Annotated in this window: 93 protein-coding genes and 1 riboswitch (1 of these 94 running past the window's edge); of the genes, 41 read left to right on the forward strand and 52 right to left on the reverse strand. The window is 72.0% G+C overall.

Going from position 1 to position 115,343, the window contains the following annotated elements:
* Positions 1-456: 456 nt before the first annotated feature.
* Positions 457-906: a PTS sugar transporter subunit IIA gene (locus BKI49_RS04720; protein ID WP_095932927.1), complete on the forward strand. Its 450-nt coding sequence runs from the start codon at positions 457-459 to the stop codon at positions 904-906.
* Positions 907-983: 77 nt separating this feature from the next.
* Entirely contained in the window at positions 984-2,654 is a 1,671-nt protein-coding gene (gene ptsP / locus BKI49_RS04725; protein WP_095932928.1) for a phosphoenolpyruvate--protein phosphotransferase, read from the forward strand.
* Positions 2,655-2,722: 68 nt separating this feature from the next.
* Here the strand turns inward: ptsP and BKI49_RS04730 are convergent, their stop codons facing one another.
* Positions 2,723-3,616, reverse strand: coding sequence for a hypothetical protein (locus BKI49_RS04730; RefSeq protein ID WP_095932929.1), 894 nt, complete (start codon positions 3,614-3,616; stop codon positions 2,723-2,725).
* A gap of 22 nt (positions 3,617-3,638) precedes the next feature.
* The gene (locus tag BKI49_RS04735; RefSeq protein WP_095932930.1) at positions 3,639-4,847 is read right to left on the reverse strand and encodes an MFS transporter; all 1,209 of its coding nucleotides are present in this window, start codon (positions 4,845-4,847) and stop codon (positions 3,639-3,641) included.
* 111 nt (positions 4,848-4,958) lie between these two features.
* On the opposite strand from BKI49_RS04735, the gene BKI49_RS04740 reads away from it, so the two are divergent.
* Positions 4,959-6,278 carry an aminotransferase class I/II-fold pyridoxal phosphate-dependent enzyme gene (locus BKI49_RS04740; protein WP_095932931.1) on the forward strand — a complete coding sequence of 440 codons (1,320 nt, stop codon included), beginning with the start codon at positions 4,959-4,961 and terminating at the stop codon, positions 6,276-6,278.
* Here BKI49_RS04740 and BKI49_RS04745 read toward each other — a convergent pair whose 3' ends face one another.
* Positions 6,279-8,255: an acetoacetate--CoA ligase gene (locus BKI49_RS04745; protein ID WP_095932932.1), complete on the reverse strand. Its 1,977-nt coding sequence runs from the start codon at positions 8,253-8,255 to the stop codon at positions 6,279-6,281.
* Between the two features lie 213 nt (positions 8,256-8,468).
* Between BKI49_RS04745 and BKI49_RS04750 the strand changes: the two genes are divergently transcribed.
* Positions 8,469-10,832 (forward strand): glycoside hydrolase family 31 protein, encoded by a 2,364-nt coding sequence (locus BKI49_RS04750; RefSeq protein WP_095932933.1) that lies wholly within the window; start codon positions 8,469-8,471, stop codon positions 10,830-10,832.
* Positions 10,833-11,016: 184 nt separating this feature from the next.
* Here the strand turns inward: BKI49_RS04750 and BKI49_RS04755 are convergent, their stop codons facing one another.
* The gene (locus tag BKI49_RS04755) at positions 11,017-11,553 is read right to left on the reverse strand and encodes an NUDIX domain-containing protein (RefSeq protein WP_095932934.1); all 537 of its coding nucleotides are present in this window, start codon (positions 11,551-11,553) and stop codon (positions 11,017-11,019) included.
* Between the two features lie 262 nt (positions 11,554-11,815).
* Between BKI49_RS04755 and BKI49_RS04760 the strand changes: the two genes are divergently transcribed.
* The 5 genes from BKI49_RS04760 (at position 11,816) to glpK (ending at position 18,084) form a co-directional block, all read left to right on the forward strand.
* On the forward strand, positions 11,816-12,241 hold the full coding sequence (locus BKI49_RS04760) for a Zn-ribbon domain-containing OB-fold protein (RefSeq protein ID WP_095932935.1): 426 nt from the start codon (positions 11,816-11,818) through the stop codon (positions 12,239-12,241).
* A 28-nt stretch (positions 12,242-12,269) separates the two neighbouring features.
* A complete protein-coding gene (locus BKI49_RS04765; protein ID WP_095932936.1) occupies positions 12,270-13,460 on the forward strand; it encodes a lipid-transfer protein in 1,191 nt (396 codons plus the stop codon).
* A gap of 204 nt (positions 13,461-13,664) precedes the next feature.
* The gene (locus tag BKI49_RS04770; RefSeq protein WP_095932937.1) at positions 13,665-15,308 is read left to right on the forward strand and encodes a GGDEF domain-containing protein; all 1,644 of its coding nucleotides are present in this window, start codon (positions 13,665-13,667) and stop codon (positions 15,306-15,308) included.
* A gap of 501 nt (positions 15,309-15,809) precedes the next feature.
* Positions 15,810-16,550, forward strand: coding sequence for an MIP/aquaporin family protein (locus BKI49_RS04775; protein WP_095932938.1), 741 nt, complete (start codon positions 15,810-15,812; stop codon positions 16,548-16,550).
* Positions 16,551-16,563: 13 nt separating this feature from the next.
* Complete coding sequence (gene glpK, locus BKI49_RS04780; RefSeq protein WP_095932939.1) at positions 16,564-18,084, forward strand: glycerol kinase GlpK; 1,521 nt, start codon at positions 16,564-16,566, stop codon at positions 18,082-18,084.
* Between the two features lie 138 nt (positions 18,085-18,222).
* Here the strand turns inward: glpK and BKI49_RS04785 are convergent, their stop codons facing one another.
* From BKI49_RS04785 to BKI49_RS04805, 5 genes are read right to left on the reverse strand one after another with little or no spacing between them, the layout of a single operon-like run.
* Positions 18,223-18,828: a GTP-binding protein gene (locus BKI49_RS04785; protein WP_095932940.1), complete on the reverse strand. Its 606-nt coding sequence runs from the start codon at positions 18,826-18,828 to the stop codon at positions 18,223-18,225.
* A complete protein-coding gene (locus tag BKI49_RS04790; protein ID WP_095932941.1) occupies positions 18,809-22,486 on the reverse strand; it encodes a hydantoinase B/oxoprolinase family protein in 3,678 nt (1,225 codons plus the stop codon). The genes BKI49_RS04785 and BKI49_RS04790 overlap by 20 nt, the downstream gene beginning before the upstream one ends.
* Before the next feature lie 24 nt (positions 22,487-22,510).
* Positions 22,511-22,906: a DUF742 domain-containing protein gene (locus BKI49_RS04795; protein ID WP_095932942.1), complete on the reverse strand. Its 396-nt coding sequence runs from the start codon at positions 22,904-22,906 to the stop codon at positions 22,511-22,513.
* A 9-nt stretch (positions 22,907-22,915) separates the two neighbouring features.
* Positions 22,916-23,356: a roadblock/LC7 domain-containing protein gene (locus BKI49_RS04800; protein ID WP_095932943.1), complete on the reverse strand. Its 441-nt coding sequence runs from the start codon at positions 23,354-23,356 to the stop codon at positions 22,916-22,918.
* Positions 23,353-26,337 carry a nitrate- and nitrite sensing domain-containing protein gene (locus tag BKI49_RS04805; protein WP_095933137.1) on the reverse strand — a complete coding sequence of 995 codons (2,985 nt, stop codon included), beginning with the start codon at positions 26,335-26,337 and terminating at the stop codon, positions 23,353-23,355. The genes BKI49_RS04800 and BKI49_RS04805 overlap by 4 nt, the downstream gene beginning before the upstream one ends.
* A 420-nt stretch (positions 26,338-26,757) precedes the next feature.
* Here BKI49_RS04805 and BKI49_RS04810 point away from each other — a divergent pair, with 420 nt between their 5' ends.
* Positions 26,758-27,285, forward strand: a complete 528-nt coding sequence (locus tag BKI49_RS04810) for a hypothetical protein (RefSeq protein WP_095933138.1) — start codon at positions 26,758-26,760, stop codon at positions 27,283-27,285.
* A gap of 190 nt (positions 27,286-27,475) precedes the next feature.
* On the opposite strand, the gene BKI49_RS04815 is transcribed toward BKI49_RS04810, so the two are convergent.
* Together BKI49_RS04815 and BKI49_RS04820 are read right to left on the reverse strand one after the other, a co-directional pair.
* Complete coding sequence (locus BKI49_RS04815) at positions 27,476-28,684, reverse strand: NAD(P)/FAD-dependent oxidoreductase (protein WP_179332336.1); 1,209 nt, start codon at positions 28,682-28,684, stop codon at positions 27,476-27,478.
* A 34-nt stretch (positions 28,685-28,718) separates the two neighbouring features.
* A complete protein-coding gene (locus BKI49_RS04820) occupies positions 28,719-29,039 on the reverse strand; it encodes a bifunctional 3-phenylpropionate/cinnamic acid dioxygenase ferredoxin subunit (protein ID WP_095932944.1) in 321 nt (106 codons plus the stop codon).
* A 214-nt stretch (positions 29,040-29,253) separates the two neighbouring features.
* Between BKI49_RS04820 and BKI49_RS04825 the strand changes: the two genes are divergently transcribed.
* The 9 genes from BKI49_RS04825 to BKI49_RS04865 all read left to right on the forward strand — a co-directional run bounded on the left by BKI49_RS04825 (position 29,254) and on the right by BKI49_RS04865 (position 41,868).
* Positions 29,254-30,075, forward strand: a complete 822-nt coding sequence (locus tag BKI49_RS04825; RefSeq protein WP_095932945.1) for an IclR family transcriptional regulator — start codon at positions 29,254-29,256, stop codon at positions 30,073-30,075.
* A 456-nt stretch (positions 30,076-30,531) separates the two neighbouring features.
* Positions 30,532-31,617: an S-(hydroxymethyl)mycothiol dehydrogenase gene (locus BKI49_RS04830; protein WP_095932946.1), complete on the forward strand. Its 1,086-nt coding sequence runs from the start codon at positions 30,532-30,534 to the stop codon at positions 31,615-31,617.
* Positions 31,614-32,234, forward strand: coding sequence for an MBL fold metallo-hydrolase (locus BKI49_RS04835; protein WP_095932947.1), 621 nt, complete (start codon positions 31,614-31,616; stop codon positions 32,232-32,234). The genes BKI49_RS04830 and BKI49_RS04835 overlap by 4 nt, the downstream gene beginning before the upstream one ends.
* A gap of 34 nt (positions 32,235-32,268) precedes the next feature.
* Complete coding sequence (locus tag BKI49_RS04840) at positions 32,269-34,731, forward strand: GcvT family protein (protein ID WP_095932948.1); 2,463 nt, start codon at positions 32,269-32,271, stop codon at positions 34,729-34,731.
* Positions 34,732-34,751: 20 nt separating this feature from the next.
* A complete protein-coding gene (solA, locus tag BKI49_RS04845) occupies positions 34,752-35,906 on the forward strand; it encodes an N-methyl-L-tryptophan oxidase (protein WP_095932949.1) in 1,155 nt (384 codons plus the stop codon).
* An 11-nt stretch (positions 35,907-35,917) separates the two neighbouring features.
* A complete protein-coding gene (locus BKI49_RS04850) occupies positions 35,918-37,063 on the forward strand; it encodes an aromatic ring-hydroxylating oxygenase subunit alpha (protein WP_095932950.1) in 1,146 nt (381 codons plus the stop codon).
* Positions 37,056-38,516 (forward strand): aldehyde dehydrogenase family protein, encoded by a 1,461-nt coding sequence (locus BKI49_RS04855; protein WP_095932951.1) that lies wholly within the window; start codon positions 37,056-37,058, stop codon positions 38,514-38,516. The genes BKI49_RS04850 and BKI49_RS04855 overlap by 8 nt, the downstream gene beginning before the upstream one ends.
* Positions 38,517-38,735: 219 nt before the next feature.
* Positions 38,736-40,301: an APC family permease gene (locus BKI49_RS04860; protein ID WP_095932952.1), complete on the forward strand. Its 1,566-nt coding sequence runs from the start codon at positions 38,736-38,738 to the stop codon at positions 40,299-40,301.
* 16 nt (positions 40,302-40,317) lie between these two features.
* Positions 40,318-41,868, forward strand: coding sequence for a GMC family oxidoreductase (locus BKI49_RS04865; protein ID WP_095932953.1), 1,551 nt, complete (start codon positions 40,318-40,320; stop codon positions 41,866-41,868).
* Positions 41,869-41,960: 92 nt separating this feature from the next.
* Here the strand turns inward: BKI49_RS04865 and BKI49_RS04870 are convergent, their stop codons facing one another.
* From BKI49_RS04870 to BKI49_RS04890, 4 genes are all read right to left on the reverse strand, one after another.
* Positions 41,961-46,673 carry a hypothetical protein gene (locus BKI49_RS04870; RefSeq protein WP_095932954.1) on the reverse strand — a complete coding sequence of 1,571 codons (4,713 nt, stop codon included), beginning with the start codon at positions 46,671-46,673 and terminating at the stop codon, positions 41,961-41,963.
* 37 nt (positions 46,674-46,710) lie between these two features.
* The gene (locus tag BKI49_RS04875) at positions 46,711-47,589 is read right to left on the reverse strand and encodes a hypothetical protein (RefSeq protein ID WP_095932955.1); all 879 of its coding nucleotides are present in this window, start codon (positions 47,587-47,589) and stop codon (positions 46,711-46,713) included.
* A 228-nt stretch (positions 47,590-47,817) separates the two neighbouring features.
* Positions 47,818-49,344 (reverse strand): hypothetical protein, encoded by a 1,527-nt coding sequence (locus BKI49_RS04885; protein WP_095932957.1) that lies wholly within the window; start codon positions 49,342-49,344, stop codon positions 47,818-47,820.
* A 94-nt stretch (positions 49,345-49,438) separates the two neighbouring features.
* Entirely contained in the window at positions 49,439-50,143 is a 705-nt protein-coding gene (locus BKI49_RS04890; protein ID WP_095932958.1) for a GntR family transcriptional regulator, read from the reverse strand.
* A 400-nt stretch (positions 50,144-50,543) separates the two neighbouring features.
* Between BKI49_RS04890 and BKI49_RS04895 the strand changes: the two genes are divergently transcribed.
* The 5 genes from BKI49_RS04895 (at position 50,544) to BKI49_RS04915 (ending at position 55,075) form a co-directional block, all read left to right on the forward strand.
* Positions 50,544-51,863 carry an MFS transporter gene (locus BKI49_RS04895; protein WP_095932959.1) on the forward strand — a complete coding sequence of 440 codons (1,320 nt, stop codon included), beginning with the start codon at positions 50,544-50,546 and terminating at the stop codon, positions 51,861-51,863.
* 14 nt (positions 51,864-51,877) lie between these two features.
* The gene (locus BKI49_RS04900; RefSeq protein ID WP_095933140.1) at positions 51,878-52,720 is read left to right on the forward strand and encodes a putative hydro-lyase; all 843 of its coding nucleotides are present in this window, start codon (positions 51,878-51,880) and stop codon (positions 52,718-52,720) included.
* 38 nt (positions 52,721-52,758) lie between these two features.
* Entirely contained in the window at positions 52,759-53,517 is a 759-nt protein-coding gene (locus BKI49_RS04905; protein ID WP_095932960.1) for a LamB/YcsF family protein, read from the forward strand.
* 74 nt (positions 53,518-53,591) lie between these two features.
* The gene (locus tag BKI49_RS04910) at positions 53,592-54,209 is read left to right on the forward strand and encodes a 5-oxoprolinase subunit B family protein (RefSeq protein WP_095933141.1); all 618 of its coding nucleotides are present in this window, start codon (positions 53,592-53,594) and stop codon (positions 54,207-54,209) included.
* Entirely contained in the window at positions 54,206-55,075 is an 870-nt protein-coding gene (locus BKI49_RS04915) for a 5-oxoprolinase subunit C family protein (protein WP_095932961.1), read from the forward strand. The genes BKI49_RS04910 and BKI49_RS04915 overlap by 4 nt, the downstream gene beginning before the upstream one ends.
* On the opposite strand, the gene BKI49_RS34975 is transcribed toward BKI49_RS04915, so the two are convergent.
* The 6 genes from BKI49_RS34975 to BKI49_RS04940 all read right to left on the reverse strand — a co-directional run bounded on the left by BKI49_RS34975 (position 55,053) and on the right by BKI49_RS04940 (position 60,912).
* Positions 55,053-55,331 (reverse strand): hypothetical protein, encoded by a 279-nt coding sequence (locus BKI49_RS34975; RefSeq protein ID WP_143658381.1) that lies wholly within the window; start codon positions 55,329-55,331, stop codon positions 55,053-55,055. The genes BKI49_RS04915 and BKI49_RS34975 overlap by 23 nt on opposite strands.
* Before the next feature lie 92 nt (positions 55,332-55,423).
* Entirely contained in the window at positions 55,424-56,269 is an 846-nt protein-coding gene (locus BKI49_RS04920) for an SGNH/GDSL hydrolase family protein (protein WP_095932962.1), read from the reverse strand.
* Positions 56,266-57,420 carry a glycosyltransferase gene (locus BKI49_RS04925; protein ID WP_095932963.1) on the reverse strand — a complete coding sequence of 385 codons (1,155 nt, stop codon included), beginning with the start codon at positions 57,418-57,420 and terminating at the stop codon, positions 56,266-56,268. The genes BKI49_RS04920 and BKI49_RS04925 overlap by 4 nt, the downstream gene beginning before the upstream one ends.
* The gene (locus tag BKI49_RS04930; RefSeq protein ID WP_095932964.1) at positions 57,417-58,661 is read right to left on the reverse strand and encodes a glycosyltransferase family 4 protein; all 1,245 of its coding nucleotides are present in this window, start codon (positions 58,659-58,661) and stop codon (positions 57,417-57,419) included. The genes BKI49_RS04925 and BKI49_RS04930 overlap by 4 nt, the downstream gene beginning before the upstream one ends.
* A gap of 139 nt (positions 58,662-58,800) precedes the next feature.
* Positions 58,801-60,219, reverse strand: coding sequence for a HEAT repeat domain-containing protein (locus tag BKI49_RS04935; RefSeq protein WP_095932965.1), 1,419 nt, complete (start codon positions 60,217-60,219; stop codon positions 58,801-58,803).
* Positions 60,220-60,519: 300 nt separating this feature from the next.
* Entirely contained in the window at positions 60,520-60,912 is a 393-nt protein-coding gene (locus BKI49_RS04940; protein ID WP_095932966.1) for an ankyrin repeat domain-containing protein, read from the reverse strand.
* A 347-nt stretch (positions 60,913-61,259) separates the two neighbouring features.
* Between BKI49_RS04940 and BKI49_RS04945 the strand changes: the two genes are divergently transcribed.
* Positions 61,260-61,454, forward strand: coding sequence for a hypothetical protein (locus BKI49_RS04945; RefSeq protein WP_028803620.1), 195 nt, complete (start codon positions 61,260-61,262; stop codon positions 61,452-61,454).
* Positions 61,455-61,491: 37 nt separating this feature from the next.
* Entirely contained in the window at positions 61,492-63,117 is a 1,626-nt protein-coding gene (locus BKI49_RS04950; protein WP_095932967.1) for a P-loop NTPase family protein, read from the forward strand.
* A gap of 133 nt (positions 63,118-63,250) precedes the next feature.
* Here the strand turns inward: BKI49_RS04950 and BKI49_RS04955 are convergent, their stop codons facing one another.
* Positions 63,251-64,750, reverse strand: coding sequence for an SCO1417 family PLP biosynthesis transcription factor (locus BKI49_RS04955; protein WP_095932968.1), 1,500 nt, complete (start codon positions 64,748-64,750; stop codon positions 63,251-63,253).
* A 99-nt stretch (positions 64,751-64,849) separates the two neighbouring features.
* Here BKI49_RS04955 and yczE point away from each other — a divergent pair, with 99 nt between their 5' ends.
* The 4 genes from yczE (at position 64,850) to BKI49_RS04975 (ending at position 68,334) form a co-directional block, all read left to right on the forward strand.
* Positions 64,850-65,548, forward strand: a complete 699-nt coding sequence (yczE, locus tag BKI49_RS04960) for a membrane protein YczE (RefSeq protein ID WP_257004621.1) — start codon at positions 64,850-64,852, stop codon at positions 65,546-65,548.
* Entirely contained in the window at positions 65,545-66,312 is a 768-nt protein-coding gene (locus tag BKI49_RS04965) for a glycerophosphodiester phosphodiesterase family protein (protein WP_095932969.1), read from the forward strand. The genes yczE and BKI49_RS04965 overlap by 4 nt, the downstream gene beginning before the upstream one ends.
* 42 nt (positions 66,313-66,354) lie before the next feature.
* On the forward strand, positions 66,355-67,704 hold the full coding sequence (locus tag BKI49_RS04970; protein WP_095932970.1) for an MFS transporter: 1,350 nt from the start codon (positions 66,355-66,357) through the stop codon (positions 67,702-67,704).
* A 255-nt stretch (positions 67,705-67,959) separates the two neighbouring features.
* Positions 67,960-68,334, forward strand: a complete 375-nt coding sequence (locus BKI49_RS04975) for an RNA polymerase-binding protein RbpA (RefSeq protein ID WP_003977404.1) — start codon at positions 67,960-67,962, stop codon at positions 68,332-68,334.
* A 408-nt stretch (positions 68,335-68,742) separates the two neighbouring features.
* Here the strand turns inward: BKI49_RS04975 and fxsA are convergent, their stop codons facing one another.
* The 4 genes from fxsA to BKI49_RS04995 form a co-directional block, all read right to left on the reverse strand.
* Positions 68,743-69,315 (reverse strand): FxsA family membrane protein, encoded by a 573-nt coding sequence (gene fxsA, locus BKI49_RS04980; protein ID WP_095932971.1) that lies wholly within the window; start codon positions 69,313-69,315, stop codon positions 68,743-68,745.
* Positions 69,316-69,464: 149 nt separating this feature from the next.
* Complete coding sequence (locus tag BKI49_RS04985; RefSeq protein ID WP_095932972.1) at positions 69,465-70,256, reverse strand: polyprenol monophosphomannose synthase; 792 nt, start codon at positions 70,254-70,256, stop codon at positions 69,465-69,467.
* Between the two features lie 540 nt (positions 70,257-70,796).
* Positions 70,797-72,422: an amidohydrolase gene (locus tag BKI49_RS04990; RefSeq protein WP_095932973.1), complete on the reverse strand. Its 1,626-nt coding sequence runs from the start codon at positions 72,420-72,422 to the stop codon at positions 70,797-70,799.
* A 66-nt stretch (positions 72,423-72,488) separates the two neighbouring features.
* Positions 72,489-72,929 (reverse strand): Lrp/AsnC family transcriptional regulator, encoded by a 441-nt coding sequence (locus BKI49_RS04995; RefSeq protein WP_028803629.1) that lies wholly within the window; start codon positions 72,927-72,929, stop codon positions 72,489-72,491.
* 266 nt (positions 72,930-73,195) lie between these two features.
* On the opposite strand from BKI49_RS04995, the gene BKI49_RS05000 reads away from it, so the two are divergent.
* A complete protein-coding gene (locus tag BKI49_RS05000; RefSeq protein ID WP_095932974.1) occupies positions 73,196-73,633 on the forward strand; it encodes a hypothetical protein in 438 nt (145 codons plus the stop codon).
* A 10-nt stretch (positions 73,634-73,643) separates the two neighbouring features.
* Here BKI49_RS05000 and BKI49_RS05005 read toward each other — a convergent pair whose 3' ends face one another.
* From BKI49_RS05005 to BKI49_RS05020, 3 genes are all read right to left on the reverse strand, one after another.
* Positions 73,644-74,756 carry a phosphotransferase family protein gene (locus BKI49_RS05005; protein ID WP_095932975.1) on the reverse strand — a complete coding sequence of 371 codons (1,113 nt, stop codon included), beginning with the start codon at positions 74,754-74,756 and terminating at the stop codon, positions 73,644-73,646.
* 13 nt (positions 74,757-74,769) lie between these two features.
* Positions 74,770-75,882 (reverse strand): Rv3169 family protein, encoded by a 1,113-nt coding sequence (locus tag BKI49_RS05010; RefSeq protein ID WP_095932976.1) that lies wholly within the window; start codon positions 75,880-75,882, stop codon positions 74,770-74,772.
* Positions 75,883-76,955: 1,073 nt separating this feature from the next.
* Complete coding sequence (locus tag BKI49_RS05020; RefSeq protein WP_095932977.1) at positions 76,956-78,164, reverse strand: acyl-CoA dehydrogenase family protein; 1,209 nt, start codon at positions 78,162-78,164, stop codon at positions 76,956-76,958.
* A 401-nt stretch (positions 78,165-78,565) separates the two neighbouring features.
* Here BKI49_RS05020 and BKI49_RS05025 point away from each other — a divergent pair, with 401 nt between their 5' ends.
* Positions 78,566-79,834 (forward strand): glycoside hydrolase family 18 protein, encoded by a 1,269-nt coding sequence (locus tag BKI49_RS05025; RefSeq protein WP_095932978.1) that lies wholly within the window; start codon positions 78,566-78,568, stop codon positions 79,832-79,834.
* Between the two features lie 93 nt (positions 79,835-79,927).
* Here BKI49_RS05025 and BKI49_RS05030 read toward each other — a convergent pair whose 3' ends face one another.
* Both BKI49_RS05030 and BKI49_RS34640 read right to left on the reverse strand, forming a co-directional pair.
* Entirely contained in the window at positions 79,928-80,629 is a 702-nt protein-coding gene (locus tag BKI49_RS05030; protein ID WP_095932979.1) for a TetR/AcrR family transcriptional regulator, read from the reverse strand.
* Positions 80,630-80,846: 217 nt separating this feature from the next.
* Complete coding sequence (locus BKI49_RS34640) at positions 80,847-80,993, reverse strand: SCO1431 family membrane protein (RefSeq protein ID WP_107469320.1); 147 nt, start codon at positions 80,991-80,993, stop codon at positions 80,847-80,849.
* 214 nt (positions 80,994-81,207) lie between these two features.
* On the opposite strand from BKI49_RS34640, the gene BKI49_RS05035 reads away from it, so the two are divergent.
* A complete protein-coding gene (locus BKI49_RS05035; protein WP_095932980.1) occupies positions 81,208-82,689 on the forward strand; it encodes a M1 family metallopeptidase in 1,482 nt (493 codons plus the stop codon).
* A gap of 51 nt (positions 82,690-82,740) precedes the next feature.
* On the opposite strand, the gene BKI49_RS05040 is transcribed toward BKI49_RS05035, so the two are convergent.
* The 3 genes from BKI49_RS05040 to BKI49_RS05050 form a co-directional block, all read right to left on the reverse strand.
* Positions 82,741-84,093: a peptidase C39 family protein gene (locus BKI49_RS05040; protein WP_095932981.1), complete on the reverse strand. Its 1,353-nt coding sequence runs from the start codon at positions 84,091-84,093 to the stop codon at positions 82,741-82,743.
* A 233-nt stretch (positions 84,094-84,326) separates the two neighbouring features.
* Complete coding sequence (locus BKI49_RS05045) at positions 84,327-85,868, reverse strand: amino acid permease (RefSeq protein ID WP_095932982.1); 1,542 nt, start codon at positions 85,866-85,868, stop codon at positions 84,327-84,329.
* A gap of 63 nt (positions 85,869-85,931) precedes the next feature.
* Positions 85,932-86,888, reverse strand: coding sequence for a hypothetical protein (locus BKI49_RS05050; RefSeq protein WP_179332337.1), 957 nt, complete (start codon positions 86,886-86,888; stop codon positions 85,932-85,934).
* Between the two features lie 299 nt (positions 86,889-87,187).
* On the opposite strand from BKI49_RS05050, the gene BKI49_RS05055 reads away from it, so the two are divergent.
* Complete coding sequence (locus tag BKI49_RS05055; RefSeq protein ID WP_095932984.1) at positions 87,188-87,808, forward strand: uridine kinase family protein; 621 nt, start codon at positions 87,188-87,190, stop codon at positions 87,806-87,808.
* A 461-nt stretch (positions 87,809-88,269) separates the two neighbouring features.
* A complete protein-coding gene (locus BKI49_RS05060) occupies positions 88,270-90,135 on the forward strand; it encodes an AAA family ATPase (RefSeq protein ID WP_095932985.1) in 1,866 nt (621 codons plus the stop codon).
* Between the two features lie 139 nt (positions 90,136-90,274).
* On the opposite strand, the gene BKI49_RS05065 is transcribed toward BKI49_RS05060, so the two are convergent.
* From BKI49_RS05065 to BKI49_RS05105, 9 genes are all read right to left on the reverse strand, one after another.
* Entirely contained in the window at positions 90,275-91,363 is a 1,089-nt protein-coding gene (locus BKI49_RS05065) for a hemolysin family protein (RefSeq protein ID WP_095932986.1), read from the reverse strand.
* Positions 91,360-92,691, reverse strand: a complete 1,332-nt coding sequence (locus tag BKI49_RS05070) for a hemolysin family protein (protein ID WP_095932987.1) — start codon at positions 92,689-92,691, stop codon at positions 91,360-91,362. The genes BKI49_RS05065 and BKI49_RS05070 overlap by 4 nt, the downstream gene beginning before the upstream one ends.
* 200 nt (positions 92,692-92,891) lie before the next feature.
* Positions 92,892-93,368 carry a PH domain-containing protein gene (locus BKI49_RS05075; RefSeq protein ID WP_095932988.1) on the reverse strand — a complete coding sequence of 159 codons (477 nt, stop codon included), beginning with the start codon at positions 93,366-93,368 and terminating at the stop codon, positions 92,892-92,894.
* 13 nt (positions 93,369-93,381) lie between these two features.
* A complete protein-coding gene (gene hisG / locus BKI49_RS05080) occupies positions 93,382-94,239 on the reverse strand; it encodes an ATP phosphoribosyltransferase (RefSeq protein WP_095932989.1) in 858 nt (285 codons plus the stop codon).
* Positions 94,240-94,290: 51 nt separating this feature from the next.
* On the reverse strand, positions 94,291-94,563 hold the full coding sequence (locus BKI49_RS05085) for a phosphoribosyl-ATP diphosphatase (protein ID WP_028803646.1): 273 nt from the start codon (positions 94,561-94,563) through the stop codon (positions 94,291-94,293).
* Between the two features lie 34 nt (positions 94,564-94,597).
* Complete coding sequence (gene ribH, locus BKI49_RS05090; RefSeq protein WP_095932990.1) at positions 94,598-95,083, reverse strand: 6,7-dimethyl-8-ribityllumazine synthase; 486 nt, start codon at positions 95,081-95,083, stop codon at positions 94,598-94,600.
* A 64-nt stretch (positions 95,084-95,147) separates the two neighbouring features.
* Positions 95,148-96,485, reverse strand: a complete 1,338-nt coding sequence (locus tag BKI49_RS05095) for a bifunctional 3,4-dihydroxy-2-butanone-4-phosphate synthase/GTP cyclohydrolase II (RefSeq protein ID WP_095932991.1) — start codon at positions 96,483-96,485, stop codon at positions 95,148-95,150.
* Positions 96,482-97,120 carry a nicotinamide mononucleotide transporter family protein gene (locus BKI49_RS05100; protein WP_028803649.1) on the reverse strand — a complete coding sequence of 213 codons (639 nt, stop codon included), beginning with the start codon at positions 97,118-97,120 and terminating at the stop codon, positions 96,482-96,484. The genes BKI49_RS05095 and BKI49_RS05100 overlap by 4 nt, the downstream gene beginning before the upstream one ends.
* Positions 97,117-97,752, reverse strand: coding sequence for a riboflavin synthase (locus BKI49_RS05105; protein WP_095932992.1), 636 nt, complete (start codon positions 97,750-97,752; stop codon positions 97,117-97,119). The genes BKI49_RS05100 and BKI49_RS05105 overlap by 4 nt, the downstream gene beginning before the upstream one ends.
* 151 nt (positions 97,753-97,903) lie before the next feature.
* Positions 97,904-98,034: riboswitch (FMN riboswitch) on the reverse strand.
* A gap of 358 nt (positions 98,035-98,392) precedes the next feature.
* On the opposite strand from BKI49_RS05105, the gene BKI49_RS05110 reads away from it, so the two are divergent.
* The gene (locus BKI49_RS05110) at positions 98,393-99,280 is read left to right on the forward strand and encodes an RNA polymerase sigma-70 factor (RefSeq protein WP_218835027.1); all 888 of its coding nucleotides are present in this window, start codon (positions 98,393-98,395) and stop codon (positions 99,278-99,280) included.
* A 93-nt stretch (positions 99,281-99,373) separates the two neighbouring features.
* The gene (locus BKI49_RS05115; protein WP_095932994.1) at positions 99,374-100,126 is read left to right on the forward strand and encodes an SDR family oxidoreductase; all 753 of its coding nucleotides are present in this window, start codon (positions 99,374-99,376) and stop codon (positions 100,124-100,126) included.
* 481 nt (positions 100,127-100,607) lie between these two features.
* On the opposite strand, the gene BKI49_RS05120 is transcribed toward BKI49_RS05115, so the two are convergent.
* The gene (locus BKI49_RS05120; RefSeq protein WP_095933144.1) at positions 100,608-101,822 is read right to left on the reverse strand and encodes an ROK family transcriptional regulator; all 1,215 of its coding nucleotides are present in this window, start codon (positions 101,820-101,822) and stop codon (positions 100,608-100,610) included.
* Between the two features lie 200 nt (positions 101,823-102,022).
* On the opposite strand from BKI49_RS05120, the gene BKI49_RS05125 reads away from it, so the two are divergent.
* Complete coding sequence (locus BKI49_RS05125) at positions 102,023-103,234, forward strand: MFS transporter (protein WP_095932995.1); 1,212 nt, start codon at positions 102,023-102,025, stop codon at positions 103,232-103,234.
* Here BKI49_RS05125 and BKI49_RS05130 read toward each other — a convergent pair.
* On the reverse strand, positions 103,194-103,652 hold the full coding sequence (locus BKI49_RS05130) for an acyl-CoA thioesterase (RefSeq protein ID WP_095932996.1): 459 nt from the start codon (positions 103,650-103,652) through the stop codon (positions 103,194-103,196). The two genes, BKI49_RS05125 and BKI49_RS05130, sit on opposite strands and share 41 nt — an antisense overlap.
* A 97-nt stretch (positions 103,653-103,749) precedes the next feature.
* Positions 103,750-105,015, reverse strand: coding sequence for an alginate lyase family protein (locus tag BKI49_RS05135; RefSeq protein WP_095932997.1), 1,266 nt, complete (start codon positions 105,013-105,015; stop codon positions 103,750-103,752).
* A 121-nt stretch (positions 105,016-105,136) separates the two neighbouring features.
* Between BKI49_RS05135 and BKI49_RS05140 the strand changes: the two genes are divergently transcribed.
* Entirely contained in the window at positions 105,137-106,558 is a 1,422-nt protein-coding gene (locus BKI49_RS05140; RefSeq protein ID WP_095932998.1) for a uracil-xanthine permease family protein, read from the forward strand.
* Here BKI49_RS05140 and BKI49_RS05145 read toward each other — a convergent pair.
* On the reverse strand, positions 106,540-107,649 hold the full coding sequence (locus tag BKI49_RS05145; protein ID WP_095932999.1) for a glycoside hydrolase family 6 protein: 1,110 nt from the start codon (positions 107,647-107,649) through the stop codon (positions 106,540-106,542). The genes BKI49_RS05140 and BKI49_RS05145 overlap by 19 nt on opposite strands.
* A 172-nt stretch (positions 107,650-107,821) precedes the next feature.
* On the opposite strand from BKI49_RS05145, the gene BKI49_RS05150 reads away from it, so the two are divergent.
* Together BKI49_RS05150 and BKI49_RS05155 are read left to right on the forward strand one after the other, a co-directional pair.
* Complete coding sequence (locus BKI49_RS05150; protein ID WP_095933000.1) at positions 107,822-108,505, forward strand: DUF5995 family protein; 684 nt, start codon at positions 107,822-107,824, stop codon at positions 108,503-108,505.
* 90 nt (positions 108,506-108,595) lie between these two features.
* On the forward strand, positions 108,596-109,525 hold the full coding sequence (locus tag BKI49_RS05155) for an LLM class F420-dependent oxidoreductase (RefSeq protein WP_095933001.1): 930 nt from the start codon (positions 108,596-108,598) through the stop codon (positions 109,523-109,525).
* A gap of 154 nt (positions 109,526-109,679) precedes the next feature.
* Here BKI49_RS05155 and BKI49_RS05160 read toward each other — a convergent pair whose 3' ends face one another.
* The 5 genes from BKI49_RS05160 to BKI49_RS05180 all read right to left on the reverse strand — a co-directional run.
* Entirely contained in the window at positions 109,680-111,377 is a 1,698-nt protein-coding gene (locus tag BKI49_RS05160; protein WP_095933002.1) for a flavin monoamine oxidase family protein, read from the reverse strand.
* Between the two features lie 69 nt (positions 111,378-111,446).
* A complete protein-coding gene (locus BKI49_RS05165; protein ID WP_095933003.1) occupies positions 111,447-112,235 on the reverse strand; it encodes a carbon-nitrogen hydrolase family protein in 789 nt (262 codons plus the stop codon).
* A gap of 626 nt (positions 112,236-112,861) precedes the next feature.
* A complete protein-coding gene (locus tag BKI49_RS05170) occupies positions 112,862-113,242 on the reverse strand; it encodes a DUF742 domain-containing protein (protein WP_257004623.1) in 381 nt (126 codons plus the stop codon).
* 7 nt (positions 113,243-113,249) lie between these two features.
* Entirely contained in the window at positions 113,250-113,720 is a 471-nt protein-coding gene (locus BKI49_RS05175) for a roadblock/LC7 domain-containing protein (protein WP_095933004.1), read from the reverse strand.
* Positions 113,710-115,343, reverse strand: the 3' portion of a protein-coding gene (locus BKI49_RS05180) for a nitrate- and nitrite sensing domain-containing protein (RefSeq protein WP_095933005.1). It continues 1,012 nt past the right edge of the window; 1,634 of the gene's 2,646 nt are visible here — the last part of the coding sequence; its start codon lies beyond the right edge, outside the window; the stop codon is at positions 113,710-113,712. The genes BKI49_RS05175 and BKI49_RS05180 overlap by 11 nt, the downstream gene beginning before the upstream one ends.

The following is a 115,343-nucleotide window of genomic DNA, read 5'->3' on the forward strand; positions in this document are numbered from 1 at the left end:
TATGGCCGGAGACGGGGTATCAACATATCTGGCGTTGATTTTTGGCACGCTGTTGAGTTCTCAAGGAACGGACGCTTCCTTTGTACTCACCCGAGAGACTCTCTCAGGCTTTCCTCCGGGCGCTTCCCTTCGGTCTTGCGTTTCAAACTCTATCAGTGTTTTTCCGTCTCCCTGACCACCGTCCCGCGGACATGCGGAAGGGACCCCGAGATAGGATCTGACAAGTTGGATGCTGCCAGGCAAGGACGCTTGGTGGCGTCGCTCGGCCCCGGGCAGGTCTACGACTCTACATGCGGGCCTGGAGCGGGCGCAAATCGTTTCCGCTGTGTCCTTCGGTCTCCAAGCGGGATCACTCGCGCGGAACCGCCACTTCATATGACATACCCTGCTCAACAGTGCGCCGTCCGGGACAGGCAGTGACGGCCCATATGAATCTCCACCCCTGGGAGGCTTCCCATGACCACCGTGACGTCCCCTATCGCAGGACGCGCCATCGGGCTCTCCGCGGTACCGGACCCCGTCTTCTCCGGGGCCATGGTCGGCCCCGGCATGGCGATCGAACCCGTCCGTGAGCCCGCCGAGGCTGTCGCGCCCGTCGACGGAGTCATTGTCTCGCTTCACCCCCATGCTTTTGTCGTCGTCGACAGCGAGGGCCACGGCGTCCTCACTCACCTGGGCATCGACACGGTCCAGCTCAACGGCGAGGGGTTCGAGCTCCTCGTGAACAAGGGGGACACCGTGACGCGCGGCCAGGGCGTCGTGCGCTGGAACCCGGCCGCCGTCGAAGCGGCCGGCAAGTCCTCGGTGTGCCCGGTCGTGGCTCTCGAGGCCACGGCGGACTCCCTCTCCGACGTCCGCGAGGACGGCGACGTGAAGCCCGGCGACGCGCTCTTCAGCTGGCAGTGACTTCAGCGCCGTCCAGCACGGCGGCTTGGACAACCACCGCGGCGGCCGAGCCCGCCGCACTATCGGAGACGGGTGAGATGGAGACAACGCTGCGAGGCGTCGGCGTGAGCCACGGTGTGGCGATCGGCGAGGTTCGGCACATGGGGACGGCGGTTCTCGAACCGCCTGCCAAGCAGATCCCGGCGGAGGACGCGGAGCGCGAACAGGGGCGTGCCCGCAAGGCCGTGGAGGCGGTGGCAGCCGATCTGATTGCGCGCGGCAATCTGGCGGGGGGCGAAGCCCAGGCGGTGCTCGAGGCGCAGGCCATGATGGCCCTGGACCCCGAGCTGATGGCGGATGTGGAGCGGCGGATCGCCGTCGGCAGCACGGCCGAGCGCGCGGTGTACGACGCGTTCGCCGCGTACCGGGCGCTGCTCGCCGGTGCCGGCGAGTACCTCGCCGGGCGCGTGGCCGACCTCGACGATGTGCGGAACCGTATCGTCGCCCGGCTCCTCGGTGTGCCGATGCCCGGTGTGCCGGACAGCGACGAGCCCTACGTTCTTATTGCGCGTGACCTCGCGCCCGCGGACACCGCGCTGCTCGACCCCACTCTGGTGCTCGGTTTCGTCACCGAGGAGGGTGGGCCCACAAGCCACAGCGCGATCCTGGCCCGTGCGCTCGGCGTCCCCGCCGTGGTCGCGCTGCCGGGTGCGGGTGAGCTCGCGGAGGGCACCATGATCGCCGTGGACGGCAGCACCGGTGAGATCTTCGTGGAGCCGAGTGCCGAGAAGAAGGCGCAGATGGAGGCCGCGGCGGCGGAGCGCAAGGCGGCGCTCTCCGCTGCGACGGGTCCGGGAGCCACGTCCGACGGTCACAAGGTGCCGCTGCTGGCGAACGTCGGTGGTCCGGCGGACGTGCCGGCCGCGGTCGAGGCCGGTGCCGAGGGTGTGGGTCTGTTCCGTACCGAGTTCCTCTTCCTCGACGACAGCAAGAAGGCGCCGTCCGAGGAGAAGCAGGTCGAGGCGTACCGCCAGGTGCTGGAGGCGTTTCCCGAGGGCCGTGTCGTGGTGCGGGTGCTGGACGCCGGCGCCGACAAGCCGCTCGACTTCCTCACCCCGGCCGACGAGCCGAACCCGGCACTGGGTGTGCGGGGTCTGCGGACGCTGCTCGACCACCCGGAGGTGCTGCGCACGCAGCTCAGTGCTCTCGCGAAGGCTGCCGAGGGGCTGCCGGTCTACCTCGAAGTGATGGCTCCGATGGTGGCGGACCGCATCGACGCCAAGGCGTTCGCGGACGCGTGCCGTGCGGCCGGGCTGCAGGCGAAGTTCGGTGCCATGGTGGAGATTCCGTCGGCCGCTCTGCGGGCGCGGTCGATTCTGCAGGAGGTCGAGTTCCTGTCGCTGGGGACCAATGACCTCGCGCAGTACACCTTTGCCGCCGACCGGCAGGTGGGTGCGGTGTCCCGTCTGCAGGACCCGTGGCAGCCGGCGCTGCTCGACCTGGTGGCGCTGTCGGCCGAGTCGGCGAAGGCCGAGGGCAAGAGCTGTGGTGTCTGTGGCGAGGCCGCCTCCGACCCGCTGCTCGCGTGTGTGCTGACCGGTCTCGGGGTCACCTCCCTGTCGATGGGTGCGGCGTCGCTTCCTTATGTACGGGCGACGCTGGCCAAGTACACGCTGGCCCAATGCGAGCGTGCCGCCGCTGCCGCTCGTGCCGCGGACACGGCGGAAGAGGCGCGGGCTGCGGCGCAGGCGGTGCTGTCCGGCGAGTAGCCGGTCCGCGTCGTCGACGATCGTCGTCCTCGGGGCGCTCCACCTTCGGGTGGGGCGCCCCTTGGCGTTCAGTGCGTGTGGCCGGTGTCTTCTCCCGCGTCTCCGAGGTCGGGGGGTACGCAGTAGTCGACGCCGGACTCCGGGGAGACGAGGTCTCCGGTATCGGCGTCGGTGCAGTAGGCGTCGAAGACTTCGGCGGCGGTGAGGGGCTCCAGCCGTTCACCGCGCAGGCGCCATCCGTAGACCCGGTCGGTGGTGCCCGCCGCGGTGGTGCGCATGACGAGTCCGCCGGAGCTGCGGGTGGCGATGCCGAGGGCGAGGACGGTGGTGAATTCGAGGGCTTCCGACTCGTCGACGCGGTTCGCGGTGTCGGGTTCGTCGTCGGCCCGGAGCGCGGCCACGAGTGTTTCGGGGGCGGCGGAGACGCTGCAGACGAGGTGGAGGTGGCCGGGGCTCGCTGTTTCGATGATGCGGGTGAGGAGCCGCGCGGCTCGGGCGAAGGCAGCGCGGCCGATGTCGACGCCGCAGGAGGCGCAGGCGCCGATGCGGGCCAGCAGTGTGGTCGCGTACTCCCAGGTGGCCTTGCGGACGGCCTCGTCGACGAGGGTCGGGACGAGTTCGTCGAGGGGCTGGCCTTCGTAGGGGACTGTGGCTCCGGTGGCGGCGAGTTCCGCGGTGAAGCGGGTGCGGCTGGCCGGGGTGTCGGGTTCGAGGCCGCTGGTCGCGCAGTACTCGGCGAACTCCTCGGGGTCGAAGAGGGCCACTGTGGTGTGGCTGCCCTGCGCGGAGAGGGTCCGGAGCAGGGACTCGATCTGCTGGAGATAGGTCGCGTGGTCGTCGAAGGCGAATGTGCGGTACCGCCGCATCGCGGTGAAGTCCTCGTCGTCGGTCAGCAGGCCGATGGTGCCGGCGATTTCGCGGCGCAGGACGCGTCGCATGCGCTGGGCCTGGGTGTTGGTCATGTTTCCCCCTGTGCACAGTCGATCAATGCTCACTCACAGTAACCGGAGGCACTGACAATGCCGGTCGGGGAAGGCGTTCGCGCACGATGCGGTGCTGGAACAGGCAGGTCATGGCGATGGTCGCGCCGAAAGCCGTCCAGCCGAGGGGACCGACGGCGATGGCCGCGGTGACGGCGAGTGGTCCGACGCTGCGCTGCGCGGACTGCGCCAGCCCGTGCACGCCGAGGTAGGCGCCCTGGGCGGTGTCGGGGGCGAGGGCGACGGAGAGTTCCCAGGAGACGGTCGCGTGGAGCATCTCGGCCACGGTGAAGGCGATCGCGGCGCCGGTGAGGAACGAGGTCGTGGTGACGGCTCCGCCGGTGGCCGAGAGGGCCATGGCCGTGCCGCCGAGGGCGAAGACGGCGGACAGGGGGATCAGCAGGGCGCGTGCCGCGGCCGTCGTGGCGCCGAAGTGGGCCAGGGGGACCTGGAAGACCACCACCATCACGTTGTTGAGGACCATGAGCAGGGGTGCGAGGCCGTGGGGTGCGTGGTCGGAGTGGGCGATCCACAGCGGCAGTCCGACCTTGAAGACCGCGTCGTCGAGGAAGAGCACGGTGTCGCTGGCGACGTAGGTGAGGTAGGCGCGGTCCCGCCAGGGGCTTCGAGGTCGTTCGGTGGGGGCCGGGTTCTTCGACGTGGTGACGGTGCGGGTGGCCGAAGGAGGTTCGCCGCAGCGTGTGGTGAGGAGGGCGACGGCTGCGAACGAGAGGGCGTCGCCGAGGAGGAGCGATCGGTAAGCGGCGGTGGTGCCGACGGCGAGGGCTCCGGCGGCGGCGAGGCCGCCGAGGGCCCATCCGGCGTTGGCGACGGTGCGGTTGACGGCCTGGTAGCGGACCCGGTCCGGTCCGGCGACGCGGGTGGCGTACAGCTTGGTGAGGACGTTGGCGGCGCGGTCGCCGAGGCTGCCGACGGCTGAGAAGGCCATCAGCAGGAAGTAGTCGTCGGTGGTGAGCAGGGCGACGGAGGCGAGGGCCCGCAGGATCTGGAGGGCGGCCAGTACGCGGGTGAGGGGCAGTCGGTCTGCGATGCGCCCGCCGAGGGGGGCGCCGGCGATGCCGACCGCTCCGGAGACGGCGACGAGGGCGCCGACCTGGGCTACGGACAGGTCGCTGACGTAGGTGAAGTAGAGGACGGAGACGGAGGCCCACAGACCGCTGCCGATCCGGTCGACCAGTGCGATCCAGAGCATTCTGCGGCCGTCGCGGCCTCCTGGGACGCGTGTCCACCATGCTGCGGTGCGGGGCATCGCACTCACTGCTCCCCCTTGCGCGAGATTATGTATTGATACATACTTAGCAACGTGGCAACACAATATGGGATCAGTGGCACGACGGCCAAGGGAATTGCGTCGTCCGTCGAACGAGGCGTGGCCGAGGGCGCGTTGGAGCCGGGGAGCGCGCTGCCTCCGGTGCGTCGCCTCGCCGACGACCTCGGCGTGAGTCCGGGCACGGTGGCGACGGCCTACAAGGAGCTGCGGAGCCGCGGCATCGTGACGACCCGCGGGCGGGGTGGCACCGTGGTCGCCGCCGCTCCCGCGGTCGCCTCGCGGAGGCCGCCCAAGGTGCCGGACGGTCTTCGTGACTTGGCCGGCGGGCATCCGGACCCCGAGCTGCTCCCCCATCTCGTGCCACCCTCGCGGCTCTCCCCCGGTGCTCGTTCGCACCGGTCCACTCCCCGGCTGGCGCGCCTGGAGGACGCGGTGCGGGAGTGGCTGGAGCCCGACGGAGTGCCCACGGACCAGGTGACGTTCGCGCACGGCGCGCTCGACCTCATCGGGCGGCTGCTGTCGGTGGAGCTGCGGCCGGGCGACGGCGTGGCCATGGAGGACCCGGGCTATCACCATCTGCTGGACCTGGTCACCGCGTTGGGGCTGCGCACGGTGCCGGTCGCCGTGGACGACCAGGGCATGCGCCCCGAGGCGTTGCGCACCGCCCTGCGGGCCGGCGTCCGTGCGGTGGTGTACAGCCCGCGGGCGCAGAACCCGTACGGCGGGTGCTTCTCGGCGGAGCGCCGAGACGCGCTGATCGACGTCGTGCGGGAGCAGCCCGACCTGCTGGTCGTGGAGAACGACCACGCCTCCGCCGTCGCGGACGCGCCCTTGCGCTCACTGACGTCGGGCGGCCTGACGCGGTGGGTTCATGTGCGGACCGTCAGCAAGTTCCTGGGGACCGATCTGCGGTGGGCGGCGGCGGCCTGCGATCCGACGACGCTCGCCCGGCACGACGGCCGGATGCTCCTGACCTCGGGCTGGGTCAGTCACCTGTTGCAGGAGACGGTGTACGGGCTGATGACGGACGACGCCACGCGCGCGTTGGTCACGCGCGCGCAGGAGGCGTACGGACTCAGGCGGAGGGCCCTCGCGCGTGAGCTCGCCGAGCGGGGCGCGCAGGCCCACGGCGTGAGCGGAATGAACCTCTGGGTGCCGGTGCGGGACGAGTCGGCCGTCGTGAACGGTCTGCGGTCGCACGGCTGGTGGGTCGCGGCGGGTGCCCGCTTCCGGCTCGCCTCCGCCCCCGGCGTCCGGATCTCTGTCGCGGAGCTCGAGCCCGCCGACGCGGCACGGCTGGCCTCGGACTTCGCCACCGTGCTGGGCGAGTCCGAGGCCACTTACGGGGGCTGATCAGGCGCGCTTGCGGGCCAGGTCCTCGTAGAAGCGCAGCAGTTCGACGTTGTCCACGGAGCCGACGTTGACCGCCTTCTCCAGCGTGGCGCCCTGGAGGAGGCGCTTGACGGGGACCTCGATGCGCTTGCCCGTGAGGGTGTGCGGGACCCCGGGGACCTCGATGACCTCGTCCGGGACGTGACGCGGGGACAGCTGCTCGCGGATCGTCTGCTTGATGCGGCCCAGGAGGGCTTCGTCGAGCACGGCGCCGGGGGCGAGGTGGACGAAGAGGGGCATCCAGTAGCCGCCGTCGGGCTGCTCGATCCCGATGACGAGCGACTCCTTGATCTCGGGGAGGCGCTCGACGGCTTCGTAGATGTCGGCCGACCCCATGCGCACGCCCTGCCGGTTGAGCGTGGAGTCGGAGCGGCCGTGGATGACGACGGAACCGCGCGAGGTGACGGTGATCCAGTCCCCGTGCCGCCACACTCCGGGGTACGTGTCGAAGTAGCTGTCGTGGTAGCGGCTGCCGTCGGGGTCGTTCCAGAAGCGGATGGGCATGGACGGCATCGGGTTGGTGACGACCAGCTCACCGACCTCGTCGACGAGGGGCTTGCCGCTGGGGTCCCAGGCCTGGAGGTCGGTGCCGAGGCCCGGGGCCTGGAGCTCGCCGATGTGCACCGGCAGTGTGGGGACGGCTCCCGCGAAGCAGGAGCACACGTCGGTCCCGCCGCTGACGGACGCGATCCACAGGTCCGCCCCGGCCTCGGCGAACTCGTCGTGGAGCCAGCGGAACCCGTCGGGCGGCAGGGGTGATCCGGTGGTGGCGACGCACTGCACGCGCGTGAGGTCGAAGTCCCGGGCAGGGTGGACGCCCGCCTTGCGGCAGGCCATGACGTAGGCCGCCGAGGTGCCGAAGAGGGTCGCTCCCGTGCGTTCGGCGATGCGCCACTGGGCACCGGTGTCCGGGTATCCCGGGCTGCCGTCGTACAGGACGATGGTGGTACCGGTGAGCAGGCCGGAGACGAGGAAGTTCCACATCATCCAGCCCGTGGACGTGTACCAGAAGAAGCGGTCCTCGGGGCCCAGGTCGCAGTGCAGACCGAGCTGCTTGAGGTGCTCGACCAGGATGCCTCCCTGCGACTGGACGATGGCCTTGGGCAGGCCGGTCGTCCCGGAGGAGTAGAGCACCCACAGGGGGTGGTCGAAGGGCACCTGCTCGAAGACGGGGTCCACGTCGGCGGAGGTCAGCGCGGACCACTCCAGGGCGCCCTCGGGTGCCTGGGTGCCGAGCAGCGGGATGTGCACGACGGCACGCAGCGTGGGCAGCTCGCGACGCAGTTCGGCGACGGTGTCGCGGCGGTCGTGCTCCTTGCCGCCGTACCGGTAGCCGTCGACCGTGAACAGCACCACGGGTTCGACCTGCTGGAATCGGTCGAGGACGCTGCGGGCCCCGAAGTCGGGGGCGCAGGACGTCCAGACGCCGCCCACGGCGGCAGTGGCGAGCAGGGCGACGACAGCCTGCGGGATGTTCGGGAGGTAGCCGCTGACACGGTCTCCGGGGCGTACGCCGAGGGCGCGTAGCTCGGCTGCCAGGGAACCGACCTGCCGGCGCAGCTCCGACCAGCTCACGGGGGTCGGCTCGTGCGTCTCGTCGACTTGCAGGAGGGCCGGTTCGTCCGGGCGGGTCTCCGCCGCGCGCAGGGCGTGCTCGGCGTAGTTGAGAGTCGCCCCCGGGAACCACTCGGCGCCGGGCATCGAGCGGTCGCCCAGCACGCGCGCGTAGGGGGTGGAGAACCGTACGTCGAACCACTCGGTGACGGATTTCCAGAAGGTGTCGAGCTCGTCCACCGACCAGCGGTGCAACGCCGCGTAACCGCCGTCGGCCGGGGCTCCGTGCTGCTCGGCCGCCCAGGCCTGGAACCTCGTGATCTGGGCTCGCGCGATGCCTTCCTCTGTGGGCTGCCAGAGCGGCGTGGCGTTCGCGGTGGACATGGGGCGGCTCCCGGTCTGTGCGCGTCGTGTGCGTCTGTCGCGCACGAGCGGGGGTGTGCGCGTCACGCGGCTGACACGGACGATGCCATGTGATCGACTTCAGCACCAGGGTGCGCCACACATAGTCAGCAACGTGAAGATGTGGCGTCGCCATGGGTGAACGGCAGTTGAACGACTCACCCGTATGGCGCTGTCAATGGCAGGGTGAGCAGCATGGACGGTCGTGACCTGGTGCGTTCGGTGAAAGCGGTCGGTTCGGGGGGTACTGCCCATGGGTGGCGCACGGTCCGGGCCGCATGGCGCAGGAGGCGTGCCGACGCCGCCGGGTTGCCGCAGCGGGGCGCCGAGCGGGCGCGGGTGCCGGGCCCGGTACAGGGCGTGGAGACGGAGCCCGGCGGTGGTGTCGTCCGTTTCGCCAGGTCCGAACTGCGGATCACGGTCACGGCCGGCGGAGCGGTCTTCTGGGGCTGGGACGGGGCCGGTCCGGAGCCGTCCTACGCGCTCGCCGGCAGCTCCCCCGAGCCCGACCCTCGCGCGATCCTGGAGCCGGACAAGGAGGGCGGCTGGCGGGTCGTCTCCGAGCGGGTGACCGTCGCGGTCTCCCTGCACGGCGCGGTCGAGGTGCGGACGCCCGGAGGCGTGGTCCTGCGCCGCGATCTGCCGCCCCGCTGGTGGGAGCCCGTCGACGGTGGCGCGGCCCGCTGGATGCAGCGCTCCGAAGTGGCGGCCGACGCTCGCTTCTTCGGTCTCGGCGGGCGCGCGACGGGGCCCCGGCTCCGCGACGGCACGTACCGGTTGTGGAACACGGACCCGGGCCGTCCCTTCGGGCCCGAGGACGACCCCCTGTACGTCACCATGCCGGTGCAGATGGTGGTCGCCGACGCGGCCACTCACCTCGTGTTCCACGACACGACGTGGGACGGCACGGTGACCTTGCGCGAGGGGGAGGAGGGCGCCGGCTCCGGGCACGACCGGGCCGGGACGTGCGAGCTGCGCATGGACGGCGGCCCACTGCGCTGCTGGGTCATGGTGGGCACCCCCGCGCGCGTGCTGCACGCCTGGGCCTCGCTCACCGGGGCGCCCGCGCTGCCCCCGGCGTGGGCTCTTGGGCACCATCACGCGCGGTGGGGTTTCGGCAGCGAGCAAGAGGTACGCCGGATCGTCGCCGGGTACGAGGAGCGCGGGCTTCCGCTCGACGCGGTCCACCTGGACATCGACCACTACGACGCGCACCAGGTGTTCACGGTCGACACTCAGCACTTCCCGAAACTCCCGCTGCTCGCCGAGGAACTGCGCCGCGACGGCGTCCATCTGGTGTCGATCATCGATCCCGCGGTCAAGGCCGAGCCGGGCAACCCGGTGTACGACAGCGGGCTGGAGACGGACGCCTTCGTCCGGGACGCGTCGGGGCAGCCGGTGCGCGGCGTCGTGTGGCCCGGGGAGTCGGTCCATCCCGACTTCACGCACGCGCGCGTGCGTGAGTGGTGGGGCGGACTCTACGAGGAGCGGCTCGCGCTGGGGTTCGCCGGGTTCTGGCACGACATGAACGAACCGACGTCGTTCACGGCCTTCGGGGAGTCGACTCTGCCCCGTTCGGCGCGGCACTCCCTGGAGGGGCGCGGCGGAGATCATCGCGAGGCGCACAACGTGTACGCGCTCGGCATGGCCCGGGCCGCCTACGAGGGGCTGCGGGAGCTCGTGCCCCAGGAACGGCCGTTCCTCTTCTCCCGGTCCGGCTGGGCCGGGATGCAGCGCTACGGCGGGACCTGGTCGGGGGACGTGGCCACCGGCTGGCCGGGACTGCGGGCGTCGCTCTCCCTCGTGCTGGGGCTCGGGCTGTGCGGGGTGCCCTACTCGGGACCCGACGTGGGCGGCTTCGACGGGAGCCCGTCGCCCGAGCTGTACCTGAGGTGGTTCCAGCTCGGCGCCTACCTGCCGCTCTTCCGCACCCATGCGAGCCTGCGCGCGGGCCGCAGGGAGCCCTGGGAGTTCGGTTCCGAAGTCCTGGAGCACGCGCGCGTGGCACTCGTCGAGCGGCGGCGCCTCGCGCCGTACTTCATGACGCTGGCGCACCTGGCACGGCGCACAGGTGCGCCGTACGTGAGGCCCCTGTGGTGGGGCGCGCCCATGGACCGGGCGCTGCGCGACTGCGAGGACGCCTTCCTGCTGGGTGACTGCCTCCTGGTGGCGCCCGTGCTGGATCACGGAGCGGACCGGCGTGCGGTGCAGTTGCCCCGGGGGCGGTGGTACGACACGGTCACCGAGGAGGCGTACGAGGGTCCGGCCCAGGTGCTGGTCGACGCCCCGTTGTCACGTGTCCCGGTGCTGGCGCGGGCGGGCTCCGTCATCCCCGTGCGCGGTGCCGACGGCGGTCTGGAGCTGGAGGCGTGGGCTCCCGCGCGGGGCCGCACCGGCGGCGGGCTCGTCGTGGCGGACGCGGGCGACGGGTGGGACGAGCCGGAGATCGAGCGCTACGTGACGCGGTGGGAGGGCAGGCGGGTGGTGGTGCTGCGGGACGGCGAGGACGGCCGGACCGAGCCGTCCTGCCCGGTTCGGGTACGGGGGCTCGGTGTGTGACGGGGCTTGAGCGCGGCGCCGGAGGGTGACGGCCGGCGCCCCCGCGTGACGTGTGGCACGCGCGCGTGGGCGACGTGACCGCGCGCGTCAATCGCGCTGTGCCCGCGCGCGTGAGGCGACCTGCCCTCGCCCGTCAGGCGACCTGCCCGCGCGGGCGACGCGCCCTTGGGTGCAATGGGCCGTCTCAGATGTACCGGCCCTCGAACCATGCCCGAGCCGCCAAGGTGTGCAGCGGGAAGGCGAGTTCGACCGGCCTGCGCAGGAGGTGCCACCCGGCCGTCTCGTCCGTGGCTGCCGAAGGGGGCAGCTCGGCCGCCGGGCGCTCCGGAAGGAGCCCGAAGAGCAGCAGGTGGCCGGCCGGAGAGCTCATCGCGTCGGCGAGCCGGACGTCCCGGCTCGCCACGTCGATGCCCGTCTCCTCCTTGAGCTCGCGCGCCACCGCGTGCCGCCAGTCCTCCCGGTGGTCGATGAAGCCCCCGGGCAGGGCGATGCCTCCGCGCGCGGGAGCGATGGTCCGGGTGATGACGACCAGGGCCGTACCCCTGTCGTCGTAGACGGGCTGAAGGGCCACCGCGACGGGGAGCGGATTGCGGTACGCCACGGTCCCGCAGGCGGCACAGGTGCGGGGCCAGCCGGAGATGCCCTCTTCGTAGGGGGCGCCACAGCTCGAACAGTGGGAGTCCGGCGCGAAGTCGGCGGGCGGATGCGGGGTTGCGGACACGCCGCGGACTGTATCCGATCATCGGAGGAACGTCTTCACCTGTGGCCGCCCGGACCTGCGAGCGCCCCCGACGGGGCGCCGGCGGCGGGGACGGCCGGGACCACCCCCGTGGGCCCCGGTCGTCCCCACGGTTACAGCGACGCCGTGGAGGCCCGTGTGGTTCACCGTGACGGCCTGCCCAATTCTCGTTGCCCGTGGCACACTTCTGACGTTCCGTCAGATACTGTGCCGGGGAGGGATCTTGTCGCGTACACGCACGCCTGTGGTGACCGGGTGGTTCGCAGGAGAGGGAGACGACTTCCGCCTCCTCGGCACACGCTGTTCCGCGTGCACCTCGGTCTTCTTCCCCCGCGAGGACGCGTTCTGCCGCAATCCCGGCTGCCCGGGCGGCGAGCTCGTCGAGGTGCCGCTGTCCCCGCGCGGCCGCGTCTGGTCGTACACGGACAGCCGGTACCGGCCGCCGTCACCCTATGTGACGGACCCGGAACTCTCGTGGGAGCCCTACACGTTGATCGCTGTGGAGCTGGAATCCGAGCGCATCGTCGTACTCGGTCAGGCGGCTCCGGGGATCACCGTCGCCGATCTGACGGTGGGCATGGAGGTGGTGGTCGTCCCGGGGGTGCTCAATGAGGACGCGGAGACGACCTGGACGACCTGGCACTGGCAGCCGACGGGGGTGGCCGCATGAGCGGCACACGGTTCAGGGGGGTGGCGGTATGACCGGCGAAGTGGCGGTGCTCGGCGTGGGCATGCACCCGTGGGGCAAGTGGGGCCGCGGATTCGTCGAGTACGGAGTGACGGCCGCGCGGACCGCGCTGGCCGACGCCGGGATCGACTGGCGCGACATCGGGTCGATCGTCGGTGCCGACACCGTCCGCGGCGGCTATCCGGGGTATGTGGCGGGAGCGACGTTCGCCAAGGCACTGGGCTGGCAGGGCGCACGGGTCGCGAGTGTGTACGCGGCGTGCGCGTCGGGGGCGCAGGCCCTGAACACGGCGCGGGCGCAGATCCTCGCGGGCCTCGCGGACGTCGTCCTCGTGGTCGGCGCCGACGCGGCCCCCAAGGGGTTCTTCCGGCCGGCCGGCGGGGATCGGCCGGACGATCCGGACTGGCTGCGGTTCCGGGTACTGGGGGCGACGAATCCGACGTACTTCGGGCTGTACGCGCGACGGCGCATGGCACTGTACGCAGACACACTGGAGGACTTCGCGCAGGTCAAGGTGAAGAACGCCGCGCTGGGGGCGCTCAACCCGCACGCGCGGTACCGCAAGAAGGTCACCGCGGAGGAGGTCGCGGGGTCCGCGGTCGTCGCCGATCCGCTGCGGCTCCTCGACATCTGCGCGACCTCGGACGGCGGCGCGGCCGTGGTGCTCTCCAGCATGGACTTCGCGCGCCGGCACGGAGCGGCCGGTCCCGTACGGATCCGCGCGGTGTCCACGGTGACCCCGAGCTATCCCAACACGGTGCTCGACCTGCCGGACATCGCCACGGACTCCGCGGCCGCCGTACGGCCGGCCGACGGCACCTTCCGTGCGTCGATCGCGCGCGCGGCGTACGAGGAGGCCGGCATCGGGCCCGAGGACCTCTCGCTCGCCGAGGTGTACGACCTTTCCACGGCCCTGGAGCTGCAGTGGTACGAGGATCTCGGACTGTGCGGCGAGGGCGAGGCGGTGAAGCTGCTGCGCGAGGGTGCCACCTCGCTCGGCGGACGCATACCGGTGAACGTCAGCGGCGGTCTCGCCTCCTTCGGAGAGGCCGTTCCGGCGCAGGCGATCGCCCAGGTGTGCGAGCTGACCTGGCAGCTGCGCGGCAGCGCGGGCGACCGTCAGGTGGCCGGGGCGCGCGTGGGGATCACCGCGAACCAGGGGCTGTTCGGACACGGCTCCTCGGTCGTCGCGGTGCGCTGACCCGACAGGCCCTGGGCCGCGGTTCCACGGACCCGGCCCCGCCGTGCGCGAACCGCTGGGGGCGCGCACGGCGGGGCCGGCGGCAGCGGCCGTCCGGCCGGAGCCGGCCCGGCCGCCCGCACCCTGTGTGACGACCTCGGAATCCTGCGTGAACAGCTCATGAATCGCCCCCGGGCGCGGACGGGCTGGCGACATCATGCTGCCGTGCCCTCCTGGACGGATACGGTCCGCTTCGCCTTTCAACCGGTCGTCAATCTGACGACCGGAGGGGTCTCGGCGCTGGAGATACTCGCCCGCCCCGAGGCCGGCGACATCCTGGCACAGGCCCGCCGCGACCCCGAACTGGACGGCCGGCTCGCCGCGTTGGCCATCCGGGCCGCCGCACGCAAGGAGACGCTGCTGCCGCTGCACGTCAATGTGTTCGCCGGAACCCTCGCCGACCTCGGCGGTCTGGCGGCGCTGCGCGAGGCCGTGCGCGAGGCCGGACGGCTTCCCTGGGAGGTGACCGTCGACATCGGCCCGCCGTACACGCACGTGCCGCAGCACGCCCTGCTGGAGGCGGTCACCGCGGTGCGTGCCGAGGGCTTCCGGATCTGCGCGGACGGGGTCGGCGACGGCGACGTACCGCTGCGGCTGCTCACGGACCTCGCTCCCGAGCTGATGAAGCTCGACGTGTCCCTGCTGACTCGGCCCGCGGCGGTACGGGCGATGCGGACGCTGTGCGAGCAGCTGGGCGCGCTGCTGTCCGTCGAGGGGGTGGAGACGGAGTCGCAGTGCGCGGCGGCGGTGTCGGCGGGTGCGCAGCTGGCGCAGGGCGACCTGTTCGCGCCGCCCACTCGGCTGCCCGCGGCGGACGTATACGTTCCGGCCCTCTCCCCCGCGCGCTCCGCTTCGCCGCGGTCGGGGCCCTCCGTACGGCAGTTCGTGCGACCCGCCGCGCTGCTGCCCGCGACGGCCTCGGCGGGACAGGTACGGGCGCTGCTCACGGGATCGCCCGACGTGTCCGGGGTGCTGCTCGTGAACTCCTCCGGAGTCCCCGTACGGTCCGTGCACCGCTCACGGTTCCTGCTGTCGATGTCCGCCCGCTACGGTCACGCGCTGTACGCGGACCGCCCGGCCGCCAAGCTCGGCGACCCGCCGCGCACCGTCGGTGTCGACGCCACGGCCTGGGAGGTCCTGGACGTGGTGGCGGACGGGGACCGGGACCGTACCTCCGACGACGTCGCCGTCGTCGACCGGTACGGGCGGTGCGTGGGCGTGGTGCGCCTCGCCGACCTCGTACGCGCTCTGGCGGAGAACCGGGTCGAGGAGGCCGCGGCGCTCAACCCGCTGACCCGACTGCCCGGTTCGGACGCGATCACCGGTGAGGTGGACCGGCGGATCGCGGACGGCCGGCTGTTCGCGCTCAGCTGGCTGGACGTCGACCACTTCAAACAGGTCAACGACGGGGCGGGGTTCGCCGCGGGGGACGAACTGATCCGCTCGGTGGGGCGCGCCTTGCAGCACGCGGCGTCCGGGGCCACCCGCGTGGGGCACATCGGCGGGGACGACTTCCTGGTCCTCTCCGATCCGGACACCCTGGACCCCCTGGCCACGTCACTCCTCGACGCGCCCTGGTCCGCGGGCGGCCGGGCGATCACCCTGTCGCTGGCCACGGTGCTGTGCGCGCCCGGCAGTGTCACCGACCACCGGCAGGCCGCCGCCTGTCTGGCGCCGCTCAAGAAGGCCGCGAAGGCGCTGAACGGGGCCAGCTGGGTGCTCGGGCGAGCGGGGCTGCCCGGCCACGAGGTGCGGCGCGGCCACGGAACGGCGCCGGTGCGGCCGTCCGGGCAGGCCGTGGCGGGCTGAGTGGCTGTGGTGGGCCGAGCCACCCACCTTCGCGGTGCCGAGCCGCACGGCCGCCCCGCACGAACCGGCCTTCGTCACAGTGCCGAGCCGCACGGCCGCCCCGCACGAACCGGCCTTCGTCACAGTGCCGAGCCGCACGGCCGCCCCGCACGAACCGGCCACCGTCGACGGACCGAACGCGTCCGGTGCCCTCCACGTCACGCCCCCTTTGCGGCCTTCGAACCGTTGCAGTCCGCTACCTTGACGCCCCCTGGGCACCGGTGAACACTTCCGGGTGTCAGTCGGCATCGCCGCATTCGGGCGTCTTCAGGCACCGCACCGCTCGGGTTTCGACCTGCACCCAGGCCGTCCCCCCACGGGCGATTCCGCTGCGACGGCACGCTCGTCACGGACGCCGGGCGGGGCGCGGGACATCCCTGCCTTCGGCTGAAGTGGCCATGGGAAACGCACCCTGCACGGTGGCCCGGGGCCAATCCCCCGGGCGAGGGCCTAGGAGCCGCCATGAGCAACGGAGACATCTTTGTCGGCGAGTTGATCGGCACCGCGATCCTGATCCTTTTCGGCGCCGGAGTGTGCGCCGCCGTCACCCTCAACAAGTCCAAGGCACAAGGCGCCGGCTGGGTGGTCATCGCGTTCGGATGGGGCTTCGGTGTCCTGGCCGGCGCGTACACCGCGGCACCGCTGTCCGGAGGCCAGATCAATCCGGCGGTCACGATCGGCTTCGCCGTCGAAGGCTCCACCAAGTGGGAGGACGTGCCCTTCTACATCCTGGGCCAGTTCGCCGGAGCCATGATCGGGGCCACGCTCTGCTGGCTGCTCTACCTCGGGCAGTTCAACCTCAACGCCGAAGAGGACAAGGCCATCGAGACCCTGGGGATCTTCTCGACACGGCCCGAGATCAACAACCCCGTGCAGAACCTGATCACCGAGGTCATCGCCACCATCGCGCTGATGCTGCCCATTCTCGCGCTGGTCGGCGGGAGCAAGCGCGTCGCGGGCATCGGCGACGCGGGCCTGCCCGTCCTGCTCATCTCCCTCCTCGTCGTGGGCATCGGCCTCTCGCTGGGCGGACCCACCGGGTACGCCATCAACCCGGCCCGCGACCTGGGACCGCGTCTCACCCACGCATTGCTGCCGATCCCCAACAAGGGCACCTCGGAGTGGAGTTACTCCTGGATCCCGGTGGTCGGCCCGATCGCGGGCGCCATCATCGGGGCCGCGATCTACAACGCAGCCTTCTGACGAAGGGGACGTCATGACGGACCATGCCGAGAAGTACGTCGCGGCAATCGACCAAGGCACCACCTCGAGCCGCTGCATCATCTTCAATCAGGCCGGCGCGATCGTCGCCGTCGACCAGCGCGAACACCGCCAGATCTTCCCCAAGCCGGGCTGGGTGGAGCACGACGCCACGGAGATCTGGTCCAAGGTGCAGGCCGTGGTGGCCGGCGCGATCGCCAAGGCCGGACTGCGGGCCGACCAGCTGAGCGCGCTCGGCATCACCAACCAGCGCGAGACGACGGTCCTCTGGGACCGGGCCACGGGCAAGCCCGTCCACAACGCGATCGTCTGGCAGGACACCCGTACGTCCGCGCTCTGCAACGAGCTGGGCGGCACGGACGGACAGGACCGCTTCCGCGAGCAGACCGGACTCCCGCTGGCCAGCTACTTCTCGGGCCCCAAGGCGGCCTGGCTGCTGGACAACGTGCCAGGACTGCGGGCGCGGGCCGAGCGCGGTGAGATCGCCTTCGGCACGATCGACTCCTGGCTGATCTGGAATCTGACCGGCGGCACGGACGGCGGACAGCACGTCACCGACGTGACCAACGCCGGGCGCACCATGCTCATGAACCTGGACACGCTCCAGTGGGACTCGTCCATCCTGTCCGCCATGAACGTCCCCGAGGCGGTCCTCCCGGAGATCAGGTCCTCGTCCGAGGTGTACGGCAGTGCCGTGGGCCAGCTCTCCGGCGTGCCGGTCGCCTCCGCACTGGGCGACCAGCAGGCCGCGATCTTCGGGCAGGCCTGCTACGACGTCGGCACGGCGAAGAACACGTACGGAACCGGCAGCTTCCTGCTGCTCAACACCGGCAACCGGCCCGTCCCGTCGAAGAACGGGCTGCTGACGACGATGGGGTACAAGATCGGCACGGAGGCGCCGGTCTACTGCCTCGAAGGGTCCATCGCGATCACGGGCGCCCTGGTGCAGTGGTTCCGCGACCAGCTCGGCATCATCCGCAACGCCGACGAGATCGAGACGCTGGCGGCGAGTGTCGAGGACAACGGCGGCGCGTACATCGTGCCCGCCTTCTCCGGCCTGTTCGCCCCCTATTGGCGCTCCGACGCACGCGGTGTCGTCACCGGGCTCACGCGGTACGTCACCAAGGCGCACCTCGCCCGCGCGGTGCTGGAGGCGACCAGCTGGCAGACCCGCGAGGTCGTGGACGCCATGTACCAGGACTCCGGGGTGCAGATCACCACTCTCAAGGTCGACGGCGGCATGACCAAGAACCAGCTGCTGATGCAGCATCAGGCGGATGTGCTGGGCGTGCCGGTGATCCGCCCGAAGGTCTCCGAGACGACCTGCCTGGGCGCGGCCTACGCGGCCGGGCTCGCCACAGGGGTGTGGAACGACCTGGACGAGCTGAAGTCGCACTGGCAGAAGGACGTCGAGTGGACTCCCTCCATGGAGGCCTCGGTGCGCGACCGCGAGTACCACAACTGGCGCAAGGCGGTGGAGAAGAGCTTCGGCTGGCACGAGGACGACGTCAGCTGAACAGGGTTCACGCGCGCGTGCCTCTCGGACGCTCCACGCGCGCGTGCTCGACTGCGGCCCGTACCCCGGTCGGCGAGGGTACGGGCCGTACCCGTGCGCGGATCGCGGCGGCGAGAGCCGGGGCCGGTCCGCGTGCCGTCAGGTCGCGACGGTCTCGCGGCGGTCGGCGGCGTAGGCCATCGCGTGCTGGACGACCGAGATGAGGACTTCCTTGACGGATTCGCGGTCGCGCGCGTCGCACAGGACGACCGGCACTCCGGGGTCGAGGTCGAGTGCCTGGCGGACGTCGTCGGTGGGATACCGTGCGGCGTCGTCGAAGCAGTTGACGCCGACGACGAAGGGTATGGAACGCCGTTCGAAGTAGTCGACGGCGGCGAAGCAGTCCTCCAGCCGGCGGGTGTCCGCGAGGACGACGGCGCCGAGCGCGCCGGTGGCGAGCTCGTCCCACAGGAACCAGAAGCGGTCCTGGCCGGGTGTCCCGAAGAGGTACAGCACCAGGTCCTCGCGGAGCGTGATGCGGCCGAAGTCCATCGCGACGGTGGTGGTGTGCTTGCCTTCCACGCCACTGGTGTCGTCGACCGGCCGGCCCGCCTCCGTGAGGAGTTCCTCGGTGCGCAGCGGCTTGATCTCACTGACCGCGCCGACGAGAGTCGTCTTGCCCACGCCGAAGCCGCCCGCCACCAGGATCTTGAGCGTGACGGGCTCGACCGGAGGCTTGCCGCGCTCAGAACGCCCGAAGATCATCGATCTTTTCTCCTGCTTCATCATGGTCGCGCGGTGGAGGACCGTAGCCTCCGCCGCCGGGGGTTTCGATGACGAGTACGTCGCCGGGGCCGACGTCCGCCGAATCACTTCCGCCAAGTTCGGTGACCGTGCCGTCGGCACGTTCGACCCGATTGGCACCGAGGGCTCCCGGTTCGCCGCCCGCCATGCCGTAGGGGGCGACCCTGCGGTGCTGGGAGAGCGTCGAGACCGTCATGGGCTCCAGGAAGCGCAGGCGGCGCACACCGCCGTCCCCGCCCCGCCAGCGCCCCGCGCCACCGCTGCCGCGCCGGACCGCGAACTCGTCGAGCCGGACCGGAAGTCGCCACTCCAGGACCTCGGGGTCCGTCAGCCGCGAGTTGGTCATGTGGGTCTGCACGACGGGGGCGCCGGGGAAGCCGTCGCCCGCGCCCGACCCGGAGGCCACGGTCTCGTAGTACTGGTGGTGCTCGTTGCCGAACGTCACGTTGTTCATGGTTCCGGAGCCCTCGGCCTGGACCCCCAGAGCGGCGTAGAGCGCGCCGGTGATCGCCTGGGACGTCTCCACGTTGCCCGCGACGACGGCGGCCGGGGGCTCGGGGGCGAGCATCGAGCCGGGCGGCACGACGATGTCCAGGGGCCGCAGGCAGCCGTCGTTGAGCGGGATGTCGTCGGCCACCAGGGTGCGGAAGACGTACAGGACGGCGGCGTTGACCACCGAGAAGGGCGCGTTGAAGTTCGTGGTGAGCTGTGCCGAGGTGCCGGTGAAGTCCACCGTGGCGGTGCGTTGTTCCCGCTGCACGGACACGCGGACGCGGATGACGGCACCGGAGTCGGTCTCGTATCCGAACTCGCCGTCCTCCAGGGCGTCGATGACGCGGCGCACCGCCTCCTCGGCGTTGTCCTGGACGTGCTTCATGTAGGCCTGCACGACGTCGAGCCCGAAGTTCGTGATCATGCGGCCGACTTCGTCGACGCCTTTCTGGTTGGCGGCGATCTGGGCGCGCAGGTCGGCGAGGTTGGTCTTCGGGTTGCGTGAGGGGTAGCGCGCGCCGGTGAGCAGGTCCAGGGTCTCGGCCTCGCGGAAGCGGCCGTCCTCGGCGAGCAGCCAGTTGTCGAAGAGGATGCCCTCCTCCTCGATGGTGCGGCTGTCGGCGGGCATGGAGCCGGGCGCGATGCCGCCGATCTCGGCGTGGTGACCGCGGGAGGCGACGTAGAAGAGGATCCGCTCACCCTCCGTGTCGAAGACCGGGGTGATCACGGTGACGTCGGGGAGGTGGGTGCCGCCGTGGTACGGGTCGTTGACGGCGTACGTGTCGCCCGGCCGCATGCTGTCGCCGCGCCGCCGGATGACCTCCTTCACGCTGGTGCCCATGGATCCCAGGTGGACGGGGATGTGCGGGGCGTTGGCGACGAGGCTGCCGTCGGGGTCGAAGAGGGCACAGGAGAAGTCCAGGCGCTCCTTGATGTTGACGGACTGGGCGGTGGACTCCAGGCGGGCGCCCATCTGTTCGGCGATGGACATGAAGAGGTTGTTGAAGACCTCGAGGAGGACGGGGTCCGCTTCCGTGCCGAGATCGGAACTCTGCGTGACCGCCACCCGTTCCATGACCAGATGCCCGTCGTCCGTCGCCGCGGCCCGCCAGCCGTCGTCGACGACGGTCGTCGCGCTGGCCTCGGTGATGATCGCGGGTCCGGTCACGGCCTCGCCGGGCGGCAGTTCCTCACGGCGGTGCAGGGGCACGTCGTGCCAGGCTCCGCCCGTGTGCAGGCTGACCGACTCGGGCGCGGGGGCGGGGCTGTGCGGTGCGGAGCGCCCGGCGAAGGGGGCGAGCGCGGACAGATCGGGGGGTTCGGTGAGACCGGTGGCTTCCACGGAGAGGGCTTCGACGACGACCGGGCGGTCGAGGGTGAAGGAGTAGGTGGCGCGATGACGTTCCTCGAAGGCTTCGATCATGGTGTCGGGCTCGGTGAGCTCGACGGTGAGGACCGTGTCGGTGCCGTCGTAGCGGAGTTGGGCGCGGCGGGTGACCCGGATGCGGTCCTCGGGCACGTCCTCGGCGAGCAGTTCGGAGCGGGCGGCGCTCTCCAGGTCGTCGGCGGTCTTCTGGATGCCCGGCATCGAGGAGGCTTCCACGGGTGCCTCCACGGACTGTTCGCGCATGGCCGTGGTGTCGGCGAGTCCGATGCCGAGGGCGGACAGGACGCCGGCCATGGGCGGGACGAGGACGGTGCGGATGCCCAGCGAGTCGGCGACCATGCACGCGTGCTGGCCGCCCGCGCCGCCGAAGGTGGTGAGCGCGTAGCGGGTGACGTCGTGGCCCTTCTGGACCGAGATCCGCTTGACCGCGTTGGCGATGTTGGCCACGGCGATCTGGAGGTAGCCCTCGGCGACCTGCTCGGGGGTGCGGTCGTCGCCGGTCCTGTCGCGGATCTCGCCGGCGAGCGCGGCGAACCGCTCGCGGACCAGTGCGTCGTCGAGGGGCTGGTCGCCGTCCGGTCCGAACACCGTGGGGAAGTGCGCGGGCTGGATCCGCCCGAGCGCGACGTTGGCGTCCGTGACGGTGAGCGGGCCACCGGCCCGGTAGCAGGCGGGGCCCGGGTCGGCACCCGCCGAGTCGGGGCCCACCCGGTAGCGGGAGCCGTCGAAGTGGAGGACCGAGCCGCCGCCGGCGGCGACGGTGTGGATGTCGAGCATGGGCGCGCGCAGCCGGACCCCGGCGATCTGGGTGGTGAAGACGCGCTCGTACTCCCCCGCGAAGTGCGAGACGTCGGTGGAGGTGCCGCCCATGTCGAAGCCGATCACGCGGTCGAAGCCGGCGAGCTGCGACATCCGGGCCATGCCGACGATGCCACCCGCGGGCCCGGACAGGATGGCGTCCTTGCCGCGGAACTGTCCGGCTTCGGCGAGCCCTCCGTTGGACTGCATGAACATCAGCCGGACGCCCTGGAGCTCGTCGGCGACATGCTGGACGTAGCGCCGCAGGACCGGCGAGAGGTAGGCGTCGACGACCGCCGTGTCCCCGCGCGGGACGACCCTCATCAAGGGGCTGACCTCGCTGGAGAGCGAGATCTGTGGGAAGCCGGTGCGGGCCGCCAGCTCACCGACCGCCTGCTCGTGGGCGGGGTGGAGGTGGCTGTGCATGCAGACGACGGCGACGGCCCGGATGCCGGAGTCGTAGGCCTCCTGGAGGGGGCCGGCGAGCGCGTCCAGGTCGGGGGCGCGCAGGACCGTGCCGTCCGCGGCGATCCGCTCGTCGACCTCGACGACCCTCTCGTAGAGAAGCTCGGGCAGCTCGATGGCGCGGGCGAAGATGCGGGGGCGGTTCTGGTAGGCGATCCGCAGGGCGTCGCGGAAACCGCGTGTGATCACCAGGAGGGTGCGTTCGCCCTTGCGTTCCAGGAGGGCGTTGGTGGCGACGGTGGTTCCCATGCGGACGGCGTCGATGTGCGGGCCCGTGGCGCCGTGGCCGTCGCGGTCACGGTCGCCGTCGTCGCGGTCGCCGTCGAGGAGCTCATGGACGCCGGCGACGGCCGCGTCCGCGTATCTCGCCGCATTCTCGGAGAGCAGTTTGTGCGTGAGCAGGCGGCCGTCCGGGCGTCGCGCGACGATGTCGGTGAAGGTGCCGCCCCGGTCGACCCAGAATTGCCAGCCTGTCACGTCTGTTCCCCGCTTCCGCCCTGCTCAGAGCGCCCGGAGGCCGTTGATCACGTCGCGCAGAATACTCTCGTCCGGCAGCTCTGCGGGCGGTACGGGACGTGTCACGTGGACCATTTCCTCGTCCACGAGGTCCCCGATGAGGACCCGTACCACTCCGATCGGCAGGTCGAGTTCGGCGGCGAGCTCGGCGACCGACTGCGGGGCGTCGCGGCAGAGTTCCACGATGTCCACGTGCTCAGGGGACAGCGTGTGGTCCGCTTCGGGGTCGTCGGCGTGAGGTTCCGTGACGACCACCGCGATCAGATCGAGGCGGTGCTGGGCCGGACTGGTGGTGCGGCCACGCGTCATGGCGTACGGACGGACCACCGGTCCGGCTTCGTCGTCGAACCAGTGGCGTGTTCCCTGACCGTCTCCGCTCATGTCATCCCACTACCCGCCCGAGGGCAGATCGGTGCGCGGAGTGGCGGCCAGATGCACGCCCACCCGCTTCACGAGGAGCGTCATCTCGTACGCGACCTGCCCGACGTCCGAGTCGGCGTCGGCGAGCACGGCGAGGCAGCTGCCGTCACCGGCCGCCGTGACGAACAGGAAGGCCTCGTCGAGCTCGACGACGGTCTGGCGAACGCTGCCCGCCTCGAAGTGGCGGCCGACGCCCTTGGCGAGGCTGTGGAAGCCGGAGGCGACCGCGGCCAGGTGCTCGCTGTCCTCCCGGGTGAGGTCCTTGGAGACCCCGGTGGGCAGGCCGTCGCCGGAGAGCACGATCGCCTTGCGGATGCTGGCGACGCGGTCCACCAGCTCGTCGAGCAGCCAGTTCAGCTCGCCGGATGCCGTGCCGGTCTCGGTGGGCCCTGCGGCCTTCGGTGCGGTCATCGACCGTCCCCCTTTGTCGTTCCTCTTGCTGAGCCGTCCTGGGCGTCGTCGCCCACGGCGTTCTCCTCGCGGCCGCGCTGCCAGCCCCGCTGGAGCGAGGCCATCCGGTTGCGTACCTCGTCGGCGTCGCGCTCGGCGACGTCCGGACCCGTGCCGGTGCCGGTCCGGTCACGCTCGGCGCGCCGGTCGGGTCCTGCTTTCAACTGTGGGGCCAGATTCGCCTGGCGGACGCGGCGGGGCAGGCGCGCCGCGCCCGCTTCCGCCTCGCCGGTGGAGGCCTCGGAGGGCGCGGCGGTCCCGGAGCCTGCCGTGGTCCCGCCGGTGTCCGCCGGCGTGGCGCCGCGGCGGGTGCGTCTCGGGAGGGCCGGGGCCTCCCCGGAGCCGGGGGTACCGGGAAGGCCCGGTGTCCCCCGCAGGCTCGCGGACTCCCGGAGGCCGGACGCGTCACGCAGCCCGGGGGCCTCGCGAAGGCCGGGGCCCTCCGACCGCTCGCCGCCACGCCGCATCGAGGCCTCGGAGCGCTCGCCGCGCCGCGTGGGCAGCGGCATCCCGCCGTCCAGCTCCCTCGCGCGCCGTTGCGACGGCTCCCGGTTCCCGGCCGACTCCCGGCTCGATACGGGCTCCGTGTACGGCACCGGCGCGAAGCTGTCGTCGGGCTCGTCCGTCTCGTCGCGCCGGGACCTCGTCCGGGTCACCGGACGGCCGTGCGAGCTGACGAGCTTGGGAGCTCCGCGCCGCGGCAGCGGGACGGCGGGGGCGCCGGGACGGTCCTCGCTCACGAGCGCGGGCTCGTCCTCACCGTCGCGCTCCTGCTCTTCCTCGCCGACCGGTACGCCCGCGATGGAGCGACGTGGCCGGAACAGACCGCCCCGCTCGCTGTCCTCGTCGTCGAGGGCGCCGGGGAAGCCGGTGAGGGTGTCCAGGTCGACGGGTGCGTCCAGCTCGACCGGGCCGTCCAGGATCGAGGCGGGCAGGCCGGGAAGACGCACCGGCGCCTCGGAGAGCGCCGCCTTGCGGCTCTCCTCCACCTCGGCCTCCTTCGAGGGGAGCGCCCGGTCGAGCCTGAATCCGATGCCGTTGGTGTCCGGGACGTCGTCGGTGAGGAGCATGTCGGGAATGAACACGACAGCGGTGGTTCCGCCGTACGGGGACGGCTGAAGGGAGACGCGCACGTTCTGGCGCTGGGCCAGTCGGCTGACCACGAAGAGACCGAGCCGGTCGGTGTCGGAGAGCTCGAACTCGGGCGTCTCGGCGAGCCGCAGGTTGGCGTCGAGGAGAGCCTCGGCGGCCATGCCGAGACCACGGTCGTGGATCTCCAGGGTGAAGCCGTTGGCGACGCGTTCGCCCACGACGTGGACGGCCGTGTGCGGGGGCGAGAACACCGTCGCGTTCTCGAGGAGTTCGGCCACGAGGTGGGTGACGTCGGCGACCGCGGGACCGGTGACGGCGACGCGCGGCAGGCGGCGCACCTCGATGCGCTCGTAGTCCTCGACCTCGGCGACGGCGGCACGGACGATGTCCATGAGCTGGACGGGTTTGCGCCACTGCCGGGAGGGTGCGGCGCCGGAGAGGATGACCAGGCCCTCCGCGTGACGGCGCATGCGCGTGGTCAGGTGGTCGAGGCGGAACAGGTCGGCCAGTTCGTCGGTGTCCTCGGTCCGGCGCTCCATGGTGTCGAGGAGCGTGAGCTGCTTGTGGAGCAGCACCTGGCTGCGGCGCGCGAGGTTGACGAACACCTCGGAGACGCCGTCACGCAGTTCGGACTGCTTGACGGCGGCCTCGACGGCGGCGCGCTGGAGGGTGTTGAGGGCCTGACCGACTTCGCCCATCTCGTTCTTGTCGTATTCCAGCCGCGGCACTTCGGTCTCGACGTCGACCTCTTCGCCGGCGGAGAGCCTGCGCATGACGCTGGGCAGGCGGACGCCGGAGGCCTCGTGCGCCTCCAGTCGCAGTCGGCGCAGGTCGCGGATGAGGCTCCGGCCGATGCGCACGGACATGACGAGCGACACCAGCACCGCGATGAGCCCGACGACACCCGCGACGACCGCCTTGACGATCACGCCCATCGCCACGGGCCCGACCCGGTCCTGGTAGCGGTCGCCCGCCTGGTCGTCCATGTCACCGAGATCGTCGAGGACGTGTCGGGCCGCCCCGTCCCAGCTCTTCGCCGTGACGCCGCGCGGCGAACCGTCGGTGGCGGTGACGACCGACTGTTCGGCCACTCGCAGGGGCGCCGTGTCGGCGTTCTTCCAGTAGCGCTGGAAGCGTTCACGCTCCGAGGACGGCAGCAGCGGCAGGCTGGTGTCGTACAGCAAAGTGCGCTGGGCCACGAGGTCGGAGATGTCGCGGGCCTCGTCGCGGGTCAGCCGGCCCACGACCAGGGCGGAACCGAGCAGGGCGTCCTCGCGGGAGAGCAGCTCACGGGCGCGGTCCACATTGACGAGGGCGCGGCCCTGCTTGTCCATCTCCACGTTGTCGAGCACGTGCAGGTTGGCCAGCAGGACGTAACAGGGGTCGACGAGACGGTTGTAGAGGTCGAGGGCCTGGGACCGGTTGACGGTGCCCTCCTCGACACTGCGGCGCAGCGAGTCGATACCGCCGACGGCGTCGAGGAGCGAGGTGAGGCGCTCGGTGGTGCCTCCGCCCATCTCGTCGCGCAGGTCCCCGTCCTTGGAGTTCTTGCGGACCTTCGCCACGACCCGGTCGGTGGCGGTCCGGCTGCGCTTGAGGGCGGCGAGCGCGTCCGAGGCGCGGGGATCGGCCAAGTAGACGAGTGTCTGTCTGCGTTCCTGCTGGAGGACGCGGACGGCGTCCTCCGTGGGGAAGCCGATCTTCTCCACGACATCGGCCACGTTGAACAGCTGCTTGGCGGCGCGGCCGGTGAGTACGGTCGCAAAGCCCCAGATCGCTGTCAGGGAAACCAGCGGCACGAGGAGCAGCGCCACGATCTTCCGGCGGATGGACTTCCCGCGAAAGCGCATGGCCTCCCCCAGCTCGACCCCCTCCCGGGGGTACACATGTGCGTCAACAAACGGCGTGAGCCTACTACCGACGCACAGGTAACTCGAAGACCCGTCCGGGTGCAGCCCGCGCGGGTCGGGAACGAGACATGGGCAGTTGTCCGTTCATTGCGGGAGATCGCCTCCCCCAATCCGGCACTTGGGGCCGGATCCCATCGGAGCGGTGAAGTTGGTCAGTTGGCCGGAAATCTTCGCTCCTTGGGAATCTTCGGGACACGTCGTTCGTCTGTCTGTACGGGAAATGGGGGCGGAATCGGTCACAGGGGCCGCATGCCGCGCTCAGGCGGCGTAAAAGAGCGCAAGCCGGGCAGCCAACTGGGGAGCGGGTGTCGCGTGACACCTGTGCGAGGAGCCTGCTGGGCGGTGGGGAGTGACGAGTTGATGGGCACGGCGGAGCGGAGCGGGACGCTCGGGGAGGGCGTTGTGACGCCCGAGGCGGCGCAACTGGCCGTCCAGGCACCGGATCACGACATTCCGACGGATGAGTACGAGGTGCGCGGGCGCGAAGCCCCCTCGCACTACCGGCCGTTGTGGATCGAGGAGCCCGCGCGCAGGCGGCGGTTGCCCGACCCGGTGCGCACTGCGGCGGTGCGGGCCGTCCTGATCATCGCCGTGACCCTGATACAGGCGGTGGTGGCCTTCTTGTGCACCCTCGCGGGGTCCTGGCTGGCGTTCCCCATGGTCCTCAGCAGCATCGCCGGCACCGTCGTGGCCACGTGGGCGGCGCTCGACGTCTGGGTGACCCGCCAGGTGTGGAACCAGCGCAACGGAGTGGTGTCGGTGCCGAGCAGCACCGCGCGGGCCCTGCGCCGGGAGCGACGCAAGGCCAGGCGGCAGGCGCGGGCGACGGAGCGGTCGCAGGAGCGCATACGCCGGCGCGGGAGCGCCGGGCAGCTGTCGCACTCCTAGCGCGACGGTATGTGCGACCGCAGGCAGAGGGTGGGCCTGTGACCGAGCGGTCCCCGTCACCGGTACACCCGGGACGGAGCCGTCCATCGCAGGCCCACCCGTCCGCCACAAGCACACCTGAGACGGAGCGGTCCGCCACAAGCACACCCGGAACGGAGCTTCCCGTCACCGGTGCCTCGACGGCACCGCTTCAGAGGCGGGCCGTCGGCGCGACCAGCAGTTCACTTCGGGCCAGTTCGCGGCGGACCCGTGTGAACGGACGGGGGCGGTCCACGGAGAGCACGGCCGTCGTCCGGCCGTCGCGTTCGTAGAGGGCGAGGAATCCACCCTCGGCGGGCCCGTCCTCCTCGATCCCGCCCTCGACGATCCGGACGGTGTCCGAGTCGTGCCGGCGCCCCGCGAACTGGATCCGCGCCCCGTACTGGTCGGACCAGAAGTAGGGCAGGGACCGACCGGTGGCGACGGTGCGTCCGGCCAGCAGGTTGCGTACGGCGACCCGGGGTTGCTCGGTGGCGGAGGTCCAGTGCTCGGCGCGGGTGCCGCCGACACGGGCGACGTCACCGACGGCGACCACCTGCGGCAGCGCGGTCGCACAGCCGTCGTCGCACAGCACTCCGTCGTGCAGGGCGAGGGTCGAGCCGGCGAGCCAGCCGGTGTTCGGTGTGGCGCCGATGCCCACGATCACGACGTCGGCGTCCAGCACCCGGCCGTCGGACAGCCGGACACCGGTGACAGCGGGCAGCGACGTACCACCTCCTCCGCTCCCGCGGAGGCCGGCGACACCGGTGCCGGTGACCAGGGCGACGCCACCGCGGAGGTGCAGTGCGGCGCACACGGCGGCCATGCGGGGGCCGAGTTGGGGGACGAGGGGCAGTGCCGCCGCCTCGACGACGGTGACGTCGTGGCCGAGAGCGGCGCACGAGGAGGCCGTCTCGGCGCCGATGAAGCCTCCGCCGATGACGACGATCCGGCGGGGGCCCCGGGTGAGTTCCGCGCGCAGGGCGCGGGCGTCGTCGAGGGTACGCAGCGTGTGCACCCCGGCGAGATCGTCGCCTGCCAGGCGGCGGGCGCAGGCACCGGTGGCGATGACCACGCCGTCCGTGGAGATGGTGCGGCCGCCGTCGAGGAGGACGGTGCGACCCCGGGCGTCGAGGCCGCGGGCCCGAACGCCGAGGTGCCACTCGGCGTCGAGTTCCGTGCTCTCCTCGGCATCGGAGAGGGCGAGTTGGGCTTCGTCGGCGCGGCCGGCGAGGAAGTCCTTGGACAGGGGCGGACGGTCGTACGGGCGGTGCCGCTCGTCGCCGATGATCACGAGCCGTCCGTCGAAGCCCTGGGCCCGCAGCTCGCGGGCCGCGTACAGGCCGGCGAGGGAGGCGCCGACGACGGTCACGGTCCTCATGCGACCCGCGCCGCGTCGCGTACGGTCACGGCGTTCATGCGGCAGTGCCCTCCTCGGCGGCAAGGTGGACGTGGATCATTCCGTCGTCGACGGTGACGCGGTGGGTACGGACCGGGCGTCGCGCGGGAAGGCAGGTCGGCAGGCCGGTGCGGAGATCGAATGAGGCCGCGTGCAGCGGGCACTCGACGAGGCAGCCCTCGAGCCAGCCCTCGGAGAGCGACGCGTCCTGATGCGTGCAGGTGTCGTCGATGGCGTACAGCTCGCCCTCGGCGTGGAACACGGCGACGGGCGGTGTGGTGTCGACTCGTACGGATTCGCCCTCGGGGAGGTCTTCAAGGCGACAGACGGGAATCATGGGCCCCCCTCTCGGTCCGGACGGATTCGTCCAGGACCTCTCAGGTCCAGGTCGTCGGGAACCTTCCGGGTTCCGGACGCTTCGGTAACATGATGTTTCGTATGGCGCACGAGGGAGCGCTATGCGCAACAGAATCCGCGCGGGGGTCCCGTCACGTCAAGGGCTTCCCGCAGATGCGGCCCAAACAGGGCCGTCAGGTGGTGAGAGTTGAGCTATGACCCGCACTCAGAAGCAGGCTGAGCACGCCGAGGAGACGTCCGACAAGCCCGGCGGCAGGGGCGCGGGCAGCGCCGTTCAGTCGGTGGACCGTGCCGTGAGCGTCCTCGAGATCCTCGCCCGGCTCGGCGAGGCAGGAGTCACCGAGATCGCCGAGGAACTGGACGTGCACAAGTCCACCGCGTTCCGACTGCTGGGGGTGCTGGAGAACCGCGGCCTCGTGGCCCAGGCCAAGGACCGGGGGAAGTACTACCTGGGGGCCGCCGTGCTGCGCCTCGCCGGGGCGGCGGCCGTGCGTCTCGACATCTCCCAGGAGGGCGTCCCGGTCTGCCGCGAACTCGCCGACGAGCTGGGCGAGACGGTCAACATAGCGGTGCTGGACGACGACGCCGCCGTCAACATCATGCAGGCCCGCGGCACCGCCTCGGTCACGGCGCAGAACTGGCTGGGCAGGCGCACCCCCTTGCACGCCACCTCCAGCGGCAAGGTGCTGGCCGCGCACATGCCGCCCACCCTGCGCGAGGGTCTGCTGGCGCGGCCGCTGCCCCGTTTCACCGAGCGCACGATCACGGGCCCCTCGTCGCTGCGCGCCGAGCTGGAGGCCGTGGTGGAACAGGGCTACGGGATCACCATCGAGGAGCTCGAGCTGGGACTCGCCGCGGTGGCGGCGCCCGTTCGGTCGCACGACGGCAAGGTGATCGCCGCGATCAGCGTGTCGGGTCCGGTGTACCGGCTGAACGCCGACCGGCTGCCGGAGCTGGCCAAGCGGACAGTGGCCGCCGGCGCGGACCTGTCGCGCCGCATGGGCTACGGCTTCTGAGCCCGACGACGGGCCGGCCGGGTTCCCGACGCGACGGCCGGGCCGACACCCGGCACCCGGTCCCGCCCCCTGAGCCGACCGACCCGGACCGGCCGACTCCGACCAGCCCACCGGACCGGCCGACTCCGACCGGCCGACCCGTCTTCCGGCGCGACGACGGGACCGGCCCCCTGCCCCTGAGCCAATCCCCCCTCGGCCAAGCCCATCCGCCCCCCGTCCCCACCCCTCTCCCGCGGCACCTACCGCGCCGTCCGTCACCCCTGAGTCGCCCCACCACCCCTGACGCGGGGCCGGGACTCCCCCGGTCCCGCGTCCCGTGTATCCGCCAGGTTTCGGGCGCCGCGTTCCTTTTGCCAAGGGTTAACTCCCACCCCTTGACGGCCCCGTGACGGCGTTCTCAGTATGTTCCTCATCGCGCAACCCATCGTGCATTGCGCAACAGCAGAGGAGCTTGTCGTGCCCCACGAGGTCCGTGCCGTAGTCGCTGTCAAGAAGGGCGCACCCGTCGAGGTGCAGACGATCGTCGTTCCCGATCCGGGACCGGGCGAGGTGCTCGTCGCGGTGCAGGCCTGCGGGGTCTGCCACACGGATCTGCACTATCGGGACGGCGCGATCAACGACGACTTCCCGTTCCTGCTGGGCCATGAGGCGGCCGGCACGATCGAGGCGGTCGGCGAGGGCGTCACCGACCTGGTCCCCGGCGACTACGTGGTCCTCGCCTGGCGCGCCCCCTGCGGCACCTGTCGCTCGTGCCGCCGTGGACGCCCCTGGTACTGCTTCGACTCCCGCAATGCCACGCAGCCGATGACGCTGCTCGACGGCACCCCGCTCAGCAACGCCCTCGGTATCGGCGCCTTCGCGGAGAAGACCCTGGTCGCCGCCGGGCAGGCGGTGAAGATCGACCCGGCCGCCCGGCCGGAGGCCGCGGGTCTGATCGGCTGCGGAGTGATGGCCGGATACGGCGCCGCGGTGAACACCGGGAACGTGGGGCGCGGGGACACGGTAGCCGTGATCGGCTGCGGCGGCGTCGGCAACGCGGCCATCGCGGGCGCCTGCCTCAACGGCGCCATGAAGGTCATCGCGATCGACATCGACGACAAGAAGCTCGACCAGGCGGAGAAGTTCGGCGCCACACACACCGTCAACTCCCGTGGCACGGACCCCGTCGAGGCCGTGCGCGCGCTCACCGACGGCTTCGGCGTCGACATCGCCATCGACGCAGTGGGCCGTCCGGAGACGTACAAGCAGGCCTTCTACATGCGCGACCACGCCGGTGTGCTCGTCCAGGTCGGTGTCCCCGACCCCGAGATGAGGATCGACCTCCCGCTGATCGACCTGTTCTCGCGCGGCGGCGCCCTCAAGTCGTCCTGGTACGGCGACTGCCTGCCGAGCCGCGACTTCCCCTTCCTCATCGACCAGTACCTGTACGGCCTGCTCGACCTCAACGCCTTCGTCAGCGAGACCATCTCCCTCGACCAGGTCGAGGAGGCGTTCGGGAAGATGCACCGCGGTGAGGTGCTGCGGTCCGTGGTGGTCCTGTGAGTCCCGAAGTCACCGTCCGGCGCGTGGTCACGTCCGGCACCTTCAGCCTCGACGGCGAGACCTTCGACGTCGACAACAACGTGTGGCTGATCGGCGACGACAAGGAAGTGCTGATCGTGGACGCGGCGCACGACGCGCGGGCGATCCACGCGGCCGTCGACGGCCGCAGGGTCACCGCCATCGTGTGCACGCACGCCCACGACGACCACATCGACGCGGCGGCCGAGCTCTCCGTGCTGACCGGCGCACCCGTCCTTCTCCATCCCGACGACTACGAGCTGTGGTCGTTCACGCATCCCGGCCGCAAGCCGGACGGCGAGCTGAGCGACGGCAGGATCCTCACGGTCGCCGGAATCGAGCTCCAGGTGATCCACACCCCCGGCCACACCTGGGGCAGTTGCTCGCTGTACGCGCCGTTCCTGGAGACGGTCTTCACCGGGGACACCCTGTTCCGGGGCGGGCCCGGTGCCACCGGCCGCTCCTACTCCGACCGGCCCACCATCGAGGCCTCCCTCCGCAACCGCCTGCTCACCCTCCCCGGCAGCACGGTCGTCCGCACCGGGCACGGCGAGGACACCACCATCGAGGCCGAACGGTCCCACGTCCCCACCCCTTGAGTACGTCCGCTCCCGCACCCCGGCAAGGAGGGGCATGTCCAGCACGCCCGCAACCCGCCCGCGCGGTCCCCGGGTCGTCGTCATCGGCGCCGGCATCGTCGGCTGCTCGCTCGCCGACGAACTGACCGCACGCGGGTGGACCGACGTCACCGTCCTCGAACAGGGGCCGCTGCCCGCGCCCGGCGGTTCCACCTCCCACGCACCGGGCCTGGTGTTCCGGACCAGCCCGTCCAAGACGCTCACGGAGTTCGCGCGGTACACCGTGGAGAAGTTCGGCTCCCTGTCGGTGGACGGCGTCTCCTGCTTCGACCAGGTCGGCGGTCTGGAGCTCGCGACCACGCCCGGGCGCCTGGCCGAGCTGCACCGCAGGGCGGGATACGCCGCGTCCTGGGGAGTGCGTGGCGAGATCGTCAGCGCCGCCCGCTGCAAGGAACTCTGGCCGCTCCTCGACGAGTCGGCGGTGCTCGGCGGCTTCCACACTCCGGACGACGGGCTGGCCCGCGCCCTGCTCGCGGCCCGCGCCCAGATGGAGCGCGCCGAGAGCCGGGGTGCCCGTTTCCTCGACCGCCACACGGTCACCGGCATCGAGCGGGAGGACGTCCGCGTCACCGCCGTCGTCACCGACCGCGGCTCCTTCCCCGCCGATCACGTCGTCTCCGCCGCCGGATTCTGGGGCCCGGTCATCGGGCGCATGGCCGGAGTCGACGTGCCCCTGCAACCCCTCGCGCACCAGTACGCGAAGACACGGCCGTTGTCCGAACTGGCCGGCGCCGTCGCCGAGGCGTCCCGGCCCATCCTCCGCTTCCAGGACCGCGACCTGTACTTCCGTGAGCACCACGACCGCATCGGCATCGGCAGCTACGCCCACCGGCCGCTGCCCGTCGACCCGTTCGCCGTCCTCGCCTACGACGAGGCGCGCGCGAACGACATGCCGATGCCGTCGTCGTACCCGTTCACCGCCGAGGACTGGGCCCCGAGCTGGGACGACTGCCGCCGACTGCTGCCCGCCCTGCGCTGGGCGGAGGTCGAGGAGGGCTTCAACGGCGTGTTCTCCTTCACACCGGACGGCATGCCCGTCCTGGGCGAGTCCCGTGAACTGCGCGGTTTCTGGCTGGCCGAGGCCGTCTGGGTCACCCACTCCGCGGGGGTGGCGAAGGCGGTCGCCGAATGGATGGTCGACGGGCGCGCGTCCCTCGATCTGCACGAGTGCGACCTCACGCGTTTCGAGGACGCGCAGCGTTCACCGTCGTATGTGCGTGAACGCGGTTCACAGCAGTTCGTCGAGGTGTACGACGTCCTGCACCCCCTCCAGCCGATGGAGCAGCCGCGTCCCTTGCGCGTCAGCCCCTTCCACGCCCGGCAGCAGGAGCTCGGCGCGTATTTCCTGGAGGGGGGCGGCTGGGAGCGCCCGCACTGGTACGAGGCGAACGCCCCGCTCGCGGACGGCCTGCGCCTGCCGGAGCGTGACGCCTGGTCGGCCCGCTACTGGTCCCCTATCGCGGCGGCCGAGGCGAAGGCGACCCGTGAGAAGGTCGCCCTGTACGACATGACGCCGCTGCGCAGGCTGGAGGTCACCGGCCCCGGCGCCCTCGGCTTCCTCCAGCGCATGACGACCAACAACCTGCGCAAGAAACCCGGAGCGGTCACCTACACGCTGCTGCTCGACGAGACCGGCGGCGTGCGCTCCGACCTGACCGTCGCACGCCTCGCCCCCGACCGATTCCAGGTGGGCGCCAACTCCCCCGCCGACCTGGACTGGCTGATCCGCCACGCACCCGGCGACGTACACCTCCGCGACATCACCTCCGGCACCTGCTGCATCGGCGTGTGGGGGCCGTTCGCCCGCGACCTCGTCCAGTCGCTGACGCAGGACGACTTCTCGCACGAGGGCTTCGGCTACTTCCGGGCCAAGCAGACCCACCTCGGCCATGTCCCGGTCACCGCCATGCGGTTGAGCTACGTCGGCGAGCTGGGGTGGGAGCTGTACACCACCGCCGACCTGGGGCTGCGGCTCTGGGACACGCTGTGGGAGGCGGGGCAGCCGCACGGCGTGATCGCCGCGGGGCGCTCGGCCTTCAACTCCTTGCGCCTGGAGAAGGGTTACCGCGCCTGGGGCGTCGACATGACGGACGAGCACAACCCGTACGAGGCGGGCGTGGGGTTCGCCGTCCGCATGGACAAGGACGGCTTCGTCGGCCAGGAGGAGCTCCAGGGCCTCGCCGGGACGGAACCCGCGCGCAGGCTCACTCCGCTGCTCCTCGACGATCCCGCCTCCGTCGTCCTCGGCAAGGAACCCGTCTACGTCGGCGGCACCCCCGCCGGCTACGTCACCAGCGCCTCCTACGGCTACACGCTCGGCCGCTGCGTCGCGTACGCCTGGCTGCCCTCCCTGGCGACGGGTACCGGCGTGCACATCGAGTACTTCGGCGAGAAGGTTCCCGCGACCGTCGCCGAAGAGCCCCTCTTCGACCCGAAGATGACCCGCATCCGCCGCTGACACGCCCTCAGGAGGCCTTCGTGTCCCCCACCTACGACGTGATCGTGATCGGTCTCGGCGGCATGGGCAGCGCCGCCGCCCACCACCTGTCCGCGCGCGGTGCGCGTGTGCTCGGTCTGGAGAAGTTCGGCCCCGTGCACAACCGAGGCTCCAGTCACGGCGGTTCGCGCATCACCCGGCAGTCCTACTTCGAGGACCCGGCGTACGTGCCGCTGCTGCTGCGCGCGTACGAACTGTACGAGGAGCTGGAGCGGGAGACGGGACGCGACATCGCCAGCCTCTGCGGCGGTGTCATGGTCGGTCCCCCGGACTCCCGGACGGTCTCCGGCTCGCTGCTCTCGGCCCGGCAGTGGGACCTGCCGCACGAGATGCTGGACGCCGCCGAGATCCGCCGCCGTTTCCCGACGCTCGCCCCGCACGACGACGAGGTCGCGCTCTACGAGGCGCGCGCCGGCTTGCTACGCCCCGAGAACACCGTCGCCGCCCACCTCCAGCTCGCCACCCGGCAGGGCGCCGACCTGCACTTCGAAGAGCCGATGACGCGCTGGGAGCCGTACCGCGACGGAGTGCGCGTCCACACGGCCGAGAACACCTACACCGCCGGCCAGTTGGTGATCTGTCCCGGCGCGTGGGCACCGCAGCTGCTCACCGACCTCGGTGTGCCGTTCCGGATCGAGCGGCAGGTCATGTACTGGTTCCAACCGCGCGGCGGCACCGAGCCGTTCGTCCCCGACGCCCATCCGATCTACATCTGGGAGGACGCGGCCGGCGTCCAGGTCTACGGCTTCCCCGCCATCGACGGCCCGGACCTGGGCGCCAAGGTCGCCTTCTTCCGCAAAGGTGTCGAGTGCACCCCGGAGACCATCGACCGGACCGTGCACGACGAGGAGGTGCGGGCCATGGCCGGCCGCATGTCCCGCTGCATCCCCGACCTGCCCGGCCGCTTCCTCAAGGCCGCCACCTGCATGTACTCCAACACTTCCGACGAGCATTTCGTCATCGCCCGGCATCCCGCGCACCCGGAGTCCGTCACCGTCGCCTGCGGATTCTCCGGACACGGCTTCAAGTTCGTGCCGGTCGTCGGCGAGATCCTCGCCGACCTCGCGCTGAAGGGCACCACCGAGCACCCCATCGGCCTGTTCGACCCCAGCCGCCTCGCCGCCGCGCCCGCCTGAGGAGTCCGCACGTGACGACGATCCCCGTGTCCCCGTCCCCCCTCTCGCCCAGCCTGATCGCCACCCTCCCGGGGCGCTACTACACCGATCCGGAGATCTTCCGGCAGGAGCAGGAGCGACTCTTCGAGTCGATGTGGTTCTGCGCCGTCCGCTCCGCCGACCTGGCGAAGCCCGGCGCGTTCCGCACCGTGCAGGTCGGCCGCGAGAGCGTCCTCGTCACCCGTTCCCGCACGGGTGAGCTGCGCGCCTTCCTGAACATCTGCCGCCATCGCGGGGCCCGGTTGTGCACCGAGGAATCAGGGGAGGTCCGCCGGAGTCTCCAATGCCCGTACCACGCCTGGACGTACGACCTCGACGGCAGGCTCGTCGCCGCGCCGAACCTGACGAAGATGCCGGACGTCGACCGCGCCGAGTACGGCCTGGTCACGGTCGCCCTCCGCGAGTGGCTGGGGTACGCCTGGGTGTGCCTGGCCGACGAACCGCCCTCCTTCGAGGAGACCGTGACGGGCGCGGCCGTCGAACGGCTCGGCGACGCGGCGGCCATCGAGCACTACGGCACCGAGAACCTGGCGCTCGGCCGCCGCATCACGTACGACGTGAAGGCGAACTGGAAGCTGATCGTCGAGAACTTCATGGAGTGCTACCACTGCGCGACGATCCACCCCGAACTCACCGACGTGCTGCCGGAGTTCGCCGACGGATACGCGGCCCAGTACTACGTGGGCCATGGCGCCGAGTTCGGCGAGGGGATCAAGGGGTTCACGGTCGACGGCGGCGAGGGCTTCGCCCGGCTCCCCGAGGTCTCCGACGACCAGGACCGCCGTTACTACGCGATCACCGTGAAGCCGACGGTCTTCATCAACCTCGTCCCGGACCACGTCATCCTGCACCGCATGTTCCCGCTCGCCGAGGACCGCACGGTCGTCGAGTGCGACTGGCTGTACGCGCCGGAGGTCGTCGCGTCCGGCGCGGACATGTCCAGGTCGGTGGAGCTCTTCCACCGCGTGAACGAGCAGGACTTCGCGGCCTGCGAGCGGACCCAGCCTGCGATGGCGTCGCGGGCGTACCGCAGGGGCGGCGTGCTGGTCCCCACCGAGCACCACATCGGCATCTTCCACGAGTGGCTGACGACGCAGCTGGGAGGCCCGCATGCCTGACCTGTTCATCGACGGTTCCTGGCGGGGCGCGCTGGACGGGCGCACCCGGGAGATCCGCTGTCCCGCCGACGGCTCCCCGGTCGGCGTCGTCGACGAGGCGGGCGGCAAGGACACGGCCGACGCGATCGCCGCCGCGCGCCGCGCCTTCGACGATGGACCGTGGCCCGCGACCGCGCCCGCGGACCGAGGCGATCTGCTGCTGCGTGTCGCCGGCCTGCTCGTGCGCGACAAGGACGCGCTCGCCCGCGCCGAGTCCCTCGACACCGGCAAGCGGCTCGTCGAGAGCGAGTACGACATCGACGACGTCGCGAACTGCTTCCGCTACTTCGGCCGGCTGGCCGCCGCCGAGGCCGGCCGGGTCGTCGACACGGGCTCGGCGGCCGTCGACAGCCGTGTCGTGTACGAGCCGGTCGGGGTCTGCGCGCTGATCACACCGTGGAACTACCCACTGCTGCAGACCGCGTGGAAGGTCGCGCCTGCCCTCGCGGCGGGCAACACCTTCGTCCTCAAGCCGAGCGAGCTCACCCCGCACACGGCGATCCGTCTGATGCGCCTCCTCGACGAGGCGGGGCTCCCGCCGGGCGTCGCCAACCTGGTGCTGGGCGCGGGTCCGGAGGCGGGCGCCCCCCTCGCCGACCATCCGGACGTGGACCTCGTCTCGTTCACCGGCGGCCTCGGGACCGGCCGTCGGCTGATGGCCGCGGCGGCCGGGACGGTCAAGAAGGTCGCCCTGGAACTCGGCGGCAAGAACCCCAACATCGTCTTCGCGGACGCCGACTTCGAGACGGCGGTCGACATGGCGCTGACGGCCGTCTTCCTGCACTCCGGGCAGGTCTGCTCGGCGGGCGCGCGGCTCCTGGTCGAGGACGCGCTGCACGACCGGTTCGTCGACGAGGTGGTGCGGCGTGCCGGGCGGATCCGGCTCGGCGGGCCGTTCGACGAGCGCGCGCAGACCGGTCCGCTGATCTCGGAGGCGCACCGCTCCAAGGTCGAGGCGTACGTCGCCCGGGGCCTCGCGGAAGGTGCGGTGCTGCGCTGCGGCGGGGCCCGTCCCGAAGGGCTCGACGAGGGGTTCTACTACCTGCCGACGGTGCTGGACGAGTGCACCGGCGGCATGTCGGTGGTCCAGGACGAGTCGTTCGGGCCCGTGCTCACCGTGGAGCGCTTCGGCGGCGAGGCCGAGGCGGTGCGGCTCGCGAACGACACGGTCTACGGTCTCGCGGGCGCGGTCTTCACCACCGACGAGGCCAAGGCCCGGCGGGTCGCGGCCCGGCTGCGCCTCGGCACGGTGTGGATCAACGACTATCACCCGTACGTCCCGCAGGCCGAGTGGGGCGGTTTCAAGCAGTCCGGCTCCGGGCGCGAGCTCGGGCCGTCCGGCCTCGCCGAGTACCGCGAGGCCAAGCACATCTGGCGGAACACCGACCCGTCCCCGCAGGGGTGGTTCGCCTGACGTCGCCCTGACGCCACAATGCGCACCACACACGCACGACACCGTGTACGACCATGCGCACCACCCCGCACGGCACACGGCGCACCGCACCGCGCACCATCCCGCACACCGCACCGCGCACCATCCCGCACACCGCACCGCGCGCAGTCCCCGCACCGGTCCCGGCATCCGCAGGAGCCGCTCCCTCATCCCTCCCCCAGGCCCACCTGGAGTCCGCTCATGACGACAACCGAGCAACCGACAGACCCACAGGGTCACGACGACGCCGAACTCGCCGAGTTCGGCTACAAGCCCGAACTCAAACGCACCCTGGGCAACTTCCACACGTTCGCCGCCGGCATCAGCTACATCTCCATCCTCACCGGCACCTTCCAGCTCTTCTACTTCGGCTACGGCAGCGGCGGCGCCGCCTACTGGTGGTCCTGGCCGATGGTCTTCTTCGGCCAGTTCATGGTCGCGCTCTGTTTCGCGGAACTCGCGGCCCGCTATCCGGTCGCGGGCTCGGTCTACAACTGGTCGAAGAAGATAGGCAATCCGCACCTCGGCTGGCTCGCCGGCTGGATGATGCTGATCGCCTCCATCGTGTCGATCTCGGCCGTGGCGCTCGCCTATCAGCTCACGCTGCCCCAGATCTCCGACGTCTTCCAGTTCGTCGGCGACGGCACCGGCACGTACGACGTCGCCACCAACGCGGTGGTCCTGGCGACCGTGCTCATCCTGTTCACGACCCTGGTGAACGCCTTCGGTGTGAAGCTGATGGCCACCATCAACAGCGCCGGCGTCTTCATCGAGCTGATCGCCACCGTCGTCCTCATCGTGCTGTTCGCCGTCCACATCACGCGAGGCCCGCAGGTCGTCACGGAGACCGCCGGTACGGGAGCCGGTCATTCCACGGGCTACCTGGGCGCGTTCCTCGTGGCCTCGCTGGCGTCCGCGTACGTGATGTACGGCTTCGACACGGCCGCCTCGCTCGGCGAGGAGTCCCTCGACCCGTCCCGCAACGCCCCGCGCGCCATCATCCGCGCCATCGTCGCCTCGTTCATCCTCGGCGGACTCGTGCTGCTGCTGGCGCTGATGAGCGTCTCCAGCCTCAAGGGCGACAAGCTGTCCACGGACGGCCTCCAGTACATCGTGCTCGACGTGCTCGGTCCGACGGCGGGCAAGGCGATGCTGTGGTGCGTGCTCATCGCCGTCACCGTCTGCGCGCTCGCCGTGCACACCGCGGCCATCCGGCTGGCCTTCGCGATGGCCCGGGACAACAATCTGCCCGCGTCCGCCCTGATGGCGCGGGTCAGTCCGCGGTTCAAGACCCCGGTGCTGCCCGCGGTGATCATCGGTGTCCTGGCGGTGGCGATCCTCGTCGTCAACATCCGCCAGCCGCAGATCTTCACCGTCGTCACCAGCATCGGCATCATCATGATCTACCTCGCCTATCTCGGCGTCACCGCGCCGATGCTGGTGGCCAGGCTGCGCGGCACCTGGCAGCCGGCGGGCGAGGGCCGGTTCAGCCTGGGCCGCTGGGGCCTGCTCGTCAACATCGTCGCCGTGGTGTGGGGCGCGGCCATGACGCTCAACCTGATCTGGCCCCGCGCCTCCGTGTACAACGCCGCCGCGCCCTTCCACTGGTACCTGCGCTGGGGCGCGGTGCTGTTCGTCGCCGTCATCGCGGGCGGCGGCTTCGCCTACTACTGGTTCGTCCAGCGGCACCGGACCGGTGTGCTCGCCGAGCACCGGTTGGAGTCACCGGCCGCCACGTCTCCCCTCGCCGCCCCCACGGCCGACTGAAGGAGGTCACCCGCTCATGAGCATCGACGAGTTCGACTATGTGGTGGTCGGCGGCGGCACCGCCGGGAACGTGGTGGCCGCCCGGCTCTCCGCGGACCCGTCCGTCACCGTGTGCGTCCTGGAGGCCGGTCCCAGCGACGTCGGCGACGACAGCGTCCTCAAACTGGAGCGCTGGATGGGCCTGTTGGAGTCCGGCTACGACTGGGACTACCCCGTCGAGCCGCAGACGAGCGGCAACAGCTTCATGCGGCACGCCCGCGCGAAGGTGCTCGGCGGCTGTTCCTCCCACAATTCGTGCATCGCCTTCTGGGCCCCCGCGGAGGATCTCGACGACTGGGCGGCCGCCGGGTGTACGGGCTGGAGCGCGGCCGAACTCTTCCCGCTCTACCGGCGGCTGGAGTCGAACGACGCGCCGGGAGACCACCACGGCCGCAACGGCCCGGTCAAGCTGCGCACGCTCAAGGGCGAAGACCCCTGTGGTGCGGCGCTGTTGGAGGCGTGCGCGCAGGCGGGCATCCCGACCGCCGCGTTCAACACCGGAACGACCGTGATCCGCGGCGCCAACTGGTTCCAGATCAACTCCGACGAGAACAACATCAGGCAGTCCTCGTCGGTCGCCTACCTCCACCCGGTCATGGGCAAGCGCCCGAACCTGGAGGTGCGCACCGGGGTGCGGGCCAAGAAGCTCGTGCTCGACGGCCGCCGCTGCGTGGGCGCGGAGTACCTCGACCCGGACCTGGTCCACACCCGGACGGTGCGCGCCCGCCGCGAGGTGATCGTGTCCTGCGGATCCATCGACACCCCCAAGCTGCTGATGCTGTCCGGCATCGGGCCGGCCGGGCATCTGCGCGAGGTGGGCGTGGAGGTGGTCGTGGACGCGGCCGGAGTGGGCGAGAACCTCCAGGACCACCCGGAGGGCGTCATCATGTGGGAGGCCCGGCAGCCGATGACCACCACGTCCAGCCAGTGGTGGGAGGCGGGCATCTTCTACGACACCGAACCGGGCCTGGACCGTCCGGACTTGATGTTCCACTACGGCTCGGTGCCGTTCGACATGAACACGGCCCGGCACGGCTTCCCCACGTCGGAGAACGCCTTCTGTCTGACGCCGAACGTCACGCGCGCGAAGTCACGCGGCACCGTGCGGCTGCGCACCCGTGACTACCGGGACAAACCGATGGTCGATCCGCGCTACTTCACGCACGAGCACGACGTGCGGGTGATGACGTACGGCCTGAGGCTGGCCCGCCGGATCGCCGGGCAGCCGGCGCTGAGCGGCTGGACGGGCGCGGAGCTGGCGCCCGGTCCCGACGTGCGCACGGACGACGAACTGCTCGACTACATCCACAAGACCCACAACACCGTCTACCACCCGTCGTGCACGGTGAAGATGGGTGCGGACGACGACGCGTCGGCGCCGCTCGACGCGCGTCTGCGGGTCAAGGGGATCGCGGGTCTGCGGGTGGCGGACGGCTCGGTGATGCCGGACCTCATCTCCGTCAATCCGTGCATCACGACGATGATGATCGGCGAGAAGTGCGCCGACCTGCTGAAGGAAGACGCCTGACGGCACCTCCGTGAGCGGGGCGTCCGCGAGGCCTCCCGTCGTCGGCACCGGGGAGCCGCGCGCCGGCCTGGCGCGCGGCTCCCCGGTGCCCCTCAGGGCTGCGGAGTGCTCGGCGCGGGACGCTTGTACATCCGCGTCGCCGTGATCTCGCTGTGCACGGCCTCCCCCGCCTGTGCCTGCTGCGGCAGTCCCGGCCGCAGGTGCTCCTCCACGCTGATGTACTTCAGGCCGGCACGCAGGTCGGCGTCGTTGCGCAGCCGGATCACCAGCGGGAACTCGGCGAGCGCCGTCGTGTCGAACAGGCCCGTGGTGTACAGGAGCTGGACGCCGAGCGCGTCCGAGACGGCCCGCTGGAGCTCCAGCAGGTACGTCGCGTTGGCGCGGCCGATGGGGTTGTCGAGGAAGAGCGTGCCGGCGTGGCGGTGCTTGTCGCGGCCACGGTCGTTGCTGCGCAGCGCGGCCATCGTGCAGTACAGGGCGATGGCCGCCGTAAGCAGCTGTCCGCCGGAGAAGACGTCGCCCATCTGCCCGACCGGGACACGCTCGGCGCGCAGCACGGCGTCCGGCTTGAGGATCTCGACGGCGATGCCCTTCGGCTGCAGTGCCGCGCTGACTCCGCGCAGCAGCAGCGACATGCCGTCGCGGCGCATGTCCGAGTTCTTCCTGACCGCCGCGCGGGTCGCCTCGTCGACGACCTCGCCGAGCCGCTCGGTGAGCGTGGCCTGATCGGGCTCCTCGAAGCGGATCCGCAGGAACTCCTGTCCGGACCACTCGCCGAGCCCTTCGGGGAGACGGGACAGCCGCTGCGCGGACCGCAGGGTGGCGAGCGACGACTCCACGAGCCCGCGCAGTCGGTCCACGATCGAGTCGCGGTTGCGCTCCAGCTGTGCCAGCTCGTCGGTCAGCACCCGCAGCCGGGGCGCGAACGCGTCCGCCCACTTCTGCGCGTGCTCCGGCAGCGCGGCGGCGGGAAGCTCGCGGATCTGCTGCCGTGCGGGGGTGCGCACCTGCTCGTACCGCGTGGAGTTGGCATGCCGTACGAGGACGTCACCGGCTTCGCGGACGGCGGACTCGGCTGCGGACAGGTCGGCGGCGCAGCCACGCAGCGAGCGGCGGGTCTCGGCAGCGGAGTGACGTGCCTCTTCGAGCGTGCCGGGGTAGGGCTCGGACTCCTCCTGCTCCTCGTCGGCGTGCTCGCGCAGGAGATCCCTGAGCAGGGCGGACGTCTCGTCGAAGCCGCCGGCCGCGTCCTCGGCGGCGCGGTGGGCGGCGAGCAGTTCGGCATGGGCCTCGCGGGCCTGCTCCAACGCCTCGACACGGGAGGTCAGTTCGCCCATGGCTGTGCGCAGCAGGCTCTGCGCGTGCTCGGCGTCGCGGGGCAGCAGTTCCTCGGGCAGCCGGGTGTGGGCCTCGCCGTCCTCGGGCGCGTGCCGCTCGGCCTCGCCGCGCAGTCGTCCGAGCTGCTCGCTCGCGGTCGACATGCGGGTCTCCAGGAGCTGCACGAGCTCCTCGGCACGGGCGGCGGCGGCCTGCCGGGAGGGACCGTCGGAGCCGTCGGGCGATTCGAGGAGCTGGGCCGCGCGCGTGCGTACCTTGTTGCTGAGCCGGTCCAGTTCGGCGAGCGCGGCGCTCTCGTCGCTCTCGGCGCGGGCCTGCTCGGCGCGCAGGTCGGCGCCGACGCCGACCTTCTCGTACAGCTGGGACGCGGCGCGGTAGGCCTCGCGCAGCGCGGGCAGCGGGGACTGCGACGCTGCCGTCCCGTCCTCCGGTACGTCATCGGGGGCGCCGGCGATCTCCGCGCGCTCGGCGCGCAGCGCGCGGGCCGTGCGCCGGGCGTCGTCGGCGGCGCGCTGGGCGGCACGGCGATCCTCGTCGGCGGCGCGGGCGCGCTCCAGGCAGACCTGGGCGCGAGCTTCCGACTCCGCGGCCTCGTCGGCGAGTTCACGGACCTTGACCTGCCAGCCGGCGCGCTCACGCAACCGGAACGCGAGCCCGGCGAGCGCGTCGGCGGCGCGCCGGGCACGCTGCGCGGCCTCCTGGCGTTCGTCGCGCACGTGGGCCGCTTCGGCCGCGGCCTCGTCGGCCTCCGCCCGGACGGTGCGGGCCTCGGCCAGCTCCGCCTCGGCCTCGTCGGCGAACGCACGGGCTTCCCCCGCGGCCGTCGCGAGCTCGGCGAGCCGCCCGGCCGGGCATCCGGTGCGCCACGACGCGAGGCGTGCCGCCAGCTCGCGGTCCTTGGCGAGCCGCCCGGCCAGGACGCGGATCTCCTCGTCCCGCTGGGTGGCGCGGCTGCGCAGCGTCTGCCGCTCCTCGTCGGCGGCGTGCTCGTCGTGCATGGCCGGGTTCGGCGGTACGAGGAAGACTCCGCCGTCTCCCGCGTCGGGGGCCGGGGTGGGGGCGAGCAACGCGGCGGCGGTGCCGACGGCCACGGCCGAACGGGGCAGCAGCGCGGCGTCGCCGAGCACCTCTCGGGCCCGTGCGTGCGTGTCCGGGTCGGTGATGATCACACCGTCGACCAGCTCCGGGCGGGCGGCGAGCACGCGCGCGTGGTCGGCGGGGTCGACGGCCTGGGCGAGATAGCGCCAGCCGGGCAGGGCGGGGATGCCGTGTTCGCCGAGGTACTCCACGGTGGCGAGCACGTCGGGGCCCGGCGGCAGCAGGCCGCCGTCACCGAGGGCGCCGAGAATGCGCGCGTCGTCCGCGGCGGCGGTCCGCAGCTCGAACAGCTGCCGCTCGGCGGCGGCGACCCCGTCGTCGAGGAGCTCGCGGAGCTCGTCGGCGTAGTGGTCCAACTCGTGTGGGGCCAGGGGGCTTTCGGCCGTGTCCCAGGTGTCGTCCGCGCCGCTCCGCCCCGCCGCGGCACCGTCTTCCTTGCCGTGGCCGACACCGCTGCGGGCGTCCCCGGCCGCGCTGTCGCCGGTGCGGGGTACGGGCACGGTGCCGCGGACCGTGCGGGCGGCGGCCGGCAGACCGAGCAGCTCGGCCAGCCGCTCCTCCTGGGCCATCGTCTCCGCCGTACGGCGCTCCGCCTCGTGGGACCGCTCGGCCGCCGTGGCGGCGTCCGCCGCGCGTGCGGCCGTCAGTTCCGCGCGGGACTCGGCGGAGGCCGCCTCGCGGGCGTGCTCAAAGGCGCGGCGCGCGGCCTCGCGGGCGGTGTCCCAGGAGGCGACGGCCGTCTTCTCGGCGTCGCTGGCGGCGAGCGCGGCGCGGGCCGGGTCGGCGTCCGGGGCGCTGTCGTCGAGCCAGCCGGCGCGCACCGCCTCGGCGGTCTCCTGCTCGACCTCGGCGAGGCGCTGGCGCAGATGCCCGACCTCGCTGCGGGCGCGCTGAGCCGCGGTCGCCGCGGCGGTCGAGTCCGCGTAGGCCGTCTCGCCGACCTCCTGGAGACCGGCCGAGCGCTCCTCCTCCTCGTTGGCGAGGGTCTCGGCGCTCTCGGCGGCGCGGTGCAGGGCGCGGACCAGGTCGACGGCGGCCTTGGCGCGCGCGGCGAGCGCGGGCGCGGCGTCGCGTTCGGCCTCCCGGATCGCGGCGGCCACGCGCGCGGAGCGGTCGGCGGCCGCGCGATGCCGCAGCACGGCCTCGGCGGCCTGCCACGCGGAGTGCAGGGTGCGCGCGTCGGCGAGCTCGCGCTTCTGTGCCGTCGCGGACTTCTCGGCTCCGGCCAGCGCCAACGAGGCGTGCCGGTAGGCGAGTTCGGCGGCGATCAGGGCGCTGCGCTCGCGGGCACCCTCGGCGTGGGTGACGGCGTACGCGGCGGCGGTCACGCGCTGGGCGAGCTCCCCGGCCCGCACGCGCTCCTGCACGGCACGCGCGGACAGCCGGCGTGCCAGTGTCCGGGTGCGCCGCTCCGCGCCCGCGTGGATGTCACGCGCGCGTGCGCGCGCCTCGCTGACCTCGACGATCCGCCCGAGGAGTTCGACGGAGCCGGCCGTGAAGTCGCGCTCGGCGATGAGTTCGGCGCGGCGCCCCAGCTTGTTGCCGAAGCCGCCGACCAGGTCGGCGAGTCCGTCGGTGTCCCGGGTGTCGGTGACCGCGCGGAGCAGCAGGTCGGTGAAGTCGGAGTCCTTCTTGACCGCGAAGAGGCCGGCGGCCTCACCCTCGTCGGCGTTCATCTCCCGCTGGTAGCGGAAGAGTTCGGGGTCCAGACCCAGGTCGCCGAGGTGTTCGTTCCACCGGTCGTGGATCTCCTCCCAGTGCACTTCGAGGTGCGGGTACGCCTTGCCGGCCTCGGTGATCGCGTCCCGGAAGCCCTTCATGGTGCGGCGTCGTCCCTGTGCCCCGGACGCGCCCTCCACGGGTGGGCGCACTGCGGTGGACTCGGCGACGGGCAGATTGTCCAGGCTCAGTCCGGGGCCGGGCCGGAAGGAGTACCAGGCCTCGGCGAACTTCCGCGGGTCGTTGGAGACCTGCCGGCCGCGCCATTCGCTGGCCTTGCCGACCACGACGCACTCGCCGGTCAGCGTGTGCTGCCACTCCAGCGCGACGTGCCCGCAGTCGTCGGCGAGCAGGAACTTGCGCAGGACGCCGGAGCTGGCGCCGCCGAGGGTGTTGCGGTGGCCGGGGAGCATCACGGAGAAGATCAGCTTGAGCAGCACCGACTTGCCGCCGCCGTTCTCCAGGAAGAGCACGCCCGCGGGAGCGGGCCGACGCGGCGGCCCCACCGGCTCCTCCTCGAAGAACTCCGCCTGGATGGGCGCGGGGTCGGGCACGGGCTCGCCGACACCCCGCAGGTCCAGCACGGTGTCGGCGTAGCGCGCACCGGCAGGCCCGATGGAGTAGAGGCGGACCCGGGACAGCTCGTACATGGCGGCGGACTCTCGTAGTCGTGAGGGGGTGAGTCGGTCAGGAGTGGAAAGGCAGTCCGGCTTCGGCGGCCAGCTCGAGGTCGTCGGTGTCCTCGGTGGGCATCAGGGTCGCGGTGCCGTCGGTCACCGGGACGACGCCCAGTTCCAGGAGCTCGGCCATGGCCGCGCTGCCCGCCATGTCGCGGACCTGGAGCTGATAGCGGGCCGTGGTGCGGTACGTGCCTCCTGCGTCGTCCCCGGTGCGCTGGAGGAATCCCGAGTCGGTGAGGAAGGCGGCCGCCTTGCCGACGATGCCGGTGGTCGAGCCGGCCAGTCGTCTCGCGTCCTTGGTGGCGCCGGTGGAGCTGCGGCGCGCCCAGATCCGCCAGGCCGCCTCCAGACCCGGGGCGTCCGTCGCCGGGTCGGTGTTCTCGCCCTGGTCGCCCGCCCGCTCCTCCAGGCGCCTGCAGGCCTGTCGGACGAACGCGTCGACGCCGTTGACCGAGACGCGTCCGATGTATCCGTCGTCCGCGAGATCCTCGGGGCGGGGGAAGGCGAGGGCGGCGACCGCGAGGTGGGCGAGCCCGTGCAGGAAGCGGTCGCCTGAGTCGGCCGACGCGCGGCGGGCGTAGTCGCCCATCCGGACGGCGAACACGGAGTCCTCGGCGGCGGTCACCGCCATCCCCGCGCGCGGGGACACCTCCAGCACGACCAGCCCGAGTCCGGCGGCCACGGCGTCGGCGAGCCGTGCGAACGGCGGGTCCTCGCGGTACCGGCGCAGCAGCTCGGTGTACTCCTGGTCGCGGGCGGGCTGGAGCTTGGGCTGCAGCCCGAAGGCGACGAGCCGCGCCGCGTCGGCGGCGTCGGCCGGGGTGACGGGGGCGTGCGCCGGAGCGGCGGTGGCCTCCGCTTCACTCCACTCGACGTGCTCGGTCACGGCTGGGGCTCCTTGGTCGGGGTCTGCTTCATCACGTACGTCAATGTCAGGGGGCTGTCGCCCGGTGTCTCGTGCGGCTTGCGCCGGGCCGGGGGTCCGGTCCGGGCCGGGCCGCTCGCGCGGCTCCCGGCCGGCGTCCCGCGGGCTCCGTCGCGGGGCCCGGCGCCATGTCCGGCCGGGGTCAGGCGGGCGTCGGTCCGGTCCCGCGCCCGGCTGCGGTCCGGCATCTCATGCGGCTTCCGTGCGGTCCGCCGCCATCCCCGCCGCGTCCAGCAGGGCGGTGCCGACGATGAGGTCGGCGCCGCCGAACTCCGGATCGTCCAGCTCCGTGCCGTCGTCCACCGCGAAGAGCAGCTTCTCCTCGCCCTGTCGGTAGGCGGTGCCGACCGGCGGGCTGGCCGCGTGGACGGCCAGCAGCGCGACCAGGTAGGGCAGTTCGGGGTCGCGGCGGCGGGCTTCGGCGAGGAGACCGGACAGGCGGCGCGGCGCGTCCGCGGGCAGGTCGAGCAGCTCCCTCGCGGAGGCGAGCTGCTCCTCACTGAACCGGCTGTCGTCCGGCGTGGCGATCAGATCGGGCTCGGGCATCTCGGCGCCGAGGTGCTCCCGCTCCAGAGGCGGGGTCAGGAGCAGGTCGACGAGATCCCCGACGCGTACGGCGACGGGGGTGCGCAGCCCCGTCCCGCGGGCGAAGAAGGCGTCGGTGACGCGCAGCGCCTGCTCCACCGGCAGGGGCAGTACGGGGGCGACGAGATGTCCGTACAGGTCGATGCCGGACGTCGTCATCGGGGTCGCGAAGGCCTGCCGGTCCTGCTCCGCGCGGAACAGGGGACCCGCCTCCAGCAGCCGGGACTGGAGCTGGGTGTGCCTGCGGATGCAGTCCTTGACGATGTCGACGAGCTCGGCGGCCCGCCGCTTGTGCTCGGGGTCCTCGGACTCGTCCCGGGCCTTGCGGATGTTGGTGAGGATCGCGTTCTCGTGGCGGTACCGGTCGGCCACGTGGTCCAGCGCCTCGGCGATCATGTCCGGGACGGCCTGGAGCCAGTCGACGGCCCGCACATTGCGGCGGGTCGCGTCCAGCGCCCGGCGGAGCGTCTCGGAGTACTGCACGGTGCGGTAGCGGGCCTGCTCGGCGGCGAGCTGGGCGTCCGCGAGCCGACCCCTGCTGATCAGCACCTCCAGCTTGACCTCGGCGGCGATCTGCGCGCTGGTGACGTCGGTGTCGAGGGCGCCGACGAGGACGTTGACCGCTTCGTCGGTCGTACGGAGGTAGACGCTGCCGCCGTATCCGGGCACCTCCTCGATCAGCTTGAAGTCGTAGTCGCGGCGGACGTAGGAGCCGTCGGGCGCGAAGGTGCCGTACACCGCGCGGAAGCCGCGGTCGACGCTGCCGACGTTGATCAGGTTCTCCAGGACCCAGCGGGCCACGCGCTCGTGCTCGGCGACGGGCCGCCGCGGGGCCTGCGCGGCGATGCGCGGGATGAGCCTGGCCACTATCTGGTCGTGGTCGGCGCCCGTGTCGAAGTCCATGTTGAGTGTGACGAGGTCGATGGCGGCGAGGGCGATCTCCGCCATTCCGTAGACCGTGTACTCACCCGCGAGGTTCGCCTTGCGTGCGTCGAGGTCGTGCAGCGGCGCGGTGCAGGCGAGCGCGCGCAGACGCCGCGCCAGGCCCTCGTCGGCGGCCGGGCCCGGTGCCGGGCGCGGCCCCGCGCTGAGCTGGGGCGGAACGCTGTCCGTCGATGCAGGCGAAGTCACGGTGCACAGACTAGGTCCTCGGTCTGACAACGGTCGAAACGACGCAGATGCGACCGGCGGTCACGACGGGCGCGGGGGTGGCCCCCCGGCCCGGTCAGGCGGTGCCCTGCGCCGCGTCGGCCACCCGCCGCCCGTACACCTCGACGAGTCCTCTGAGCGAGTCGTCGAGGTAGACGGAGAGCAGTCGCTCGGCGCCGTCCCGGTCGCCGTCCTGGAGGGTGCGGAGGATGTCGCGGTTACGGACGAGGTAGGGCTCGTGCAGCCGCCGGGGGTCGTCCACCACGTGGAAGGCGAGGCGGAGTTCTGCGAAGACGCTGCGCATCAGCTCGTCGGTGCGGTCGCTCCCGGCGAGCGCCACCAGTTCCCGGTGGAAGTGGATGTTGGCGGTGGAGACGCCCTTCCAGTCGCCTTCGCGCGCCGCCCGCTGTCCGTCGGCGACGGCGTGGGCGAGGCCGTCCACGGCGTACGGCGGCTCGCCGAGGCCCCGGACCACGGCGCACTCGACGAGGGAGCGGGTGCGGTAGATGTCCTCGACGTCGTCGACGGTCAGCACCCGCACGAAGACGCCGCGGTTGAGTTCGTGGACCAGCAGCCGTTCGTGCGTGAGCAGCCGGAAGGCCTCCCGCAGGGTGTTGCGGGAGACGCCGAGCGCCCCGCCGATGCTGTCCTCGGACAACCGCGTGCCGGGCGGGAAGAACCCGTCGGCGATACGGCTCCTGAGGATGTCCGAGACCCGCTCGGCGGTGCTGGTGCGGCCCAGCAGGGCGCGATCGTCGGCCAGTCCCGTCAGCTCTGCCATGCCCGGAATTCAATCGCAGATACAAGAACGAAACAACATGGGTATTGAGGGATCGTTCAACGATCCTCTACCTTGACGGTCAGGCGTCATCCGCTCGGCTTCACCGCACCACCCGAACAATCGCGGACAAATCACCCATAACCGCATAGGTGTTGCTCGTACGGCTGCGGACGCATTTCCAGCGCAGCCACGAACCGCACACGCACGCACCTGCTCGCACGACCGCACACGCCAGGCAGCAGGACTCACACACGCCAGGCCGCAGTACTCGCACCCGCACCGCCCGCACGACCGCGCACGGCAGGCCGCCGACCCGCACACGCACCGCTCCGGCGTCCGCCGTCCGCGCGCCGCACCGCTCAGCCCCAAGCACCCTCCGTCCCCTCACTGTGAGGTGCCCATGAGCACAACCCCTCCGTCCCAGGCCCTGACCCCCGACGCCCGGCCGGGCGCACCCGAACCCGCCGATCAGGACGGCGCGTTCGGCTGGCTGCGGGCGCTCGGCCCGCGGGGCCGCCGCGCCTTCGGCGGCGCCTTCGGCGGCTACGCCCTCGACTCGTACGACTACTTCACACTGCCGCTCAGCATGGTCGCGCTGGCCGCGTACTTCGGCCTGGACAGCGGCCAGACCGGCCTGTTCACCACGGTCACGCTGGTCGTCTCGGCGATCGGCGGCGCGGTCGCCGGTGTCGTCGCGGACCGCATCGGGCGCGTGAAGGCGCTGCTCCTCACCGTGGCCACCTACGCGGTGTTCACCGTGGCCTGCGGCTTCGCGCCCAACTACGAGACACTGCTGGTGTTCCGGGCCCTTCAGGGCCTCGGCTTCGGCGGCGAGTGGGCGGTCGGCGCGATCCTGGTCGCCGAGTACGCGAGCCCTCGCCACCGCGGCCGTACGCTCGGCGCGGTCCAGAGCTCCTGGGCCGTCGGCTGGGGGCTCGCGGTCGTCGTCTACACGCTGGTCTTCCAGTACGTCGACGACGACCTCGCCTGGCGCGTGATGTTCTGGACCGGCGCGCTGCCCGCACTGCTCGTCGTCTGGGTCCGCCGCAAGGTGCAGGACGCACCCGAGGCGGCCGCCCAGCGCGAGAAGAGCGCCCGGAAGGGCTCGTTCACCGCCATCTTCAAGCCCGCCGGCGCCGACGGTCCCGGCCTGCTGCGCACCACGTTCTTCGCGGTCCTGCTCTCCACCGGAGTCCAGGGCGGCTACTACACGCTGGCCACCTGGGTGCCCACCTACCTGAAGACGGAACGCGGTCTGTCCGTCGTCGGCACCGGCAGCTACCTCACGTTCCTGATCTCCGGGGCCTTCATCGGCTACCTCACCGGCGGTCACCTCACCGACAAGCTCGGCCGCAAGCGCAACATCCTGCTCTTCGCGATCCTCTCGGCGGCCTGCATCCTCGCGTACGCGAACATACCCAGCGGCGCCGACGACCTGCTCCTCGTGCTCGGTTTCCCGCTGGGCTTCTGCATGTCGGCCATCTTCAGCGGCTTCGGCTCGTTCCTGAGCGAGCTGTACCCGGCCGCGGTGCGCGGCACGGGGCAGGGCTTCACGTACAACACCGGGCGTGCCGTGGGCGCGGTCTTCCCCACCACCGTCGGTTTCCTGGCCGACAGTTGGGGTGTGGGCGGCGCGCTGGTCTTCGGCGCGATCGGCTACGCCCTCGCCGCGGTGGCCCTCCTCGGGCTCCCCGAGACGCGCGGGAAGGAACTCCTGTGAAGGACACCCTCCAGGTGCGCCCGTCGAGTCTCCCCGGCCGGCAACTCCCCGCAACGGGCGCGCCCGACCGCGACGGCCACGCGCACGCGTGGACGCCCGCAGAGGCGCGGGCCCGCTTCCGTTCGGGCCTGTCCGGCCCCACCGCGGGGGTCGCCGCGGGCCACACGCAGGCGAACCTCATCTCGGTCCCCGCCGACTGGGCGTACGAGATGCTGCTGTTCTGCCAGCGCAACCCCAAACCCTGCCCGGTGCTGGACGTCACCGACGCCGGTGCCTGGACCACTCCGCTCGCCGAGGGTGCCGACCTGCGCACCGACCTTCCGCGCTACCGGGTGTGGGAGCACGGCGAGTTGGTCGACGAGCCGACGGACGTGCTGGACCGCTGGCGTGACGACCTGGTGTCCTTCCTCATCGGGTGCAGCTTCACCTTCGAGTGGGCGCTGAGCGAGGCGGGGGTACCGATGCGCCACATCGAACAGGGCCGCAACGTCTCGATGTACGTGACGGCGCGTCAGTGCCGGCCCGCGGGGCGGCTGCACGGCCCGATGGTGGTGTCGATGCGCCCCGTCCCGCCCGAGCATCTGGCGGCGGCGATCAGGGAGAGCAGTCTGCTGCCCGCCGTGCACGGCGGGCCGGTCCACTGCGGTGAACCGTCGGGGCTGGGCGTCGAGGACCTCGCACGCCCCGACTTCGGCGATCCCGTGGACTTCGCGCCGGACGACATCCCGGTGTTCTGGGCGTGCGGTGTCACGCCCCAGGCTGCCGTGATGGCCTCCCGCCCCCCTTTCGCGATCACCCACGCACCCGGTCAGATGTTCCTCACGGACACCCGTGACGAGCAGTACCGCGTGGCGTGACGCGGCCCACGACGACCGAACAGGAGGGACCGCTCCCCATGACCCCGATCGATCTCAACGCCGACCTCGGCGAGGGCTTCGGCCGCTGGCGGCTGACCGACGACGAGCAACTGCTGTCCGTCGTCACCAGCGCCAACGTGGCCTGCGGCTTCCACGCCGGGGACGCGGCCACCATGCGGCGGGTGTGCGCGCTGGCGGCCGAGCGCGGCGTGCGGATCGGTGCCCAGGTCTCCTACCGGGACCTGGCGGGGTTCGGACGGCGCGCGATGGACGTGCCGTCGGACGAGCTGGCCGCCGAAGTGGCCTACCAGATCGGTGCCTTGGAGGTCTTCGCGCGCGCGGCCGGGGCACGTGTCGCGTACGTGAAGCCGCACGGCGCGCTCTACAACCGTGTGGTGCACGACGAGGAGCAGGCGGCGGCGGTCGTCGAGGGCGTCCGGCTCGCGGACGCCGCCCTGCCCGTCCTCGGCCTGCCGTCGTCCCGCTTCCTGAAACTCGCCGAACAGGCCGGGCTGCCCACCGCCACCGAGGCGTTCGCGGACCGCGCGTACACCGAGGAGGGCACGCTGGTGCCGCGGAGCCAGGACGGCGCGGTCATCACGGACGCCGAGGCCGTGGTCGAGCGCTCGGTGGGGCTGGCCCGCCTCGGTGAGGTGAGCGCCCTGTCCGGGACCCGCATCCCGGTCCGGGCACGCTCTCTGTGCCTGCACGGGGACACCCCGGGCGCGGTCGACCTGGCCCGCCGCGTGCGCGAACGCCTGGAGTCCTCCGGCGTCCGCGTGGAGGCGTTCGCATGACGGCCGCACCCCTCGGGGAAAGCACCGCCCCGTCCGCCGGGACCGGGATCGCGGCCCGGCCCCCGGGGGACGGGGTGCGGGCGCTGCCCGTCGGGGAGAACGCCCTGCTCGTCGAGGTCCCTTCCGGCGACGCCGCCCAGGCCCTGCACGCGGAGCTGTTGCGTCGTCGCGCCGAGGGGTCCCTGTCCGTGCGGGAGATCGTGCCGGCGGCCCGTACCGTCCTCCTGGACGGTGTGGACGACCCCGTGGGACTGGCCGGGCGGCTGCCCTCGTGGCACATCCCGCCGCTGCCCGCGCGCGCGGACGGCGCCGTCGAGATCCCCGTGCGCTACGACGGCCCCGACCTTGCGGACGTCGCGGCTCTGTGGGGTGTCGACGAGCGGGAGGTGCCCGCGATCCACGCGGCGGCCGAGTTCCGGGTCGCCTTCTGCGGGTTCGCCCCCGGCTTCGGCTATCTCACGGGGCTGCCGACCCGGTACGACGTGCCCCGCCGGGCGACCCCGCGCACGGCGGTCCCGGCGGGTTCCGTGGCGCTCGCCGGTCCGTACACGGGCGTGTACCCGCGTTCCTCGCCGGGCGGCTGGCAGCTGATCGGCACGACGGACGCGGTGCTGTGGGACCACGCGCGCGTGCCCGCGGCGCTGCTGACACCGGGTGCCCGGGTCCGCTTCGTCCCGGCGGAGCTCTCATGACGGACCGTGCCCTGTCGGTCGTCCGATCCGGAGCCCTCACCACCGTCCAGGACGAGGGCCGCCCCGGCCACGCGCACCTCGGCGTACCGCGCTCCGGCGCGCTCGACCCGCCCGCGGCGGCACTGGCCAACCGGCTCGTCGGCAATCCGGCCGGGGCGGCCGTCCTGGAGACGACGCTCGACGGCTGCGCCCTGCGGCCGCGTTCGGCGGTCGTCGTGGCGGTGACGGGAGCGCCGTGCCCGGTGACGGTGGACGGCCGTCCCGCCGCCTGGGGCGCGCCCGTGCACGTGCCTGCCGGGGCACTCCTGGACGTCGGCTCCGTGCGCGCGGGGCTGCGCAGTTACGTGGCCGTCTCGGGAGGCGTGGCCGTGGAGCCGGTCCTCGGGAGCCGTTCCACCGACCTCCTCTCGGGCCTCGGCCCGGTGCCCCTCACGGACGGCACGGTGCTGCCCGTGGGCCGGCCCGGCGTGCTCCACGCGCGCGTGGACGTCGTCCCGCACGTCGCGCCGCCCTCCGAACTGGTGCTGCGCGTGACCCCAGGTCCGCGCGACGACTGGTTCACGGCGTCGGCGCTGCGCACCCTCACCACACGCCCGTACCGGGTGTCCTCGGCGAGCAACCGCATCGGCCTGCGGACGGACGGGCCCCCGCTGGAGAGGGCCGTCTCCGGCGAACTCCCTAGCGAGGGCCTGGTCCTGGGCGCCGTCCAGGTACCGCCGGACGGCAGACCGGTGGTGTTCCTCGCCGACCATCCGACCACCGGCGGGTACCCGGTGATCGCGGTCGTCCGTCGCGCCGACCTCCCGGCAGCCGCTCAGGCGGTGCCGGGCACGCCGGTCCGCTTCATGCTCGTACGCCGTCGCTGAGCACGCGGCCGACGAGCGCGGGCGCGCCGCCGGGGCGGGGCCGCACGCCGACACCGGGCACCCCTGCGCCGATGTCGCACGGGCGTAGGCCGACACCGAGCATCCGGATACGGCTGCCACGCAGTCGCACACCGACACCCGGCATCCGTACACCGCTGCCGCCCAGTCGCACACCGACACCCAGCAGCCATGCGCCGCTGCCGCCCAGTCGCACACCGACACCCAGCGTCCGTACACCGCTGCCACGCAGTCGCACACCGACACCTGGCATCCGTACGCCACTGCCACGCAGTCGCACACCGGCACCCGGCAGCCATGCGCCGCCCGAAGAAGGTCGCACCCCGCTCCTCATGCCACGTCCGGCTGTTCGGCCGCCGAGAGGGCGGCGAGCGCGGATGCCACGGCGTGCGAGGCGCTCAGGTCGAGCCGGGCGCTGGTGCCGCGCGCCCGGTGCCGTACCTCGGCGGCGGCGAGGGTGAGGAGCTGCGGCAGCAGGTCCGTGCAGCGGCGGGCCACCCACCCCGTGCCCGCGGTGGCCAGCCACCACAGGCCGGCCGACCGGGTGGGCGGCGGGAACTCGGGCTCGGCGCGGGGCGCCGTCCCCTCGGCGATGCCCTCGCGCGTGAGCAACGCATGGAAGCGGAGGGCGAGTTGCCGGTGCCCGCGCTCTCCGGGGTGCAGCCGGTCCGCGCTCCACATCGCGCGGTCCCGCAGCCACGCGCCCTCCGCGGCGTGCAGGTGCACCGCCCCGTACCGCTCGGACAGCGCGTGCACGACGGTGTTGACCGCCCGCTGCCGCCGGGCCAGGGGGCGGGCCAGGGCGCCCGGCAGCCCGAGCATGGCGCCGGGGTCCGGCAGGCACGCGGTGAGCAGGACGGCGTCCTGGCCCCGGAAGGCCGCGTACACCTTGTCGAGCCGGGCGGCCACGGCATGGATGTCGAAGGTGCACCGCAGGGTGTCGTTGACGCCGATCACGACGGACACCACGTCCGGCCGCAGGGCCAGCGCCACCGGTGTCTGCCGCTCCAGCACATCGCGGGTCTGTGCCCCGCTCACGGCGAGGTTGGTGAAGTCGACGGACCGGGCGAGGCCGTCGGCCAGCAGCGCGGCCCATCCCCGACGGCGCTCGCCCACGGGGTCGCCCACGCCTTCCGTGAGCGAGTCGCCGAGGGCCACGAACCGAAGCGGTCTCATCCCACGCCCTCCTGGAGACGCGGCCGCACCTGGACCTCGGCGTCGTGCGCGGCGAGGAAGCCGGCCACGGCGTCGCCCCAGCCGAAGCACTCCGCACGCGCGCGTGCCGCGTCCCTGCGCTCGCGTTCGGGCCGGCCGAGCAGCAGCCGTACCGCGTCCGCGAAGGACTCCCCGCTGTCCGCCGCCGTGGCGCCGGCCGCACCGACGATCTCCGGAAGGGCGGACAGCGCGCTGGCCACCACGGGGGTCCCGCAGGCCATGGCCTCCAGCGCGGCGAGCCCGAACGTCTCGGCAGGACCGGGCGCCAGGCACACGTCGGCGGTGGCCTGGAGAGCGCCCAGGGCGGCACGGTCGGCGACGTGCCCGAGGAACGTGACGGGCAGGTTCCGCTCCCGTGCGCGCTGTTCGAGCCGGGCCCTGAGCGGCCCGTCCCCGGCGACGACGAGAACGGCCCGCTGTCCGCGCCGCAGCAGCGCCTCCAGCGCGTCGAGCGCCGTGCCCGGCCGCTTCTCGACCGACAGCCGCGAGCACATCACGAGCAACACCTCGCCCCCGCGCGTGTGGCGGGCCCGCAGCGCGTCGTCCCGCAGCGCGGGATGCCGTCCCACCAGGTCGACGCCCAGGGGGGCACGGACGACGTTGCGGGCGCCGATCCGGACGAACTCGCGCTCGGCGAACTCGGTGGTGCACACCACGCGCGCGTAGGTGTGCGCGGTGCGGACGTTGAGGGCGTCGGCTGTCCGCCGGGCCAGCCCCTCCGGCAGCCCCCAGGTCCGCAGCACCCCGTCGGCGGTCTCGTGGGAGACCATCACTGCGGGCACCCTGGCCCGCCGTGCCCACACCCCGGTCCAGCGCAGGGTGGTCCGGTCGGAGACCTCCAGGCGGTCGGGCGCGAGGGACTCCAGGAGCCCTGCCACCCGCCGCTTGTCGGTGAGCACCCGATAGCCGCCCGTCCCGGGCAGCAGCGGTCCGGGCAGCGTGATCACCCGGCCCTGTTCGGTCTCCTCGTCGCTCGCGCGCTCGCCGGGGACGACGAGGACCGGTTCGTGCCCGGCCGCCCGGTAGCCGGCGCCCAGCTCGCGCAGCGCGGTGCGCAGGCCGCCGGAGGCGGGGGCGACGAAGTTGGCCAGCCGTACGATGCGCAGCTTCATGCCGCCACCGGCTTCCGCGCGAAGAGCACGTCCGTGTAGTGCCCGATGAGCTGGTCGCCCACGGCGGCCCAGGTGCGGCCCTCGACCATGTCCCGCGCCGCGGTGCCGTAGGCCCTGCGCAGGCCGGGGTCGGCGGCCAGGGCGGCCACCGCGTCCCGTACGGCGCCGGCGTCGCGCGGCGGCACCAGCAGTCCCGTGCGGCCGTGGGCGACCAGGTCGAGCGGTCCGCCCGCGGCGGGTGCGACGACGGGCACGCCGCTCGCCATGGCCTCCTGCACGGTCTGGCAGAAGGTCTCGAAGGGGCCGGTGTGCACGAAGACGTCCAGGGAGGCGAAGATGCGGGCGAGTTCGTCGCCGGTGCGACGGCCGAGGAAGACGGCGCCGGGGAGGGCGCCCCTCAGGGTCGTCTCGCTCGGACCGTCGCCGACCACGACCACACGCACGCCGTCGAGGCCGCAGGCGCCGGCCAGCAGTTCGATGTGCTTCTCGGGGGCGAGCCGGCCGACGTAGCCCACGATCAGTTCGCCGTCGGGCGCCAATTCGCGGCGCAGCCTTTCGTCCCGGTGTCCGGGGCGGAAGCGGACCGTGTCGACGCCGCGCGGCCACAGTCGCACCCGGGGCACGCCGTGCGCCTCCAGATCGGCCAGGGCGGCGCTGGACGGGGCGAGGGTCCGGTCGGCGGCGGCGTGGACGGAGCGTATGCGCCGCCAGGCGGTGGCTTCGCCGGCGCCCATGTAGGTGCGGGCGTAGCCGGCGAGGTCGGTCTGGTAGACGGCGACGGCGGGGATGCCGAGCCGGGCGGCGGCGGCCATGCCGCGCACGCCGAGGACGAAGGGGCTGGCCAGGTGGACGATGTCGGCGCGGTGTTCGGTGATCGCGGCGGCGACACGTCGGCTGGGGAGGGCGACGCGGACCTGGGGATAGCCCGGGAGCGGGAGGGAGGGGACACGGACGACGGGGCAGGGCGCCGAGGCGTCGGCCCCCGTCCCGGCGACGGGTTCACCGCCCCGTCCGTGGGTGTCCTCCCACCCGGGCGGAGGGGAGAACGGGGAATCGGTCGGGGACGGGACGGACTTGGCGGACGCGGCGGACTTGGGCGACGCCGAGGACTTGGGGGACGCCGGAGCGACGACGAGGGGAGCGTGACCGCGATCGACGAGGTGCCGGGCGGTCTGGAGCGCGCAGTGGGCCACGCCGTTCACATCGGGGGGAAAGGATTCGGTCACGATGACGACACGCATACCGGTGTTGTCGCCGTGCCGGACGTGGACGCGTCAAAGTGGATCTTTCCGCGCGGGGAACGTCCCATGAGCGTTGCGCTGCGCCCCTGTCCAGGTCAGCCCGCGTCCACGCCCCCCTGACTCACGGGTCACCGAACGTTCATACGGCGGGCATGTCGGGTCCGATCCGGCTGCGGACCGCTGTCTGGACATCGGCCTCCTCGGCCGGATCCGCGGCCAGCCGGCGCAATTGGTCCACCACGCGCGCGTCACCGGTCTCGGCGTGCCGTGCGGCGACCTCGCGGGTGGTCTCCTCGCAGTCCCACAGGCATTCGACGGCGAAGCCGGCGGGGAACGAGGGGTCGGTGGCGGCCAGGGCGCGTGCGGCGCGCCCGCGCAGATGGGACGACGCCGTCTCCCGGTAGATGTGCCGCAGCACGGGGGCGGCACAGGCGATGCCGAGCCGTCCGGCGCCGTCGACGAGGGTCCACAGGGTGGGCGCGTCGGGGCCTTCGCCGCGTACCGCCTCGCGCAGTGCGTCGAGGACCAGTTCGCTGTCCTGGGCCCCGCCCCGGCAGGCGAGCATCCGCCCGGCGGCGGCCCCCAGGACGTCGGGCCGGTGCGCCCAGCCGCGCGCCCGGTCGACGGCGGCGACGCTACGCATCCGCTCGAAGGCGTCGACGGCGGCGTCCACGACGGCCGTCGAACCGGTGGCGACGGCCGCCTCGATCAGGTCGAGGGCTTCGGGGTCGTTGCCGTCGGCGAGATAGCGCAGGGCGGTGCAGCGCGCGCCCTCCCCGCCGTCGCGTGCGGCCGCGACGATCTCCGCCCGGTCCTCGGGACCCGCGACGGCCATGAGGCAGCGGGCGGCGGGGACGTGCAGCGCCGCGCCGCGGTCGATGCCCTGCTGCGCCCAGTCGAAGACCGCCTGCACGCTCCAGCCGGGCCGGGGCCCGCTGGGTCGCATCTGGCGCTGCCAGCGGTCGAAGGAGCCGGCCTCCTGAGCGGCACGCACGCGCGTGCCGACGGACGCGCGAGGATCGTCGGCCCACAGTCGCCAGGGCCGGGGTTCGAAGGCGTCGCGCACGGCGGTGGCGAGGGCGGCCTCGCCCTCCGGATCGGCCGGGAACCGGGCGAGCACGGGCGCGGCCAGGGCGCGCAGTCCCGCGTCGTCGTCACGCAGCGCCAGCTCGTCCAGCGCCCAGGCCCAGTTGGTGCCCACGGCGGCGTACCTGCGCAGCAGTTCGAGCGCGTCGCGCCTGCCGTACGAAGCGAGGTGGCCTAGCACCGCCAGGGTGAGCCCGGTGCGTGACTCGCACTCGTCGAGGGTGTCCTCGACGTCGAAGAGGTGGCGCTCGATCTCGTCGAGCTCGCCGCTCAGGTCGAGGTAGAGGCGGGCGTAGTAAAGGGAGCGGTTCTCCACCTGCCAGTCATGGCGGGGGTCCCGCAGCACACAGTGGTTCAGAGCCGCGAGCGCTTCGGCTCGCGGTGCGGTGAGCGCATGCAGCGTGCCGTCGCCGCGGCCCCTCTGGAGCAGGCCGAGCAGCGTGGCGCTGGGCGCTATGACCGGTTCGAACATGGGAAACAGCCTCACATCAAGCGTCGACGCAACCGGGAACCTGGATTACCTGGCCGCGTGACAACACGTCGGAGCGCCCGCCGTTTCTTGCTTGCTGTAGACCATCTTCCTCTGCCTCTCGTCGGTGGCCCATGCGGGCCGAATCACGGCCCGCGCGGTGCGGCAACACCTGCCCAGCCATCGCGTCCGTGAATCACGACGTCATGATGACTCGGCAGTTCTTCCTGCCGCGACCGTATTTCCGGCGGCCCCGTACCGCCTCCCCCGTTTTTTGCGTTTCGCCTGGTCAGGACATACGCGTCAGTGCGCGCCGAACAATTCGAGCAGTTCGGTCTTGCCGAACATGCGCGCGGTGTCGACGGCCGAGGGTGTCCCGGCGGCGGGATCGGCACCGGCGTCCAGAAGCACCCGGATCACGGCCTCCTCGCCCTTGAAGACGGCACCGGCGAGCGGTGTCTGGCCTCGGTCGTTCACGCGGTCGGCCTCGGCGCCGCGCTCCAGCAGGGCGCGGACGGCCTCGGCGTGGCCGTGGTAGGCGGCGAGCATCACGAGCGAGTCACCGCGGTCGTTGGTGAGGTTGGCCGGAACACCCGCGTCCACGTACGCCACGAGCGTCTCGGTCTCGCCGCGGCGGGCCAGATCGAAGATCTTGGTCGCCAGCTCCACGACCTCGGGGTCGGGGGCTTCACTCATCGGCCGGACCGCCTCTCACAACGACTACAACGGGGACTGCGGGAGCTTACGACAGCGAGCGGAGCTGTCACGCCCGGACCTGCACGGGGCCGGGGATGCGCCCGTACGGGTGAATCGCCAGCGTACTGGCTCCGGCGGCACATGACCGGCCCGGCCGACGGCAAAGATCACAGCGGATCCACGGGCCGACGGCGGACGCATCAGGACGGCCCGGGCGCCTCAGGACGGCTCTGCCACTTGGATGAAATCGCCAGGAAATCACCCAGTTGCACCTTTTATCGTATGGATACATCCTGTGATCCTGGAAGTACTCATGGTGACTGTCCCCACGAACCAGGAGAGCTCAAATGATCCTGTCCATCTCAGGTGTGGTCCTGCTCGGCGTCATCGTCTTTCTCTTCTTCCGCAAGGACGGCCTCAAGGCGTCGCACTGCCTGGTGTCGACCCTGTTCGGCTTCTACCTGGCGAGCACGGCCATCGCACCGAGCATCAAGGCCGGTGGCGAGAGCCTGGCGAGCCTCCTCGGCGGGATCAAGTTCTGACGCCCCTCCCCCTCGCACGCACCACCAGGAGACAGCAGTGGCCCGGCGCCCCCTCCCCCGCATTCTCAGCAACGGCAGCGCGCAGATCGCCCGAAGCCGGGAGCTGGCCAGGACGGCGGCCGACAGCGCCACCGATGTCCTCCACCCGCTGATCACGATCACCCGTGGACTGGGCCGGCTGGCCGGGGCCGGACGGCGCAAGTGGGCCGACACCCCCAAGGACCGGCGCGGGCCGCTGCTGTTCCTGGCGGCCTCCGCGGTCCTGGTCGTGGCTCTGCTGCCGTACGGACCGCTGCTCGCCGCCATCAGCCTGATGGCGGCGGCAGCGTGGACCGGACGCGAACGCGCGGCGCCCGAGCCCACGGGCCCCGACGAGTCCCAGATCCAGCGCCTCCAGTCGCTGTACGAGGCCCTGGTCCCGTACTTCTCGACGGCCGAGGACCCCGCTCCCCTGTACGCCCACGGCGGCGACTGGGAGAAGGCCTTCACCTCGTTCGAGTTCGACGACGACGGACGCGTGTCCCGTCTCCTCGTCCGCTATCCGGCGTACTTCACGGACGGCGAGGCGGAGTCCCGGGCCCGGATCGAGCAGTTGCTGCACGCGAAGTCGGGGCGCGGCCGCGAGTACCACTTCGCGTGGGACGAGGAGGGCAACGAACTCACGGTCGACGTGCTGCCTCCCCTCCCCACCGACATCGCCGCCCAGCGCTTCGTCACCGCGCCGGGCGAGACGGTCCTCGGATTCACCGACCCCGCCGACGTCCAGCGCACGCTGCCCCTCACCCACGGCGCGGAGCAGCGGGACGTCCCGCCCGTCGTCTGGCGCACGGGTGTCCGCTCGACCGAGCCGCACCTGCTGATCGCGGGCCAGCCCGGCAGCGGCACGACCACCCTGCTGCGCTCCATCGCCCTCCAGGCCCTCCAGCACGGCGACGTGGTCGTCGTCGAGGGCGCGGGCACCGGCGAGTACGCCTGCCTGACCGGCAGGGACGGTGTGCTGGCCGTCGAGTGCGCGCCGTCCGGGGCTCTCGCGAGCCTCGAGTGGGTGGCGCACGAGACGGAGCGGCGGCTGATCGCGGCGAACCGCGCCCGGCAGGCGGGGCACCCCGCTCCGGACGACGTCAAGAACCCGTTGTGGATCCTGCTGGACCGGCCCAGCGCTCTGGGTCACCTCGCCGCAGCCGACGGGCGCAACGACCCGCAGGGGCTCCTCCAGGTCCCCCTCCGCCACGGCAGGGCGGCCGGCGTCATGGTGGTGGTGGCGGAGCACTTCGACAGCCTCGACTGCCTCAGCGACGCCGTGCGGCAGCACACCCGCGCGCGCGTGGTGCTCGGCGCGGCGTCCTCCGAGCAGTTGGAAGCGGTGCTCGGGGCCCCGCCGCACACCACGCCGACCCGGGACGTCCCGCCCGGGCGCGGCTACGCCCGGCTCGGGAGCGGGCCCGTCCTCCGGCTCCAGGTTCCGGCGACTCCGGACCCGTACGACGACACGACCAGCGAGGCGCAACGGCAGGCCGTGCTCGACCTGCTTCCCGGACGGACGACTCCGGGTGCCCCGGACACCCGGCCCGTCGAGGCGCTCCCCGCGGAGGCGCAGCCTGCGAAGTCCGTCACCGCGGACTCCCAGCCCACGGCGTCCCTCCCGGTGGTGGCCGAGGGCTGAGACTCCCATCCCCTTCCGCACCTTCCCATCAGGCCTGAGCCGACGTCCCTCGGCTCGGGCCTGATGCTGTTGAAGCCCGGTGCGCGTGGCGGCGTGGCCCTCGGCCGTACGGCTTCGGGGGCTTCGGGGGCCGCTACGCCACGAACGTGCGCGGCGCCTCGTTCCCGGTGCTCGCACCGCTCTCGACCAGGCGGGCCGCCGCCGCCAGGCGCACCGCGGCCTCCTCGGCCACCGCGCCGCCCACGGTGAACGGCAGGCGTACATAGCCCTCGAAGGCGCCGTCCACACCGAAGCGGGGGCCGGAGGGGACGCGTACGCCGACGCGTTCGCCCATCTCGGCCAGCCGGGAGCCGGACAGCCCGCCGGTCCGCACCCACAGCGTGAGGCCGCCCCGGGGCACCGAGAACTCCCAGCCGGGCAGCTCACGCCGCACCGCGGCCACCAGGGCGTCGCGGTTCTCCCGGGCCTGCCCGCGCCGGATGTCCACGGCCTGCTCCCAGCCTCCGGTGCTGAGCAGCCAGTTCACGGCGAGCTGCTCCAGCACGGGTGTGCCCAGGTCGGCGTAGGCGCGGGCGGCGACCAGGCTGCGGATGACGTCGGGAGCGGCGCGCACCCAGCCGATCCGCATCCCGGCCCAGAAGGCCTTGCTCGCGGAGCCGACGGTGATGACGGTCGATCCCGCGGGGTCGAAGCCGCACACCGGGCGCGGCATGTCCAGCCCGTCCTCCAGATGCAGCTCGCTCATCGTCTCGTCGACGACGAGCACGGTGCCCGCCGAGCGTGCCGCCTCCACGAGCCCCCGCCGCCGGCTCTCGTCCGCGAGGGCGCCGGTCGGGTTGTGGAAGTCGGCGACCACGTAGGCGAGACGGGGGGCCGCGTCGCGCAGGACCTGACGCCAGCGGTCCATGTCCCAGCCCGCGAGCCCCTCGGCCATGGCGACGGGCACCAGCCGGGCTCCGGCCTCGCGCATCAGCTGGAGGATGTTGGCGTAGGAGGGGGACTCGACGGCGATGCGCTCGCCGCGTCCCGCGAACAGGTGGCAGATGGCGTCGATCGCGCCCATCGCCCCGGTGGTCACCATGATCTGCTCGGGCATGGTCGGGATCCCGCGCGCGGTGTACCGCTCCGCGATCATCGAGCGCAGCGCGGGCAGCCCGGCGGGATAGTCGCCGTGCGTGTGCGCGTACGGCGGCAGCTCCTCCAGGGCGCCCTGCACGGCACGGGTGAGCCATGGCTCGGGTGCGGGCAGCGCCGCGCAGCCGAGGTCGATCACGGACCCGAGGGCCTCGGGGGGCAACGGTTCCAGGCCGCGCGCGGGCAGCGGGTTGCCGGCCGGCACGGCGGTCCAGCTGCCCGCGCCGCGCCGGGACTCCAGGAACCCCTCGGCACGCAGCGCCTCGTAGGCCGCGGCGACGGTCGTACGGCTGACGGAGAGGGACAGTGCCAGTTCCCGCTCGGCGGGCAGCCGCGCGGCGACCGGCACCCGGCCCTCCAGCACCAGCAGCCGGATGCCGTCGGCGAGGGCGCGGTAGGCGGGCGGACGGCGGGTCCCGGGGCCCGCGGGCCGCTCCTGCTGGGAGTTGAGGAGCCGGGCGAGCTGTGCGGCGCCCACCGCCGAGGTCCACTGCGCCATGATTTCCAGTCCACCTTCCCCGAATTGGCCATGGATGGCTTTTCTTCTCAAGCCACAGAGTGTCACGAGCCAGGCCAGTCCGACCACAGGGGGCACCACTTGTCCATTCGCTCCGCGCGTTCGCACCCCGTCGAGGGCCCCTCGGGCCCCCTGTCCCGGCGGCTGCCGCACCGCCTCGTCCAGCTGTACGTGGGCCTGGCCCTGTACGGCGCGAGTTCGGCGCTCCTCGTGGAGTCGGGGCTCGGCCTGGAGCCCTGGAACGTGCTGCATCAGGGGCTCGCCGAGCTGACCGGTCTGACGATCGGCGTGGTGTCGATCATCGTGGGGGCGGCGGTACTGCTGCTGTGGATCCCGCTGCGCCAGCGCCCGGGCCTCGGTACCGTCTCCAACGTCTTCGTGGTCGGCATCGCGATGGACGGCACACTGGCGCTGCTGCCCGACGCGCACACACTGGCGGTGCGGATCCCGCTGCTGGTGGCGGGCGTCCTGCTGAACGGCGTGGCGACCGGCCTCTACATCTCGGCGCGCTTCGGCCCGGGTCCCCGAGACGGTCTGATGACGGGCCTGCACCGGCGCACCGGCCGCTCGATCCGCGTGGTGCGCACGGTCCTCGAACTGGCCGTCGTCGCCACAGGCTTCGCGCTCGGCGGCACGGTCGGCGTCGGCACGGTGCTGTACGCGGTCGCGATCGGCCCCCTCGCCCAGCTCTTCCTGCGTGTGTTCTCCGTCCCGACGGCATCGGCCGGCAGCGCCATCGTTGCCACCGGGCAACCGGAGCGCGCGATACTGCCCGGGTGAGCACGCGCATACGCCATCCGTACCTCGACCATCCCGGCCCGATCGCGTTCGCGCACCGGGGCGGGGCGGCGGACGGCCTGGAGAACACCCTCGCCCAGTTCCGCCGCGCGGTGGAGACCGGCTACCGCTACATGGAGACCGATGTACACGTGACGGCGGACGGCAGGCTCGTCGCCTTCCACGACGACACCCTGGACCGGGTGACGGACGGGGCGGGCCGGATCGCGGACCTCCCCTGGGACGACGTGCGCCACGCGCGCGTGGCGGGCGAGGAACCGGTGCCGCTGTTCGAGGAGCTGCTCGACACCTTCCCCGACGTGCGCTGGAACGTGGACGTGAAGGCCGAACCCGCGCTCCGGCCCTTCCTCGACCTGGTCGAGCGGACCGGGGCCTGGGACCGCGTGTGCCTCGGCTCCTTCTCCGAGGCGCGGGTCGCGCGCGCCCAGCGCCTGGCCGGGCCGCGCCTCGCGACGTCGTACGGCACCCGCGGTGTCCTCGGCCTGCGGCTGCGCTCCTGGGGCGTGCCCGCGCCGCTGCGCCGCTCCGCGGTCGCCGCCCAGGTGCCCGAGTCGCAGTCCGGTGTGCCGGTGGTCGACCGCCGCTTCGTACGGGCCGCGCACGCGCGCGGGCTCCAGGTGCACGTGTGGACCGTGAACGAACCGGAACGGATGCACCGGCTCCTGGACCTGGGAGTCGATGGCATCATGACCGATCACATCGACACGCTGCGCAAGGTCCTGGAAGACCGGGGCACCTGGTTCTGAGCCTCCTCGCGCGGTCCGTTCACGGGGAAGCGAGGGGCACGGGTGAGCACTGACACCGTGCGCACGGAGCCGGCCGACGAGGCCGCCGAGCGCCGTCGCGAGCAGCGCGGCTGGTACTTCTACGACTGGGCCTGCTCCGTCTACTCGACGAGCGTGCTGACCGTCTTCCTCGGCCCCTATCTCACGTCGGTGGCGGAGCACGCGGCGGACGCGGACGGCTTCGTCCACCCCCTGGGCGTCCCGGTCCGCGCCGGCTCCTTCTTCGCCTACGCGGTCTCGGCGTCCGTCGTCCTGTCGATCCTCGTGATGCCGGTGGCGGGCGCGGCGGCGGACCGGACCGGCCGCAAGAAGCCGCTGCTCGCGGCCGCCGCCTATCTGGGCGCCGCGGCCACCACGGGCATGTTCTTCCTGGACGGCGACCGCTATCTGCTGGGCGGGGCGCTGCTGGTCGTCGCCAACGCGTCGGTGGCCGTGTCGATGGTCCTCTACAACTCCTACCTGCCGCAGATCGCCCCGCCGGAGGAACGCGACGCCGTCTCGTCCAGGGGCTGGGCCTTCGGATACGCGGCCGGCTCCCTGGTGCTGGTCGCGAACCTGGTCCTGTTCACCAGCCACGACTCCTTCGGCGTCTCCGAGTCGACGGCGGTCCGCATCTGTCTGGCGTCGGCGGGCATCTGGTGGGGCGCCTTCACCCTCGTCCCCCTCAAACGGCTGCGGGACCGCCGTACGACCCCCGCCGGGGGGCCGTCGGTGCACGGCTGGCGGCAGCTGGCGGCCACGGTGCGGGACATGCGCGGCAAACCGCTCACCCTCGCGTTCCTGCTCGCGTACCTCGTCTACAACGACGGCATCCAGACCGTCATCTCGCAGGCCTCCGTGTACGGCTCCGAGGAGCTCGGGCTGAGCCAGTCCACCCTGATCGTGGCCGTCCTGCTGGTCCAGGTGCTCGCCGTCGGCGGCGCGCTGGGCATGGGGCGGCTGGCCCGCGTCTACGGCGCGAAACGTACGATCCTCGGTTCGCTCGTCGCCTGGACGGTGACCCTGGGGGCCGGGTATTTCCTCCCCGCGGGCAGGCCCGTCTGGTTCTTCGTCCTCGCGGCCGGCATCGGCCTGGTCCTGGGCGGCAGTCAGGCGCTGTCGCGCTCCCTGTTCTCGCATCTGGTGCCGCGCGGCAAGGAAGCGGAGTACTTCTCGGCGTACGAGATGAGCGACCGCGGGATGAGCTGGCTCGGGCCGCTGCTGTTCGGTCTGACGTACCAGCTCACCGGAAGTTATCGGGACGCGATCATCTCGCTGGTGGCCTTCTTCGTCATCGGGTTCGTGCTGCTCGCCCGGGTCTCGGTGGGTCAGGCGGTCCGCGACGCGGGGAATCCCGTACCGGACAGGATTTAGCACCCGGCGCCAAAGAGCGGTAGTGTACGCGTTTGGCCTACCAGGCGTACCGTTACTGCGCGTCAAAGATGCTGAAGCGTTGGGTGACATCTGTTCCCAGATGTGACAAACCGGGCGGCTGTGGGTACAACAAGGGGCGGCTACGACGGCGACGCATCACCCGCAACGGGAATCTTTACCGCCGACCGGACGTTGACCGGATGACGACGACAGCGACACCTGTCCTGTGGGCGACAAGCCCGGGAGGCACGATTCATGAGTGAGCGAGCTCTTCGCGGCACGCGCCTCGTGGTGACCAGCTACGAGACGGACCGCGGCATCGACCTGGCCCCGCGCCAGGCCGTGGAGTACGCATGCGAGAAGGGGCACCGGTTCGAGATGCCCTTCTCGGTCGAGGCGGAGATCCCGCCGGAGTGGGAGTGCAAGGTCTGCGGGGCCCAGGCACTCCTCGTGGACGGCGACGGCCCTGAGGAAAAGAAGGCCAAGCCCGCGCGTACCCACTGGGACATGCTGATGGAGCGGCGTACCCGAGAGGAACTCGAAGAGGTCCTCGAAGAGCGCCTGGCCGTCCTGCGCTCCGGCGCGATGAACATCGCGGTGCATCCGCGGGACAGCCGCAAGTCCGCCTGACCCCACGGGGCCGGACGGCATACACAACGCACGCCGAGACCGCGGGCACGTACGTCAGTCGTACGGGTCCGCGGTCTCGTGCTGCTCTGGGCCACGTCTCGCGTGCAGCCCTGACTTCTGGCGTGCAGCCCTGAGCACGTCCCGCGTGCTGCCCCCGGCCGCGTGCAGCCCTGAGCACGTCCCGCGTGCTGCCCCGGGCCGCGTCGCGGGCCGTCCCGACCTCCGGGCGCCCCAGAAATGGGTCGTCCCGCGCCCCCAGTCCCGCACAGGCGCCCGGCACAGCCCCGACCCGCCCTTCGCCGCTCGCGAGTACCCCGGTCGCGCCACGCGGGCACCTCGCACCGCATGCGCGAGGACCCCGCCCTCGGCCGGGCGGGGTCCTCGCGACGGGCGTACGGCGCCCGGAGGTCAGCGGGTCAGCGGCGGGTACTCCCCGGGCTGCGGGCTCGGCCGGTCCTCGTCCCTGATGACCTCGCCCGGCACCACCTTGCCGTCGGGGCGATGGATGCGGGCCTGCTGGAACGCGTCGCCGAAGGTGCCGGGGACGGCCTCCCGCATCTTGCGGTCGAGGGTGCGCTCCGCGTACCGGCCGACGGCCTTCTGGACAGCCGGGATCAGCAGGAGAAGACCCACGGCGTCGGAGATGAGTCCCGGGATCATCAGCAGCAGACCGCCGAGCATCATCAGGCCGTTGCCCCGGCCGCCCTGGCCGGCGGGCGCGACACCGCTCTGCTGCTGTTGCAGCGTCTCGCTGAGGTTGCGGAAGGCTCGGCGCCCGGCGCGCTTGATGACCACCCCGCCGAGCACGAACCCGGCGGCCAGCAGCAGGAACACGGCGAAGCCGCTCGCCGTCCCCGCGACCACGGTCAGCAGCCAGATCTCCAGCACCAGCCACGCCGCGATGCCGAGCGGCAGGAAGGTGCGCAGCCGTGATCGCCGCGGCCGGGCGGGGTAGGAGGAAGTCGGAGCGCCAGTCGTCATGCTCCCAGTGTGCCTGGACCCGGCTCAGTACGGGATAAGCGAATGATCGGCCGGCCCACCCTCCACCGGAGAGCGCCCCCGCCTGGGCGAGGGGCAAGATGACGGGCGGCCGGGCGCCGGGGATGCCCCGCGGTGGCGCCCGGGGTGCGTCAGGAGGACTTCCGCCCGGTGATCCGTCCGACCCGCTCCCCCACACCCCACGTGGTGACGCGCCACAGCGCCTCCACCAGGATGTCGCGGCTCATCTTGGAGTCGCCGAGTTCCCGCTCCACGAAGGTGATGGGGACCTCCACGACGTGGTAGCCCGCCTTCACCGCGCGGCGCGCGAGATCCACCTGGAAGCAGTAGCCCTGGGAGGCGACCTCGCCGAGTCCGAGGCCTTCGAGGGTCTCGCGCCGGAAGGCGCGGTAGCCGCCGGTGACGTCACGGATCGGCACGTCGAGCAGCACGCGCGAGTAGAGGCTGCCGCCGCGGGAGATGAACTCACGGGACTTGGGCCAGTTCACCACCCGGCCGCCCGGCACCCAGCGGGAGCCGAGCACGAGGTCCGCGCCCTTGAGCGCGGTCAGCAGCCTCGGCAGCTCCTCGGGCTGGTGCGAGCCGTCGGCGTCCATCTCGATGAGCACGCCGTACCCGTTCTCGAGGCCCCAGCGGAAGCCCGCGAGATACGCGGCGCCGAGCCCTTCCTTGCCCTTGCGGTGCATCACCTGGACGTTGTCGTCCTCGGCGGCCAGCTCGTCGGCCAGCTTGCCGGTGCCGTCCGGGCTGTTGTCGTCGGCCACCAGGACGTGGGCCTCGGGCACGGCGGCGCGTACGCGGCCGACGATCCGCTTGATGTTCTCCGCCTCGTTGTAGGTCGGGATGATCACCAAGGCCGTGCCGAGCGGGCCGAACTGCCTCCCCTGGGCTTGTGCCGCGAGGGTCCCGTCGCCGTCGTTCACTGCTGCCCCTTCATGTCCGTACGCAGAGGTCCACCATAGTGCGCCCAACCTGCACTCCTGCGTCTGCGCGTCAGTACCGGGGTGTCGATTCGACAAGAGCGGGGTAAGACTGCGTTTCCGGAGGCTGGAGACGTGTTGCGGGATCGGGGCCCGGCGCCCTTCGGGCCGACCAGGGACCCGCTGGCTGCGAGTCGACCGAAAGCCGTTGTCTACTGAACGTCCGGGCCCCACCCGGGTCACACCTGCCGACTTGTCGGAACGTTCCCTCGCGTCGTGGCGCGGGCGCTGGGCCTGGCTCCCAGTGGTGGTGCGCCGGTGCGGCACATCACCCCTGACCCAGCGGCGCCTCGACGGCCGCGCGGAAGTTCCCCGGTCGGACGTCCGGTGGTGGACCCGGCCGAACCTACCGGCCCCCTGCCGCCCGGTGTCAACAGTCGTCTGAGCTGCGGTTTTCCACACAAACCCCTGGTCAGTGCGGAGGATGCGCAGGTCGCGCGACGAAGCCGCGGACGACGACGGGGGCCACGCCACCCCCGGACATCACTCGTTAGGCCGTACGAATACCGTCCGACCGCCGACGACGGTGCGCAGGCAGACGGGCAAGTCGCCTCCCGGGGTCAGATCCGGCAGTCCGGGCGTGCCGGACCGGGGGTCCGTCGACCAGCGGGCGACGCGGTCGTCCGGGGCCTGTACGACGAGGTCGCCGGTGCGCCAGACGGCGTAGTCGGCGGGCGCACCGGGCACCAGGATGCCCGCGTCGTCACGTCCGACGGCCCGCCAGCCGCCCCGCGTATGCGCCGTGAACCCGGCGCGTACGGACACCCGGTGCTCAGGTGTGCGGTGGAAGGCGGCGGCCCGTACGGTGCCCCACGGGTCGAGCGGGGTGACGGGGCTGTCGGAGCCGAACGCGAGCGGTACGCCGCTGCGCAGGAGGGCGGCGAAGGGGTTCAGCGCGCGAGCGCGTTCGGCGCCGAGACGCTGCGCGTACATGCCGTCCTCGCCGCCCCACAGCGCGTCGAAGGCGGGCTGCACGGAGGCGGTCAGGCCGAGCTCGGCGAAGCCCGCGATCGTCTCGGGGGTGAGCATCTCGGCGTGCTCGACGCGGTGCCGGGCGGCCCGGACCCGGGCCAGGCCGGCCTTCTCGGCGGCGGCGCGCACGCCCTCGACCACAGAGGCCACGGCGGCGTCGCCGATCGCGTGGAAGCCCGCCTGGAGGCCGGCCTCGGTGCAGGCCACCACGTGCGCGGCGACCGCGGCGGCGTCGAGGTAGGCGGTGCCGGTGTGCCCGGCGTCGGCGTAGGGCTGGTGCAGGCAGGCGGTGTGCGAGCCGAGGGAGCCGTCGGCGAAGAGGTCGCCCGCCGCGCCCAGCGCGCCGAGCGCGCGGGCCCTCTCGATGCCTTCCTCGCCCGCCTCGGCCCAGTAGCCGACGACCCGGGGGCCGGGCTCCTCGGCCGCGAGCCGCAGCAGGGCGGCGAAGTCGTCCTCCGAGGAGATGTCGGGGCCACCACATTCGTGCACGGAGCCGATGCCGAGCGAGGCGGCGTGCGCGAGGGCCGCGCGCTGGACCCGGGTGCGCTGCTCGCCGGTGACGGCGCCGAGGGCCGCGGCGCGCACGGCGTGGTGGGCGTCGCGGGTCAGGGGGCCGTCGGGCGAGTAACCGGCCTGGCCCGTGACGCCCGGGACCAGGTCGAGGAGCGCGGTGGTGACCACGGCCGAGTGCACGTCGATGCGGGAGAGGTAGAGGGGCCGGCCGCCGGTGGCCTCGTCGAGTGCGGCGCGCGTCGGGGACTGCCCGCCGGGCCAGCGGGCCGCGTCCCAGCCGTGCCCGAGCAGCACCCGGTCGCCGGGGTGGGCGGCGGCGAAGTCGCGCACCAGGGCGAGGGCCGTGTCCAGGGAGCGGGCGTCGGACAGCTCGAGGCCGCTGAGCGCGAGCCCGGTGGCGGTGGTGTGCACGTGCGCGTCCGTGAACGCCGGGGTGACCAGGGCGCCTTCGAGGTCCACGACCTCGTCGACCCCGTCCACGAAGGCGTCGGCCGCGCCCTCGGAGCCGACCCAGGCGACTTGTCCTCGCTCCACGACCATCGCGGTGGCGAAGGGGTCGGCGGGACTGTGGACCTCTCCACCGCGCAGCAGCACGGTGTCCGACGAGGCGGTGCTCTCACTCATGGGGACAGTCTCGCGCCTGCCGGCACGCTCCCCGCGCGCGGGGCCCGCAAAAGGGGGCGAACGACGTCAGATCCTGGGCGGTCGGGCCTCGTAGGGGGTGGACAGCACGACCGTCGTACGGGTCGACACACCCGCCAGGGTGCGCAGCCGGGCGAGGAGCTCCTCCAGCTCGTGCGGGGTGGAGACGCGCACCTTGAGGATGTAGTTCTCGTCGCCGGCGACGCTGTGGCAGGCCTCGATCTCCGGGACGTCGGCGAGACGCTCCGCGATGTCGTCCGGGGCGCTGGGGTCGAACGGTTTCACCGAGATGAAGGCGGTCATGGGCAGCCCGACGGCCTCCGGGTCCACGACCGCCGCGTAGCCGCGGATCACGCCGCGCTGCTCCAGCCGACGCACCCGCTGATGCACGGCGGACGTGGACAGGCCGGTGGCCTTGCCCAAGTCGGTGTAACTCATCCGCCCGTCTGCGACGAGCAGCTGCACAATCTGTCGGTCCAGCTCCTCCATGACGCAAGAACTTACAGGGCGCTTGATCCCCCGGATACCTCAGCGGCGCAGGTCATACCCTGTTTGTGATGTGTCTGTGCGTGAGCCGTGCGGCGCGCGGGGGACAAAACGACCGCGCCGGGCACCTGCACACGGCATGTGACGAACACCACACGCATGCAACCGGGTCCGTGATGTTCTCGTGATTACCGCAGAGACCGGACGGGAAGTGCTTGCTGTGGTCGAGGCCGCAGCGCCTTGTCGGCCCACCCGAGGGGGAGAATCCCATGCAGAGTCTTAAGCGCCCTGGTCGTACGGCACCCAAGCGGCAGCAGCCGGTTGTCGAGCCCGAGCCGGAGGGCGTCGAACCGGACGCCCTGGACGGCGAGGAGTTCGACGCGTACGACACCTTCGAGATGTACCGGGTGACCTGCCCGGACTGCGCGCAGCCCATCGCGCTCCTGGCTGACGAGGAGTTCCTGCCGGAGCACGCGCTGTGCGCCTCGCCGTGGAACCCGTTCGGGCTCACGGTCTGCTCGGGTACCGGCCGCGCGGCGGCCGACGCACGACCCGCGGACGAGTCCGCGGAACCCCAACAGCAGGACATGGCCCTGCTGTTGACGCTCCCTCAGGGGCTCGACTGGCGCATGCAGCCGTTCTCCCACGTGGGTGGTCCGGGCTCGCGCCCGATGCGCATCCCCGTGATGCCGCGCCAGGCCGCCTGACGCCGCGGACTCAGCGGCCGACGCCCGGTCCGTCCCAGTAACTGCCCTGCACCATGGCACGCAGGCTGTCGTGGTGCAGGATCAGTGTGTCCGGGTCCGCGGGTACGGCGACCTCGCCGAAGTGCGCCTGGCGGTAGGCGACGCGCAGCATGACGATCGCGTGCCGCAGCGCGGCGTACAGGGTGTAGAAGTCCATGTCCCGCGGTACGTGGCCGGTGAGTTCGGCGTAGCGCCGCTCGACGCGGTCGCGGCGCAGGAAACCGGGCAGGCCTGCCTGGCCGAAGCCCACGGTGAGGTCCTGGAAGAAGCGGTGCAGATAGACGGTCCAGCCGAGGTCGACCTCGCGCGGGGCCGGGGCCGCCATCTCCCAGTCGAGGACGGCGGCCGGTTCGAAGCCGTCGTAGACGACGTTCCCGATGCGCGCGTCACCCCAGTTGAGCACCGCCTCGCCCTCCTCGCGCGGCCAGAGCTCCTCAAGACGGTCGAAGGCGCTCTCGATGAGCGGTGAGCGCGACAGGCCGTCAGTCACCCATGCGTAGTAGGCGTGTTGGGATGCGACGTGTCGGCGCAGCGGGCTGCCGTCGCCGGGCAGCGCCAGGAAGTCGGCCTCCTTCACGGGCACCTGGTCGTGCAGTCGGGCCAGGAGTCCGATCGACGCCGCCTCCAGGTGCGCGCGCTCGTCGTCGCTCGCCGCGTGCAGCCAGTTCCCCTCGTACGTGTAGGGCATCACGTCGGGTGGCACGCGCCCGTCGACCCGTTCCATGACGAAGAAGGGCGCCCCGAGCGGCGCCGGGTCCTCCTCCAGCCAGAGCACCCGTGGCACCGGCAGGTCGGTGCGCTCGCCGACCAGGCGCATGGTGCGGTACTGCCGCGGCATGTCGTACACAGGGAACACGGTGTACGCCGACGGGTCCGCCGCGAGTCTCAACGCGCAGCCCCGCAGCGGTGGTTCGGGATGCTCGATGTCGAACAGGAGGGTCTCGCTGGACATTCCGTTGGACGCGGGGACGGTCACGTCGACGGCCGCGGCGCCGGGCAGCCTCGTCCGCAGCCAGGCGGTCAGCCGGCGCGCCAGCTCCTCGGGTTCGCGGGTGGTCGTGCGGGGGCGTGGTGCGGTGGCCATCTGACCACTCCCATCAGGGCGCTACGGAGTCGAAGCCGGTGAAGCCGCTCGGGTCGTGGCGGCCGAACGAGCCGTGCTCGAAGATCCCGTGACCGACCTGCCCGTCGAGGGTGAAGCGGGCCGCGTGGTCGACGACCCCGTACGCGGCGAGCGGATGCGCGGCGGGTTCGGCGAGGTCGTAGACGCGGCGGTCGGTCCAGTCGCGACCGCGCCAGGTGCCGTGCTGCCAGTCGTCGGCGGGTGGATAGCCCGCGCCGACGGCGAGCGGTGACGAGGTCAGCACCTGCACGCCCAGTTCCAGGGGTTTGCGGTCGACGGGGTCCGTGAGGTGGACGACGGCCGAGGTGGGCTCGCGCGTACCGGACCGGTAGGTGATGTCGGCCTGGGGCCAGCCGAGTTGGAGATCACGGTGGCCTTCGCGCACGAGGGTCGCGTCGTTGAGCGAGCGATGGCCGTCGGCGTCCTCCTGCACGACGACCATGAGGAAGCGGTCGTCGAAGCGGACGGGGCACCAGATCCAGTGGAACCCCTCGGTGGGGTTCTCCTCCGCGAGCCGACCGCCCTCCTCCCCCGGGGTCGGACGCACTCCCCAGCTGCGGTCGCGGGTGCCGGTCCACTCGCCCGCCGAGACGCGTATCTCCTCGCCGTCGACGCGGATGACGCCCTGGACGCCGCCCGCCTGCACGAAGCGGCGCCCCTCCAGCGTCAGACGGCCACCGCGGCGCTGGATGTGGTGCGGCTCCCACAGGGCCGGGAAGCCGGCGGTCCAGGTGATGTCGTAGGACAGGCAGTCGTCGTCCGACTGGAGGCGCAGGCGGCGCAGCGGCTCCTCGACGGTGATCCGCAGTGGGCCGACGGCGAGGTTCATGCGGTCGTCGCCGAGCGCGTCCGACGCCCGTACCGCGTGCAGGCGGTCTCCGAGACGCAGGGTGGCGTAGGCGTCGATCACGCCGAGGTTCGGATAGACGCCGAGGCCGAGGATCAGCAGCGCTCCGCCCTGGTGGTCGAGGACGTGGAAGATGCAGCGGTCGTACGCGTTCCGGTCACCGGTGGCGACGTGCCTCATGGACAGGGGCACCTGGTGCACCGGGTACTCGTCGAGGGCAACGGGACGGTCGTCGGGCACGGCAGGCCTCCCTGGACGCACGGCGGTCGACATCGCGCGACAGGGTGCGGCCCGGGCACGACGGCGAATTGACGGTACGTCAGATATCGCCGCACGGCCAGATCCCGCACGCCGGGCGATGCGACCCGCGACGACATGCCGCGGTCCGGGCGATATGCCTCCGCGACCGCATGACGCGGCCGGTGCGATACACACAGCAACCGCATGCCGCGGCCCGCGCGGAGCGCCTCGGCATCGCGTGCCGCGCCCCGGCCCGGACGCCGGACATCACGCGCCGGACGGCGCCCGGTGGGGGCGGGACGCCCGGTGAAGGCGGGACACTCAGTGAAGGCCGGACGCCCGGTGAAGGCAGGACGCCCGGTGAAGGCGGGACGCCCAGTGAAGGCCGGACGCCCGGCTCCGCACGTCGCGGGGCACACCCTGGCACCGGAGCCACACTCGGGCCCCAGGACGGCGGAGCACCCCACACAGGACCGCAGCACCTCGGGCGAGGCCCCAGCCGGACCGCACGCCGCGGCCGGGCACCCCTGACCGAGCACGACACCCGGGCCGGCGAGCCCGCGGGCGACCGCAGGCGCGGCCGGGGAGGGGCGGCTCGATCACGGACCGCCTCACCGGATGCGCGCGCCCCACAGACCCCATGCGAAAGCACCGGTCACGGGCGGGCCACGCCAAGATGGCGCGCTCCCACGGGCGGCCGCGAGCACGCCGACCACGCGGTGGGCCACACCGGGCAGGGGCCCGCCCGTCGGCGTCCAGGCGCCGCGCCCGGCAGGCCCCCGTACGGGCTTCGAGTGAACTCACGGTCGATTCCGTGCGCGGGTGACCTGCCCGGCCGCCCGCGCGTTGCCCCGGTATGACCCCCACCTACTCCGCGACCGGTCGTCGGCGCCGGATCTTCGTCCCCGCTCCGACAGAACCGGTTCGGCAGGGGCCCCCGCCGAACCCGGATCCGCCCATCTACCGCGCCCTGATGCGCACCTGGGCCGATCGCGGACGCACGCTGCCGGGGCGGCACGACCCGGAGTGGGTCAGACTGGCCGCCCCGTCGGCGATGTACGGGTACGCGCAGATCAGCGCGAGTCGGGACCCGCGAGGTGACGCGCGATGACCATGCGCTGGATCTGATTGGTGCCCTCGACGATCTGGAGCACCTTGGCCTCGCGCATGTAGCGCTCGGCGGGGAAGTCGGCGGTGTAGCCGTAGCCGCCGAGCACCTGCACGGCGTCCGTGGTCACCTTCATCGCCGTGTCCGTGCACAGCAGCTTGGCCATGGCCGCCTGCTTGGAGAACGGCCGTCCCGCGTCGCGCAGCCGCGCCGCGGCCAGGTACAGCGCGCGGCCCGCCTCGATCTGCGTCGCCATGTCCGCGAGCATGAAGCGCAGTCCCTGGAAGTCCGAGATGGGACGCCCGAACTGCTGACGGCCGGTCGCGTAGGCCACGGCCTCGTCGAGCGCCGCCTGGGCCAGGCCGATCGCGCACGCGGCGATGCCGAGGCGTCCGGAGTCGAGCGCGGACAGGGCGATGGCGAACCCCTGGCCCTCTTCGCCGAGCCGGCGGTCGTCGGAGATCCGCACCCCGTCGAGGTGGACCTGGGCGGTGGGCGAGCCCTTCATGCCCATCTTCTTCTCCGGCGGCGCGGCGCTCAGCCCCTCGGCGTCCCCCGGCACCAGGAAGGCCGTGATGCCGCGGGGCCCCTCGCCGCCGCTGCGGGCGAGCACGGTGTAGAAGTCGGCGACACCGCCGTGCGTGATCCAGGCCTTGGTGCCGGTGATCACCCACTCTCCCCCGCTCCCGGTTCCGCCCGAACGGGAGGGGTCCCCGTCCTCGCGCACGGCCTTGGTGCGCAGTGAGGCGGCGTCCGACCCGGAGGACGGCTCGGAGAGGCAGTAGGCGCCGAGGAGTCCGCCGCCGAGCATCGCGGGCAGGTGCTCGACCTGCTGCTCCTTGGTGCCGTAGTTCGCGAGGGCGTGGCAGGCGAGCGTGTGCACGCTGACGCCGAGGCCGACGGTGAGGCGGGCCGTGGCGAGCTCTTCGAGTACCTGGAGGTAGACCTCGTACGGCTGGTCGCCGCCGCCGTACTCGGAGTCGTAGGGCAGACCGAGCAGACCCGATTCGGACAGCAGCCCGAAGACGTCGCGCGGGAAGCGTCCGGCGTCCTCCTCCTCGGCCGCCTTCGGGGCGATCTCACGCTGCGCGATGTCGCGGACGAGCGAGATCAGATCCCGGGCCTCGTCCGTGGGCAGTTGACGGTCCACCGGCTGCGGGGCGCGGTCGGGCATGGCGACGCTCTCCTCCCTGTCGGGCACATCGGCGGACGCACACCTGGGTGGGGCTGCTCCGCCGGGTCTCACCTGGCCCAGCCGATGCTCCCGCTCCGGGTTGCGGAACGCGCTGATCAGCGGCTGTGGCGCTGTGAGTATGCCCGATCGGAGGCACCGAGTCACCAGTTAACGACCGCTTACTCAAAGAAAGGGAAATTGGTCCGAACCATTGACGCACTGGTCTAGTCCTCCTAGGGTTCCCCCAACGCCTTAACGCGTTCATGCCAAGCGGCATCGGCAGGCCCCCCGTGGCCTGGCACCCGACGGGCCGAGCGGCCCGCAACCGGCGGGCCCCGCGGCCGTCGGCAGGTCCCAGCACCATCGCCCCCACACGCTCCCCTCCCCCACGAGGAGACACGATGCTCAGACCGCACCGCCCCCGCGCCTCCTTCCGGGCGCTCCTGTCCGCCGCCTGTTGCGCCGTCCTGGGCGCGGGACTGCTCGCCGGTGCCGGCACCGCGACCGCCACACCCGAGTCCCGCACCGCCGGCACCGCACAGGCCGGCACCGCGCAGGCGGCCGCGGCCGGATCCAAAGTCGTCGGCTACTTCACCGAATGGGGTGTCTACGACCGGAACTACCACGTCAAGAACATCGAGACCTCCGGCTCGGCCGCCAAGCTGACCCACATCAACTACGCCTTCGGCAACGTCACCGGCGGCAAGTGCGCCATGGGAGACGCGTACGCGGCGACGGACAAGGCCTATACGGCCGACCAGTCCGTGGACGGCGTCGCCGACACCTGGGACCAGCCCCTGCGCGGCAACTTCAACCAGCTGCGCAAGCTCAAGAAGAAGCACCCGGGTCTCAAGGTCCTGTGGTCCTTCGGCGGCTGGACCTGGTCGAGCGGGTTCGGCGAGGCCGCGCGGAACCCGGCCGCGTTCGCCCAGTCCTGCTACGACCTGGTCGAGAACTCCAAGTGGGCGGACGTCTTCGACGGCATCGACATCGACTGGGAGTACCCGAACGCCTGCGGCAACACCTGTGACACCAGCGGCAAGGCGGCGTTCAAGAACCTGATGTCGGCGCTGCGGACGAAGTTCGGCAGCGGCAACCTGGTCACCGCGGCGATCACGGCCGACGCCACCGCGGGCGGCAAGATCGACGCCGCCGACTACGCGGGCGCGGCGCAGTACGTCGACTGGTACAACCCGATGACGTACGACTTCTTCGGGGCCTGGGACGCGGCGGGCCCGACGGCTCCGCACTCGCCGCTGAACTCGTACACCGGCATCCCGAAGGCGGGCTTCCACACCTCCGCGACCATCGCGAAGCTGAAGGGCCTCGGCATTCCGGCCTCGAAGCTGCTGCTCGGCATCGGCTTCTACGGACGCGGCTGGACCGGTGTGACGCAGGCGGCGCCGGGCGGCACGGCGACGGGTCCGGCGGCGGGCACGTACGAGCAGGGCATCGACGACTACAAGGTGCTCAAGACCAAGTGCCCGGCGACCGGCACGGTCGGCGGCACCGCGTACGCCAAGTGCGGCAACAACTGGTGGAGTTACGACACCCCGTCGACCATCGCCGGCAAGATGAGCTACAAGAACGCGCAGGGCCTGGGCGGCACCTTCTTCTGGGAACTGAGCGGTGACACCTCGAACGGCGAACTGATCAAGTCGATCAACTAGCCGCGGTTGTACGGCGGCAGGGGCGGGGGCCTACGGCGGTCCCCGCCCCTGTCGCGTTGGCGCGGATGAGCGGTGATCCCGGCGCGGGGACGCTCAGACGTCGTCCCGGCGGGCGGCCTCGGGGGCCGGATAGGAGGGGTCGAGCTCCTCGACGGCACGCATCGCGCCGCCCAGCATCTTCACCAGCAGTTCGCGCATGGTGTCGCGCGGCAGCGCAGGATCCCCGATCCAGTCGAGGGTGGCCCCCTCGACGCTGTACAGCCACCCGAGCAGGGCCATGCGCGGCAGCGGGGCGATGCCGCGCCGTCCGCCCGCGCCCCCGGCCTCACCGCCAGAGCGGCGCGCACCCCACGCCCCTTCGGCGATGGTCTCGACGATGACCTCGCGCACGCCCTCCCGGATGGCCTGCACCTCGGTGTCGAAGCCGACGCCCCCGGTGATGATCGTGCGGTACGCGGCCTGATTGTGCTCGGCGTAGCGCAGATAGCCGTCGATCGTGCGGTGCACCCGTTCCTCGGGGGGCAGTTCGAGGCCGCCCGCCGCCCGGGAGATCAGATCCGTCACGGAGTCCTGGACGATGGCGAGGTAGTAGCCGCGCTTGGACTTGAAGTAGTAGTAGATCAGCCCCTTGGCGACATGCGCCTGGCGCGCGATGTCGTCCATCGACAGCGCGTCGTACGACGTGTCGGCGAAGAGCTTCCGTCCGATGGCGATGAGTTCGGCGCGGCGCGCCAGTGAGCGGTCGGTGCCGCGCGCCCGGGGACGGTCGACGTCGCGTTGTTGACTATTATTCAATTCCGGCCCAAGTCTCCACCTGCCGACAGGACATCGGAAGTATGGCAGACCTGGGCCACCTGCTCCTTCGACTCCCGTCGATCGCCCCCGCGCTCGCCCGGCGCGCGGGCGTGGAGTGGAGGTCAGAGGCGCGGGAGCGATCCGAGGTGCGCGCTGCCCCCGAAGGGCGCGGAGCCGTCGGCGGGATCAGAGCGGTCCGAGGTGGGTGATCGGGTGATCAGAGCAGTCCGAGCTGAGTGATCAGCATCGCCACGACCACCACGAGGGTCCAGCCCAGGACGTGCTCAAGGATCTTGGGGCCGTCTTCCTGCGGCCCGCCGGTGCGGGCGCGGGCACGGGAGCTGGTGGCGGAGGTCGCGGTCATGGCATCTCGCTGACGTAGTGGTGCGGTGGCGTCCCCCCGCTTCGGCCGGCTCCCCACCGGCTCGTCCACCTTGCCATTGGCAGGGGTCGCGGCGGTAGAGACCTGGGTCACGCACACACTTCGACGTGGTTCGAATGGCCCGTGATTCCACAACGATGCCCGGGGACTGTGCGTCTCCTCACACGAAAGTGGTCAGCCAACCGAAAGGTCTTCGATGAGCACGTTCCGGACGCCCCGCCGCAGAGCTCGCCTGGCCCTCGCGGCGGCGATCACCGTGGCGGCCGCCCTGACGGGTCCCGTCTCCCAGGCCGCGCCTGCCACGTCCGAGGCCCCCTCGCCCGGTGCGGCCGGTCTCGGTGATCCGATCTTCCCGCTCGACGGCAACGGCGGCTACGAGGTCGGCCGCTACACCCTCGACTTCGACTGGCAGGCCCCGAGGACGCCCTTCGAGGCCTCCGCCACGATCAGGGCGACCGCGACGCAGGCCCTGTCCCGCTTCGACCTGGACTTCGCCGGGAACACCCTGCACTCGGTCACCGTGAACGGGAGGACGGCCACCGCCGTGCGCGACGGGGACGAGCTCGTGATCACCCCGAAGGCGGCCCTGCCCCGAGGCAAGGCCTTCACGGTCAAGGTCAGCTACACCGCCGACCCGACCCAGATCCGGCACCGCGACGACGCCATCGAGGACTACGGCTGGATCCCCACACCGGACGGCACGGTGCTCTATCCGCAGCCCGACGGCGCCAAGATGATCTTCCCGTCGAACGACCATCCGAGCCGGCGCGCGCCCATCACCTTCCACATCACGACTCCGGCCGGGCTGTCCGCGGTCGCCAACGGCAAGCTCACCGAGCGCACCGAGCAGGCCGACGGGCGCGTGAAGTGGACGTACGACTCCGAGCAGCCGGTGGCGACGCAGCTCGCGCAGTTGGCGATCGGCCGGTTCACCTTCGTCGACGGCACCGGCCCGCACGGGCTGCCGATACGTGACGTGGTCCCGGACGACCTGGTGGCGCCGACCGAGGAGTACCGCAAGCTCACCGCCGACCACATCGCCTGGCTGGAGGAGCGCCTCGGCCCCTACCCGTTCGACCGCTACGGCGTACTCGTCGGCGACACCGACCTGGGCGTGGCGCTGGAGACGCAGTCGCTGTCCCTGGTCCCGAAGGCCGATCTGCTGGGCACACGGGTCGACGCCGAGCGCAATCTCGTGCACGAGCTGGCCCACCAGTGGACCGGTGACAGTGTCGGCATCAAGACCTGGTCCGACCTGTGGCTGAGCGAGGGCCACGCGCGGTTCTACGAGCGGCAGTACTCGCAGGAGCACGGCGGCGACAACTTCGAGGCCACCATGAAGACCGCGTACACGAGCCACGACCAGTGGCGCCACGACTACGGCGCCCCGGCCGAGCCGACCGAGCCGAACCTCTTCAAGCGGATGCGCTACGACGGTTCTGCGCTCGTCCTGTACGCGCTGCGCGAGAAGGTCGGCGAGGCGACCTTCGGGAAGATCGAGCGCGCCTGGGTGACGACGTACAAGGGGAAGACCGCGAGCACGCAGGACTACATCGACCTGGCCTCGAAGGTCGCGCGCGAGGATCTCGACGGCTTCCTGCACCCCTGGCTGTACGGGGCGAAGACCCCGCCGATGCCGAACCACCCCGACTGGGTGGTCGCCCCGGTCCAGGGCTGACCACCCGGAGCGGCCCCTCCACGGCGGGGAGGAGGGGCCGCCCTCCCGGGGTCAGCGGATGCCCACCGCCGCGAGCGCCTTGCGCTGCCGTGCCGAGGGCTGCGCCGGGAAGTACAGGTAGCAGACGCCGCCCGTGCCGGAGACGACGTTGCCGGAGGCGTTGTACCGCTTGGTCCGCAGCCAGATGTTCTCCCACTCGCGCCGCTTGTAGACGCGGCGCACGGCCTGGTCGCTGGGCGACGCGGGGTCGTTGGCGATCACGTCGCCGTCGGCCGTGAACCCTATGACGGTCATGAGGTGGCCCGAGGTGCCGTAGCCCGCGCCCGTCAGTTCGGTCTTCAGGAACGACTGGGACGTTATGGCCGGGATGCCGGCGGCGATCAGCGTCTCCAGGTCGGTGAGCGAGCCGAGTCGGGTCACCACCCCCTGGAGGTCGGGGTACGTCGCCGCGTAGGCGGCGTTGAAGGGCCAGTTGCCGCAGCCGCCGTACTGGTAGTCGTACGTGAAGCGGGCCGCGTGGCACACCTGGGGGTCGGCGTACGCGGGGTCGACCCAGGACAGTTGCTCGGCGGTGGGCCGGCGGCCCCAGTACTCGATGATCATCTGCGAGGAGGTCGGACTGCACCAGGCCTCGCCGCCGTTGTCGTACTCGGGGTACTGCCCGGAGTGGATCTCCTGGGACAGGCGCGGGACCGCGAGTTCCTGGGCGAGGCCCGGGGTCGAGGCCGGGACGGTGAAGCGGTCCGGGACGTCGGAGCCCATCGCGCCGAGCCGCCACACGACGGGCGTGACGCGGCTGCCCGGGGTCCGGTACAGGGTCAGGCGCAGTCGGTACGAGACGAGGCGCAGGCCGGAGGCGGCGTCGTCGATGGAGAAGGTGTCCGTCCAGATGCTGCTCTTGCCGTCGCTCTGGTCGTCCAGGGACGTCCGCTTGATGTCCTGGTCGCCGGCGGCCCAGCGGCCCATCACGTACCAGGGGGTGTTCGTACCGTCGGAGTACGTGCCCGTCAGTTCGACCTGGAGCCAAGTGCCCGTCGGTGTGTCCGCGTTCCAGGAGGCGATGGCCTCGGTGGCGGGGACGGCGAGTTTGTGGACCGGCGAGGTCCAGGTGGCGTACTCCCAGGTGGAGGCCTTGCCGGTGTGCGGATCGGTGTAGTCCGTGGTGCCGGCCGGGGCCGCGATCACCACCCCGGGGCGGGCGCCGGACACGCTGCGCGTGCCCTTCGCGGTGCCGCCGCGCCAGTCGGAGTACGAGGTCCAGGCGCGGTTGTCCACGAGGCCGCCCGGTGCTTTCCCGTGGCGCGCCGGTGCGGCGGCGGCCGGCGGGCTCGCGGCGCCCACGGCCGCCGCGGCGACGGCGGCGGCCAGGACGGTTCTGCGGGACGGCTGTTCGGCTCTGCTCATGGGTGGATGACCCCCAGGTGTCCGGAACGGGCGGGCCCAATGCACGGTGGTGGGCCAACTATGGACGCCGGACCCCGAGTTCTGCCAGCACTTCGGCTCGCGTCGCGCCCACCAATATTGGTCGGGACCACTGGCATGACCTGCGGAGCCTCTCCCCGGCCCGGCGAGGACCGGGCCGGGGGAGGGCGTCGGACGCGCCGCGCGAAGGCCGTCGGACACCGAGGGGGCGTCCGTCAGATGAGGTCCATCGCCGCGACCTCGTCGGGCCGGCCGTAGCTGACGGGACCCTGGAAGCGGCGGCGGGCCGTGGCGAACCACCAGACCGTGGCGACCACGAGCACCACGGCCAGGGCGATGGACGCGTAGTTGAAGGTGTCGCCGGTGATGGGCGAGACCTGCGGCAGCATGAACAGCACACTGCTGGCGAGGATCCAGATCACCGCCACCCAGCCGATGAGCCTGCTCCAGCGTCCCAGGTTCCAGGGGCCGGGCCGGAACTCGTCGCCGAGCCGCAGCCGAAGGAAGATGGGCACGGCGTAGGCGAGGAAGAGTCCGACGACGTTGACGCTGACGATGGCTGTGAAGGCGGTGTGCGACCACCAGCCGGGCAGGACCAGCGCCAGCGAGCAGCCGACCGCCAGCCAGACGGCCTTGACGGGGGTGCGGGTGCGCGGCGAGACCGAGTGCCACCACCGCGAGCCGGGCATCGCGCCGTCCCGGGAGAAGGCGAAGATCTGCCGGGTGTTGCTGGTCAGATTGGCCAGGCCGCAGAAGAGCATGGCGCCGATGACGATGAGCAGGATCGCCTTTGCCGTGCCCATGCCAAGCCCGTCGATGAGAATCTGCACCGGCGGCGCCGAGGAGCCCGCCACCTGGTCATAATCATGAATGCTGTACACAAGGGCGAGCATGAGGAGGAGTCCGGTGACCGCCGAATAGCCGATCGCGCGCGTGATCCCCTTGGGCGCGTTGACCGTGGCCCGGACCGTTTCCTCGGACATGTGGAAGCTGCCGTCGAAGCCCGTGAAGGTCCAACTGGTGACCAGCAGGCCGAGCATCCCCCCGTAAAGGCCGTTGGTGAAACCGGTGTTGTTCTCGAAATGCGTGACGAACGAAGCCGACTGGTGATGATCGGGCATCACGACGAGTGTGCTCACGATCACAACGAGCCCGATCAGCAGCCACCACACCGAGATCCGGTTGAGCACGGCGACCAGGTGCACCGTGTAGGTATTGGCCAGCCCCTGGAGCACGATGATCACCATCGTGATCAGGACGGTCTGGTGCGCGGTCGGCTCGTACGAGTCCCACTGGAGCGCGACGAAGGCCTGGATGAACGTGGCGGCCGCGTACCCGGTGGCCGCGGTGCCGCCCACCTGACCCACGAAATTCAGCCATCCCGTGTACCACGACCATGCGCCCTTGTGACGCTTGGCGAGCTTTCCCGCGGAGAAATACAGCGCCCCGCTGGTCGGATAGGCGGATGCCACTTCCGCCATGGCGGCGCCGATGAACAGCACCATCACGGACACGCCGATCCAGCCGAACACGAGAATGCGCGGACCACCGGCATTCATACCGAACCCGAAGGACGAGAAGATTCCCGAGATGATGTTGATGATGGTGAATGAGATCGCGAAATTGTCGAACGCCTGGAATCGACGCGTCAGTTTTCGCGGATATCCCATCGCATGAAGTGTCGCGTCGTCGTCGAGCGCGGCGGATTCCTCACCTGTGCGCCCTCTGGTACGTGGAGCCGATATCCGTTCTGACACAACTGACCTTTCTCTGGGGGGTTGGCCGGAAGACTGTGGGGGCCGGCCCGGGCAGCCGGTCGGTCAGGTGGCTCCCGGCACCGGCATGCCGCACGTCCGGCGGGCACGGGAGAGTTGCTCCTCGGGCTCGCCGAACACGCTCCACGGCATGCGGCAGGCGTACGGCCCCATGGCGGTGAAGACCGCGCGCGCCTCGAACTCGCGCTGGGACATGAACAGGGCGTGCGCCAGGTAGGACAGGTCGAGCACCGGGGTGAACCGGTAGCCCGGCACCTCGGGGAGCCAGTTCTGGTAGATCGCGAGCGCGGTGGAACGCCACTGGGGCTGCTCCCAGGTCCGGTCGACCAGGAGCTGCGAGGGGTTGTAGCTCTCCACCAGGGCCACCAGCGGAAGGAGTCGCAGCGGCGAGGAGGCGGGGGCACGCTGGCTCAGGAAGGCGGCCACGTCCCAGGCGGCGTTGACCGAACCGCCGTGGCGGGTGAAGAAGAAGGCCAGGAATCGATGGTGGCCCTCGCGGTGCCAGGGGTCGAGGCGGAGGATGTGCGAGAACAGCCGCCAGGGGCCGGGCGGCGCGGTGAGCAGCCCCTGCGGGGCGGGTTCGCGCAGATCGTGCAGCCGGGCCATGGACAGCTTGGCGGCCCAGGGCGTGGGATCGGCGGGGATCATGACGGCGGCCCGCTCGCAGGCGGTCAGCGCGATCCGCTCCAGGGCCTCGGCCCGGCCGTCCTTGGTGTCGGCCGCGCGCAGGGCCCGCAGCACGGCCACGCGTGCCCACAGGAGCGCCGCCTCGGGGGAGGGCTCCTCGGCCAGCCAGCGTTCGGCGAGGTCGGAATCGGCGGCCTCGGAGGCCACCACCAGGGAACGGTGGGCACGCAGTCCGAAGTCTGCGCGTGTCTCCTCCAGGGCCTCACGGGCACTCAGATAGCGGCCGGCGCGGACATCCACACAGACGCTCGCGAGTCTGCGGTCGTCGGCCGCCGGATGCCACACATACTGCCCCTCGAATAACCCCGCGGCCATCTTCCCCTGTCCGTCCCCGTACGACACTTCGCAGTTGCGCAACAGGCACCCTACTCAGCATCAAGGGGAGCCGGAACGGGGTTTCCGAAATACCTGGTTCCGCAGTGGGGACATCTTATGGAGGAAGAGAAAGCAGACCCTGGGGATTGTTCAAAAGGTAGTTCAATGCGGCACTATTGTGCGGCCGCGCATCCACCGCGAACAGCGCTCGATAGAATGTTCCCCAGGAATATGCCCGAAACCTCCCCCGCACAGCCGTCCGCGCCCCTGCCGACCCCGCCTCTCCCCAGGGAAACACCATTCACGACCTCGCCGCACAGCTGCTCCGGCTGCCGCCGTCCTGCGGCCCCGTCCGCCTCGTCGGCATCGACGGGCACGCGGGCTCCGGAAAGACCACATTCGCCGGGCAGTTGGCGGCGGCACTGGACGGCGCGCCCGTGCTGCACCTGGACGACGTCGCCACACACGAGGAGCTCTTCGCCTGGACCGGACGGCTGCTGCGCCAGGTGATCGAGCCGCTGCGCCGCGGGGAGCCCGCCCGGTACGCCCCCTACGACTGGACGACCCGCGGCTTCGGGCCGTCCCGCGAACTGCCGGCCGCGCCGGTGATCCTGCTGGAGGGCGTCGGCGCCGGCCGCCGGGCGTTGCGGCCGTTCCTCGCTCGACTCCTGTGGATGGAGTTGCCGCACGAGGAGGCCTGGACGCGAGGGCAGCGACGGGACGGCGAGGCGCAGAGCGAGTTCTGGGACGGATGGGTCCGCGCCGAGCGCCGACACTTCGCCGACGACCCTTCGCGCCCCTTTGCCGACCTTCTGGTGCGGCAGTGTCCTGAGGGATACGAGGTACGGAAGGGACCTGATGGGACCCTCGGACCGGACACCTCCATCACTCACGGTGACGGACCATCCGCAATGTGCTGAACTTGTGAAGACCCTTGCGAACGAACTTCCGTGAGTGCTCCAACTCGGCTTGACCGGGGGGCCGTACAGGACTTACGTTCTGAATGTGCGGCCTTTGGGAGCCGCCCGCATTCGCGAAGCCCCCGGTTGTTCCCCCGTGATCGGGGGCTTCGTTCTGCCCACACCCCCTTTTTCGGACGCCGCGCGCCGCGATTCGTTCACCCTCGGTGACCGCGCACAGTGCGCCCCATCTGCTCCCACCTCGTGGAACGGGGTGTGCGGCACCCTTCGGCCCGCCCCTGTGCCGCAGGTACGATGCCCTCGGTGCGACCTTCGGACGGCTGCTCTGCGCACCGGTGCAACTCCCGTCCGCGGCACAGCAGTTCGACCAAATTGCCGACGGGTACCGGCCCGGCGGCGAGGGGGTGCCGGTCCACGAGGCACTCCCCGATCATCGGGGGCACGGTTTGTGGGGGGACGCGATGGACTTCGGCACGCAGGGCCCCGAGGCCCCGGCCGACCTCGCCTGGCTGCGAGGCGTGGACGCCTACACGATGGGCGCCTATCCGCAGGCGGAGGAGGAATTCCGTACCGCGGTCCGGATCGACCCGGGCATGGCGGACGGCTGGCTCGGCCTGCACGCGCTGCGCGTGGACACGACGACCGCGCTGCTGCGGATGTTCCGCCACCGCGACCGCTTCGGCGAGCAGCGCGCCCGCCACCGACGCACGCTCAACTCCTGGTACTGGCTCGGCTGGTGGGTCCAGCCGGTGCTGGAGAGCCCGCGCGACCTGCTGCTGGCGCACGCCTCGCACTGGCTCGACGGACGCCATGTCCCGGAACTCGACCGGGCGTTGGCCAGCCTGCCGCCCGTGGACGCCGATCATCAGGTGCGGTTCCTGCACGCCTGTCGCGCCTATCTGGTCAAGGACTGGGAGCAGCTGGTCCGGCACACCGACCCGCTGATCGACGATCCGATGCTCGGCATAGAGGCCGGGCTCTTCGGCGGTATGGCGCGGGTGCGTCTGGAGATGTACGGGCAGGCGGAGCCGCTGCTCTCCTCCGCGCTGATGCGCTGCCGCAGCGAGCAGCCGCAGCGCAAGGAGCTGCGGTACTGGCTGGCCCGGGCCCACGAGGGCACCGGACGGTCCGCCGCGGCGCTGCCGCTGTACCGGGCGGTGCACAGGGTCGACCCCTCCTTCATGGACACCTCGGCCCGGCTGGCGGCCATAGCCGAGGGCGACGGGTACGACGACGCCGCCGCCGACCTCGCGGCGATCAGCCTGGCCGGCATGGGACAGGACGTCATGGAGGGCCCGGACGGCGTGGACCCGCTGTTCGGCGTCGAGGGGCGGGACCTGAAGATCTCGGAGCCCGGACTCGCGCCACCGGGCGGGCTGCCGCCCGAGGCCGACTCGGTGCGGGAGAAGGCCGTGCTGCCGGTGCAGCCGCTGCCCACGGGCCCGACCGACCCCGCGTTACTCGAGGAGGCGCTCGCCGAGCTGGAGCGCATGGTGGGCCTGGAACCCGTGAAACGGCAGGTCAAGGCGCTGTCCGCGCAGCTGAACATGGCGCGGCTGCGGGCCGGTCAGGGCCTGCCGGTGCAGCCGCCGAAGCGGCACTTCGTCTTCTCCGGCCCGTCCGGCACCGGCAAGACCACCGTGGCCCGCATCCTCGGCCGGGTCTTCTACGCGCTCGGCCTCCTCGGCGGCGACCATCTGGTGGAGGCCCAGCGCGCTGACCTGGTCGGCGAGTACCTGGGGCAGACCGCAGTGAAGGCCAACGAGCTGATCGACTCCGCGATCGGCGGCGTCCTCTTCGTGGACGAGGCGTACTCGCTGTCCAACTCCGGCTACGGCAAGGGCGACGCGTACGGCGACGAGGCCCTGCAGGTCCTGCTGAAGCGGGCCGAGGACAACCGCGACCACCTGGTCGTCATCCTCGCCGGCTACCCGGAGGGCATGGACCGCCTGCTGGCCGCCAACCCCGGTCTCTCCTCCCGGTTCACGACCCGCGTGGACTTCCCCTCCTACCGCCCCCTCGAACTCACCTCCATCGGAGAGGTGCTGGCCGCCGAGAACGGCGACGTCTGGGACGACGAGGCCCTCGACGAGCTCCGCTCCATCAGCGGTCACGTCGTCGACCAGGGCTGGATCGACGAGCTCGGCAACGGCCGCTTCCTGCGCACGCTGTACGAGAAGAGCTGCGCGTACCGGGACCTGCGCCTGTCGGGCTACCCGGGGACCCCGTCGCGCGACGACCTGTCCACCCTGCGGCTGCCGGACCTGATGCAGGCGTACGGGGAGGTGCTCTCCGGCCGGGGACCCCAGGATCCGTCGGCGCTCTGACCGCCCGCCGCACCCCGCTTCGGGTCGGCACCTCCGAGCCCGCCCATGAACGCGCGGTTCCCCGGGCCCCTGAAGGGGCACGGGGAACGGCGCGACAAGCCCCCACCGGCCCGCGGCCGAGCGGGAGGCCGGCGACGGCTCAGCTCGCCAGCGCCTCCTCCGGAGCCTCGCTCGGGCGCGGCTCCGAGACACGCAGCGGCGGGGCTTCCCGATGCGCCGGGTCGCGGACCTCGCCCACCAGCAGCTCCAGGACGTCCTCCAGCGCCACCAGCCCCAGGACCTTGCCGGACGCGTCGGCGACCTGAGCGAGGTGCGTGGCGGCGCGGCGCATCACCGTGAGGGCGTCGTCCAGGGGAAGTTCGGCCCGCAGGGTCGTCATCGGGCGCCACATCTGCTGCGGCACCGCCCGGTCGGAGTCCTCCAGGTCGAGGACGTCCTTCACGTGCAGGTAGCAGCCCATGAAGGCGCCGTTCTCGGCGACCACCGGGAAACGCGAGTAGCCGGTGCGGGCGGTGAGCGCGACGACCTGGCCGGGAGTGACCGAGGGATCCACCGTGATCAGCAGATCGCTGTCCAGCAGGACGTCGGTGACCGGGCGGGAGCCCAGCTCCAGGGCGTCCTCCAGGCGCTCCTGCTCCTCGGGGTCGAGGAGACCGGCCTGGCCCGAGTCCTCGACGAGACGGTTGAGCTGTTCGCTGGTGAAGACCGCCTCGACCTCGTCCTTGGGCTCGACGCGGAACAGCTTGAGGATCACCCGCGCGCAGGCTCCCAGGGCGACGGTCACCGGACGGCACAGCCGCGCGAAGGCCACCAGACCGGGGCTGAGCCACAACGCGGTCTTCTCGGGCGCGGCCATCGCCAGGTTCTTCGGCACCATCTCGCCGATGACGAGGTGGAAGAAGACGACGAGGGCGAGCGCGATCACGTAGCCGAGCGGGTGGATCAGCCCGTCCGGCAGATGCGCCGCCTCGAAGACCGGCTCCAGCAGGTGGGCGACGGTCGGTTCGGCGACGGCGCCGAGCGTCAGCGAGCAGACGGTGATGCCGAACTGCGCGGCGGCCATCATCTGCGGGAGGCGTTCGAGGCCGTACAGGACCTGCCGGGCCCGTGCGGTCCCGAGCGGTTCGATCTGGCTGCGCCGCACGGAGACCAGGGCGAACTCGGCACCGACGAAGAAACCGTTGGCGAGCACCAGCAGGGCGGCGAAGAGAAGTTGGAGCACGCTCATCGGACGGCCTCCGGGACGGGCGCGGTCCGCACCAGGCGGACGCGTTCGGCGCGGTAGTGCCCGACCTGGCGTACCGACAGACGCCAGCCCGGCAGTTCGGCCCGGTCGCCGGGGGCCGGGATCCGGCCGAGCAGATCGGCGACCAGGCCGGCCACGGTCTCGTAGGGTCCCTCGGGCACGTCGATGCCTATGCGCTGGAGGACGTCGACGCGGCAGCTGCCGTCGGCGTCCCACGCGGGCCTCCCGTCCTCGGGCGGGGCGGGGGCGAGCTCGGGGAGTTCGTTGAGGACGTCGTCGTGCTCGTCGTGGACCTCGCCGACGAGCTCCTCGACGATGTCCTCCAGGGTGACGACGCCCGCCGTACCGCCGTACTCGTCGACGACGACGGCGATGGGCTGTTCGCTGCGCAACTGTTCCAGCAGCGGCTGCACGGGCAGCGTCTCCGGGACGAGCAGCGGTGCCTGGGCGATCCGGCCCACCGGGGTGCGCCGCCGGTCGTGCGAGGGGATCGCCAGGGCGTCCTTGAGATGCACCATGCCGACGATCTCGTCGATCCGCTCCCGGTAGACGGGGAATCGGGACAGGCCGGTGGCGCGGGTGAGGTTGACGACGTCCTCGGCGGTCGCCGACGACTGGAGCGCGCTGACCTTCACGCGCGGCGTCATGACGTGCTGGGCCGTCAGGTCGGCCAGCGAGATGGTCCGCACGAACAGGTCCGCGGTGTCCTGCTCCAGGGCGCCGGCCTGTGCCGAGTGCCGGGCCAGGGAGACGAGTTCGCCGGGGGTACGGGCGGAGGCCAGCTCCTCGGCGGGTTCGACGCCCAGTGCGCGCACCAGCCGGTTGGCGACGGTGTTGAGCGCGGCGATCACCGGCCGGAAGAGCCGGGAGAACGCGTGCTGGGGGCCCGCGACGAAGCGGGCGACCTGGAGCGGCCTGGACACCGCCCAGTTCTTGGGCACCAGCTCACCGACCACCATCTGCACGGCCGAGGCGAGCAGCATGCCGACGACCACGGCGACACCGGGCACGGCGCCTTCGGGGAGGCCGATCGCGGTGAACGGGCCGTGCAGCAGCTCGGCGAGCGCCGGTTCGGCGAGCATGCCGACCACGAGCGAGGTGATGGTGATGCCGAGCTGGGTGCCGGAGAGCTGGAAGGACAGCTCCTTGAGGGAGTCGACCACGGTACCGGCCCGTCGGTCGCCTTCGGCCGCGGCCTTCTCGGCGTCGGGGCGCTCGACCGTGACGAGGCCGAACTCCGCCGCGACGAAGAAGCCGTTGGCGAGGATCAGCAGGAACGCCGCTCCCAGGAGCAGCAGGGGGATGGTCATGCCGCCGCCTCGGTATGTCGGGAGGGGGCGGCGCAGGTACTACAGGACGATCCGTCCATCGCTGGAGGGAGTCACTCCTCGGGTAGCAGGGGGCCTTGGAAACGCCGGGTGGCAGATCGAAGGCGGAGGCGCAACGAAAACGCCTCCGCCAACAGGTTAATCAAGACATGGGCCCTCGGGGCAGGGTGGAAGGGCGAGAGTCAGCCCTGATGTTCGTCACGTCGTCCGTGCGGCTCGCCGATGGCCCGCGCCTCGGCGAGGGCGCGCAGGGCGCGGGCGTCCTCGATCGCGCGCTGTTTGGCGATGCCCGGCTGGATGCCGAGCGCGGGCAGGCTGGTGCCGTCGCTCAGGTTGAGGAACACCCAGGGGTCGCCGGGGCGCAGGTTGACCTGGAGGATCTCGGCCCACTCCAGGTGCCTGCTGCTGGCGATGTTGACCACCGTGACGCCGGTCTCGTCGGCGACGACCTTGGGCCGGGCGAGCAGCAGGAGTACGCCGAAGAGCAGCGCCGCGGTGAAGACGAAGCTGGTCCGCTCCCCCGGGCTGAGCTGTTCGAGGAGCAGGGCGACCGTCGTGATGACCACGAAGATCGCGGCTCCGCCGATGAGCAGCACGGCCCGGGTGCGGGACGGCCGGAAGGTGACGGGGAGCGCGGGAGGCGCGGAGTTGTCCGACATGTTCAGCGTCCCGTCAGAGCCGGCAGGCGTGGATGGCCGTGGTCAGGATGGCCCGCGCGCCGAGGGCGTACAGGTCGTCCATGATCCGCTGGGCCTCCTTGGCGGGGACCATGGCGCGGACGGCCACCCAGCCCTCGTTGTGCAGCGGCGAGATGGTCGGCGACTCCAGCCCCGGGGTGAGCGCGACGGCCTTCTCCAGGTGTTCGGCGCGGCAGTCGTAGTCCATCATCACGTACGTCCGCGCGACCAGGACGCCCTGGAGGCGGCGCAGGAACTGCTGGACCTTGGGCTCGGCCTCCTCCGAGGTGTCGGCGCCGACGCGGCGGATGACGACGGCCTCGGACTTCATGATCGGGTCGCCGAATACCTCCAGGCCCGCGTTGCGCAGCGAGGTGCCGGTCTCGACGACGTCCGCGATGACCTCGGCGACGCCCAGCTCGATGGCGGTCTCGACGGCGCCGTCGAGGTGGACGACGGAGGCGTCGATGCCGTGGTCGGCGAGGTGCTTGGCGACGATGCCCTCGTAGGAGGTGGCGACCGTCATGCCGGACAGGTCCGCTACGCCGTTCGCCGTACCGGGCTTGGTGGCGAAGCGGAAGGTGGAGCGGGCGAAGCCGAGCGGGAGGATCTCCTCCGCGTTGGCGCCCGAGTCGATGAGCAGGTCCCGGCCGGTGACGCCGATGTCGAGGCGGCCGGAGGAGACGTAGATCGCGATGTCGCGGGGGCGGAGGTAGAAGAACTCGACCTCGTTCTCCGGGTCGACGATCCGCAGCTCCTTGGACTCCCGGCGCTGCTGGTAGCCGGCCTCATGCAGCATGTCCGCCGCAGGGCCTGACAGGGAACCCTTGTTGGGGACGGCGATGCGCAGCATGAGGTCGGCTTCCTTCGTTCGTGCGTGTGGTGTGCGAATTGCTGGTGCGACTCAGAGGTGGGCGTACACGTCGTCGAGGGAGATCCCGCGCGCGACCATCATCACCTGGACGTGGTAGAGCAGCTGCGAGATCTCCTCGGCGGCGGCGTCCTTGCCCTCGTACTCGGCGGCCATCCAGACCTCTGCGGCCTCTTCGACGACCTTCTTGCCGATGGCATGGACACCCTTGCCGACCAGCTCGGCGGTACGCGAAGTGGCGGGGTCGCCGTTGGCGGCCTTGTGCTGGAGCTCGGTGAAGAGCTCCTCGAACGTCTTCTTGGACATGGTGCTGCCCACCCTACGCGCTCGTGGCCGTACCTCAGCGCCAGGGTTCGGATACTGAGCGGAGCGTGGCCGCCGTCGCCACGGCGGCGGTCACCGCCTCGTGGCCCTTGTCCTCGTTCGAGCCCTCGATGCCCGCGCGGTCCAGGGCCTGTTCCTCGGTGTCACAGGTCAGCACGCCGAAGCCGACGGGGACACCGGTGTCGATGGAGACCTGGGTGAGGCCCTGGGTGACCCCCTGGCACACGTAGTCGAAGTGGGGGGTCCCGCCGCGGATGACGACTCCGAGCGCGACGATCGCGTCGTAGCCGCGTCCGGCGAGGACCTTGGCGACGACCGGGAGCTCGAAGCTGCCGGGGACCCGCAGCAGGGTCGGCTCGTCGATCCCCAGCTCGTGCAGGGCGCGCAGCGCGCCGTCGACGAGGCCGTCCATCACCTTCTCGTGCCACTGTGCCGCGATGACCGCGACGCGCAGGTCGCCGCAGTTGCGTACGGACAGTTCGGGTGCACCCTTGCCGCTCACGTCTCTCCTCAGTGCCGCTGTGCTGTGTTGCCGTTGGTGCTGCTTGTTCGGTGGTGTTGCCGTGTTACTGGTTGCTGCAGGCCGACACGGTGGTCGTGTCGAGCCAGGGCAGATCGTGTCCCATCCGGTCCCGCTTGGTGCGCAGGTAGCGGAGGTTGTGCTCGCCCGCCTGGACGGGCATCGGCTCGCGTCCGGTGACCTGGAGGCCGTGCCGGACGAGCGCGTCGGTCTTGTCGGGGTTGTTGGTCATCAGGCGCAGGCTCCGCACGCCGAGGTCCTCCAGGATCTGGGCGCTCGCGCCGTAGTCCCGGGCGTCGGCGGGCAGACCCAGCTCCAGGTTGGCGTCGAGGGTGTCCCGGCCGCGTTCCTGGAGTTCGTACGCGCGCAGTTTGGAGAGCAGCCCGATGCCGCGTCCCTCATGACCGCGCAGGTAGACCACGATGCCTCGGCCCTCGGCCTGGATGCGCTGCATGGACGTCTGGAGCTGGGGGCCGCAGTCGCAGCGCTGCGAGTGGAAGACGTCGCCGGTGAGGCACTCGGAGTGGACGCGGACGAGGACGTCCTCGCCGTCGCCGACGGTGCCGTGGACGAGGGCGACGTGCTCGACGCCGTCGACGGTGGAGCGATAGCCGTAGGCGGTGAACTCGCCGAAGGCGGTGGGCAGGTGCACCTCGGCCTCACGGCGCACGGTGGGCTCGGCCGACGGTCCCCCCTGCTCGGGCGGGGCCGAGAGCTTGAGGGAGCGCCGGTAGGCGATCAGGTCCTCGATGGAGATGATCGTCAGGCCGTGCTTGCGGGCGAACGGGATCAGCTCGGGCAGCCGGAGCATCCGGCCGTCCTCGCCGGCGATCTCGACGATCGCGCCGGCGGGGCGCAGTCCGGCGAGGCGGGCCAGGTCGACGGCGGCCTCGGTGTGGCCGTTGCGGACCAGGACACCGCCGGGCCTGGCGCGCAGCGGGAAGATGTGCCCGGGACGGACGAAGTCGTCGGCCTGGGCGGTCCCGTCGGCGAGGAGCTGAAGCGTGGTGGCCCGGTCGGACGCCGAGATGCCGGTGGTCACACCGTGGGCGGCGGAGGCGTCCACGGACACCGTGAACGCGGTCTTCATCGACTCGGTGTTGTCGTCGACCATCTGCGGGAGCCGGAGCCGGTCGAGTTCGTCGCCCTCCATGGGCGCGCAGATCAGGCCGCGGCACTCGCTCATCATGAAGGCGACGATCTCGGGGGTCGCCTTCTCGGCCGCGATGACGAGGTCGCCCTCGTTCTCCCGGTCCTCGTCGTCGACGACCACGACGGGGCGGCCGGCCGCGATGTCGGCGATGGCCTGCTCGATCGGGTCGAGAGCGAAGTCGGAGGCATCCTGGTCGTGCCCGGTGCTGTACCAAACCGGCGCGGTTGTCATGCCGGAGCTCCTTCCATGACGGGCTGCCCGGCCTTTCGGGAGCGCAGCCACCAGTCGCGCATGCCCCACAGGACGAGCGCGCCGTACAGGACGTAGACGAATCCGGAGAAGGCGAAGCCGTTGGCGAAGTTCAGCGGTACGCCCACGACGTCGACGAGCAGCCAGGCGAACCAGAACTCGACCATGCCGCGCGCCTGGGCGTACATCGCCACGATCGTGCCGACGAAGATGTACGCGTCCGGCCAGGGGTCCCAGGACAAGGACGGGTAGGCGAAGAACAGGCCGGCGACGGCGACCGTGCCGACGGCGGCGGCACCGGCCATCGCCGCGCGTTCGCGCCAGGTGGCGAAGCGGACCGCGACGGAGCCGTCCTGGCCCTTGCCGCGGTTCCACTGCCACCAGCCGTACACGGCGACGACCATGACGACGACCTGCTTGCCCGCGCTGCCGGAGTAGTGGGCGGTCGCGAAGGCCGCGAAGAGGATGACGCCCGAGACGAACTGGGCGGGCCAGCTCCATATGGAGCGCCGCCAGCCGAGGGCGAGGGCGATCAGACCGATCACGTTGCCCGCCATGTCCGACCACTTGATGTGCTGGTCGAACAGGACGAAGGCCTCGGAGTTGAGCCAGTTCACCGGGTGGCTCCCTCGGTGCCGGGCAGGCCGGCCGGCTGGTCACCGCGCCCGCCGAGCAGCCGCTCGACGTACTTGGCGATCACGTCGACCTCGAGGTTGACCGGGTCGCCGGGCTGCTTGTGGCCGAGCGTGGTCAGGTCGAGGGTGGTGGGGATGAGGCTGACCGTGAAGTGGTCGGGGCCCGCGTCGACGACCGTGAGGCTGATGCCGTCCACGGTGATCGAACCCTTCTCGACCACGTAGCGGGAGAGGTCCGCGGGGAGCGAGATCTTGACGATCTCCCAGTTGTCGGACGGCTTGCGCTCGATGATCGAGCCGGTGCCGTCGACGTGCCCCTGCACGATGTGTCCGCCGAGGCGCTCGCCCACGGCCATGGGGCGTTCCAGGTTGACGCGGGAGCCGACGGCCAGGGCACCGAGGCTGGAGCGGTTCAGGGTCTCCGCCATGACGTCGGCGGTGAACTCGTCGCCCTCGTGCTCGACCACCGTGAGACAGACGCCGTTGACGGCGATGGAGTCGCCGTGCTGCGCGCCCTGCGTGACGACGGGGCCGCGCAGACGAAAACGGGAGGCGTCGTCGAGGATCTCGACGGCGGTGACCTCACCCAGCTCTTCGACGATTCCGGTGAACACTTCCCGGGTCCTCCTGCCTCATGGGGCACGGACTCCGGGGCCTGTCGATGACGACAGAATGAGCGGACGAGAACACCGGGAACGTCGCCGACAGGGACACGTCCGACAGGACGTGCCGCAACATACGGCGGCGCGCACGAATGCCCGCCCGCCGCGCACTGCCTCCCATCCGGACTTTAACCGTCGGTCCAGGAATTTCACCTGGTCAACCGGCCGCTGGAAGCGACCGGGTCGCGGACTGTAACCGCCGGTTCGGAATTTCACCGACCCCGGAGTGCGCTGCTTCTGGTACAGGGCCAGTCTGCCACGCCTGATCGACGTCCATGCGGGTGAACCCCTGTGGGGTGCCTCACAGGTCAGGCGAATGGACTTCTGCGACAGGCCCGCCGGCCCAACTCCCTTGCCACGAAGCCATCTTGTTATTGGTCCATACCTATTGACCCTGTTGGTCTAGTCCACTTAGGGTCTGCGATCACTGCGCTGTGCCCCCCAGATCGACCCGGCGGCGGTGACGAAGGCCCTTGCCCCGCCGCCGGGTCCCCCACCCCGACCTCCTCGGGTCTCCCGGCACGGAGAGCCGACCCGAAGGCACATACGGGCCCGGGGACATGGCATGAACCGCCTCTGCCAGGCTGGGAGCGTGACGACAAGCCTCGCCGACGAGTTCGAGACGCACCGCCCGCAGCTGTTCGGGCTCGCCTACCGCATGCTCGGCTCCGCCGCGGACGCGGAGGACGTCGTGCAGGACGCCTATCTGCGTTTCAGCAGGACCGACCGGGCGGCCGTCGAACAGCCGCGCGCCTGGCTGGCGAAGGTCGTCACCAACCTCTGTCTCAACCTGCTCGCCTCGGCCCGCGCGCGGCGCGAGCGGTACACGGGGACATGGCTGCCCGAGCCCGTCGTCACCTCGGACGGGACGCTCGGCCCCCTGGAGTCGGCCGAGCGGCGTGATGCCGTGTCCCTGGCCCTGCTCGTCCTCCTGGAGCGGCTCACCCCGACGGAACGCGCCGTGTATGTGCTGCGTGAGGCCTTCGCGTACGACCACCGGGAGATCGCCGGCGTACTCGCGCTCGGCGAGGCCAACTGCCGCCAGCTGTACCGGCGGGCGGTGCAGCGGCTCGCCGTGCCCGAGGCCCGCTTCGATGCCCCTCCGGAACAGCAGGAGGGGCTCGTGGCCTCCTTCCTCACGGCGGCGCGCGAAGGCGACCTGGCCGGCCTGGAGCGGCTGCTGGCGGCGGACGTGACCTGGTGGTCCGACGGCGGCGGCAAGGTCAGAGCGGCACTGCGGCCGATCCGGGGGCGCGACAAGGTCCTGCGCTTTTTCGCGGGCGTCACGAACAGGATCGAAGCGGGCGCCGAGTTCACGACGGCCGAGGTCAACGGGAGTACGGCGCTGGTCGGACGGCACGACGGCCAGGTCTTCGTCGTCGTCTCGTTCGAGGCGCAGGACGGCGTTTTCACACAGATGCGCGGCGTGCTCAACCCGGACAAGCTGGCGTTCGTGGGACGCCAGCTGGCCGGGGTGTAGCGCGCCGTTGTCACATCGCACGGGTGCTGTGCGGTCTCAGTCGGTGAAGTCCGCTCCGCACGGGAGCGGCCGACGTCGAAAGGGCTGAGCAGCATGACCACGATCCTGGTGACCGGCGGTACCGGAACCCTCGGGCGGCTCGTCACCGCACGACTGCGGGCGGACGGCCACGACGTGCGGGTGCTGAGCCGGCGCACCGAGCCGTACGCCGTCGACCTGCGCGAGGGCGGTGCCGGGCTGGACGCGGCGCTGGCCGGCGTGGACACCGTCGTGCACTGCGCGAGCTCTCCCCGCGGGGGTGACGAGCGGGCGGCGGCGCACCTGATCGCGGCCGCGCGGAAGGCCGCGGTGTCCCACCTGGTCTACATCTCCATCGTCGGCGTGGACGTGGTGCCGCTCGGGTACTACCGGGCCAAGCTGGCCGTGGAGAAGCAGATCGAGGAGTCGGGGCTGGGCTGGACGATCCTGCGCGCCACCCAGTTCCACGACCTCGTGGCCCAGGTCCTCGGGTCCCTGGCCAAGATGCCCGTGCTGCTGCTCCCCGCCGGTGTCTCGGACCAGCCGGTGGAGGTGGCCGAGGTCGCCGACCGGCTCGCCGCACTGTCGCTCGGGGCACCCGCGGGCCGCGTCGACGACATGGGCGGCCCCGAGGTCCGCGGCTTCCGCTCCCTGGCCGACGCCTACCTGCGCGCCACCGGCAGGCGGCGCCCGCTCGTCGATGTGCGCCTGGCCGGAAAGACCTACCGGGCCTTCAGGAACGGCGGGCACCTCGCTCCGGACCACGCGGTGGGCAAGGGGACGTTCGAGGAGTACCTCAAGGCGCACATCGGAGGGACCGAGGCCTGAGTCGCGCGGGGCGCGCCCGGTGTACGGGCGCATGCGGGGAGGCGCGCCCTTCGCGCATACGGGGACGGCGCGGGCGGCCACCCCTCCCGGCGTACGGGACTGTGTGGGCAGCGTGCCCTCCGGCTCCGGGGAGTGAGCGGGAGGCCTGCCCGACCGGCGTCGGCGAGCGTGCGGGAGGCGCGCCCTTCCGGCGTACGGGACGGCTCGGGCGGCCTGCCCTCCCGGTACCGGGGATCGTGTGAGCTGCCTGCCCTCCCGGCGTACGGGACTGTGTGGGCAGCGTGCCCTCCGGCTCCAGGGAGTGAGCGGGAGGCCTGCCCGACCGGCGTCCGCGAGCGTGCGGGAGGCGCGCCCTTCCGGCGTACGGGACAGCTCGGGCGGCCTGCCCCCCGTATCGGGGATCGTGTGAGCTGCCTGCCCTCCCGCGCGCAGGCAACTGCCCTTCGGGCGTCCGCGACCGCGGCCCGGTCCGGGGCGCGGTCTAAAGGAGGTCGCGCCCCCCGGCGCTCCCAGGCGCCGCGAAGAGCTCGTCCTGCGCGCCGTCGCGCGCGGTGAGCAGCGCTCCGCGCAGCACCGCACCTCCTCCGAGCGTGCTCGCGCGCACCTCGGTGGGCAGCGGCGACATCCGCCGCAGCCGCTCCTCCACCCGCGCCGCGAGGGCGTCGCCGCCCGCCTGCCCGACCTCGCCGCCGAGCACCACGCACCCGGGGTCGAGCACGGCGATCACGGACGCGGCGCCGATGGCGAGCCGGTCGGCGAGGGCGTCGAGGAAGCGGGCGGCGCCGGAATCACCCGAGGCCGGGGCCGCCACGGCCGCGCGCACCAGCGCCGCGGCGTGCGGTTCGTGCGCGGCGGACTCCGCCGCGAGGCCGTGCTCCGCGGCGAGTGCCGCGACGGCCGCCGCGCCCGCCAGCGAGTGGAAGCCGCCCTCGCAGTCCGTCGCCGAGGGGAGCGTGCGGGTGCCGGGCACGGGCAGGAAGCCGATCTCCCCGGTGCCGCCGGAGGCACCGCGGCGCAGGGCGCCGTCCAGGACGACTGCCGCGCCGGTGCCGTGGCCCAGCCACAGCAGCACGAAGGTGTCGCGGTCACGCGCAGCACCGTCGCGCTGTTCCGCGAGGGCGGCGAGGTTGGTCTCGTTCTCGACGAGGACGCGGGCGGGCAGGCGTTCCTGGAGGGCGGCGACGAGGCGCCGGTGCCACGCGGGCAGACCGGAGGAGTCGCGCAGTTCGCCGCTGGCGGGGTCGATCAGGCCGGGCGCGCCGATCCCCACCGTGTGCAGACGCTCGGCCCCGGCCTCTTTGGCGGTGCGTTCGACCAGGGTGACCGCCTGTTCGACGGCGGGTCCGGTGCCCGTGTCGTCGGCGATCGGCAGGGACGCCCGCGCGAGCTCCGCGCCGAGCAGATCGCTGACGACGACGGAGACGCTCTCGGTGCGGACGTCGAGGGCGGCCAGCTGGGCGCGGTCGGCGACGATCCCGTACAGCCGGGCGTTCGGTCCGCGCCGCTGCTCCCCGGACTCGCCCACCACGCAGACGAGCCCCGCCGCGGTGAGCCGTTCCACGAGGTCGGCGACGGTGGGCCGGGACAGTCCGGTGAGCTGTTTCAACTGCCCTGCCGTCAAGGGGCCTTCCTGCTGGAGGAGCCGCAGGGCGAGCCGGTCGTTGATGGCTCGGGCGGTGCTCGGGGATGCGGGCATGCCGGGATCCTCCCAGATCACGGAGTCCTCCCGGGTCGGCAGGGCACGCGGCCCGGACGGCCGGGGTGCGGGCCCCGGCGTCCGGCGCCCGGTCCTGTCCTCCGGTACCGGCGTCCGCATCGTCGACTATTTATCAGGCAGGGTTCCTGATAGTTTACGGCAGCAGTATGGGGAGGACGTCCGGGAGGGGCAGCGGCACGATGGGTGAAGTGGTCTACGACATGAGCGACGTGAAGCGCGCCCGGTACGCCGTGGCTGCCGTGTTCGCGGTGCACGGGGCGGTCACCGGCTCCTTCGCGACCCGTGTCCCCTGGATCCAGGACCATGCCTCGCTCGGCGCGGGGCAGCTCGGCCTCGCGCTCGCCTTCCCGGCGATCGGCGCGTCGGTCGCGATGCCGCTGGCGGGCCGGATCAGCCACACCTTCGGCGCCCGCAACGCGCTGCGCGGTCTGATCTCGCTGTGGACGCTGGCGCTGATCCTGCCGTCCCTCGCACCGAACCTGTACACCCTGTGCCTCGCGCTCTTCACGTACGGCGCCACGGCGGGCATGGCGGACGTCGCGATGAACGCGCTGGGCGTGGAGGTCGAGAACCGGCTCCACAAGTCGATCATGTCGGGCCTGCACGGGTGGTGGAGCGCCGGCGCACTGATCGGCTCGGCGGCCGGCACGCTGGCCGCGCACCTGGGCTCGGACGCGCGTCTGCACCACGCCCTGGCTGCCGCGGTACTGACCGTCCTGGGCCTGGGCGCATGCCAGTGGGTGCTCGACCTCAAGCCGACCGAGGACGAGGAGCCGCCGCCGCGCTTCACGCTGCCGCCCAGGTCGGCGCTGCTCATCGGGGCGGTCGGCTTCTGCGCGGTGTTCGCGGAGGGCGCGAGCCTCGACTGGTCGGCGGTCTACCTGAGGGACCAGCTGGGCACCTCGGCCGGTCTCGCGGCGGCGTGCACGACCGGCTTCATGCTCACGATGGCGGTGGCCCGGCTCCTGGGCGACACGGTGGTGAACCGCTTCGGCGCCGTCCGCACGGTACGGGCCGGTGGAGTCCTCGCCGTGCTCGGCGGACTGCTGGTCGTCGTGGCCGACCGCCCGGCCGTGGCGATGGGCGGCTTCGGGCTGCTCGGCCTCGGCATCGCGGTCGTGGTTCCGCTCTGCTTCGCGGCGGCCGGACGCAGCGGCCCGAACCCGAGCCAGGCCATCGCGGGCGTCGCCACCATCACGTACACCTCGGGCCTGGTCGCGCCGAGCGCGATCGGCACCCTGGCGCAGGCGACGAACCTGATGGTGTCGTTCGGGCTGGTGACGGTCCTGGCGTGCGGCCTGGCCGTACTGGCGGGCGTGCTGCGCGCGGGCGACCGGGACCGCCCGACGGTCACCCCTGCGGGCGCAGCAGTTCCTGACCCAAGGCCCTGAACCGGTCGCTCCACGAGGTCGGGCGCAGCGTCCCGGCGTCGAGCCGGACCAGCACACGGGTGCCGTGCGCGTACGTCACCGCGCCGTCGGCCGAGCAGAAGCGGAAGCCGTAGGTGAGCCCGGTGGTGCCGAGCCGTTCCAGCCAGATGTGGACGGCGTAGGCGCCGGGCTTGCTGACCGGGGCCTCGTAGCTGACGCGCAGTTCCCGCACGGCGTTGCAGAAGTCGCCCGCCGCTTCCCAGTCGCCGTCGAAGCCGAAGCCGAGTTCGCTCCACAGCGCGGTCCAGGCGCGCTCCACCATGACCGGGTAGCGGGCGTTGTGGAGCAGTCCGAGGGCGTCCAGGTCGTCGAAGTGGACGGTGACGGGCAGCAGCCGCCCGTACGGCAGGGCGGGGGCGACGGGGGCTTCGGCGGTCACGGGCGGGGCTCCTGAGACGTACGGGACGAACGGGACATGGCCGAAAACGGCACCCCCTCATCCTAAGCAAACGCTCAGAAGCCCCGGCCGGGCGGGCTCAGCCCGCGATGGAGTCGAGCTGCTCGGCGGCGGGCCGCAGCGCCCACAGGTCACCGCCGGGAGGCGCCTCCAGCCTGGGCAGGGCGGCCCGGGCGGCCCGGTCCCCCGCGTCCGCGGCCGCGTGCACGACGTCGCTCGCCGCGAAGCGGTGGAACTCGAGCTCGGGATGCCCCCAGGGCTCGGCACCGGTGGCGGCGGGCAGCAGGTAGTCGACCGCCTTGAACAGACTCTGGCCGTCCGGCCCCCGGTAGGACCACAGGTTCACCCCGACGTGCCGGCCGATGGCCGCGAGCCGGGTGTAGGCGACCAGGTCGAAGGTCGAGTAGTGCCAGCTGCGGGTGCGCGCCAGTTCCTGGGGCTGGCTGCCGTCGCCGGCGATCTGCGGGTCGATGCGCCGGGCGCGGGCGTCGAGGACGGTCCGCCGGGCGAGATCCCGGTCGCCGGTCGCGTAGGCCAGGGCGGCGAGCTGCATGTCGTAGAAGGTGCCGTGGTTGTTCTGGGCGGCACCCTCCTCCTTGCCGAAGGCGCTGTCGGCCAGCCAGTCACGGAACGCGGTGTTCCAGGCGCGCATCGCACCGCGGTCCGCTTCGGACCAGCCGGGTGCGCCCGTGTCCAGGATGGCGACGGCGTCCAGGACGCTGGTGTAGGACTGCGAGAAGTCGATGATGCCGATGGCCCGGCCGTCGTACTTGCAGGGGATGAACTGCCCGTGGTCGAGGTTCGGGTTCATCCGGCTGTCCGGGGCGAGGAACCAGGTGCGCAGGACCTGTCCGGCCTTCTCGGAGTACCGCTTGTCGCCGCTGTAGTACCACGCGAGCGCCAGGTCGTACGTCGAGTCGAAGACCTTCTCGACGTCCTGGCGGTCGGTGCCGGTGTCGACCTCGGGGTTGCGCTGGCCGTCGCGCTGGACGTAGGGGCAGCCCCAGGGGTTCTCGGCGGTCCTGGGCTGGGACGGCCACCAGTAGGGCGCCTGGCTGAGGTAGTCGTGGACGTCACCGCCGGGGGCGGGCTTCGGCTTGTCGACGACCGTCCAGGGGCCCTGGCCGAGCCAGTTGTCGGCGCGGGCCGTCAAGTCCTTCAGGGCGCGGGCGAGTTGTGGATCTCCGTGGTCCAGGCGGACCTTCGTCCGCTGGAGTGCGGCGCCGTCGAGGACGGCCGTCCGGGGAACCTTGGGCCCCGCGTGGGCCGTGGCCGAGGGGACGACGGTGGCCGCCAGGGCGATCACGGCGGCCACGACCACGCCCAGTCGGGATCTTGCACTCATTGACAACTCCGATCAGACATGTGAACGAGGTTCATGAGTAAGACCGTGCGAGCGTAGGGCGGCTGGTTACCCCTGACAATGGTCCGGACAGATTCACGTACAGAGAAAGCGAAGCCACACCATGGACCTCGGCGTGCGCTGGAAACTGCACGGCGACGGGCGCAGGCCCGAACCCGGAGCAGTCGTCCGCCCCGATGAACGCCTCTCCTGGCCCCGCACGATCGGGCTGGGGGCGCAGCATGTGGTGGCCATGTTCGGGGCGTCCTTCGTCGCGCCCGTCCTCATGGGCCTCGACCCCAACCTCGCGATCATGATGTCCGGCGTCGCGACCGCCATCTTCCTGCTCGCGACACGCGGCCATGTGCCCAGCTACCTGGGCTGTTCCCTGTCCTTCGTCGGCGTCGCCGCCGTGATCCGCGCCCAGGGCGGCACCAGTGCGACGGTGACCGGCGCCGTGTTCGTCGTCGGTGTCGTGCTGTTCCTGGTGGGCCTCGCCGTGCGGCGGTTCGGGGCACGGATCATCCACGCGGCCATGCCGCCGATCGTGACCGGCGCGGTCGTCATGCTGATCGGATTCAACCTCGCCCCGGTCACCGCCTCCACGTACTGGCCGCAGGACCAGTGGACGGCGCTGCTGGTCATGCTGTTCACCGGCCTGGCCGTGGTGTGCCTGCGCGGCTTCTGGTCACGGATCGCAATCTTCCTGGGTCTGCTCTTCGGATACGGCATCTCCTGGGCCTTCGACCGGATCTTCGGCCAGATCCACTCGGTGGACGCGAGCGGAAAGCTCACGGACCACTGGCGGCTGGACCTCTCCGGCGTCGGCAAGGCCGACTGGGTCGGACTGCCGTCCTTCCACGGTCCGTCCTTCCAGTGGTCCGCGATCCTCGTCGCGCTGCCGGTGGTGATCGCGCTGGTCGCCGAGAACGCGGGCCATGTGAAGGCGGTCGGCGAGATGACCGGGGAGAGCCTGGACGACAAGCTGGGCACCGCGATCTCCGCGGACGGCGTCGCCTCGATGCTCTCCACCGCGGTCGGCGGCCCGCCCAACACCACCTATTCCGAGAACATCGGCGTGATGGCCGCGACCCGCGTCTACTCCACCGCCGCGTACTGGGCCGCCGCCGGCTTCGCCCTCCTCTTCGGCCTCTGCCCCAAGTTCGGCGCGGTCGTCGCGGCGATCCCGGGCGGTGTCCTCGGCGGCATCACCGTCATCCTGTACGGCATGATCGGCCTGCTCGGCGCGCAGATCTGGCTCAACGCCCGGGTCGACCTGCGCAACCCGCTGAACCTGGTGCCGGCCGCCGCGGGCATCATCATCGGCGTCGGCGGCGTCACGCTGAAGTTCACGGACAACTTCTCGCTGAACGGCATCGCGCTGGGCACCCTCGTCGTCATCACCGGCTACCACGCGCTGCGCGCGATGGCGCCGGCGCACCTCAAGACTCAGGAACCGCTGCTGGACGAGGGCACCTCCTCGTACGACGCGGACGGCGAGCCGGAGTCGACCGCGCCGGGCAGAAATCAGCGCGCCAGCTCATAGGCGTACTCCGCCGAGAAGCTGCCCGGCGAGCCCTTGCAGCCGTCGGACTCGCCCGGCAGCTTCACCCACAGATAGGCGTCGATCCTGGACTCGTGCGTGTTCAGGGTCGGCGCCTGTCCGATCTTCCGGCCCGCCGGATCGCACCACTCGCCGTCGGCCGGCGCGCCGTTGCCGTTCCTGCTGGTGTCGACGACCGCGCCCAGGCTCGTGGGACCGCCGAGGGCGGAGAGCACCTGCCTGGCGTACCCGATCTCGTCGGCCGTCCGGTGGAAGTTGGACACGTTCGTGAAGATGCCGTCGGAGGAGCGGGGCGAGGCGGCCCCCGCCTGATCGAGCAGCGAGGCCTGCTTGGCGGCCGGGTTCCAGTCGGAGTGTCCCGCGTCGTAGTAGACCCGGGCCTTGGGATCGGCGGCCTTGAGGACACGCCCCGCCCGCGCCAGCGAGGCGAACCGGTCGGCCTGCTCGCCCTCCGAGAGGCAGTCGGACTGGGCGATCGCGTCGGGCTCCAGGATCACGACGACCTCGCCGGAGCCCAGCCCCGCCGCGAACCTGTCGATCCAGCCGTCGTAGGCCGCCAGGTCGGGCGCCCCGCCGTCCGAGGCGCCGCCGCAGTCGCGCTGCGGGACGGCGTACGGCACGACGACCGGGACCCGGCCCTGCGCCGCGGCGGCCGACGTCACCGCCCTGACCCGCGCGGTGATGGTCGACGGGGTGAAGTCCGCGAACCACACCGCCGCCGGGCGGTCGGCGATCCGGGACTCGATGACCGCCCGCCGGGAGTCGCCGGGGTGGGCCCGGACCCAGTCGAGTATCTGCGAGTCGGGATGCCGGTAGAGCAGGTGCGCGGCCGCGACGGTCTCCGTCCGCTTCCTCGTCGGCGAGGGCTCGGGCCGCGGCTTCGGGGACGCGGACGCCGACGGGGAGGGCGACGCCGAGGCCGTCGTCGGCGTCGGCACGGCGGGCAGGGGCAGCAGGCGAGGGGAGCTCGTCACCGTCGGCCCCGCCTCGTCGGAGGAGCGATGACCGTCGAGCGCGGACAGGACTCCCGTCGCACTGCCCACCGCGACCACGACCGAGGCCGCCGCCACCATCGCACCGCGCCGGGCGGTGCGCCTGCGCTCGGCCCTCCGCGCGGCCAGTCGCTGGGCACGCAAGCCTGACACGTACTGCTCCCCCCACTCCCGCCACGGACGGTTCCCCCGTTCTGGGGAAGCGTCCGGCCCGGCGGCACTGCGGCCAGCCTAGGACTGGGACGCTGCCCCCATGGCGCAGTCGGCACAGTTCAGCGATCCCGTCGGCACGGTGGGCACCGTCGTCTCCCGTATGCGCGCCCTCGACGCGAGCCTGCCCGGGCGGGACGGCGTCGCCGTCTTCAACCGCGTCTACCTCGCCGTCACCGAGGAGGTCGGCCGGCGCCTGGAGGCCGGTGACTTCCCGGACCGGCGGGCCACGACAGCGCTGGACGTACGCTTCGCGGAGCGCTATCTGACGGTGGCGGAGGAGGGGCGCGCGCCCGCCTGCTGGCGGCCCCTGCTCCAGTTCCGCCGCCATCCGGGCGTACGTCCGCTGCAGTTCGCGCTCGCGGGCATCAACGCGCACATCGGGCACGATCTGGCGCTCGCCGTCGTGGACACCTGTCGTACGCTCGGCTGCGAACCGGCCGATCTGGAGGACGAGTTCGACCGCGTGGGCGACCTCCTCGTCTCGTTGGAGGAACGCGTCCGCGAAGATCTGATGCCGGGCCCCGACCTGCTCCAGATCGCCGATCCGCTCACCCATCTGCTCGGCTCCTGGAGCCTGGAGCGGGCGCGCGACGCCACCTGGGCGGCCGCGCGGGCCCTCTGGGCGCTGCGCGAACTGGCCGACCTGGCCGATGAGTTCGCCGAGCGGCTCGACGCGGCGGTCGGGTTCGCCGGCCGGATGCTGCTCACGCCGCTGCCCGACTGATCCGGCCACGCCGCGCCCGGATCGCCGGAACTCCCCCGAGATCGCTGTACGTTGATCGACGGGCACACCCGGATGCGAAGGAGCAAAGGTATGGCGACTCGGCTCGGCCTCGGTCTCCCCCAGATGAAGCAGTACGACCTCGGGCGGGACGTGCCCGACGTCGCTCGCACGGCCGAGCGGATCGGGTACGACAGCCTGTGGGTCTTCGAGCGGGCCCTGTTCCCGGATCCCCCGACCCAGGGGCTGTACGGCATCGAGGGGCTGCCCTGGCCCGAGTCGTACCGCGGGGTCGCCGAACCCCTCGTCTCACTGACCCTCGCGGCCGCCGCCACCGAGCGCGCCCGGCTCGGCACCAGCGTGCTGATCGCCCCGCTGCACGTGCCGTTCCAGCTGGCCAAGTCCCTCGCCACGCTCGACGCGGCGAGCGGCGGACGCGTCGTCGCGGGCCTGGGCACGGGCTGGTCGCACGACGAGTACGCGGCGGCGTCCGTACGGCCCTTCGCCGAGCGCGGCCAGGCCCTCGACGAGCTCATCGCCGTGTGCCGCGCCGTGTGGGGCCCTGACCCGGTGGTCTACGACGGCAAGGTCACCAAGATCGCGTCCGCCGCGGTCGGCCCCAAGCCGGCCCGTCCCATCCCGATCCTGCTGGCCGCGGGCTCGCCCAAGGCCCGGCGCCGCCTCGTCGACGTGGCGGACGGCTGGATGCCCGTGGGTCTGGGCGTCGGTCAACTGACCGAACAGTGGGGCCAGTTGCAGGAGCTGGCCGCCGAGCGCGGTCGCACCCGGCCGATCGAGACGGTGCTGCGCACCAACGCCCGGTACTCGGCGAAGGCGTACGAGGGCGAGCACCGCCACCCCTTCCAGGGCAGCGTCGACCAGATCGTGGAGGATCTGGCGGCGTACGCGGAGCTCGGCTTCGACGAGGTCTTCCTCGATCTCCAGAGCTCGGTGCGGGACGCCGAGGAACTCAAGGACGTGGCCGCCGAGGTGTACACCGCGGCGCGGGCGGCCGGTGTCTGACGTCGCCGCGGGCGGGCGGAGTCCGGCTCCGGCACAGGCGGGCGGAATCTGACTCCGGCGCGGGCGGGCGGAATCTGACTCCGGCGCGGGCGGGCGGAATCTGACTCCGGCGCGGGCGGGCGGGATCGGCCCGGCCCGCCCGCGCCGGACGTTCTCAGTCCTCGGGCAGTTCCACCGGCGCGATCTCGTCGTAGACGTCGCCGGGACCGGGGTTGGTCGCGTCGGTCTCGCCACCCAGCTGGTGCATGACGCCCCACACCGCGTTCAGCGCGGTCTGCACGGCGCCCTCGGCCCAGCCGGCCGTCCAGGAGATGTCGTCTCCGGCCAGGAAGATGCCGCGCTTGTCCTCGGGCAGCCCGTCCTGCATGAAGTGGGTGAACAGGCGCCGCTGGTAGCGGTAGTGACCGGGCAGGTTGGCCTTGAACGCGCCCATGAAGTAGGGCTCGTTCTCCCAGGACACGGTCACCGGGTTGCCGATGACGTGCTTGCGGATGTCGACCTTCGGGTAGATCTCGCCGAGCGACTTCAGCATGACCTCCATGCGCTCGTTCGCGGACAGCGGCAGCCACTTCAGGCTGTCGTCGCACCACGTGTACGAGAGGCAGATGACGGCGGGCTTGTCCGGGCCGTCGTCGAGGAGGTAAGTCCCTCGGGTCATACGGTCGGTGAGCGTCATCGACATGACGTCCCGGCCCGTCTCCTCGTCCTTGTCGAGCCAGAACGGCCGGTCGACCGGCACGAAGAGCTTCGAGGACTCCATGTAGTGGGTCCGCTCGATCGCCGTCCAGTGGTCGATCGGGAAGAGCGAGTCGTCGCAGGCGATCTTGGAAAGCAGCATCCAGGACTGCGCGGTGAACACGGCGGCCTTGAAGGTGCGGATGTGGCCGTCCGCGTCGGTCACGGTGATCCCGTTGCCCGCGGTGCGGTGCAGCCGGGTCACGGCCGGGCGCGGCTCGCCGTTCTCGTGCAGGCTCGCCAGCGAGGTGCCGTACGCCCAGTGGACGATCTTCTCCGGCTCGCGCTCCCACAGGCGCAGCGGCAGCTGCTGGGAGCCGCCGACGATGCCGCGGTGGTGGTCGTCGGCCTCGGTGTAGACGACGCGCAGGATCTCCAGGATGGAGTTCGGGAAGTCGGTGTCCCAGCCGCCGGTGCCGAAGCCGACCTGGCCGAAGATCTCCCGGTGCCGGAAGGACTTGAAGGACTCGGAGTCGCAGAGGAAGCCGTAGAAGGTCTGGTTGTCGAGCTTCTCGACGAGCTTCGCCCAGATCTCGCGGATGCGCGGCACGTCGCGCTCCCGCATGGCCTGGTTCATGTCGGAGAAGTCGGCGCCCTCTTCGAGGCACTTGTTCCAGGCCTCGGCGACGTCGCGGTAGACCTGCGGCAGGTCGTCGATCGTCTCGGCGTAGTGCGACTCACCCTTGAGGTCGACGACCGTGGAAGGCGTCGACTCGGCCAGCGGGTTGGGGAACGGCCGGGTCTCGAGGCCCACCAGGTCGATGTAGTGCTGGAGTGCGGTGGAGGAGGGCGGGAAGCGCATCGCGCCCATCTCCGCGCTCAGCGACGGGTCGCAGCCGTCGAAGCCCACGGTGCGCAGCCGGCCGCCGATCTGGTCGGCCTCGTACACGACGGGCTTGAGACCCATCTTCATCAGCTCGTAGGCGGCCACGATGCCGGAGAGACCACCGCCGATGATCGCGACCTCGGTGCCGTGCTCGGTCGCGGGTATCTGGCCGAGCCCCGCGGGGTGCGCGAGGAAGTCGTCGTACGCGTAGGGGAAGTCCGGGCCGAACATGGTGATCGGCGGCTGCTGCACGTCGGCGTGCTGGACGGCGTTGGGCACCGTGGACGTCATGGGGTACGGACTCCTTGCGGGAAAAGCGTGCGGGGCGGGCCGGTGGGGCGGGGGCGGGGCGCCGGGGTGTCAGATCAAGGACCCGTAGAGGCCGGGGCGGCGGTCCTTCAGGTACGGGTTCGTCTCGCGCGAGTCCGCGAGCAGGACGGGGTCGGCGTCGGCGAGGACCAGTTCCTCGCCCCGGCCGGCCCGGGTGCGGGCGATCCCGTCGGGCCCGGCCAGCGTGGAGAGCCCGACGAACTCGAACTCGCCCTCGGGACCGGTGCGGTTGACGTACGCGACGTACATCTGGTTCTCGAAGGCCCGCACCGGGACGACGGACTCGGCGACGAACTGGAACGGATGCATCTGCGCGGTCGGGACGATCAGCAGGTCGGTGCCGGCCAGCGCGTGCGCGCGCACGTTCTCCGGGAACTCGACGTCGTAGCAGATCATCAAGCCGACACGCAGTCCGCCGACCTCGGCCTGGACGACGGGCTGCTCGCCGGGCGTGAAGTGGTCGCGCTCGAAGCAGCCGAAGAGATGCGTCTTCCGGTAGTTCGCGAGGCGGGTGCCGTCGGCGGAGATCAGCTGCGCGGAGTTGAAGACCCGCTCGCCGTCGCGCTCCGGGTAGCCGTAGACGACGGCCACGCCGTGCCGGGTGGCGATCTCGGCGATCGCGTCGGCGGAGTCGCCGTCCGCGGGCTCGGCGAGACGGGCGATGTCGTCGCCGATCGCGTACCCGGTCAGGAACATCTCCGGCGTGGCCAGCAGCCCGGCGCCCGCTTCGGCGGCACGGCCCGCGGCCTCGTCGAGCACCTTGAGGTTCTCGACGACCGAGCCGGGGCGGCCGGAGCTCTGGAGCAGGGCTGTGCGCATGCGTGTTCCTCACCGGTACGGAGGGGTTTGGGGGGCCAGATAGACGGTACGGTCGGCGGGCTCGGCCGGACAAGAAGGACCCGTTGCGCGGCACTGGACGAATCGTTGCGTGCCGATGGCCTTCGGCGGTGATTCGTTGCGCGCCCTCCGAAGGGGCTCTGTCGCCCTTGAGGCGCAGGTCACAGGCGTGTGACGGGCCGGCGACCGCACGGCCGCGCCCTGGCGGCCCACGTTCCGGGCCGACGCACGTATCCGGCCCGTCGGCTGCCGTCTGCCGGCTCCCGCGGCGGGGCTCGCACGGGCTCCGGAGACCGGGCCGCGACCGGCGCCGGCGACAGGGCTCGCGGTCGCCCCGATGCCCCGATGCCCCGATGCCCCGATGCCCCGATGCCCCGATGCCCCGGCTGATCTTCGCGCCGACGCCCGGACTCGCGTCGGTCCCGGCACCCGGACCACGTCAGCTCCCGATGGCCTGACCCCGTCGGCTCCCACGGCAGGGCACGCACCGGCCGTGACGCCCGGGCCGGCCTTCGGGCCGACGCGTGGTCTCGCCTCGGCCCCGATGCCCGGCCTCGTCGGCCCCGGAGACCGGGCCCGCCGGTCACGGCACCGCACGCGTCGGGTCCTCAGAGCTCGCGCAGGCGCTCGACGATCTCGCGCAGCAGCTCCGGGTCGGCCACCGGTCCGCCCGGGGCGTGCCGCGGCGGACCGTCGACGCGTACCAGACCGGCCTCGGCCAGGTCGTCGAGCAGGACGCGCACGACGGTCAGCGGCAGGTCGGCGTCCGCGGCGAGCTCGACCACGGGCCGGGGGCCGCGGCGCACGAGCTCCAGCAGGGCGGCCCGGGCGTGGTCCACACCCGGGAGTCCCGCGTCCGTGTCCAGGGCGGTGACCCGCGACATCAGGTCGATCGCGTGCCGGTCCGAGGGCCGGGTCCGCCCCCGCGTCATCGTGTACGGCCGCACCATCGAGCCGGTCTCGTCCTCGTACCAGTGGTCGTCGGACACGGCGGGCTCAGGGGCCCGCCGGTTCGGCGGCCGACCGTACGGCGGCGGCCATGTGCCGGCCGACGCGGCGGACGAGCAGCGCCATCTCGTGGGCGAGCTGTCCGACATCGGTCTGCACGTCGCTCAGTACGGCGAGCCGGCTGCCGTCCCCGGCCGGGGTGATGAAGAGATACGCGTCGTCGAGCATCACCATGGTCTGGCGCACCTCCCCCGCGGCGAAACGCTCCCCGGCCGAGCGGGCGAGGCTGTGGAAGCCGGCGCAGACGGCGGCGAGGTGCTCGATGTCCGCGCGCCGCATGCCGTCCGAGCGGCTCAGCGGAAGACCGTCGGCGGTCAGCAGCACGGCCTGGCGGACGTGGTCGGTCCTGGCCACGAGGTCGTCGAGCAGCCAGCCGAGGTCCGCTCCGGGCGGTTCGGCGGCTGTGCCCGGAGGCCCGGAGACCTCGGCGGGCCCTTCGGTGATCTGGTCACGGCGCATCGTCGGCGTCCGTCCCTTCCTCGGTGTCGGTTCGCGGCGCTGATCCGGGGTCCGTGGGCAGGCCCCGGCGGCCCCGGTCGAGGCCGCGCTGGAAGGCGCCGAAGACCGCGCGCATCTCCTCGGGCGTGACCTCGCGTTCCGGCGCCTCGTCGGACGCCGGCTCCTCGGTGCGCAGCCCGGCGGCGAGGGAGGCCTGGCGCACGCGGGTCGGCAGGACGGGAGCGCCCGCGACCGCACCGGCTTCCGGCGCGTGTCCGGCCTTCTGCCACCGGTCCGGCTCCCGACCGGCGTCCCGCAGCCGCTCGGGCTCCCGACCCGCGGCGCGCCACTGCTCCCGCTCGGGCACTCCGACCCGGCCGGGCTCCTGCCCACGGGCTCCGTCCCGTGGGGGTTCCTCTCGGGCTCCGTCCCGGCCGGGCTCCCGCTCACGGGCTCCGTCCCGTCGGGGTTCCTCTCGGGCTCCGTCCCGTCTGGGCTCCCGCTCCCGACCTCCGTCCTGCCACCGCTCCCGCTCGCGGACCGTGTTCCGCCCGGCCTCCGGCGCGGTGTCCGTCGCCTCGCCCGGCTCCCCTGTCCGTTGCTGGGGCAGGACCGCCGTCCGGGTCCGGGAGGGCAGTGCCCGGCGATCCGGGTCCGGCGTCCCGGCCGGCCGGCCCTCGGGTGCCGTCGCCGGCCGTGCAAGCTCTCGTGCGAGTTCAGGTCGGTCGGGCGCCGGTCCCTCGGGCTCCACCGAGGCGAGGACCGTCCGGGGCAGCAGGACGACCGCCGTGGTACCGCCGTAGGGCGAGCGGCACAGCGTGACCTCGATGCCGTGCCGTGCGGCGAGCCGCCCCACCACGTACAGCCCGAGCCGGTCGTGCCGGGTCGGGTCGAAGTCGTCCGGCGTGGTGAGGGTGCGGTGGGCCTCCTCCATCTGTTCGGGGTCGAGGCCGAGGCCCCGGTCGTCGATCTCCAGGACAAAGCCGCCGCCGGCCAGGCTCGTGCGCAGGGTGACCTGGGTGTGCGGCGGCGAGAACACCGTGGCGTTCTCGACGAGTTCGGCGACGAGGTGGACGACGTCGGCGACGGCGTCCGCGGCGATGCCCGTGTCCGGCATCGGCGGGACCACCACGCGGGCGTACTCCTCGATCTCGCTCACCGCGGAGGACACCACGTCGGCGACGGGCACCGGCGCCCGCCATCGGCGGCCGGGTGCCGCTCCGGAGAGGATGATCAGGCTCTCCGCATGGCGGCGCATGCGCGTGGTGAGGTGGTCGATCCGGAACAGGTCGTCCAGCACGTCCGGGTCGTCGGTGCGCCGCTCCAGCGTGTCGACGAGTTTGAGCTGCCGGTGGACGAGTGCCTGGCTGCGGCGCGCGATGTTGAGGAGCACGGCGAACAGTCCGCGGCGCAGGGTGGCCTGCCGGACGGCGGCCTCCACGGCGGCGAGGCGCGCCGTGTTGAAGGACCGGCCCACCTGGCCGATCTCGTCGGCTCCCGCCTCCCCGTCGGCCAGGGGCGGTGCCTCGGCGGCGGCGTCCACCTCCTCGCCCGCGCTCAATCGCCGCATGACGTCCGGGAGTTGGCGGGCGGTCAGCCGGTCGGCGGCGTCCCGGAGCGCCTCCAGGCGGCGCGAGATGCGGC

This window comes from Streptomyces sp. Tue6028 (assembly GCF_002300165.1).
GTDB lineage: Bacteria > Actinomycetota > Actinomycetes > Streptomycetales > Streptomycetaceae > Streptomyces > Streptomyces siamensis.

Excerpts from the sequence above, each read along its gene's own strand:
- BKI49_RS04720 (WP_095932927.1), top strand. The coding sequence starts at position 457 with ATGACCACCGTGACGTCCCCTATCGCAGGACGCGCCATCGGGCTCTCC.
- ptsP (WP_095932928.1), top strand. The coding sequence starts at position 984 with ATGGAGACAACGCTGCGAGGCGTCGGCGTGAGCCACGGTGTGGCGATC.
- BKI49_RS04730 (WP_095932929.1), bottom strand. The coding sequence starts at position 3,616 with ATGACCAACACCCAGGCCCAGCGCATGCGACGCGTCCTGCGCCGCGAA.
- BKI49_RS04735 (WP_095932930.1), bottom strand. The coding sequence starts at position 4,847 with ATGCTCTGGATCGCACTGGTCGACCGGATCGGCAGCGGTCTGTGGGCC.
- BKI49_RS04745 (WP_095932932.1), bottom strand. The coding sequence starts at position 8,255 with ATGTCCACCGCGAACGCCACGCCGCTCTGGCAGCCCACAGAGGAAGGC.
- BKI49_RS04750 (WP_095932933.1), top strand. The coding sequence starts at position 8,469 with ATGGACGGTCGTGACCTGGTGCGTTCGGTGAAAGCGGTCGGTTCGGGG.
- BKI49_RS04765 (WP_095932936.1), top strand. The coding sequence starts at position 12,270 with ATGACCGGCGAAGTGGCGGTGCTCGGCGTGGGCATGCACCCGTGGGGC.
- BKI49_RS04775 (WP_095932938.1), top strand. The coding sequence starts at position 15,810 with ATGAGCAACGGAGACATCTTTGTCGGCGAGTTGATCGGCACCGCGATC.
- glpK (WP_095932939.1), top strand. The coding sequence starts at position 16,564 with ATGACGGACCATGCCGAGAAGTACGTCGCGGCAATCGACCAAGGCACC.
- BKI49_RS04785 (WP_095932940.1), bottom strand. The coding sequence starts at position 18,828 with ATGATCTTCGGGCGTTCTGAGCGCGGCAAGCCTCCGGTCGAGCCCGTC.
- BKI49_RS04795 (WP_095932942.1), bottom strand. The coding sequence starts at position 22,906 with ATGAGCGGAGACGGTCAGGGAACACGCCACTGGTTCGACGACGAAGCC.
- BKI49_RS04800 (WP_095932943.1), bottom strand. The coding sequence starts at position 23,356 with ATGACCGCACCGAAGGCCGCAGGGCCCACCGAGACCGGCACGGCATCC.
- BKI49_RS04805 (WP_095933137.1), bottom strand. The coding sequence starts at position 26,337 with ATGCGCTTTCGCGGGAAGTCCATCCGCCGGAAGATCGTGGCGCTGCTC.
- BKI49_RS04810 (WP_095933138.1), top strand. The coding sequence starts at position 26,758 with ATGGGCACGGCGGAGCGGAGCGGGACGCTCGGGGAGGGCGTTGTGACG.
- BKI49_RS04815 (WP_179332336.1), bottom strand. The coding sequence starts at position 28,684 with ATGAGGACCGTGACCGTCGTCGGCGCCTCCCTCGCCGGCCTGTACGCG.
- BKI49_RS04820 (WP_095932944.1), bottom strand. The coding sequence starts at position 29,039 with ATGATTCCCGTCTGTCGCCTTGAAGACCTCCCCGAGGGCGAATCCGTA.
- BKI49_RS04825 (WP_095932945.1), top strand. The coding sequence starts at position 29,254 with ATGACCCGCACTCAGAAGCAGGCTGAGCACGCCGAGGAGACGTCCGAC.
- BKI49_RS04840 (WP_095932948.1), top strand. The coding sequence starts at position 32,269 with ATGTCCAGCACGCCCGCAACCCGCCCGCGCGGTCCCCGGGTCGTCGTC.
- BKI49_RS04855 (WP_095932951.1), top strand. The coding sequence starts at position 37,056 with ATGCCTGACCTGTTCATCGACGGTTCCTGGCGGGGCGCGCTGGACGGG.
- BKI49_RS04860 (WP_095932952.1), top strand. The coding sequence starts at position 38,736 with ATGACGACAACCGAGCAACCGACAGACCCACAGGGTCACGACGACGCC.
- BKI49_RS04865 (WP_095932953.1), top strand. The coding sequence starts at position 40,318 with ATGAGCATCGACGAGTTCGACTATGTGGTGGTCGGCGGCGGCACCGCC.
- BKI49_RS04870 (WP_095932954.1), bottom strand. The coding sequence starts at position 46,673 with ATGTACGAGCTGTCCCGGGTCCGCCTCTACTCCATCGGGCCTGCCGGT.
- BKI49_RS04890 (WP_095932958.1), bottom strand. The coding sequence starts at position 50,143 with ATGGCAGAGCTGACGGGACTGGCCGACGATCGCGCCCTGCTGGGCCGC.
- BKI49_RS04895 (WP_095932959.1), top strand. The coding sequence starts at position 50,544 with ATGAGCACAACCCCTCCGTCCCAGGCCCTGACCCCCGACGCCCGGCCG.
- BKI49_RS04905 (WP_095932960.1), top strand. The coding sequence starts at position 52,759 with ATGACCCCGATCGATCTCAACGCCGACCTCGGCGAGGGCTTCGGCCGC.
- BKI49_RS04915 (WP_095932961.1), top strand. The coding sequence starts at position 54,206 with ATGACGGACCGTGCCCTGTCGGTCGTCCGATCCGGAGCCCTCACCACC.
- BKI49_RS04920 (WP_095932962.1), bottom strand. The coding sequence starts at position 56,269 with ATGAGACCGCTTCGGTTCGTGGCCCTCGGCGACTCGCTCACGGAAGGC.
- BKI49_RS04925 (WP_095932963.1), bottom strand. The coding sequence starts at position 57,420 with ATGAAGCTGCGCATCGTACGGCTGGCCAACTTCGTCGCCCCCGCCTCC.
- BKI49_RS04930 (WP_095932964.1), bottom strand. The coding sequence starts at position 58,661 with ATGCGTGTCGTCATCGTGACCGAATCCTTTCCCCCCGATGTGAACGGC.
- BKI49_RS04935 (WP_095932965.1), bottom strand. The coding sequence starts at position 60,219 with ATGTTCGAACCGGTCATAGCGCCCAGCGCCACGCTGCTCGGCCTGCTC.
- BKI49_RS04940 (WP_095932966.1), bottom strand. The coding sequence starts at position 60,912 with ATGAGTGAAGCCCCCGACCCCGAGGTCGTGGAGCTGGCGACCAAGATC.
- BKI49_RS04945 (WP_028803620.1), top strand. The coding sequence starts at position 61,260 with ATGATCCTGTCCATCTCAGGTGTGGTCCTGCTCGGCGTCATCGTCTTT.
- BKI49_RS04955 (WP_095932968.1), bottom strand. The coding sequence starts at position 64,750 with ATGGCGCAGTGGACCTCGGCGGTGGGCGCCGCACAGCTCGCCCGGCTC.
- BKI49_RS04975 (WP_003977404.1), top strand. The coding sequence starts at position 67,960 with ATGAGTGAGCGAGCTCTTCGCGGCACGCGCCTCGTGGTGACCAGCTAC.
- fxsA (WP_095932971.1), bottom strand. The coding sequence starts at position 69,315 with ATGACGACTGGCGCTCCGACTTCCTCCTACCCCGCCCGGCCGCGGCGA.
- BKI49_RS04990 (WP_095932973.1), bottom strand. The coding sequence starts at position 72,422 with ATGAGTGAGAGCACCGCCTCGTCGGACACCGTGCTGCTGCGCGGTGGA.
- BKI49_RS04995 (WP_028803629.1), bottom strand. The coding sequence starts at position 72,929 with ATGGAGGAGCTGGACCGACAGATTGTGCAGCTGCTCGTCGCAGACGGG.
- BKI49_RS05000 (WP_095932974.1), top strand. The coding sequence starts at position 73,196 with ATGCAGAGTCTTAAGCGCCCTGGTCGTACGGCACCCAAGCGGCAGCAG.
- BKI49_RS05005 (WP_095932975.1), bottom strand. The coding sequence starts at position 74,756 with ATGGCCACCGCACCACGCCCCCGCACGACCACCCGCGAACCCGAGGAG.
- BKI49_RS05020 (WP_095932977.1), bottom strand. The coding sequence starts at position 78,164 with ATGCCCGACCGCGCCCCGCAGCCGGTGGACCGTCAACTGCCCACGGAC.
- BKI49_RS05025 (WP_095932978.1), top strand. The coding sequence starts at position 78,566 with ATGCTCAGACCGCACCGCCCCCGCGCCTCCTTCCGGGCGCTCCTGTCC.
- BKI49_RS34640 (WP_107469320.1), bottom strand. The coding sequence starts at position 80,993 with ATGACCGCGACCTCCGCCACCAGCTCCCGTGCCCGCGCCCGCACCGGC.
- BKI49_RS05035 (WP_095932980.1), top strand. The coding sequence starts at position 81,208 with ATGAGCACGTTCCGGACGCCCCGCCGCAGAGCTCGCCTGGCCCTCGCG.
- BKI49_RS05040 (WP_095932981.1), bottom strand. The coding sequence starts at position 84,093 with ATGAGCAGAGCCGAACAGCCGTCCCGCAGAACCGTCCTGGCCGCCGCC.
- BKI49_RS05050 (WP_179332337.1), bottom strand. The coding sequence starts at position 86,888 with ATGGCCGCGGGGTTATTCGAGGGGCAGTATGTGTGGCATCCGGCGGCC.
- BKI49_RS05060 (WP_095932985.1), top strand. The coding sequence starts at position 88,270 with ATGGACTTCGGCACGCAGGGCCCCGAGGCCCCGGCCGACCTCGCCTGG.
- BKI49_RS05065 (WP_095932986.1), bottom strand. The coding sequence starts at position 91,363 with ATGAGCGTGCTCCAACTTCTCTTCGCCGCCCTGCTGGTGCTCGCCAAC.
- BKI49_RS05070 (WP_095932987.1), bottom strand. The coding sequence starts at position 92,691 with ATGACCATCCCCCTGCTGCTCCTGGGAGCGGCGTTCCTGCTGATCCTC.
- BKI49_RS05075 (WP_095932988.1), bottom strand. The coding sequence starts at position 93,368 with ATGTCGGACAACTCCGCGCCTCCCGCGCTCCCCGTCACCTTCCGGCCG.
- hisG (WP_095932989.1), bottom strand. The coding sequence starts at position 94,239 with ATGCTGCGCATCGCCGTCCCCAACAAGGGTTCCCTGTCAGGCCCTGCG.
- BKI49_RS05085 (WP_028803646.1), bottom strand. The coding sequence starts at position 94,563 with ATGTCCAAGAAGACGTTCGAGGAGCTCTTCACCGAGCTCCAGCACAAG.
- BKI49_RS05095 (WP_095932991.1), bottom strand. The coding sequence starts at position 96,485 with ATGACAACCGCGCCGGTTTGGTACAGCACCGGGCACGACCAGGATGCC.
- BKI49_RS05115 (WP_095932994.1), top strand. The coding sequence starts at position 99,374 with ATGACCACGATCCTGGTGACCGGCGGTACCGGAACCCTCGGGCGGCTC.
- BKI49_RS05120 (WP_095933144.1), bottom strand. The coding sequence starts at position 101,822 with ATGCCCGCATCCCCGAGCACCGCCCGAGCCATCAACGACCGGCTCGCC.
- BKI49_RS05125 (WP_095932995.1), top strand. The coding sequence starts at position 102,023 with ATGGGTGAAGTGGTCTACGACATGAGCGACGTGAAGCGCGCCCGGTAC.
- BKI49_RS05135 (WP_095932997.1), bottom strand. The coding sequence starts at position 105,015 with ATGAGTGCAAGATCCCGACTGGGCGTGGTCGTGGCCGCCGTGATCGCC.
- BKI49_RS05140 (WP_095932998.1), top strand. The coding sequence starts at position 105,137 with ATGGACCTCGGCGTGCGCTGGAAACTGCACGGCGACGGGCGCAGGCCC.
- BKI49_RS05145 (WP_095932999.1), bottom strand. The coding sequence starts at position 107,649 with ATGGTGGCGGCGGCCTCGGTCGTGGTCGCGGTGGGCAGTGCGACGGGA.
- BKI49_RS05150 (WP_095933000.1), top strand. The coding sequence starts at position 107,822 with ATGGCGCAGTCGGCACAGTTCAGCGATCCCGTCGGCACGGTGGGCACC.
- BKI49_RS05155 (WP_095933001.1), top strand. The coding sequence starts at position 108,596 with ATGGCGACTCGGCTCGGCCTCGGTCTCCCCCAGATGAAGCAGTACGAC.
- BKI49_RS05160 (WP_095933002.1), bottom strand. The coding sequence starts at position 111,377 with ATGACGTCCACGGTGCCCAACGCCGTCCAGCACGCCGACGTGCAGCAG.
- BKI49_RS05165 (WP_095933003.1), bottom strand. The coding sequence starts at position 112,235 with ATGCGCACAGCCCTGCTCCAGAGCTCCGGCCGCCCCGGCTCGGTCGTC.
- BKI49_RS05175 (WP_095933004.1), bottom strand. The coding sequence starts at position 113,720 with ATGCGCCGTGACCAGATCACCGAAGGGCCCGCCGAGGTCTCCGGGCCT.